This is a genomic window from Acidovorax radicis N35, from assembly GCF_000204195.1.
Lineage (GTDB): Bacteria > Pseudomonadota > Gammaproteobacteria > Burkholderiales > Burkholderiaceae_C > Acidovorax > Acidovorax radicis.
This window is the reverse complement of the sequence record NZ_AFBG01000022.1, coordinates 226,220-334,130: the sequence shown is the minus strand read 5'-3', so window position 1 is coordinate 334,130 and position 107,911 is coordinate 226,220. Positions and strand designations below refer to the sequence as shown.

Annotated in this window: 117 protein-coding genes, 4 tRNA genes and 1 pseudogene (2 of these 122 cut by a window edge); 42 read left to right on the top strand and 80 right to left on the bottom strand. The window is 64.2% G+C overall.

Going from position 1 to position 107,911, the window contains the following annotated elements; genetic code table 11:
- Window positions 1–1,123: the 3' portion of a tyrosine-type recombinase/integrase gene (locus ARADN35_RS0121750; protein WP_010465950.1), read on the top strand. Its footprint begins 95 nt before the window's first position; the window shows 1,123 of its 1,218 coding nt (coding positions 96–1,218); its start codon lies beyond the left edge, outside the window; the stop codon is at window positions 1,121–1,123.
- A gap of 23 nt (window positions 1,124–1,146) precedes the next feature.
- Here ARADN35_RS0121750 and ARADN35_RS0121745 read toward each other — a convergent pair whose 3' ends face one another.
- The 14 genes from ARADN35_RS0121745 to ARADN35_RS0121680 all read right to left on the bottom strand — a co-directional run bounded on the left by ARADN35_RS0121745 (window position 1,147) and on the right by ARADN35_RS0121680 (window position 8,121).
- Window positions 1,147–1,890 (bottom strand): hypothetical protein, encoded by a 744-nt coding sequence (locus ARADN35_RS0121745; RefSeq protein ID WP_010465948.1) that lies wholly within the window; start codon window positions 1,888–1,890, stop codon window positions 1,147–1,149.
- A gap of 84 nt (window positions 1,891–1,974) precedes the next feature.
- Window positions 1,975–2,232: a helix-turn-helix transcriptional regulator gene (locus ARADN35_RS0121740; protein WP_010465945.1), complete on the bottom strand. Its 258-nt coding sequence runs from the start codon at window positions 2,230–2,232 to the stop codon at window positions 1,975–1,977.
- Between the two features lie 12 nt (window positions 2,233–2,244).
- Window positions 2,245–3,303 carry a DNA cytosine methyltransferase gene (locus tag ARADN35_RS26730; protein WP_050812562.1) on the bottom strand — a complete coding sequence of 353 codons (1,059 nt, stop codon included), beginning with the start codon at window positions 3,301–3,303 and terminating at the stop codon, window positions 2,245–2,247.
- Window positions 3,300–3,962: a hypothetical protein gene (locus ARADN35_RS0121730; protein WP_029414281.1), complete on the bottom strand. Its 663-nt coding sequence runs from the start codon at window positions 3,960–3,962 to the stop codon at window positions 3,300–3,302. Before ARADN35_RS0121730 ends, ARADN35_RS26730 begins: the two co-directional genes overlap by 4 nt.
- A 22-nt stretch (window positions 3,963–3,984) precedes the next feature.
- Window positions 3,985–4,245, bottom strand: a complete 261-nt coding sequence (locus ARADN35_RS0121725; RefSeq protein WP_139019228.1) for a hypothetical protein — start codon at window positions 4,243–4,245, stop codon at window positions 3,985–3,987.
- Window positions 4,242–4,457 carry a hypothetical protein gene (locus ARADN35_RS0121720; RefSeq protein WP_010465941.1) on the bottom strand — a complete coding sequence of 72 codons (216 nt, stop codon included), beginning with the start codon at window positions 4,455–4,457 and terminating at the stop codon, window positions 4,242–4,244. Before ARADN35_RS0121720 ends, ARADN35_RS0121725 begins: the two co-directional genes overlap by 4 nt.
- Entirely contained in the window at window positions 4,454–4,684 is a 231-nt protein-coding gene (locus tag ARADN35_RS26725; protein WP_100199505.1) for a hypothetical protein, read from the bottom strand. Before ARADN35_RS26725 ends, ARADN35_RS0121720 begins: the two co-directional genes overlap by 4 nt.
- A gap of 21 nt (window positions 4,685–4,705) precedes the next feature.
- Window positions 4,706–6,580 (bottom strand): replication endonuclease, encoded by a 1,875-nt coding sequence (locus ARADN35_RS26720; protein WP_010465936.1) that lies wholly within the window; start codon window positions 6,578–6,580, stop codon window positions 4,706–4,708.
- A complete protein-coding gene (locus tag ARADN35_RS26715; RefSeq protein WP_139019227.1) occupies window positions 6,580–6,918 on the bottom strand; it encodes a hypothetical protein in 339 nt (112 codons plus the stop codon). The genes ARADN35_RS26720 and ARADN35_RS26715 overlap by 1 nt, the downstream gene beginning before the upstream one ends.
- Window positions 6,919–6,920: 2 nt before the next feature.
- Window positions 6,921–7,061 carry a hypothetical protein gene (locus tag ARADN35_RS28320; RefSeq protein WP_167539800.1) on the bottom strand — a complete coding sequence of 47 codons (141 nt, stop codon included), beginning with the start codon at window positions 7,059–7,061 and terminating at the stop codon, window positions 6,921–6,923.
- Window positions 7,062–7,072: 11 nt separating this feature from the next.
- Window positions 7,073–7,228 (bottom strand): hypothetical protein, encoded by a 156-nt coding sequence (locus ARADN35_RS28240; protein WP_010465931.1) that lies wholly within the window; start codon window positions 7,226–7,228, stop codon window positions 7,073–7,075.
- 89 nt (window positions 7,229–7,317) lie between these two features.
- The gene (locus tag ARADN35_RS26710; protein WP_050812561.1) at window positions 7,318–7,635 is read right to left on the bottom strand and encodes an Ogr/Delta-like zinc finger protein; all 318 of its coding nucleotides are present in this window, start codon (window positions 7,633–7,635) and stop codon (window positions 7,318–7,320) included.
- Window positions 7,626–7,865: a hypothetical protein gene (locus ARADN35_RS0121685; protein ID WP_010465928.1), complete on the bottom strand. Its 240-nt coding sequence runs from the start codon at window positions 7,863–7,865 to the stop codon at window positions 7,626–7,628. The genes ARADN35_RS26710 and ARADN35_RS0121685 overlap by 10 nt, the downstream gene beginning before the upstream one ends.
- 13 nt (window positions 7,866–7,878) lie before the next feature.
- A complete protein-coding gene (locus tag ARADN35_RS0121680; protein WP_208856832.1) occupies window positions 7,879–8,121 on the bottom strand; it encodes a hypothetical protein in 243 nt (80 codons plus the stop codon).
- A gap of 29 nt (window positions 8,122–8,150) precedes the next feature.
- Between ARADN35_RS0121680 and ARADN35_RS0121675 the strand changes: the two genes are divergently transcribed.
- The 6 genes from ARADN35_RS0121675 (at window position 8,151) to ARADN35_RS0121655 (ending at window position 11,047) form a co-directional block, all read left to right on the top strand.
- On the top strand, window positions 8,151–8,438 hold the full coding sequence (locus ARADN35_RS0121675; protein ID WP_010465923.1) for a hypothetical protein: 288 nt from the start codon (window positions 8,151–8,153) through the stop codon (window positions 8,436–8,438).
- Window positions 8,439–8,703: 265 nt separating this feature from the next.
- Window positions 8,704–9,051, top strand: coding sequence for a hypothetical protein (locus ARADN35_RS28095; RefSeq protein ID WP_139019226.1), 348 nt, complete (start codon window positions 8,704–8,706; stop codon window positions 9,049–9,051).
- The gene (locus ARADN35_RS26705; RefSeq protein ID WP_279626873.1) at window positions 8,982–9,470 is read left to right on the top strand and encodes a helix-turn-helix domain-containing protein; all 489 of its coding nucleotides are present in this window, start codon (window positions 8,982–8,984) and stop codon (window positions 9,468–9,470) included. Before ARADN35_RS28095 ends, ARADN35_RS26705 begins: the two co-directional genes overlap by 70 nt.
- 5 nt (window positions 9,471–9,475) lie before the next feature.
- On the top strand, window positions 9,476–9,730 hold the full coding sequence (locus ARADN35_RS0121665) for a hypothetical protein (protein ID WP_010465919.1): 255 nt from the start codon (window positions 9,476–9,478) through the stop codon (window positions 9,728–9,730).
- 74 nt (window positions 9,731–9,804) lie between these two features.
- Window positions 9,805–10,152, top strand: coding sequence for a hypothetical protein (locus tag ARADN35_RS0121660; protein ID WP_139019225.1), 348 nt, complete (start codon window positions 9,805–9,807; stop codon window positions 10,150–10,152).
- Window positions 10,153–10,762: 610 nt separating this feature from the next.
- A complete protein-coding gene (locus ARADN35_RS0121655) occupies window positions 10,763–11,047 on the top strand; it encodes a hypothetical protein (RefSeq protein ID WP_010465915.1) in 285 nt (94 codons plus the stop codon).
- Window positions 11,048–11,530: 483 nt separating this feature from the next.
- Here the strand turns inward: ARADN35_RS0121655 and ARADN35_RS0121645 are convergent, their stop codons facing one another.
- The 32 genes from ARADN35_RS0121645 to ARADN35_RS0121485 all read right to left on the bottom strand — a co-directional run bounded on the left by ARADN35_RS0121645 (window position 11,531) and on the right by ARADN35_RS0121485 (window position 33,800).
- Complete coding sequence (locus ARADN35_RS0121645; RefSeq protein ID WP_010465910.1) at window positions 11,531–11,974, bottom strand: DUF2442 domain-containing protein; 444 nt, start codon at window positions 11,972–11,974, stop codon at window positions 11,531–11,533.
- Entirely contained in the window at window positions 11,971–12,201 is a 231-nt protein-coding gene (locus ARADN35_RS0121640; RefSeq protein ID WP_029414279.1) for a DUF4160 domain-containing protein, read from the bottom strand. Before ARADN35_RS0121640 ends, ARADN35_RS0121645 begins: the two co-directional genes overlap by 4 nt.
- Window positions 12,202–12,254: 53 nt before the next feature.
- Window positions 12,255–12,446 carry a hypothetical protein gene (locus ARADN35_RS0121635; protein ID WP_010465906.1) on the bottom strand — a complete coding sequence of 64 codons (192 nt, stop codon included), beginning with the start codon at window positions 12,444–12,446 and terminating at the stop codon, window positions 12,255–12,257.
- Between the two features lie 38 nt (window positions 12,447–12,484).
- Window positions 12,485–12,727, bottom strand: a complete 243-nt coding sequence (locus ARADN35_RS0121630; protein ID WP_010465903.1) for a hypothetical protein — start codon at window positions 12,725–12,727, stop codon at window positions 12,485–12,487.
- Between the two features lie 100 nt (window positions 12,728–12,827).
- Entirely contained in the window at window positions 12,828–13,853 is a 1,026-nt protein-coding gene (locus ARADN35_RS0121625; protein WP_010465901.1) for a contractile injection system protein, VgrG/Pvc8 family, read from the bottom strand.
- A complete protein-coding gene (locus ARADN35_RS0121620; RefSeq protein WP_010465899.1) occupies window positions 13,853–14,296 on the bottom strand; it encodes a phage tail protein in 444 nt (147 codons plus the stop codon). Before ARADN35_RS0121620 ends, ARADN35_RS0121625 begins: the two co-directional genes overlap by 1 nt.
- Before the next feature lie 9 nt (window positions 14,297–14,305).
- Window positions 14,306–16,789 (bottom strand): phage tail tape measure protein, encoded by a 2,484-nt coding sequence (locus ARADN35_RS0121615; protein ID WP_159103206.1) that lies wholly within the window; start codon window positions 16,787–16,789, stop codon window positions 14,306–14,308.
- A gap of 30 nt (window positions 16,790–16,819) precedes the next feature.
- Window positions 16,820–16,984, bottom strand: a complete 165-nt coding sequence (locus tag ARADN35_RS28235; protein WP_010465894.1) for a hypothetical protein — start codon at window positions 16,982–16,984, stop codon at window positions 16,820–16,822.
- A gap of 33 nt (window positions 16,985–17,017) precedes the next feature.
- A complete protein-coding gene (locus ARADN35_RS27550; RefSeq protein WP_010465892.1) occupies window positions 17,018–17,134 on the bottom strand; it encodes a GpE family phage tail protein in 117 nt (38 codons plus the stop codon).
- Window positions 17,135–17,142: 8 nt separating this feature from the next.
- Window positions 17,143–17,493: a phage tail assembly protein gene (locus ARADN35_RS0121600; protein WP_010465890.1), complete on the bottom strand. Its 351-nt coding sequence runs from the start codon at window positions 17,491–17,493 to the stop codon at window positions 17,143–17,145.
- A gap of 66 nt (window positions 17,494–17,559) precedes the next feature.
- Entirely contained in the window at window positions 17,560–18,069 is a 510-nt protein-coding gene (locus ARADN35_RS0121595) for a phage major tail tube protein (RefSeq protein ID WP_010465888.1), read from the bottom strand.
- Between the two features lie 38 nt (window positions 18,070–18,107).
- A complete protein-coding gene (locus ARADN35_RS0121590) occupies window positions 18,108–19,304 on the bottom strand; it encodes a phage tail sheath protein (protein ID WP_010465886.1) in 1,197 nt (398 codons plus the stop codon).
- 36 nt (window positions 19,305–19,340) lie between these two features.
- Complete coding sequence (locus tag ARADN35_RS0121585) at window positions 19,341–20,066, bottom strand: DUF7338 family protein (RefSeq protein WP_010465884.1); 726 nt, start codon at window positions 20,064–20,066, stop codon at window positions 19,341–19,343.
- Window positions 20,063–20,734 (bottom strand): hypothetical protein, encoded by a 672-nt coding sequence (locus ARADN35_RS0121580; RefSeq protein ID WP_010465883.1) that lies wholly within the window; start codon window positions 20,732–20,734, stop codon window positions 20,063–20,065. The genes ARADN35_RS0121585 and ARADN35_RS0121580 overlap by 4 nt, the downstream gene beginning before the upstream one ends.
- A gap of 7 nt (window positions 20,735–20,741) precedes the next feature.
- Window positions 20,742–21,659, bottom strand: coding sequence for a hypothetical protein (locus tag ARADN35_RS0121575; RefSeq protein ID WP_010465881.1), 918 nt, complete (start codon window positions 21,657–21,659; stop codon window positions 20,742–20,744).
- Window positions 21,656–22,312: a hypothetical protein gene (locus ARADN35_RS0121570; RefSeq protein ID WP_029414277.1), complete on the bottom strand. Its 657-nt coding sequence runs from the start codon at window positions 22,310–22,312 to the stop codon at window positions 21,656–21,658. Before ARADN35_RS0121570 ends, ARADN35_RS0121575 begins: the two co-directional genes overlap by 4 nt.
- A gap of 11 nt (window positions 22,313–22,323) precedes the next feature.
- Entirely contained in the window at window positions 22,324–24,570 is a 2,247-nt protein-coding gene (locus ARADN35_RS0121565) for a hypothetical protein (RefSeq protein WP_010465876.1), read from the bottom strand.
- A 5-nt stretch (window positions 24,571–24,575) separates the two neighbouring features.
- Window positions 24,576–25,787, bottom strand: a complete 1,212-nt coding sequence (locus ARADN35_RS0121560; protein WP_010465875.1) for a phage tail protein — start codon at window positions 25,785–25,787, stop codon at window positions 24,576–24,578.
- Window positions 25,780–26,721, bottom strand: a complete 942-nt coding sequence (locus ARADN35_RS0121555) for a baseplate assembly protein (RefSeq protein WP_010465873.1) — start codon at window positions 26,719–26,721, stop codon at window positions 25,780–25,782. The genes ARADN35_RS0121560 and ARADN35_RS0121555 overlap by 8 nt, the downstream gene beginning before the upstream one ends.
- Window positions 26,718–27,071 carry a GPW/gp25 family protein gene (locus ARADN35_RS0121550; RefSeq protein ID WP_010465872.1) on the bottom strand — a complete coding sequence of 118 codons (354 nt, stop codon included), beginning with the start codon at window positions 27,069–27,071 and terminating at the stop codon, window positions 26,718–26,720. Before ARADN35_RS0121550 ends, ARADN35_RS0121555 begins: the two co-directional genes overlap by 4 nt.
- Window positions 27,068–27,664: a phage baseplate assembly protein V gene (locus ARADN35_RS26700; protein ID WP_100199500.1), complete on the bottom strand. Its 597-nt coding sequence runs from the start codon at window positions 27,662–27,664 to the stop codon at window positions 27,068–27,070. The genes ARADN35_RS0121550 and ARADN35_RS26700 overlap by 4 nt, the downstream gene beginning before the upstream one ends.
- Before the next feature lie 75 nt (window positions 27,665–27,739).
- Window positions 27,740–28,201, bottom strand: a complete 462-nt coding sequence (locus ARADN35_RS0121540; RefSeq protein WP_010465867.1) for a phage virion morphogenesis protein — start codon at window positions 28,199–28,201, stop codon at window positions 27,740–27,742.
- Between the two features lie 104 nt (window positions 28,202–28,305).
- A complete protein-coding gene (locus ARADN35_RS0121530; protein WP_010465863.1) occupies window positions 28,306–28,800 on the bottom strand; it encodes a phage tail protein in 495 nt (164 codons plus the stop codon).
- On the bottom strand, window positions 28,784–29,341 hold the full coding sequence (locus ARADN35_RS0121525) for a DUF2514 family protein (RefSeq protein ID WP_029414276.1): 558 nt from the start codon (window positions 29,339–29,341) through the stop codon (window positions 28,784–28,786). Before ARADN35_RS0121525 ends, ARADN35_RS0121530 begins: the two co-directional genes overlap by 17 nt.
- Window position 29,342: 1 nt before the next feature.
- Window positions 29,343–29,477, bottom strand: coding sequence for a hypothetical protein (locus ARADN35_RS28725; RefSeq protein WP_010465860.1), 135 nt, complete (start codon window positions 29,475–29,477; stop codon window positions 29,343–29,345).
- On the bottom strand, window positions 29,459–30,031 hold the full coding sequence (locus ARADN35_RS0121515; RefSeq protein ID WP_010465858.1) for a glycoside hydrolase family protein: 573 nt from the start codon (window positions 30,029–30,031) through the stop codon (window positions 29,459–29,461). The genes ARADN35_RS28725 and ARADN35_RS0121515 overlap by 19 nt, the downstream gene beginning before the upstream one ends.
- Window positions 30,028–30,255 (bottom strand): hypothetical protein, encoded by a 228-nt coding sequence (locus ARADN35_RS0121510; protein ID WP_010465856.1) that lies wholly within the window; start codon window positions 30,253–30,255, stop codon window positions 30,028–30,030. Before ARADN35_RS0121510 ends, ARADN35_RS0121515 begins: the two co-directional genes overlap by 4 nt.
- Window positions 30,256–30,261: 6 nt before the next feature.
- Window positions 30,262–30,465, bottom strand: a complete 204-nt coding sequence (locus tag ARADN35_RS0121505) for a tail protein X (RefSeq protein ID WP_010465854.1) — start codon at window positions 30,463–30,465, stop codon at window positions 30,262–30,264.
- Complete coding sequence (locus tag ARADN35_RS0121500) at window positions 30,465–30,929, bottom strand: head completion/stabilization protein (protein ID WP_010465852.1); 465 nt, start codon at window positions 30,927–30,929, stop codon at window positions 30,465–30,467. Before ARADN35_RS0121500 ends, ARADN35_RS0121505 begins: the two co-directional genes overlap by 1 nt.
- 104 nt (window positions 30,930–31,033) lie before the next feature.
- Window positions 31,034–31,735, bottom strand: coding sequence for a phage terminase small subunit (gpM, locus tag ARADN35_RS0121495; protein WP_010465850.1), 702 nt, complete (start codon window positions 31,733–31,735; stop codon window positions 31,034–31,036).
- 11 nt (window positions 31,736–31,746) lie between these two features.
- On the bottom strand, window positions 31,747–32,757 hold the full coding sequence (locus ARADN35_RS0121490) for a phage major capsid protein, P2 family (protein WP_010465848.1): 1,011 nt from the start codon (window positions 32,755–32,757) through the stop codon (window positions 31,747–31,749).
- A gap of 59 nt (window positions 32,758–32,816) precedes the next feature.
- Complete coding sequence (locus ARADN35_RS0121485; protein WP_244265936.1) at window positions 32,817–33,800, bottom strand: GPO family capsid scaffolding protein; 984 nt, start codon at window positions 33,798–33,800, stop codon at window positions 32,817–32,819.
- Window positions 33,801–33,857: 57 nt separating this feature from the next.
- Here ARADN35_RS0121485 and ARADN35_RS0121480 point away from each other — a divergent pair, with 57 nt between their 5' ends.
- Window positions 33,858–35,657, top strand: a complete 1,800-nt coding sequence (locus tag ARADN35_RS0121480) for a terminase large subunit domain-containing protein (RefSeq protein WP_100199501.1) — start codon at window positions 33,858–33,860, stop codon at window positions 35,655–35,657.
- Window positions 35,657–36,712 (top strand): phage portal protein, encoded by a 1,056-nt coding sequence (locus tag ARADN35_RS26695; RefSeq protein ID WP_010465842.1) that lies wholly within the window; start codon window positions 35,657–35,659, stop codon window positions 36,710–36,712. The genes ARADN35_RS0121480 and ARADN35_RS26695 overlap by 1 nt, the downstream gene beginning before the upstream one ends.
- A gap of 351 nt (window positions 36,713–37,063) precedes the next feature.
- On the opposite strand, the gene ARADN35_RS27545 is transcribed toward ARADN35_RS26695, so the two are convergent.
- Genes ARADN35_RS27545 through ARADN35_RS0121460 form a run of 3 tightly spaced genes read right to left on the bottom strand, consistent with a single transcriptional unit; the run spans window position 37,064 to window position 40,374 of the window.
- Entirely contained in the window at window positions 37,064–38,554 is a 1,491-nt protein-coding gene (locus tag ARADN35_RS27545) for a KAP family P-loop NTPase fold protein (RefSeq protein WP_159103205.1), read from the bottom strand.
- A 54-nt stretch (window positions 38,555–38,608) separates the two neighbouring features.
- Window positions 38,609–39,907: a Y-family DNA polymerase gene (locus ARADN35_RS0121465; RefSeq protein ID WP_010465839.1), complete on the bottom strand. Its 1,299-nt coding sequence runs from the start codon at window positions 39,905–39,907 to the stop codon at window positions 38,609–38,611.
- A 20-nt stretch (window positions 39,908–39,927) separates the two neighbouring features.
- A complete protein-coding gene (locus ARADN35_RS0121460; RefSeq protein ID WP_010465837.1) occupies window positions 39,928–40,374 on the bottom strand; it encodes a LexA family protein in 447 nt (148 codons plus the stop codon).
- A gap of 36 nt (window positions 40,375–40,410) precedes the next feature.
- Between ARADN35_RS0121460 and ARADN35_RS0121455 the strand changes: the two genes are divergently transcribed.
- Both ARADN35_RS0121455 and ARADN35_RS0121450 read left to right on the top strand, forming a co-directional pair.
- Window positions 40,411–41,106, top strand: a complete 696-nt coding sequence (locus ARADN35_RS0121455) for an SOS response-associated peptidase (RefSeq protein WP_010465835.1) — start codon at window positions 40,411–40,413, stop codon at window positions 41,104–41,106.
- 330 nt (window positions 41,107–41,436) lie between these two features.
- Window positions 41,437–41,742: a single-stranded DNA-binding protein gene (locus ARADN35_RS0121450; protein WP_010465833.1), complete on the top strand. Its 306-nt coding sequence runs from the start codon at window positions 41,437–41,439 to the stop codon at window positions 41,740–41,742.
- A gap of 49 nt (window positions 41,743–41,791) precedes the next feature.
- Here ARADN35_RS0121450 and ARADN35_RS27540 read toward each other — a convergent pair whose 3' ends face one another.
- Window positions 41,792–41,992 carry a hypothetical protein gene (locus ARADN35_RS27540; RefSeq protein WP_010465832.1) on the bottom strand — a complete coding sequence of 67 codons (201 nt, stop codon included), beginning with the start codon at window positions 41,990–41,992 and terminating at the stop codon, window positions 41,792–41,794.
- Between the two features lie 617 nt (window positions 41,993–42,609).
- On the opposite strand from ARADN35_RS27540, the gene nirB reads away from it, so the two are divergent.
- From nirB to ARADN35_RS0121415, 8 genes are all read left to right on the top strand, one after another.
- Window positions 42,610–45,147: a nitrite reductase large subunit NirB gene (nirB, locus tag ARADN35_RS0121445; protein ID WP_010465831.1), complete on the top strand. Its 2,538-nt coding sequence runs from the start codon at window positions 42,610–42,612 to the stop codon at window positions 45,145–45,147.
- An 11-nt stretch (window positions 45,148–45,158) separates the two neighbouring features.
- Window positions 45,159–45,515 (top strand): nitrite reductase small subunit NirD, encoded by a 357-nt coding sequence (nirD, locus tag ARADN35_RS0121440; protein WP_181147573.1) that lies wholly within the window; start codon window positions 45,159–45,161, stop codon window positions 45,513–45,515.
- Window positions 45,516–45,576: 61 nt separating this feature from the next.
- The gene (locus ARADN35_RS0121435; RefSeq protein ID WP_010465828.1) at window positions 45,577–46,890 is read left to right on the top strand and encodes a nitrate regulatory protein; all 1,314 of its coding nucleotides are present in this window, start codon (window positions 45,577–45,579) and stop codon (window positions 46,888–46,890) included.
- Window positions 46,891–47,232: 342 nt separating this feature from the next.
- A complete protein-coding gene (locus ARADN35_RS0121430) occupies window positions 47,233–48,045 on the top strand; it encodes a formate/nitrite transporter family protein (protein ID WP_010465827.1) in 813 nt (270 codons plus the stop codon).
- Between the two features lie 52 nt (window positions 48,046–48,097).
- Window positions 48,098–49,846 (top strand): bifunctional protein-serine/threonine kinase/phosphatase, encoded by a 1,749-nt coding sequence (locus ARADN35_RS0121425; protein WP_029414273.1) that lies wholly within the window; start codon window positions 48,098–48,100, stop codon window positions 49,844–49,846.
- A gap of 638 nt (window positions 49,847–50,484) precedes the next feature.
- On the top strand, window positions 50,485–50,706 hold the full coding sequence (locus tag ARADN35_RS28090) for a hypothetical protein (protein ID WP_139019224.1): 222 nt from the start codon (window positions 50,485–50,487) through the stop codon (window positions 50,704–50,706).
- Between the two features lie 241 nt (window positions 50,707–50,947).
- Window positions 50,948–52,102: a replication initiation factor domain-containing protein gene (locus tag ARADN35_RS27070; RefSeq protein WP_159103204.1), complete on the top strand. Its 1,155-nt coding sequence runs from the start codon at window positions 50,948–50,950 to the stop codon at window positions 52,100–52,102.
- Window positions 52,099–53,109: a tyrosine-type recombinase/integrase gene (locus ARADN35_RS0121415; protein ID WP_010465824.1), complete on the top strand. Its 1,011-nt coding sequence runs from the start codon at window positions 52,099–52,101 to the stop codon at window positions 53,107–53,109. The genes ARADN35_RS27070 and ARADN35_RS0121415 overlap by 4 nt, the downstream gene beginning before the upstream one ends.
- Window positions 53,110–53,154: 45 nt before the next feature.
- Here the strand turns inward: ARADN35_RS0121415 and ARADN35_RS0121410 are convergent.
- The 6 genes from ARADN35_RS0121410 to ARADN35_RS0121385 form a co-directional block, all read right to left on the bottom strand.
- A tRNA-Thr gene (locus ARADN35_RS0121410) sits at window positions 53,155–53,230 on the bottom strand.
- A 12-nt stretch (window positions 53,231–53,242) separates the two neighbouring features.
- Window positions 53,243–54,250, bottom strand: coding sequence for a class 1 fructose-bisphosphatase (locus ARADN35_RS0121405; RefSeq protein WP_010465823.1), 1,008 nt, complete (start codon window positions 54,248–54,250; stop codon window positions 53,243–53,245).
- 27 nt (window positions 54,251–54,277) lie between these two features.
- The gene (gene pepN, locus ARADN35_RS0121400) at window positions 54,278–57,028 is read right to left on the bottom strand and encodes an aminopeptidase N (RefSeq protein WP_010465822.1); all 2,751 of its coding nucleotides are present in this window, start codon (window positions 57,026–57,028) and stop codon (window positions 54,278–54,280) included.
- Window positions 57,012–57,686 (bottom strand): HAD family hydrolase, encoded by a 675-nt coding sequence (locus ARADN35_RS0121395; RefSeq protein WP_010465821.1) that lies wholly within the window; start codon window positions 57,684–57,686, stop codon window positions 57,012–57,014. The genes pepN and ARADN35_RS0121395 overlap by 17 nt, the downstream gene beginning before the upstream one ends.
- Window positions 57,686–58,790, bottom strand: a protein-coding gene (prfB, locus tag ARADN35_RS0121390; RefSeq protein WP_100199503.1) for a peptide chain release factor 2 whose coding sequence is annotated in 2 segments (ribosomal slippage) — window positions 57,686–58,708 and window positions 58,710–58,790 — 1,104 coding nt in all. Because the reading frame shifts where the segments join, the coding sequence is not laid out codon by codon here. The genes ARADN35_RS0121395 and prfB overlap by 1 nt, the downstream gene beginning before the upstream one ends.
- Window positions 58,791–58,991: 201 nt before the next feature.
- Window positions 58,992–59,900, bottom strand: coding sequence for an alpha/beta fold hydrolase (locus ARADN35_RS0121385; RefSeq protein ID WP_010465819.1), 909 nt, complete (start codon window positions 59,898–59,900; stop codon window positions 58,992–58,994).
- Between the two features lie 337 nt (window positions 59,901–60,237).
- Between ARADN35_RS0121385 and ARADN35_RS0121380 the strand changes: the two genes are divergently transcribed.
- Window positions 60,238–61,299 (top strand): aldo/keto reductase, encoded by a 1,062-nt coding sequence (locus ARADN35_RS0121380; RefSeq protein WP_010465818.1) that lies wholly within the window; start codon window positions 60,238–60,240, stop codon window positions 61,297–61,299.
- 97 nt (window positions 61,300–61,396) lie between these two features.
- Here ARADN35_RS0121380 and ARADN35_RS0121375 read toward each other — a convergent pair whose 3' ends face one another.
- Both ARADN35_RS0121375 and ARADN35_RS0121370 read right to left on the bottom strand, forming a co-directional pair.
- Window positions 61,397–62,818, bottom strand: a complete 1,422-nt coding sequence (locus ARADN35_RS0121375; protein WP_010465817.1) for a M20 family metallopeptidase — start codon at window positions 62,816–62,818, stop codon at window positions 61,397–61,399.
- 19 nt (window positions 62,819–62,837) lie between these two features.
- A complete protein-coding gene (locus ARADN35_RS0121370; RefSeq protein ID WP_029414271.1) occupies window positions 62,838–63,836 on the bottom strand; it encodes a Bug family tripartite tricarboxylate transporter substrate binding protein in 999 nt (332 codons plus the stop codon).
- A gap of 175 nt (window positions 63,837–64,011) precedes the next feature.
- Here ARADN35_RS0121370 and ARADN35_RS0121365 point away from each other — a divergent pair, with 175 nt between their 5' ends.
- From ARADN35_RS0121365 to plsY, 3 genes are all read left to right on the top strand, one after another.
- A complete protein-coding gene (locus tag ARADN35_RS0121365) occupies window positions 64,012–64,971 on the top strand; it encodes a LysR family transcriptional regulator (protein ID WP_010465815.1) in 960 nt (319 codons plus the stop codon).
- A gap of 69 nt (window positions 64,972–65,040) precedes the next feature.
- Window positions 65,041–65,532: an aminoacyl-tRNA deacylase gene (locus ARADN35_RS0121360; protein ID WP_010465814.1), complete on the top strand. Its 492-nt coding sequence runs from the start codon at window positions 65,041–65,043 to the stop codon at window positions 65,530–65,532.
- A 47-nt stretch (window positions 65,533–65,579) separates the two neighbouring features.
- Entirely contained in the window at window positions 65,580–66,245 is a 666-nt protein-coding gene (gene plsY, locus ARADN35_RS0121355) for a glycerol-3-phosphate 1-O-acyltransferase PlsY (RefSeq protein ID WP_010465813.1), read from the top strand.
- A 67-nt stretch (window positions 66,246–66,312) separates the two neighbouring features.
- Here the strand turns inward: plsY and ARADN35_RS0121350 are convergent, their stop codons facing one another.
- The 3 genes and pseudogenes from ARADN35_RS0121350 to ARADN35_RS0121340 all read right to left on the bottom strand — a co-directional run bounded on the left by ARADN35_RS0121350 (window position 66,313) and on the right by ARADN35_RS0121340 (window position 68,643).
- Entirely contained in the window at window positions 66,313–67,335 is a 1,023-nt protein-coding gene (locus ARADN35_RS0121350; protein WP_010465811.1) for an HD-GYP domain-containing protein, read from the bottom strand.
- Window positions 67,336–67,364: 29 nt separating this feature from the next.
- Window positions 67,365–68,011, bottom strand: a pseudogene (locus tag ARADN35_RS26685) (retropepsin-like aspartic protease family protein).
- A gap of 146 nt (window positions 68,012–68,157) precedes the next feature.
- Complete coding sequence (locus ARADN35_RS0121340) at window positions 68,158–68,643, bottom strand: YajQ family cyclic di-GMP-binding protein (protein ID WP_008906652.1); 486 nt, start codon at window positions 68,641–68,643, stop codon at window positions 68,158–68,160.
- 73 nt (window positions 68,644–68,716) lie between these two features.
- On the opposite strand from ARADN35_RS0121340, the gene murB reads away from it, so the two are divergent.
- The gene (gene murB, locus ARADN35_RS0121335) at window positions 68,717–69,790 is read left to right on the top strand and encodes a UDP-N-acetylmuramate dehydrogenase (protein WP_010465806.1); all 1,074 of its coding nucleotides are present in this window, start codon (window positions 68,717–68,719) and stop codon (window positions 69,788–69,790) included.
- Window positions 69,791–69,921: 131 nt separating this feature from the next.
- Here the strand turns inward: murB and ARADN35_RS0121330 are convergent, their stop codons facing one another.
- Window positions 69,922–71,238 carry a CSLREA domain-containing protein gene (locus ARADN35_RS0121330; protein WP_010465803.1) on the bottom strand — a complete coding sequence of 439 codons (1,317 nt, stop codon included), beginning with the start codon at window positions 71,236–71,238 and terminating at the stop codon, window positions 69,922–69,924.
- A gap of 340 nt (window positions 71,239–71,578) precedes the next feature.
- Between ARADN35_RS0121330 and ARADN35_RS0121325 the strand changes: the two genes are divergently transcribed.
- The gene (locus ARADN35_RS0121325) at window positions 71,579–72,679 is read left to right on the top strand and encodes a helix-turn-helix transcriptional regulator (protein WP_010465801.1); all 1,101 of its coding nucleotides are present in this window, start codon (window positions 71,579–71,581) and stop codon (window positions 72,677–72,679) included.
- Between the two features lie 125 nt (window positions 72,680–72,804).
- Here ARADN35_RS0121325 and argG read toward each other — a convergent pair whose 3' ends face one another.
- The 4 genes from argG to ARADN35_RS0121305 all read right to left on the bottom strand — a co-directional run bounded on the left by argG (window position 72,805) and on the right by ARADN35_RS0121305 (window position 75,866).
- On the bottom strand, window positions 72,805–74,148 hold the full coding sequence (gene argG, locus ARADN35_RS0121320; RefSeq protein ID WP_010465799.1) for an argininosuccinate synthase: 1,344 nt from the start codon (window positions 74,146–74,148) through the stop codon (window positions 72,805–72,807).
- A 71-nt stretch (window positions 74,149–74,219) separates the two neighbouring features.
- A complete protein-coding gene (gene ppnP / locus ARADN35_RS0121315) occupies window positions 74,220–74,537 on the bottom strand; it encodes a pyrimidine/purine nucleoside phosphorylase (RefSeq protein ID WP_010465797.1) in 318 nt (105 codons plus the stop codon).
- A gap of 151 nt (window positions 74,538–74,688) precedes the next feature.
- Window positions 74,689–75,345 (bottom strand): glycine zipper 2TM domain-containing protein, encoded by a 657-nt coding sequence (locus tag ARADN35_RS0121310; RefSeq protein WP_010465796.1) that lies wholly within the window; start codon window positions 75,343–75,345, stop codon window positions 74,689–74,691.
- A 134-nt stretch (window positions 75,346–75,479) separates the two neighbouring features.
- Window positions 75,480–75,866: an arsenate reductase gene (locus ARADN35_RS0121305; RefSeq protein ID WP_035198395.1), complete on the bottom strand. Its 387-nt coding sequence runs from the start codon at window positions 75,864–75,866 to the stop codon at window positions 75,480–75,482.
- 48 nt (window positions 75,867–75,914) lie between these two features.
- Between ARADN35_RS0121305 and folC the strand changes: the two genes are divergently transcribed.
- From folC to ARADN35_RS0121265, 8 genes are all read left to right on the top strand, one after another.
- The gene (gene folC / locus ARADN35_RS0121300) at window positions 75,915–77,240 is read left to right on the top strand and encodes a bifunctional tetrahydrofolate synthase/dihydrofolate synthase (protein WP_010465792.1); all 1,326 of its coding nucleotides are present in this window, start codon (window positions 75,915–75,917) and stop codon (window positions 77,238–77,240) included.
- Between the two features lie 33 nt (window positions 77,241–77,273).
- Entirely contained in the window at window positions 77,274–78,107 is an 834-nt protein-coding gene (locus ARADN35_RS0121295) for an SPOR domain-containing protein (protein ID WP_010465790.1), read from the top strand.
- A 22-nt stretch (window positions 78,108–78,129) separates the two neighbouring features.
- On the top strand, window positions 78,130–78,618 hold the full coding sequence (locus tag ARADN35_RS0121290) for a CvpA family protein (protein WP_010465788.1): 489 nt from the start codon (window positions 78,130–78,132) through the stop codon (window positions 78,616–78,618).
- 78 nt (window positions 78,619–78,696) lie between these two features.
- A complete protein-coding gene (purF, locus tag ARADN35_RS0121285) occupies window positions 78,697–80,199 on the top strand; it encodes an amidophosphoribosyltransferase (RefSeq protein ID WP_010465786.1) in 1,503 nt (500 codons plus the stop codon).
- A 118-nt stretch (window positions 80,200–80,317) separates the two neighbouring features.
- Complete coding sequence (gltX, locus tag ARADN35_RS0121280) at window positions 80,318–81,739, top strand: glutamate--tRNA ligase (protein WP_010465783.1); 1,422 nt, start codon at window positions 80,318–80,320, stop codon at window positions 81,737–81,739.
- A 65-nt stretch (window positions 81,740–81,804) separates the two neighbouring features.
- Window positions 81,805–81,880, top strand: a tRNA-Ala gene (locus tag ARADN35_RS0121275).
- Window positions 81,881–81,910: 30 nt separating this feature from the next.
- Window positions 81,911–81,986: transfer RNA gene (locus tag ARADN35_RS0121270), tRNA-Glu, on the top strand.
- Between the two features lie 53 nt (window positions 81,987–82,039).
- Window positions 82,040–82,116: transfer RNA gene (locus tag ARADN35_RS0121265), tRNA-Asp, on the top strand.
- A 155-nt stretch (window positions 82,117–82,271) separates the two neighbouring features.
- Here the strand turns inward: ARADN35_RS0121265 and ARADN35_RS0121260 are convergent.
- The 3 genes from ARADN35_RS0121260 to ARADN35_RS0121250 all read right to left on the bottom strand — a co-directional run bounded on the left by ARADN35_RS0121260 (window position 82,272) and on the right by ARADN35_RS0121250 (window position 85,174).
- Window positions 82,272–83,030 carry a 3-hydroxyacyl-CoA dehydrogenase gene (locus ARADN35_RS0121260; RefSeq protein WP_010465781.1) on the bottom strand — a complete coding sequence of 253 codons (759 nt, stop codon included), beginning with the start codon at window positions 83,028–83,030 and terminating at the stop codon, window positions 82,272–82,274.
- A 125-nt stretch (window positions 83,031–83,155) separates the two neighbouring features.
- Window positions 83,156–84,208 (bottom strand): Fe(3+) ABC transporter substrate-binding protein, encoded by a 1,053-nt coding sequence (locus tag ARADN35_RS0121255; protein WP_010465779.1) that lies wholly within the window; start codon window positions 84,206–84,208, stop codon window positions 83,156–83,158.
- Between the two features lie 417 nt (window positions 84,209–84,625).
- The gene (locus tag ARADN35_RS0121250; protein ID WP_010465778.1) at window positions 84,626–85,174 is read right to left on the bottom strand and encodes a phasin family protein; all 549 of its coding nucleotides are present in this window, start codon (window positions 85,172–85,174) and stop codon (window positions 84,626–84,628) included.
- A gap of 201 nt (window positions 85,175–85,375) precedes the next feature.
- Between ARADN35_RS0121250 and ARADN35_RS0121245 the strand changes: the two genes are divergently transcribed.
- The 7 genes from ARADN35_RS0121245 to ARADN35_RS0121215 all read left to right on the top strand — a co-directional run bounded on the left by ARADN35_RS0121245 (window position 85,376) and on the right by ARADN35_RS0121215 (window position 93,987).
- Complete coding sequence (locus ARADN35_RS0121245) at window positions 85,376–86,320, top strand: histone deacetylase family protein (RefSeq protein ID WP_010465776.1); 945 nt, start codon at window positions 85,376–85,378, stop codon at window positions 86,318–86,320.
- On the top strand, window positions 86,317–86,802 hold the full coding sequence (locus ARADN35_RS0121240) for an acyl-CoA thioesterase (protein WP_010465774.1): 486 nt from the start codon (window positions 86,317–86,319) through the stop codon (window positions 86,800–86,802). Before ARADN35_RS0121245 ends, ARADN35_RS0121240 begins: the two co-directional genes overlap by 4 nt.
- 199 nt (window positions 86,803–87,001) lie before the next feature.
- Complete coding sequence (gene pncB, locus ARADN35_RS0121235) at window positions 87,002–88,222, top strand: nicotinate phosphoribosyltransferase (RefSeq protein WP_010465772.1); 1,221 nt, start codon at window positions 87,002–87,004, stop codon at window positions 88,220–88,222.
- Between the two features lie 70 nt (window positions 88,223–88,292).
- The gene (locus ARADN35_RS0121230) at window positions 88,293–89,705 is read left to right on the top strand and encodes a sodium:proton antiporter (protein ID WP_010465770.1); all 1,413 of its coding nucleotides are present in this window, start codon (window positions 88,293–88,295) and stop codon (window positions 89,703–89,705) included.
- 173 nt (window positions 89,706–89,878) lie between these two features.
- On the top strand, window positions 89,879–90,874 hold the full coding sequence (locus ARADN35_RS0121225) for a 2-hydroxyacid dehydrogenase (protein WP_010465769.1): 996 nt from the start codon (window positions 89,879–89,881) through the stop codon (window positions 90,872–90,874).
- A 78-nt stretch (window positions 90,875–90,952) separates the two neighbouring features.
- On the top strand, window positions 90,953–92,794 hold the full coding sequence (locus tag ARADN35_RS0121220; RefSeq protein WP_029414270.1) for a DNA recombination protein RmuC: 1,842 nt from the start codon (window positions 90,953–90,955) through the stop codon (window positions 92,792–92,794).
- Window positions 92,791–93,987 (top strand): MFS transporter, encoded by a 1,197-nt coding sequence (locus tag ARADN35_RS0121215; RefSeq protein ID WP_010465766.1) that lies wholly within the window; start codon window positions 92,791–92,793, stop codon window positions 93,985–93,987. Before ARADN35_RS0121220 ends, ARADN35_RS0121215 begins: the two co-directional genes overlap by 4 nt.
- Window positions 93,988–94,089: 102 nt before the next feature.
- Here ARADN35_RS0121215 and ARADN35_RS0121210 read toward each other — a convergent pair whose 3' ends face one another.
- From ARADN35_RS0121210 to ARADN35_RS0121190, 5 genes are all read right to left on the bottom strand, one after another.
- Window positions 94,090–94,953, bottom strand: a complete 864-nt coding sequence (locus tag ARADN35_RS0121210) for an LOG family protein (protein WP_010465765.1) — start codon at window positions 94,951–94,953, stop codon at window positions 94,090–94,092.
- Between the two features lie 91 nt (window positions 94,954–95,044).
- Window positions 95,045–95,431, bottom strand: a complete 387-nt coding sequence (gene crcB / locus ARADN35_RS0121205) for a fluoride efflux transporter CrcB (RefSeq protein WP_010465764.1) — start codon at window positions 95,429–95,431, stop codon at window positions 95,045–95,047.
- 33 nt (window positions 95,432–95,464) lie between these two features.
- Window positions 95,465–96,775, bottom strand: coding sequence for a TRAP transporter large permease (locus ARADN35_RS0121200; protein ID WP_010465763.1), 1,311 nt, complete (start codon window positions 96,773–96,775; stop codon window positions 95,465–95,467).
- A gap of 204 nt (window positions 96,776–96,979) precedes the next feature.
- A complete protein-coding gene (locus ARADN35_RS0121195) occupies window positions 96,980–97,516 on the bottom strand; it encodes a TRAP transporter small permease (RefSeq protein ID WP_010465762.1) in 537 nt (178 codons plus the stop codon).
- A 2-nt stretch (window positions 97,517–97,518) separates the two neighbouring features.
- Window positions 97,519–98,535: a TRAP transporter substrate-binding protein gene (locus ARADN35_RS0121190; protein ID WP_029414268.1), complete on the bottom strand. Its 1,017-nt coding sequence runs from the start codon at window positions 98,533–98,535 to the stop codon at window positions 97,519–97,521.
- A 180-nt stretch (window positions 98,536–98,715) separates the two neighbouring features.
- Between ARADN35_RS0121190 and ARADN35_RS0121185 the strand changes: the two genes are divergently transcribed.
- Both ARADN35_RS0121185 and ARADN35_RS0121180 read left to right on the top strand, forming a co-directional pair.
- The gene (locus tag ARADN35_RS0121185; RefSeq protein ID WP_010465760.1) at window positions 98,716–99,246 is read left to right on the top strand and encodes a winged helix DNA-binding protein; all 531 of its coding nucleotides are present in this window, start codon (window positions 98,716–98,718) and stop codon (window positions 99,244–99,246) included.
- Between the two features lie 81 nt (window positions 99,247–99,327).
- Window positions 99,328–102,990: a hydantoinase B/oxoprolinase family protein gene (locus ARADN35_RS0121180; RefSeq protein WP_010465759.1), complete on the top strand. Its 3,663-nt coding sequence runs from the start codon at window positions 99,328–99,330 to the stop codon at window positions 102,988–102,990.
- 51 nt (window positions 102,991–103,041) lie between these two features.
- On the opposite strand, the gene mnhG is transcribed toward ARADN35_RS0121180, so the two are convergent.
- The 6 genes from mnhG to ARADN35_RS0121150 all read right to left on the bottom strand — a co-directional run.
- Entirely contained in the window at window positions 103,042–103,434 is a 393-nt protein-coding gene (mnhG, locus tag ARADN35_RS0121175) for a monovalent cation/H(+) antiporter subunit G (protein WP_010465758.1), read from the bottom strand.
- A complete protein-coding gene (locus ARADN35_RS0121170) occupies window positions 103,431–103,709 on the bottom strand; it encodes a K+/H+ antiporter subunit F (RefSeq protein ID WP_010465757.1) in 279 nt (92 codons plus the stop codon). The genes mnhG and ARADN35_RS0121170 overlap by 4 nt, the downstream gene beginning before the upstream one ends.
- Entirely contained in the window at window positions 103,706–104,227 is a 522-nt protein-coding gene (locus ARADN35_RS0121165) for a Na+/H+ antiporter subunit E (RefSeq protein WP_010465756.1), read from the bottom strand. Before ARADN35_RS0121165 ends, ARADN35_RS0121170 begins: the two co-directional genes overlap by 4 nt.
- The gene (locus ARADN35_RS26680; RefSeq protein WP_244265935.1) at window positions 104,224–105,936 is read right to left on the bottom strand and encodes a monovalent cation/H+ antiporter subunit D; all 1,713 of its coding nucleotides are present in this window, start codon (window positions 105,934–105,936) and stop codon (window positions 104,224–104,226) included. The genes ARADN35_RS0121165 and ARADN35_RS26680 overlap by 4 nt, the downstream gene beginning before the upstream one ends.
- A gap of 259 nt (window positions 105,937–106,195) precedes the next feature.
- Window positions 106,196–106,561 (bottom strand): Na+/H+ antiporter subunit C, encoded by a 366-nt coding sequence (locus tag ARADN35_RS0121155; protein ID WP_010465754.1) that lies wholly within the window; start codon window positions 106,559–106,561, stop codon window positions 106,196–106,198.
- Window positions 106,552–107,911: the 3' end of a monovalent cation/H+ antiporter subunit A gene (locus ARADN35_RS0121150; RefSeq protein ID WP_010465753.1), read on the bottom strand. The gene runs 1,598 nt beyond the window's last position; the window shows 1,360 of its 2,958 coding nt (coding positions 1,599–2,958); its start codon lies off the right edge, out of view; it ends in the stop codon at window positions 106,552–106,554. Before ARADN35_RS0121150 ends, ARADN35_RS0121155 begins: the two co-directional genes overlap by 10 nt.

Below are 107,911 nucleotides of genomic sequence, written 5' to 3'. Positions count from 1 at the left end.
ATCGGGCGGCAAATGGTGGCGTTTCAAGTACCGCATCGACGGCAAAGAAAAGCGCCTGAGCCTTGGGGTGTATCCCGAGGTGTCACTGCTGCAGGCGCGCAAGGCCCGCGACGATGCGCGCCGCCAGGTGGTGGACGGCATCGACCCCTCGGCAAACCGCCAGGCGCAGAAACGCGCAAGTGCGGTGGCGGCCGATAACTCCTTTGAAACGGTGGCCCGCGCCTGGCATGCGAGCTGGGCGCGCACGCGCACCAAAAAACACGCCGACCAGGTGCTGCGCCGGATGGAGTTGGATGTTTTCCCGCAGATTGGCGCGCTGCCCATTGCCTCGATCAAGGCGCCGCAGATCGTGGCCCTGGCCAAGAAGGTTGAACAGCGCGGCGCGCACGACCTGGCGCGGCGCGCCATCCAAATTTCGGGCCAGGTGTTCCGCTATGCCCTCGGGCACGGCCTGGCCGAACACAACCCATCGGGCGACATACAGCCTGGCGACGTGCTGGCGCCGGTGCGCGAGCAGAACTATGCGCGGGTGGATGTCGCGAAGTTGCCACAGCTGCTACGCGACGTGGACGACTACCGGGGCCACATTCGCACTCGCCTGGCCATCCACCTGATGGCCCTCACGTTCGTGCGCACCAGCGAGCTGATCAAGGCGGAATGGGTGGAATTCAATCTGGCGGCATCACAGTGGCGGATACCTGCCCCACGAATGAAGATGAAAACGGAGCACATCGTGCCCCTCTCGCGCCAGGCTGTTGAAGTGCTGCAGGCGCTGCAGCTGGTTGGCACCGGCAATGCCCTGCTATTCCCCGGTGGCCATGATCACGAAAAGCCCATGAGCAACAACGCGATCTTGTTTGCGCTGTACCGCATGGGCTACAAAGGGGAAATGACCGGCCACGGGTTCCGTGGCATTGCTTCGACTGTTTTGCATGAGCTTGGCCAGGAACATGCCGTCATTGAACTACAGCTAGCCCACCAAGAGCGGGACCGCGTGAGCGCCGCCTACAACCACGCACAGTATCTACCCCAGCGCACCGCATTGATGCAGCTCTGGGCGGATCACCTTGACGGGATGCGCGGCCGGCCCATCACACTACCAATTCGTGCAGCGTCAGTTTGAGTCGTAGTGCGCCACCGCAATAGTTACTCCTTCCCTATTGCTTTCGCTTTGGGGAGGGACTTAGCCTTTTCATCCTTGCTGATACCTTTGCCAAACCGTTCCATCTTGAAGTTCAAAAGATCGTTGGGGAAGGCTCTAACAAGCAGCGCTTCTATGTCGTCAACCATTTCGGGAATGATTTCGTAGGCACTGAAATATGCAGCCAAATCATGTAAGCGCAGCATCCTGTCGTGCGGCTGTCGTACATACTGATGCGCTGGTTTGAACTCCACGTTGTTGATTGGGTGTTTAACCAGAGTCATGACTTGAGTGCTGCGATCCCGGTTAAACGCGAGATTCATCTCTTTCCAGATGTTTTGCTTCTTCGTCTGCCCCGCGTAGAGCGCTCTTCCCCGGGTGTCATAGAAAATATAGATACCCGCCTTGGTTGCATTGAGCACCTTTTGCAACTCAGTGCTATATCGCCCTTTGTCTGCAGCCGCATCAAATACTCGCAGTTGATTTGCTCCCGCCTTGGTGGGAGTGGGCGTGATTGGGAAGAACTCAACAATTGCTCGAATTGCGGTCCGGTGAATGTGCTGCTTCGTGTGCTCCGTGGCCTTCGAAACGATGTTTGCGACTTGAAGTGCGCTCAGTTCCTTGCCTTCGCTGCGCCAAGCCTGCATCTGAATTTTTCTCATACCGAGCGCTTGGGCCAACTCTTCGTCAGTCTGACTATGGAGCTTTTTTTCAAGATGTCTGAACAAATCGCCTGCATTGATTGACATTCGCATCCCTCCGTTGGTGTTTCATTTACTGTCCATCATCGCTGGTGACCAAAGCCTTGTCGATGAAGTGATAGTGGGCAATTTCTAGGAAATGGGTCTACGGCTTTGCATGAGCGCGGATACCAGCGACTTCACCTCTTCTTGTCTGAATCCCCGAATGGCTGCATCGTTAAAAGCTTGCACCTCGTTAGCCGGCCAGGCGGATGCGCGGACGCCCAGCTTGATGGGCGGCGTGAACAGCCCGTCCTTGATGCGTTCATATAGGGTGGTTCGGCCCACCCCTGTGGCTTGCAGCACGCTCGGCAGGCGCAGCAGTGGCACGACTTTTTCAACGGTTTGCATATAGTTCTCCCATCATGGTGCGCACTCCATCACCGCTTCAATGAAGACGCGTGCCGCTTCTGCGTTGATGGCATTGCCGTAGGCGCGCAGGCGTCCCACTCGGGAGGGAGACGCATCAACCAGCGGCTGTGTGCCGGGTTCAACAGGCCGCCACTTGCCATCCCGGCAGAAGATCCAGTCAGCATCAGCCCAGAAGCCGTTAACCTGGCCGGGCCTCGATCGCAGCTCCAAGCCGTCAACAGGGCCGCATCCGCTGGGTTCAAACCGGGATTCATTCCCCGATTGGCTTTTGCCTGGGGCAGCTCCCCCTTGCCGTTGTTCGTTGTGGTGGGTGTCGGCCAGCCGCACAGGTGGACGGCAATATCCGCTGTGCTGATTTGTGGGTCCGTGGGCCGTCGCCTGACCGTTATTGGTGGGTTCGGCTTGGCATCCACTATGGTGCTGTTCGGGGTAGGCCAGCCCGACATGTGAGCGGCCATGCCCAGGCACATGCCGCCCTCGCGGCCTGGCCCTTTTTGCGGCCCGCGCGCGTTGTTCACCAAAGGTGTCGGCCACCCAGTAGAGACGGTCCCTGATGTGCGGCGCACCGATGCCCGCAGACGGAAACGGGACCGCTCCGAAGGCGTAACCCAGGGCTTCCACGTCAGCGCATACAAGGTCGATCCAAGGGGCAGCATCTTTGCTCGCAACTTGCTCTCCAACGACGACTGCAGGGCGGCGCTCGCGGATGAGGTGGTGGAAGTGCGGCCACAGGTGCCGCTGGTCATCAAACCCAGTGCCTTGGCCTGCTTCGGAGAAAGGTTGGCACGGACAGGAACCGCTCCAAATAGGTCTGTCGTCTGGCCATCCTGCGAGCCGAAGGGCGTAAGACCAGACGCCCACGCCAGCGAAGAAGTGGCACTGTGTGTATCCGTCAAGGTCGCTCGGTCGAACATCTTCAATACTCCTATCGTCAACATCGCCCGGCGCGATGTGCCCCGCGGCGATAAGGTTGCGCAGCCATTGAGCTGCAAATTTGTCAAATTCGTTGTAGTAGGCTGGCTTCACGGCAACCGTTGTTGCGGCCTTCATTCAGCGACCTCTGCCATTGATCGGTCGCAGGGAGCCAGCACCAGCACCTCCAAAAAGTCGATGCACTCCATGACGGCGGCGCCCAGCCCTTCCAGCGAGCCTGTGTTCTCGATGTCCGCGTGCGACTTGATGGTGAGCACTGGCGCGCAGTCGGCGGGCTGCGCTGGCGCGGCGGCCAAGTCAATGCGATGAACGCGCACCACCTTTGCGCCAAGCCGACGCAGCATTTTTTCCTGCGCCGTGGTGACCATGTCAGGCACAACGATGCGCGACCAGCCGCAGCCCACCAAGCGGCCGATCTGGCGCTCAACCTGGCGGCAGTAGTAATCGGGGATGAACCGGCAACGGAACTCCGACCAACGCTGCATGGCCCATGCCGGGGTGCGCGGCGGCGGCAGGATCTCGCCACCATCCGTGAGCCACAGCATGAAAGCAGGGTCGCTGCAGACTCCCGCAGCCAGGGCGTTCAAAGGGGTGTTGTGCAAGCGGGGTTCAGACAGCAAGCGCACGTCAAGGCGCCAGGCTTGTGCAACGTCGCGTTGTACGGCCTCAGCGAACGACACGGCCGCAAATCCCTGGCCAGGAGCCAGCATCGAGGCGATTGTTTTTTTGCCGGCGGCCGGCTTACCGGTGAGGGCAACTATCAGGGGTTGTTTCATGATTTCTCTCTGTGCATGTGAATCAGTCGTCTAGGTCGCCAGCTGCTGCCCTCTTGCGGTCAAAGCAGGGCGGGCGCATGGCCATCGGCGGGGGAGGGGGCGAGCGGGCCGCCGTCTTCTTGGCGGCAACGCGCGTCAGGAACGTGGCCTGCAGCCGAACGAGGCGCATGCGCACCGGGTCAGCCATCACGGCTTCGAAGTCGGAGGGCCATTCGCGGCAGGCCGGCAGACGGACCATGGATTGCAGGGCGGCGCGCAAAGCGGCGGCGGTGGGGGCCGTCATGCCGTGGCGCCCCATGCGTCCATGTGCATGTGGGCAGCGCCAGGGCCGCAGGCTTCCACGCAGCTGCGGGCAGTGGCCACCGGATGTACGCCGAATACCTGGCGCACTGCCGGGGCGTAGCAGTGGCGCACGCCGTCACGGTCCATGCCGTGGGCGCACAGCGCGCAGCCGCGCAGCGGTGGAACCAGCTGGGCCAGGGCCTGCACGTTCACGCGGCACCCCGCACACGCCTGGGCATCGCCACCACCACGGCCGCCGCTGTTTCGGCCACGGGCTCCAGTTCCAGCGCCTGCTGGGCCGTTTCCGCGTCGCGCTTCGCCTTGGCCATGGCGCGGCGGGCACGCTTGAATGTTTCCGATATGTCCGTGCTGCTGGCGTTGCGATACCGGAAGCGCGGATTGGTGAGGCCCAGCGTGGGCATGGTCAGTTTTGCGGGCACGGTCATACCTCCTGCGGTGGTTCAGGGTTGAAAAAACTCGGGGGAAGGGGGCGCAGCGGGCCGGCCTGGCTGCTGCTGGGGTTCGGGCTGCGGGGTCCAGTCCTCGATTTCGTGACGGCCCCGGCCTAAAAACGCTCTGCGTAGTTCGCCGGTCAGGCGCGCTCTACAGTTATTGAAACAAGTCCAAGGCGCCGACTTCGCGGCGCGGGCCTCGGGGTCCTGGCGGCCATCGGCCACCCGGTTCCACGCCTGGCGGCGCGAGATCAGCCACCGGCCCGACTGCAGCGCCAGGCCCACGGTCACTTTCTTTTCCACGTCCTCGCCGTAGCGGTTCGTGGTCTGGGTTTCGCGGTGCGCCACTGTCATGGCCCACTCGCCGCGCTTGCGGCATGGGCCACCCATCAGCTCCATGAACCGGCGCCAATCGGCCTTGATGGACCCCACCCGGTGCACGGCGCCATAGATGCGCCATGCGATGGTGTCGCCCTCGATGCGAGCCTGCTCCACTTGATCGTGCGTTACGCGGCGCATCTCGCGCCAGGCCACCACACTGGGCTGGCCGATGGGCTGGAATTGGCGAATGCCCCAGGTCGCAGCCCAGGCGTCCACCCGCACATAGCCGGGCACATCGCCCGCATCCACATCGAACAGCTGGCCCTGCGCGTGGCCCTCGCCCTGGCCGTCCAGATGGTTGATCTGGTACGACCCGCCCACGTTCTTGGCCACGTATTTGGCGATGTAGGCCGCAGCGCCACCCGCATCCAGCCACTTCACGTTCACCCGGTTCTTGCGGGCGCCTGGCTGGCGCGTCTGCAGGTGCGCGCGGGTCTTCTTGCACTTCACCTCGGGGAACTCGTCGTCCTCGGGCTTGAGCCAGTGCTGGCGGATGATGACCGACGCCAGCCGCGCTTCTTCGCGAGATTGGAACCAGAAAAGCGAATGCCAGTGTGGGCATCCATCGTGGTGCGGTTCGGCCACGCGAAAGCCGTAGAACCGAACGCCCGCCTTGTCCAGCGCTGCGCGGGCATCGGCCCACCGCTTGCACAACCAGGCCTGCCCCTCACGCGGGCTTGATCCGTCATATTTAGGGTTCTTGCGCGATGGCAGGCGCGTGCCCTTTGGGGGCGCCAGCATGGCGTGGAACCGGCTTGGCAACGTCTGCGTAAAGAACAGGCCCACATGGCCCGCCGCGTCGGCGTATTCCTCGCAGCCGCGAATGCGCACCATCAGCTCGCCCCGGCGCACGTCGCGGTCAGACACGCCCAGCTTGGCCAGCTCCCCCAGGCGGTACACCTGCCCAGCCTCATTGCGCACCAAGGTGTTTTCCATCATGGCCGCAGCGCGGGCCAGCTGCTGCTGGCGGTTCTCCACTGCCGCGTTGCTGCAGTAGCCACCCTTCTGGTGGTTCACCACACCCAGCTTGATGGCGCCCAGCTCGCGCACCCGCGCTACCTTCTGGCGCAGGCGCTTGCGCCAGAACGCCACGTCCTGGCCTTTGCCAATCACGCCCTTTGGCGTGTCGGCCTCGGGTGGCTCCACGTCCATCAGCTTGCAAGACGTGCGCACCAGCACCACCTGCTCGGCCTCGGTCAGCGGCTCGGGCCACAGGTCCATCAAGCGCGCCACACCCTCGGCCACGGCCTGCGCGCGCTCGCAAATGTCGGCGTCGCTCATGCTCCAGTGCAGCGCGTCGCCGTGCTGGGCCTTGAAGTTTTGCAGGCGCTCCAGCCAGGCACTGTTGCGTTGCCATACAGGCGTGTCAGGCGGCGAGCGGCGCAGCTCGGCTACACCATCGGCCCATTGCGTGGGCAGGGTGGCCGTGAGCTTGGCGGCCAGCGTGTTGGCCTGCCAGCGCTCAACGGTGCTCCAGTCTTGGTACTGATTGCGCTTGGCCATCACCACCGCCCCGTCAGTGCATGCAGGCGGCTGAATTCGCGCCGCGCAAACCGCGCCTCAGACTTCACACGCTCGCGCTCGGGTTCTGGAAGTTCGCGCCAGCCGCGCTGCGCCAGTGCTTCCAGATCACCATCCAGGCCAGCAAGCAACATCAACACCATGCGGTGGGTTTCCGCCATGCGCGCCCACTCGCGGGACTCCGCGTCTGACCACCGCTTCTGGCTGGCCACCTTCACGAACTCATCTCGCAGGGATCCATTGCCCACCCCGAACAGCCGCGCATAGTGCAGCTGTGCAATGGGTGAATGCAGCGGCTCGGGGCGCATAGCCTCAGACATGCTCAGCGGCCCCCAGCCTCGCGCACCGCCGCGATGTACCAGGCATCGCCGTACAGCTGCTCAACCCAGGCCACAGCCCCGGCGCGATTCAACGCCTGCACACGCATGCGGCGGCGGCGGTGGTGCACGTCTATGTGCGTCACGCGGTAGCAGCTCATGGGGCAACCCCCGCCAGCGCGGCCACGATGGCCGCCAAGCCCACCACCACCAAAGCAATGGCCAGCCAAAGCAAAGGGGCAGCACCCATGGCCACGCCCGGCACAGCCACGGCGCATGCCAGCAGGGTTACGCGAAAAGCAATCAAACGCATGGCAACTCCAAAAAACACAAGGCGAACGAATCCCCGCGAGGCCCCCAAAGGGGCACCGTCAGACGTTTGGAAAAGGGAGGGGGAGGGCGCTACCCGGCGGCGGGCATCGCTGCGAAAAGGTCGCCGGTCACAAAGCCACCATGGCGCGGCTGGTAGTCAGCCGATGGCATCGACTGCAGCTGCTGCTGTAGCAATGCACGCTTGATGTGGGATGACATGGGCAGCACCACCGTGGGGTCTGGCGTTGCGCTGGGGGAAATCGTGCGGTTGATTTCCGTCACGGCGCTGAACACGTGGCCGCATTCGTAGTTGCGGCAGTAGAAGATCGTCTCGCGGCTGGTGTTGGTCAGCTGGCCAGAATGCCGCGTGTAGGCGTTCTGTTTGCAGTGCGGGCACATCATTCGCATGGGTTGCTGTCCTCAATAGCTGCAGTGGGCGTGACGTAGTGCGCACAAACGGCCTTTAGCTCTGCGCTCGCTTGCACGAAGGTCAGCACAATGGCATCAAAGAGATTGGCGCCACGTTGGGCGGGCAGCTGGCTTTGCTGCAGGTTCTTCGCCATTGGGGCGGCGCCCTTGCGGGCAAAGGTCAGGCCCAGTCGGCGCGCTCTCAGGATGATGAAGGGGTGGCGTGGCACAGCGTGGCGGCTTTCAGGCGTTGGCAGCAAGGGCAGCGCGGCGGCGCTTGTGCTCGGCCACGCCCAGGCGGTAGGCATGCAGTGCAAAGCTACTGGCGCTGCGGCTTTCCTCGCCCGCCAGCAGGAAGGCTTCGTCGCGCTCGGCTTGCGTAAGGCGCAGGGCAATGGGCTTGTCGTGCACCAGGCGGTCGGGTGCCAGGGCAGGGCCGGGGGCGGCCTGGCGGGCAGCGGGCGGGGTAGTCAGCGAAGTGAACATGGTCATTCAAACCTCAAGGAGAAATTTCAATGCAACCCGAAATGGTTGGGCCGCCAGAAAACAAGCCTATGGAAGTGGCGCGGCCGATCACAACCCTGAGCCTTGTGCAGGACTCGTCCTTTCGCATGGAACTGACGGTGCAAGACCCTGAAGGGGGCAACCTGCGGGAACTTCCTGAGGTGATCCTTCCGCATGCCATTGCGTGGGAGCTGCACAACCATCTGGGCCAATACCTGGTTCGCCAGCAGGTGTATGACAACGAGTTTCGAGAGCCCCCAGGCTCGCTGGGTCCAGGTGAACCAAGCGGGAATGCGTAACCACCGTGGCTTTTTGGTTGGCATCACCCGGCTCGGGCGTGCGGTAGTAGCCGCACGCAACGCCAAGAGCGGTTATCGGGCCAACACCGTTTGTGCGGTTTGCGGGGACCACCGTCAGAAAGAGACGAGGGGTGTGGCGCGCCGCTGGGGCAAGCTCGCCGGGTTGCGCAAGGGGGGTTGCGCAAGGGGGGGTTGCGGGGCACGGAGACGGGCCACCTTGGCCCTCTATCCGTGCCGCCCCAGTGAGCTTGTTCTGCATCTCGGCATGAAACAGGCCCTCATGCCATCCGTAGTCCACCATGCGCACGCCAATCTGCGCTTGCGGCACCAGCACCTGCAACTGGGCCGACAGGGCACTGACCAACGCCGCACAGATGCTGGGCAGCGCTTCGCCTTCGGCTCCGGGAGCGTGGTCGCCACTGAATCGAACGTGAAAGGCCACATGGCCCCATTGCTCATCACCAAGGGTCATCGCTTGTACGGCGATCCGTGGCGCGAGGCCAGTGTCTGGGGTGTTGCTGTGCATGTACTATCTGGAGTGAATTGGTTACAACGTATTTGCATTGTGGTGAACAAACGTTTACCTGTCAATGTTTTGGAGAAAATATTTTGACTATTGGCGCCCGCCTTTTGGAAGAGCGCACCCGAATGGGCTTGAACCAAACGGAGTTCGCTGCACGTGGCGGCGTGGGCAAGGCCACGCAGATCAACTACGAGAAAGGCGAGCGCAGCCCCGATGCAAGCTATCTGCAGGCCATTGCCGACGAGGGCGCCGATGTGCTCTACATAGTCACGGGCAAGCGCAGCAGCGATTCCGAAGGGCGACTGAGTGACGCTGAATCCACCCTGCTGACGCGCTGGCGCAGCGGTAGCCCCGTCCTGCGTGGCTACCTGCAAGAAGTGGGGCAGGGGCCTGCCTCGGGCGGCAATACCGTCACCATCGGCGGCGACGTGGGCCAGCAGGTTAATGGTGATCAGGTCGTTTCCGGGCCGATGACATTCACCGTTGGCGGTAAGCAAAAGAGGAACTGATCGTCATGGCCACAAATACTGACGACGTGACGCTACGCACGCTGTCCAGCGCCCTTGCCACCCTGTCGCTGGCTCAGGCCTTCATGCTCGATGAGCTTCAGAAACTATCGCCTGAAGGGGCGAAGCGAGTCGCTGACTCGCTGCGAAGCTATGCAATACACGTAGAAGAGCGCAATGGCCCCCAGTCCATTGATGCCGCAACTACGCGCGTGACAGTGGCAATGCTCACCCGCCAAGTAGATGAGGACTTCACCGAATGAGCAACGTTTTCGACGGAGTTGACCTGTTCAGCAAGCAGTTGCGAACCGGTGGTCAGCCCCCAGATAATGGGGATATGGAACGCGTTGCCAAACTCGAAGAAGCTGTAGCGGGGATTCGATCTGCCATTGCGGAACTCCCCACAAGGGCCGATATGGCCGAGTTGCGCGCGGACATTGCAAAGAGCCAGGCGGACATGCACAAGGCCATCGCCGACAACCACCGATGGACCCACGGCGCTTTGGTTGGGATTGCCACCATTGGCGTGGTTGGCGTCATCGGGGTGATGGGCGCTATCTGGAACGCGGGCAAGCCCAGCGCACCCGCCCAAGCTGCCACACCGGCGCCGATCATCATCACCATTCCCCAGGGCTATGAGCGCGGCAATGCTGCGCCCGCGCCAGCTGCACCTGCAAAGCCCTGACCGAACGCCGCCCGGCCTGGGTGAAATTGCGGGACCTCAACAGCGACGGGGCTTCTCACGCCGCACTGCGAGTGCAGCATGTAAAAATTTGTTCCTGTACATCAACAACAAGGAACAACGTGCAGGGACAAGGGAAGGTAGTGATAGGCCACGATGCTGGCCAGGTGGTTGCAGGCAACGCAGTGACCCACATCGACAGATACGTATCAAACGTAAGCCACGGCCCCATCGCCGTGGCTTTTTTTTGGGCTCCGTCAGCGCGGTGTTGGCATCGGTCTGTATGGCGGCAGTGCTCGACGCTGACACCACGCGAAGCTCTGCAGCGCCCGAACTGCCATCTGCGTGCCATTACCAGGGCGGCACGTATTCAGCAGGCGCCGTGCTGCGCATGGGCCGGATAGAAAAAGTGTGCGTGTTGTCTGACGGCCTGCCAACATGGGTGCGGGGATAGTTCAGCTGGTGCACGCCTATTGCCACAACGGAGGCGGTACCTATTCGGCGAGTGCAATGCTTCGCATGGACCGAATAGGAAAAATGTGCAAAATCTTCTACGGGCTACCAACATAGGTGCGTACATAGTGCGCTGGCATTAAGGGGGTAAGAAGGCACGATGGATTCATACAGCGCGCAATTGATTGAAGAAATTAAGCGTTCGTTCTCAATGGTGCGCAACAGCGCTACTTGGGCAGAATTTTCTGCAGCCCACCAGCTCATCCGCCAGGAACAGCCCGAACCCGGTACCGCAGTGACTTATGCGAGCGTGTATCACGGCATAAAGATGACCGCGACCTACACAACGAAACCATCGACAACGGGCCACCTGATCACGCTGCAGCTCTTCGCACCCGGAGCCCAAAGCCCGCGCGAAATGATGGTCATGTACACCGCAGATTGAACTGCAATTGTGGGCTTGCTGCTGCTCTGCTTTCCAGTTCAAACCGGCGACGAGGCGCTCCACTTTTCAATGCATCTTCAATACGTCTTCCACCAAAAGCCGTAAGAGTTTCTCTCGCATTTCGTCCTCTGAGTCGGTGACAACGAGAGCGACGTCCGTAACATCGCCCCACGCCACCACTATAGGGAGGCCCCTAAAGTTGACATCGGTTTGCTGTAATAGATGCGTGAGAGCCACGATGTGCGCATAGGCCTCATCGGGTACCGTCTCAGCAAGGGTGATGTTGATGCACATAGCTGATCTAGGTTGCAAGTCGCTGTGTAGAACAGCGAGTTGACCCCGTTCAAGGGTCATCAAACAATCAGTAGATTGCGCCCGTTTTGATCGCTTTGCTGTAAGCAGTTGTTTCGTTCTGGGGCACAAGCATTCGGCTTGGTGGGGCGTTTTGGAGGGCACAGCGCAGCGTGTAAGGGCCGCCCGAATCTATGCGGCCAAACGCTGCTCAGCCTCCCAGCCAAGGCACGCAAGCGCCACCGTGCGCGGCACGGGCTTTTCCCCGCTGCGGTAGTAGGCGAGCATCCGGCGCGAGAGGCCCAGCGCGTCGGCGGCTGTGTCCAGCGTCATGCCGTGGCGGGCCATCCAGTTCAATATGACCTCATGCGAATAGCCACCCGCCTGCTCAACGGCGCGGGCGCGCAGGTTGTCGGCGGCCAGCTCCAGGGCATCGGTGCCCCACGTCACACTGCCGCCCCATTCGCCCAGCTTAGCGCGTTTGAACACGGCGGGCGCGGCCAGCTCGCGCAGGGTAGGGTGGCGCTTGATGATGGGTTTCACGTCCACCTGCAGCTGCTCGCCATCGGCAAAGGTCAGCGCCAGCACGCCATCGGCCAGGGCCTTTACGGCCGTCAGGGTGAATTGCTTGCTCATGGGTTCAGTTCCTTCCATTTGGCCATCAACAGGCCTTGGTTTACCGCAGCCCATGCCAGGGCGTCGGATAGTTCGCGCTTTGAAATCCGCGTGGTCAGCGGCTCCAGCGTTGCGATTTCCACCAGGGCTTCGCGGCCGTCATTCAGGCGCACATGAAAGTGTGGCGGCAGGTGGTCTGCTGCGTACATCGTGACGGTAGAGGACGCGAGGCGGGCTAGTGTTGGCATGCTCCAATCATAGTGCAACTGTTGCACTAGTGCAATAGTTGCACCGTACTTTCTCATGGATTGCGTTCAACCCACTGTGCACCCTCACGCTCCAGCCGCGACAGCCTGGCCGCCAGGTCATGTGCGGGCACCCCGCGCGCAGCCTCCGTAGCAGCGAACTTGCCATAGGTGGCGGCGATGTGGCGCACCCCGCCCGAAGTGGTGAACTCGGCCCCGCTGCTGTGTTGCAGGTTGCCGGTAGGCAACCGGGACCACTCCCGGTGCCAATGCTTGTTTTTGCCGCTCAAATCACCACCGTGAACACACGGGCCTCCTTGCTGGGGCGGTTCTCCACCCAGGTTCCCCCGGTGCGAGCGCAGGCGGTCTTGATGCCTTTGCGAAAGTGCGAAGCGCTCCATTTGCAAGTGGTTGCAATCATCACCACGCCAGGCTGCACCGTGATTTCACCTTTCAGGCCCAGCGCCTTGAGGCGGCCCATGGCGTCGGCAAACTTCACGGCCATCAGTTCTTTGAAATTGGTCTGCATTTGAATCTCCTCGGAGAGCCCGCTTCCGGCGGGCGTCGGCTGCAACCGTTGCGATTGCGTGGTTTTATTGTAGTGCAACCATTGCACTAAATGCAATGGGCTAATTTTTCTTTGCTTTGCGCGTCTCCATCTCCATGCGGGTGGTCAGCCCACCATCCCCAAGACGGTGCGTGAGCTTCACTGTCAGCCATGGCGTTTCGTTGATTACATCCTTGTACCCTCTCAGCTCTACCGGGGTCTGTGGCATCAGGTCGGGGCGCCCAATGGCCAGATCCAATTCCATGGTGGCTTGGCCGCGCTCGATGCGCCCGCGCTCGGCCCGCGCGGCGGCCATGGCGTCGGCCTCGCTGCCGTAGGTGTCTTTCAGGCGCTTTTCATTCTCCTGCTCGCCCACCAGCACGCTGCGTTTTTCGGCGGTGTTCGGATCGTGCCAGTAGGCGCGAACGCCACTGTAGGCGTTCCGGTCGGCGGAGTGGTAGCGGTGCCGGTCGCCATCGGCGCGAGTGATGGTGATGGTTTCCAAGTCGTCGCCGTTGGTGGCCTTCGTGCTGCCAATGGGCTTGAACACCAGGCGGCCTTTCTTCACTGTGGCCACTGAATCGTGCTTCTTGGCCAGGCGGGTGAGGAAGTGCAGATCGCTCTCGCGCGTCTGGTCGATGTGCTCTACCGTGGTGTTAGCCAGGGTGTCATCCATGCGCAGCTGCAGACCGTTGCGCTGCGCAATGTCGCCCACGATTTCCCCCAGCTTCTTGCCATGGTAGCTGCGCTCGGCCCGCGTGCGCAGCTCTCGGCGCAGATCGGCAGAACGGGCGCGCACGGTAATGGTGTCGGGTGTGCCGCTGTGCTCCACCTCATCCACCTCAAACGTGCCTTTGTCCTGCATGCCGCTGCCTTCCCAGCCCAGCGCCAGGGCCAGCTCTGCACCCTTGGCAGGGATGCCCATGCGGCCGTCGCTGTCGTCTATCTCCAGGTCCAACTGGTCGGCTTCGTCGCCCCGGCTTTCCGTGAGCGTGAGCGACACCAGGCGCGCTTCCACCTTCTTGGAAATGTCGCGGCCGTCCACCACCAGCGTGAACGTGGGTGCGCGGTGCAGCTGGTTGGTTTTGAGGTAGTCGGGCTGCGCCATCAAAGCCACCACTCCCAGTTGTCATCCACCGGCCACGGGTCCACGCCGCCCGATGGCTCGGCGCGTTCATCGTCCTCGGCCGCCAGCTGCAAGTCGAACTCGATGCGCCGCGCGGCGCCGTTGTCGATTAGCACCGTGCGGGTTTCCGTCAGATTCTCAATAGTCCAGGCGCCAAACACTTCGCCAGCGCCCGACACCAACGCCCAGGCCTTGCCACTGTCGGCCATCTTGCGCAGCGCCTCCAGCGAGCGCATGGACCCCGCGAACTCGGGCGCCAGCACCCCTGACAGGTTGATGGTGTCGTCGCCCAGGCCCACGAACTGGCGCGCCGGCCTGGCACCCACCCGCGAATTGCTGGGGTGGCGCCAGGCGGTCTGCCTGCGTAGCTGGTCGGTGGGCAGGGTTTGCAGCCCGAAGGTAAATTGCCCCAAAGAAAACAGCATGGGGGTCTCCTAGTCCAAGTCGCTCAACTGCGAGCGCACGCTTGATTTTTTGGCCCGCTCGCGGCGGTCCATTTCAAAAGAAATCGCTTGCGCCATCGCTTTCTCATCCATGCCCGGGGCTGCGTTCACCGTGATGTTGTTGGTGGTGGTGTTGTTGCCCCCTTCGCCCCGGGGATTGAATTTCAGGGGCTTGGGTTCTTCAAAGAACCGCAGCGCACCCGGGCCGGTGGTGGCCGGCATCACCGGCAACCCCCCAGGCAAGCCCAGACCGGCGGCGGCGCCTGGCGAACCCTGCCCCCCAATGAGCGAGGACACGCGCGCCAGCAGGCCCAGCACGGGCACGTAGTTGGCCACTTGGATGAGCTTGGCTACGATGCCGCCCAGCACCTCGCCCACCAGCTGGCCTGCGCTGGCGAACCCGGCCAGTTCTTCCTGCGTGGATTTGATGGGAGCGATCAGCTCGGTAAACCACGTCCAGGCCTGGCCCAGCCAGCCCACCAGCATGCTGCCGAATTGCACCAGGGGCGCCATCTGCGACAGCACAGGCGTCAGCCCATTGCGCAGGCCCTCCCACACGCCGCCCAAGAAGGCCTTGATAGGCCCCCAGTACCTGTAGATCAGCAGGGCCGCTGCGGCGATGGCAGCGACTACCGCAATGGCAGGCCCACCAGCTGCCAGCATGGCCAGCAGCCCGCCGCGCACGAACACCATTGCGGCCTGCCCAGCCACCCGCAGGCCGGCCGCAAGCGGCCCGCCCGCCGTGAGCGCGAAGCGCGCAAAGACGAAGCGCAACAGCATCACCTTGCCCGCGATCAGCGCAAGGGGCACCAGCAGGAACCCCACGCCCGCCGTCAGGGCAGAGAAGGCCACCACGGCGCCCAGCACCCAGCCCACCAGGGTGGAGTGGTTCTGCACGAAGCGCATAAAGCCTTCGATCAGCGGATTGACCACCTTGAGCAGTTTGAGCAGCGTGGGCGCTAGCGTCTCGCCCACGGTGGCGCTCAGGTTGAACGCCCGGTTCTTCGTCATCTGCCACTGTGCAGACAGCGCGGCATTGCGTGCAGCCGCCTCGCGGGCCATGGAGCCCTTTGCGTTGTCGCCCGTGGCCAGCGCGCGCTGGCGTGCCAGCTCTTTCGGGTTGGCCGCCAGCTTGGCCAGGGTGTCGGAGTGCTCTTTTCCGACCAACTCCACCATGACACCCAGGCGCTTCTCTTCGGGCAGCGCGTTGATAGCTTCCAGCACCATCTTGATGGTGCCCATCGCATCTTTCGTCATGCCCTTTTCCACCTCGCTGGTGGATAGGCCCAGCTCGGCCATGGCGCTGCGGAAACCCTTGGTTCCCTTCGTCGCGGCGGCCAGGGTTTGAACGATGGAGTTGGTGGCGGTGCCGGCTGTCTCCGTGCGCTCGCCCAGTGTCAGTAGGGTGGAGCCCAACGCCGCATAGTCCCGTGGGTCCATCTTGGCCAGTGCGGCCACACCAGACACGCGGGTCATGAAGTCGATGATGTCCGCGCCCTTGCTGATGGCGTTGTCGTCAAGGAAGTTGATGGAATCGGCCAGGCCCCGAATCTCGGTCAACGGAATGTTGAACGTCTTCGCCACCTTGCCCATGCGCTCGGTGATTTCATCGGGCACCGCGTCAAAGGCGGTGGCCATCTCCGAAGCCATCAGGGTGAATTCCTTGAGCTTGTCGGTGGGCACCTCCATGCGGGCCGATGCCGTCATCATGTTGGTGATTTCGGTGGTGGTCAGCGGAATCTGCCCGCTCAACGCGCGCACGTCGCGTTCGGCCTGGCGGTACACCTCGGTCAGCTGGCCCATTTCATTGCGGGCGCCGGGCACCTGGCGCGCAATGCCCAGCATGGCGTCTTCGTGCTTGGAGTAGTTCGCTACCGGCCCCATACCCATCTGCACGCCACGCCGGCCAGCTGCTTGCAGGGCCACGCCCGCACCGGCCGCCACACCGGCATGCAGCATGGCTTTGTTGTGCTTGTCACGCAGGTCTTGCAACTGCCGCTGCTGGGCGGCCAGGCGCTGCAGCTCCGCGCGTTGCTTGCCCATGGCGGCCGTGGCGCCGTCAATGTCGGTTTTCAGGCGCGCCTGGGCCGCGCTCAGGTTGCCGGAAATGCCCATGGCATTGAGCGCAGCGCGGGCCTTGACGGCTGCGGACTTCTGCACTTCCAGCGCATCGGCCAGGGTGCGCACCCCACGTTCCTCGCGCTTGATCTGTGCGACCGTGGCCGTGCCGCTGGCCCGCATGCCGTCGAGCAGGGCCTGTTTCACCTTGAGGGCATTGTTCAGCCGGGCCAGTTCGGCCGCGTGCTTTTGCACGTTGCCCACGGCCCCTTGCTGGTCGTTCAGTTCCTTGAGGCGGTCGCGGGCGGCCTTGAGGGCGCGGGCGGTTTCGCCGCTGGCGCCACTGATGCGCTTCATGGGGGCGAGCACGCGCTCGGCCATCTCCAGCACCACGCGCAGGCGCAGTTGGTCAGCCATGGCGTTCCCCATGGGCAGGCACGCACGCCCTCAGTGGGGTGGCTGCGTGTCGGCCTCGAAAGCGCCCAGTTCCTCCGTGCTTTGTTCCAGGCGCTTGGTGTCTTGCCGAAGAATCCTGAGCAACGCGAGAAACAATGCCGCACCTACGACAAAGACCGACAAGGTCAGGATCAGCAGGGAGGTTGCGAAGTCCATAAGGCATGTTTGTACCCGAAATGCTCAAAAATTTCACTCTTGCGGCTCGTAGCGCTCGCGCGCACGCTCTCGCCAGTCCATCAGCTCGGCCACGCTCATGGGGTCCATGTCGGCGGGCCGCCAATGGAACACCAGGGCCAGGTCGGCCATTGCGTCCTCTACGCGGTTTGGAAGCCCTCCCGCTGCGCCTTCGGCACCAAAAAACTGACCACCTCCGAACCCAGGCTTACAAGGTCGGCGGGGTCCATGGCGTCCACCTCTTGCCGCAACAGTGGCGGCTCGGTCACGCGCGGCAGCAGGGTTTGTAATGCCGTCACGTTCATCTGCAGCACCTCCACCAGCGACAGGCCGCGCAGGGCGCCAGCGTTGGGCTTGCGCACCTGAATGTGCGTGATGGTCTGGCCGTTGCGCTGGATAGGCGTATCCAGCGGGATGCCCACGGGGATGCCAGGGGCGGCGGTGGCAACAGCGGGAGCAGCGGCGGGGGTGGTTTGGGTGGGTGTGTTCATGGCAATGGATCAGGGAAGGAAGGAAAGAAGGCGCGGCCCGCGCGGGGCGTGCGGATGGGGGGGGCGTCACATGCCCAGGGCGGCGCGTGTCTCCGCCAGGCGGTCCACGCCGTTGACCATTTCGATCATGTTTACGGCGTCAATCTCGATGAGGGTTTCGCCGTTGATGGTCAGCTTGTAGTAGCTCAGCGCGGCCTTGTACTTGATGGCCGTGGCTTCGCCGGGCTTGGCGGTGCCGGGGTCGATTTCCGAGAACCGGCCGCGCATGACCACTTCCAGCGAGTCCACGCTCTCGCTGTCGTCGCCCTGCAGCGCGCCGGCAAAGCGCAGCATCACGCCATCGTGGCGCAGCGTGCCCCAGCTGGTGAACAGCTCTTTCATGTAGCCGGCGGCGGTCAGCTCGGCTTCCATGCCCTCCATGCCGAAATCCGCCTTCACGGGGGCACTCATGCCGCCCGAACGGTAATCGTCCATCTTGCGGGCGAGCTTGGGCAGCGTCACTTCGGGCATCTCTCCGACGCAGTTGTGGCCGTCCACGAAGGTGGTGAAATTCTTGATCTTGCGGGGCAGTCCCATGGTGTTCTCCAGTAGTCAATCTGTGGTGTGGTGCGGCCTTACTCGCCCGTGCCCACGCGCAGGGCGAAGTCGGCGTAGTAGCGGTCGGTGATGCGCTGCTGGAAGGTGAGGTCTTCGAGGGGCGGCACGGGCGTGTAGTCGTAGTCCAGCGTCAATTTGCCGTTCTTGAGCGTGGCCGACACGTTCACCTCTTCGTCGTACCAGGCCTGGCCGTTCAGGATGTAGCCCAGGTTTTTCAGCTCGCGGAACTTGGCGTTGATGCCTTCCAGAATGTCTTTCACCAGACTGGGGTGCAGCGGCTTGTCCACCGCCCAGAAGTGGCCCTCGGCCATGGTGTCGGCCAGGATTTGCGCGGTGCGCGTGGCGCTCTCGAACGCGAACAGTTCGTCGGTGCTGCATGTGCGCGATCCCCAGAAGCGGAACCCCTGATTGCGGATCAGCGTCGTGATGCCAGCGCCGTTGAGCAGGCCCGCGTCGGTGTCGGGGTTCTGCAAGTCCCAGAACACATCCTTGCTGATGCCCAGCACGCCGTTCATGGGCACGTTGGAAAGCGTCTTGTGCCAGCCCTGCTCGGCGTCGATCTTGGCGCGCAGGCCCATGGCATAGGCCACGGGCGATGCGTCCACCACCACACCCGTGCCGGGTGTGGCCACCTTCACGCGGGGCCAGATCAGCATCAGCTCGCGGCCCTCGAAGTTCTGGCGGTAGTCCATCACCTCGGACACGTCTTCACCGTAGCCCTCGGCATACACGAACGCGCGCAGCTTTTGCGCCACGGCCACCAGGGCGGTGGTCACTGCCTGGGTGTCCAGGCCCGGCGCGCCCAGGATGCGCGGTTGCACCCCGAGCTTTGCCTTGGCGGCCAGCAGCGCCTGCATGCCGGTGTACTGCGAGCCCACGGCCGTGCCGATGACCTTGCCGTTCTGGTCGGTCAGCTTGGCGGCGGCGTCCACGCCCTCGCCATCGGCCACGCGCACAACCACGGTGATGGGGCGGGCTTGGTCGCGGATGGCCGTCAGGGCGCCCCGCAGGGTGCCCAGCGTGCCGGCCTTGGCAATGGCCGCGTCCACCTTGGTGACCAACACCGGGGTGTTGAGCGGGAAGGCGGTCGCATCGGCATCGCTGGCCGTGACGATAAGGCCCAGTACGGCCGTGGAAATGATGCGAATTGCGCGCTGGCCTTCGTTGATTTCGAGGGTGCGCACGCCGTGGTGGTAGTTTGCTAGTGCAGCCATGGGTTCTCCTGTGAGTGATGCAAAAAGGGGTTGGGTTCAGGTGGTGCTGGCCGGGGCGTCCTGCCCCTTCCATGACAAAGCGCTGATGGCGATGCACACCACCGGCAACACGGGCCGGCCCCAGGTGGTGAAGTCCACCTTGTGGCCGTAGTTCGTGCGCAGGCACACGGGGCCGGCGCGGCGCGTGGCGTGCAGCTGGTACGCGCCGCTGTGGTGGCGCAGCACCCAGCCGGCCCGGCCGCGCCCGGTGGCGGGGTCGCCCCACACCTCCACGGGCTGGCGATAGTCGGCGGGGTGGCCCAGCGTGACGGCCAGGGCGGATGCCCGGTTGCGCAGGCCCAGCCACACCCAGCGCGCCCAGCGGCTGCGCGGGTGGTGGCCTGGTGCCCAGTAGCACAGGGCGCGGGCTTCGGGGGTGTCTGCCAGCGGCACAGGCAGAGGCACCTGCTGGCCGGTGGCGTCCAGTACCCACTGGAACTTGTCGCCGCTGATGCCCACATCGTTGCCCCACCACCTGGCCCAATGGGGCAGGGCGTCATCCTCCCAGCGGGTGTGCAGCAGGGCGAACGGCACCACCACGGGCGCCAGCAGGTCAATGGGCAGCATGGCCAGGCCGCGCACCGATGCGCGCAGGAACGAAAGCGCGGCGGCGCGGCGGTGAGCTGCTGGCACACCTGGCAGCACCAGCACCCACAGCGAGGGCACCAGGCACCACAGGGCGACAGCGGCGGCGACAGACAAAACAAGGGTGGCGGCGTTCATGCGGTTTCCTCGGGTTGAAGGGGGGCGGTCAGGATTTCGTCGGCGCGGCCTGCGGCCAAGATGCCGGCCAGTTCCAGCGCCCGCACACCTGCGGCCGTGGCCGGGTCATCAAGGCTGACGAACGTGGCCAGGGTGAAACGGCGCATCCAGGCATCCATGGCGGCATTGGCGCGGGCGGCGGCCGTCATGGCCTCCCACTCGGCCGGGGTGAAACGCTGAATGAACCGTTCGTGCGTGAGCAGGCGTGGCGCAGGCACGGCCACGGCATCGGGCGCCCAGGTGAATGCCTGCACGGCCGCCACATCGGCCAGGGCCTGTACGGCGGCTTCGGCGGCATCGCTGCTGCGGCGCACGGCCTCGCGCTCGGCCAGCACCGTGGCCACGTCTGCCAGCTGCAGCCAGCCTGCCTTCTCGCGCTCGCTGGCGCGCTGCAGCTTCCAGGCGCTGGCGGCCAGGTGGGTGGCGGCCTCTGCCTTGATGGCGGCGATGCGGCGGGCCTTCACACCCGCGAGCGACAGGCGCGCCGCGCCGGCCTGGGCGTCGTATTCAACGGCCGACAGGTCACCGTCGAAACCCTCGGGCACATCCACCAGCGTGTAGCCGTTGGGGTCGCCCGGGGTGGTGGTGCCGGCCACTGCGCCAGCAATGATGATGAGCATGGTTTTCATGGGGGCCTTACTGCATGACCACGTAGCGCACAGAGCTGGATGCGCCGGTGTAGTCGATCCGGTGGGTCAGGCCCGTGACCCGCACGTATCGGTCGATGTAGGCCAGGCTGACGGTGGTGTAGGTGTCGGCGCTTGCCCCGGCGATGGACGGATAGCCGGCCGAGCTGGTCTTCTGCTGCACCAGCACCGCGCGGATACCTGCAGCCACGCCGGGGGGATAGGTGTAGGCGGCCAAACTGGTGGAGTGCAATACCGCAACGTTCGACAGCGCGGTGCGCGCGGCCGGTGCGGCTGCGATGGCATCCCATGCCACGGTGGTGTCATACACGGCCATGCGAGCATTGGCGGTAGCCAGGATGACGGCCATGGCATTGGCGCTGGCGGCAATCACCCCCATGGCCGTGGCGCTGGCAGCAAGCACGCGGATGCCGTCCACGCTGGCGGCCACGGCCGCCATGGTGTCGGCGTGCTCGGCCACCACGGACATGGCGGCTGGGTTTGCCGCCACCACCGCGAGCGCGAGCCGATGGCCGGACAAGGCGCTGCGCGCCACCAGGGTCTGCGTGATTGCCGTCATGGCCGCGTTGCTGGCCGCCACCGCCGTCATTGCGGTGTTGGAAAACAGCATGGCGTTCAAGGCCGCGCTGCTGCCCAGCACGTACTGCATGGCCGTGGTGCTGCCGGCCACGGCCGCCATGGCCCCGCTGCTGGCGCACACGGCCGCCGCGCCGTTGGGTGCGGTGATCAGCTGCTGGAACGCCACCAGATTGGCGGGCGTGGCCAGCCAGGCCTGCAGCTGCGCGCCCGTGGGCGCGGGGGTGGCCAGCAGGTAGTCGAGCGCCAGCGGGTTGCCGTACAGCAGCTTGAAATGCCGGTGCATCTGTGCGACTTCTGCATAGGTGGGGGCCATCAGTGCATCGCTCATGCCACCACCTCCACTGCTGCATAGCCCGCCACGCGGCCGGAACCGTCATAGGCGTAGGTGGTGGTCCGGGTCTTACCGTCCAGCGTTTCGGCCACGGTGGCCACGCGGTTGGCTGCGCCGTAGGTCAGAACCGTGGCGCGCTCGCCCTGGGGCAGTGTCTCGGTGATGTTCGACACCCGGCCGGACCCGTCATAAGTGACGGTGGACGCGCTGGGTCTGGCGGTGGCCAGGGCAATGGCAGCAGTGCGGGCCGCCGCTTCGGCTACCACGGCCGCAGCGCGCGCCGTGGCCTCGGCTTGCACGGCCAGCGCAATGGCCTCGTTTCGTGCCGTGGCCTCGGCCGCGATGGCCGCGCCCAGCTGCGTGCCCGTGGCCAGGTCGCCCACGTTGCCAATGGCCGCTTCCAGTTCGTCTCGCCGGTCGCGCAGCTGCTGCAGCATGGCGGCCACTTCGGACATGGCCGGCCCCACCAGCGTGTCGATGCGGGCCAAGCCAAACTTGGTCAGCTCATCGACCACGCCCTGCAGGTCGGCCCGGCGCGCTTCCAGTTCTGCAATGCGGTTGTCGATATCTCCGAAGACCCCATTGAAGAAGTCCTCGGACAACGGCGTCACGCCGTCGCGCATGCGGTATGCCTCGAATCGTTTTGGCATGTCGGCCCCGCTTACAGCGCCAGGTCGTAGCGCTCGGCCACGTGCCAGGGGTGGGCGCCCGTCACGCCCGCGCCGTCGATGCGGATGCGGTACGCGCCGGTATTGGCGGCCAGGGTGAATCGGAACTCGCGCCAGCGGCTGCGGCCGTCCACCACTTCATCGCGGTTGGTGGTGGCGGCCACCGTGACGCCGCCCACGATCAGGCGGCAATCGACCGTCTGGGCCACATCGGTTCCGAAATCTTCCAGCAGCAAACGCACGCGGATGTTCTTGGACGGCGTGCCCAGCACGCGGTCGCTGCTGACGTGCACGAACGTGGTGCCACGGCGGCGCACCGTGACCTGGGCATTGCCAGGGCGAACGGCGGGCATCAAGTCCTGGGTGCCGATGAACACCGCGCGCAACGGCACCAGGGCCGCGCCACCGAACGCGGGCGCGGTGTCGGGCGTGACGGGGCGCCACAGGCCGCCCGTCTGGTATTCCCACACCAGGCGGCAACCGGCCGGCACGGCGCTGTCATAGAGCATGTCCAGCTCTTGCACGCCGCCGGCCAGCTGCAGCGGCTGCATCTGCACCACCGCGCGCGGCGATACGAACCGGGCAAAGTTGAGCCGCAACATCAGGTCGCGCTCTGCCGCCTGGGTGAAGTAGGCGCCGTCCTGGGTGTACATCAGGATGCCCTGGGTGTATTCCGTGCCCTCGGTGAAGCCCACGCGGTGGCCAGCGCCGGTCACCAGCGCCACGGCATAGCGCTTACCGGCCTCCACCAGCAGGGGGTCGGGCAAGGCCACCTTGAGCCACCCGGCCGTGACGGCACCCGGCGCCAGGGTGGCGCGGGAAAGCACCTTTTCCATATCGGGCTGGCCCAGGGCGGCCTCGGTCACCAGCACGGTGAGGCCCCCGGCCGCGTCGGCGCTGGTCACAAAGATTTCAACGCTGATGAGCCAGCCGGTTTGCGCCATCAGCACGGTTTGCGCGAGCACGGAACCCTGCACCACGTAGTTGGTGGTCACCATGTCCCAATAGGGTTCTTCCCAGCGGTCCACCCACATGCGCGTGACGCGCAGGAACTGGTGGTCGATGTTGGCGCGCGCTTGGTCAGCCGGGTCCACCGTCCACACTTCATCGCCCCGGCGCAGGATGCCGGTGACCGGGTCGTACACGCCACTTTTCCAGAAGGCGCTGTTGGTGCAGTAGGTGAGCGTTTCACCGGTGCGCACGCGCTCACGGCTCAGGGTCTTTTGCACCGCGTTCAGGGTCTGGTACTGGTATTGGTTGATGGCCAGCTCGCCCGCCCGGGTTTCCATGCGCAGCCGGGTGACTTCCTCATAGGCCGGCAGCATCAGCCCGGCCGCGCTGGTGCGGGCCTCGGGGTCCATGGGGTTGAGCAGCGACAGGGCGCCGGTCTGCTGGGCGGCGATAGCCGGGCGGATGCCCTCGAACGTGTCGGCGCTGTAGCCCGCGTGGGCGGGGTCGCTTTCGTCGGCGTCCAGAAAGTGGTCGGACCCGTAGAACACGTAGTCGTCGGGGATTTCCATGCGCTCCTTGAGCTTGGCCATGTCCACGCCCAGCTGGGACACATGCTCCAGGCTGGCGCGGGTGGCCAGGTCGGAGGCCAGGCCCGCGATGTCGCTCATGATGTGGGCAATGCGTGGCTCGGCCGCCAGAATCCAGCCCTCCGCCGTGCGCACGCGGGCATCCACGCGCTGCAGGTTGGGCAGGCGGCGGCCTTCGGCCAGTACCACCTCTTGCACGCCCGTGGGCGACAGGCGCACATGGGCGATCAGCGTATAGCCCGTTGGTGGCTCGGGCCGCTCGGGGGTCGGAGACTCCAGGCCCTGGGCGATGTGCACGGTAGCCACGCGGCGGCGCTGCATGGCCACGGCCTCGGGTTCCACTTCGCGGGTCTGCAGGTCGATCAACATATCACGCGGCTGAATGTCGGTGTCTTCTTCGACGCCGAACACGCTGACGGCCACCCACTTCTGATCCTGCAGGGGCAGCATGGCGAACACCGAATGCACCTGCGCCGCGTCCAGCGCGTACACCTTGCCCGTGGGGCCGTCATACAGCCGACCCACGGCGATCTCCAGTTCGGTGGCACTGCGCGCGGACACGGTGAGGCCCGTGAACTGGCGCTCGGACGTGAGGGCGTCCGTCACCAGGTGTCGGCGCGCTTCGTCGCCCCAGGCCTGGGTGTTGTTGAGGTCGGCGGCCTGCAGCTCTTGGCGGTCGCGGAAGATGACGCTTTTTTCCATGGGGGTTAGCTCCTGTTGATGGTTTGGCCAGCGAGCACGGCGCCGGCCTTGTGAATGCGGCTGGCGCGCGCCGTGGCGTGCAGGCGCGTGCGGATCAAAACCTTGTCGTGCGCGGCCCGCGCCCAGTCCATGGCGTCGAGCACCGGGGCCATGCGCTCGCGGGCGCCGCCGGCCGACAGCGCGGCGTTCATGGCGCTGCCCGCCATGGCAAAGGGCTGGCGCCGCTCGGGCATGCGCACATGGGCCATCGCGATGAATGGCGGGCTGGAGAGGCGGGTGAAGCCCAGGTACGCGGGGCCGTGCTTGGGCACGTTGGCCACGGCCGGGTCATGAAGCCGGATGCGGGCGTACATGCGCCGGGCGCTGTCGCTGCGCACCGTGAAGCCCGCGAGGGGCAGGCCCGCGCACAGCACATGCGGGCGCGATGCGCGCTCGGCCACGGGCTCGGCATCTGGCGACAGGGGCGCCAGGGATGGCGCCATTTGCTTGAGCGTGAGCAGCTGCAGGCGCTCGCGGTAGTTCACGTTCTGCACGCGCCAGTAGCGGGTGGATGCGTCGGCACGACTCAGCACACCGACCAGCGGCTGGCCCAGGTGCTGGCCACGGGCCAGGGAACGACGGGCCAGGTCCACCGTGGCGGTGCGCTCTTGGTCCATGGCGCTCCAGCCGTGGGTGGTGAGCGGCAACACCTGGCCGCTGGGGTAGCGGATTTCTGCACGCACGGCGCTGCGAGCCATGGCGGTGGTGCGGATGGGTGGCTCGGCCCGCGTGCCCACGTAGCCGTGGCCCAGCATCAAGCCCTCGGAGGGGGCGCGCTCGCGCTGGCTGTAGATCCGCATTTCTGGATGGGCGGCCAGCCACTGGGCGCGGCTGGTGGCATCCCAGAAGCCAAGGAAGGTTTTGGCGGGCGGCATTTCCAGGCGCTCGATGCGTGCACCTGCCAGGCGGGCCAGTTCGCGCAGGCCCTTGGGAGTGCCGATCAGGGCATGCAGGCGCGGGCTGGCCTTGATGACGGCGCGGCGCTCGGCCTCGGCCTGGGGCCACACGGGCACGTCTTCAGCCAGGGCGAGGTGCGGCAGCAGGTGCGCGGGGATGCGCGCGGGGTCCTGCAGGGTGGACAGCACTTCATCGCCCACGGTCCAAGGCCCCATGGAGGACGATGCCGCGCGCTCCAGGGGCGTGGCGTTGGGCGGCAGCAGGTGGTGACGGTCAGTCATGGCGCGCCTGTGGCGTGACAGTGATGGACGTGATAACGGGCACTTGGCCAGGGCCTGCGGGCACGTCGGCAATGGGTGAGGCCAGCAGAACGTCGCGGATGCCATCGCCCATCAATGCGGCGATCAGTGCGGCGCGTGTCACATCCACCCGGAATGCCGCGCGGGCGCCCAGTGCGCGCACACGGGCGGCAGCACTGGCGGCCAACAGGGCGCCGTCCGGGCCAGGCGGGTGCACCAGGGTGGCCACCACGGCCAGGGGCAGCACGCGTGCGGCTGTCACGTCCACATCGACCGTAAGGGGGCGCACGTCCTCGGCCAGCAGCGCCGCCTCGGTCTGGCCCACGATGGCATCACCGGGCACGGCCACGCGCCAGCACATCGACTGTGAAAGCGCTTGCGGGTGGTCACCGAACAGCGCGCGGCCCACGGCGGCCTGGTCGGGCGTCACATCGTTGGCATGTGCGGCCACGCGGGCCAGCAGGCAGACCTTCACGCGGCCGGGCCGGTCGGCCCACACGTCCACTTTGCGCACATCCACAGACACCGACCGCGCACGCAGGCGCCAACTGATGGAGCTGCCGGCGGCCGACAGCGCGTGATAGCCCATCAACACCCGCTCGCGTAGGCTTTCGTCGTCTTCGTCGGGCAGACGCGCCAGGTCATAGCGCGCGGCCAGGTTGTCCAGATCGGTGCCCACGGCCCAGCCCAGCATGACGGCGCGTGCGGCATCGTTGATGCGGGCGCGGATCAGCACCTCGCGGTACGCGGCCACCTGCATCAGCTTGTTGAGGGGTTCGCTTTCAAGGCCGATGACTTCAGCGGCTGGCGGGTACAGGCGCAGCAGATCGGCGCGCAGGCCGGCCAGCACGGTTTCGTAGTCGAGGGTTTCGACCACGGCGGGCAAGGGCAGGGCGGAAAGGTCCAGCGTGCTCATGCTGCGCGCCCTCCCGTCACCGACACATTGAGGGACAGCGGCCCTACGCGCCCGCGCTGGTCGTAGGTGCCGTGCAGCCGAAACAGCACCGCTCCGGGGCGGTCTGCCTCGCGCAGAGATTCAATGCGCGTGAGCCGAAAGCGTGGTTCCCAGCGCATCAAGGCGCTGGCCACGGCCGCATAGACGCGCACCTGGGTGGGCAGGTTGTCGGGGTGGTCGATCAGCTCGGGCACCAGAGAGCCGTATTCGCGGCGCATGACGCGCGAGCCAATGGGCGTCGTGAGGATGTCGCCCAGGGACTGGCGCAGGTGCTCCAGCCCGGTGATGGATTGGCCGGTGTTGCGGTTCATACGGGCGGGTCCGTTTCTTCGCTGCCGCGCTTCACGCCGGGGTGCAGGTGATTCACCAGGCTGATGCCCTGAGCGAGCACATCGGGCGAGCCCGTCACGCCCTGGGCGTCGATGGTCAGGCTAGCGCCGCCCGCCGCGATCACGATGGAGCTTTCGGTGATGGTGATGGACGACGACATGACGGCCAGCACGATGCTGCCCACGGCCTCAAGCTTCATAAGGCCGCCATCTGCGTCGTGAGACAGGAAGCCGGCGCCGCCGAAGTCCATGCGGAACATCTTGGGGTTGTCGCTGGCCTGGGGGTTCTTGTCGCTGTAGGCACCGGGCAGCACCACGGCGTTCATCAGGTCGCCACCCGGTGCGAGCATCAGAACCTGCTCGCCCTTCACGGGCGGCCACCACACGGAGCCCGCTTCGCCAGCGGCACGGCCGGCTATCCAGGGAACCCAGTTCGTGACCACATCGCCGCAGCGAATCCGGCAGCGCGCGGGCTTGCCGGTGCGCACTTCTTCGATGGTTCCAACGCGCGCGATGTTCTCCAGGCGGCGCAGGATTTCAATCGGAGATTCGGGCTGATCGACGGGGCGTTCCATGCATTTGATGGTGCCCGCGCGTGCGCGATAAAGCACGCGGTTTGCCCTGTGTGCGTGCCGCACACATGCAGCATTTCAACCGCCCGCGAGGTGCGAAAGCAAACGGTCCTGCAGCCGCTTGGTGAAGTCGTCGGAAATGCCCAGCAGCGGGCGCGCAGGGTAGTCGTACTGGGGGCCGCCGGGTTTCACGCTGTCACGCAGGCCGAAGTGATGCACCCGCGCTATGCGCTCGGTGCGGCCGGTGAAGGCCACCACCGCATCGCCGCCATCGACGTGGCCGCGCAAGTGCTTGGCGCCGGCCAGCTTTGCAAACAGGCGTTGGGCGTTGCGCTTGCGCAGCTGCCCGCCCTGGTCGCGCAGCGGGTTCTTGCGCGGCGCCCAGGCTTCGCCGTCCGGGCCGTGCTGCGCGCGGATGGTGGCTGCGTTTTCGCGGCGCAGCTCGCGCGCAATGTCGAGCGCCAGTTTGCGGCGCTCTCCATCGGTGAGGCGGTCCAGCAACGGCGCCAGCCAGCCTTCCAGCTCCATGAAATCGGCCATGTGTCAGCTTTCCCCGCGCTGGCGGGCACGCACCCAGCGGCGCCAGCGGCCACGGATGCGCTGGTATCCCTCCCACAGCAGAAAGCAGACGGTGAAGAGGTATTTCATCGGGGTGCGTAGTCCCACTCGGCCAGCTTTTCGTCGCGCAAGTACACCTCCCAGTGTTCGGCCTGCAGGATGGCCAGTGGCGGCGGCGGTTCATTCTTGTGGATCAGGTTCAGCGCGCCGGTCGGGCCGCCCGGGCGGGGACGCGCCAGCACCGCTTCTGTCAGTTCAAGCTCTATCTGCAGGTCGATGGCCTTGGCGTTCAGATACTCGGCCTCGAAACGGATGGCGCGGGCGCGGCGCTCGGGGTTGTCGAACACTTCGGGCTGATTGCGCTTCATCCACCCCACCACCGGGGCCATGACCGCATCGGCATGGCCCGCGTAGTCCAGCAGCAGCAGGCGCAAGGTGTAGGCGTACTCAAACGACAGCGCATCGGTGCCGGTGTGCATGACCCGGCCGCCTGTGATGAAGATGGCCAGCTTCTGCGGGTCTTTCTTGACGGTCGGCAGCGCCTTGGTGAGCGTGTCGCGCAGGCTATTCGGCTTTTCCATTCTGGGCGGCCTCCATCATCGTGCGGGCGCTGTCGTAGGCGCGCTCGCAGGCAAGGCCACGGGTGCGGGCAGTGTCAGCAACGTGCGCGAGTTCTCCCGCTCTGTCGTCTGCGCGTCGGAGCATGTCGGCAAGCAGATCGGCGGGGGCGGTGTCTGGCGCGCACTGGCCGGCAGCGGCGCGAGCCTGGGCGGCGGTACGGTGCTGGGTGAGGTAGTCGGCAAGGTCACGCTGCAGCCGGTTGCCAGCAGCAACAGCGCGAGCGCGGCCAGCATCAGCAGCAGCAAGGGCGGTTTGTGCAGCGGTGTCGTTTTGGGCGATTTCGTCACGGTGGGTGTCTCCTAGCTTGCGATAGCGTTCCGAGGTTATGAGCGCGGCCCGCGCGGCCGTGGTGCGTTCGGTCTGCAGGGTGTTTTCGGTGTGGGCGGTTTCCAGCCGGGCGTCGGCCAGGCGCAGGGTCTGCATCACCAGGGCGAAGCCCAGGCTCAGCCCGAGGGCGATGGCGGTGTATTTCCAGGCGTTGGCGCGCAGGGTGGTCAGCATGTCAGCACATCCCGTGCGGGTGACCACCGCAGAAAGTGAAGTACAGGGCCGCGAGGCCTGCGATTGCCAGCACCACCAGCACCACGGCAGCGATGGCCATGACCTTGACGGCTTTTTTCAGAGCATCGACACACATTTGGCATGCCTCCTTTGTTGACGGGTCCACACGCCCTTGCAGCCCTGCGGCCCCCAGTTCTGCGGCAGGCGGCAGTCTCGGCCGGCCTGAAACCGCCAGGTCAGCAGGGCCTCACACGCCCCCGGGTAGTCGCCCCGCAGCAGCCAGGTGCGAGGGGAACCAGGCTTGCGCCAATTGCCGATGCCGTACTGGCCCACGAAGTCCTCGTAGAGGTCGTATTCGCCCTGATAGAGCGACACCCCCGGCAGGCTGGCTTTGAACCGCTTTTCATCCTGGGTGTGCAGGTTGCGGGCGAGCTGCTGGGCGCGCTGGCGCGGAATGGGCGGATCAGAAAGGCGCACGGGCGTGCCGTCTTCGTAGCGGGTGGAACCGTGGCCGATGGTGGGCACATCGCCCTTCGTGGGGATGTAGGGCAGGTGCACCACGGCGCCACCGGCGTCCACGCGGGTGGGGCCGTCGCCCTCGGACGCGGTCCAGGCGGCAAAGCCCGCCGCCGACATGGTGAGGCAGGCCACGGCCACGCGGGCCAGACCCTGGCGCAGGGTGGTGCTCATGGCTCCACCCCGTAAGCGGCGTTCTTGGCGATGCGCTCGGCGCGTTCATTACGCCACTTCCACAGCAGATAACCCAGCTGCGCGGCCACATACACGATGGTCAGGGCTGTTAGCGTGTGGCTCATGGTCCAGCCGTTGACGGCCTGATGGGCCACCACGGCAACGGGCGGGGATGCTTTGGCGGTTTCCACGCCAATGGCTTTGATGATGCTTTCTCGGTCCATGGTGAATCAGTCCCACAGGTTGATGGTTTGTTTGTTGGTTCGCTTGGGCGGGACAACGATTTGCACCACGGCGCCAGCGGGCAGGCGCGGCCCCAGCTTGGCCAGGCCGGGGTTTGCGGCCAGCGTGGCCTCCACCACCTCGGCCGTGGCGCCTGTGGTGCGGCGGCACAGTTCGTCCAGCATTTCGTGCTGTTGGGCAACCGCGCGCATCAGATCAGCTCCACGGTGGTGCGCGGCCGGCCCAGCATGTCGGCGACAGCCCAACGCAGCCGGCGCTGGTGCTCCGCCACCTTGGCTTCAATGCGCTCGCGGATGCGTTCGGTTTTGCTGTCGTTGTGCGGCGTGGTGTCGGTTTCGCGGTACGCCTCGGCCAGCTCTGCCTGCACGTGCGCGTGGATGGCGCGCAGGTAGCGGCCGGCCTGGCGGCCGTCGCCGGCCACGGCCAGTGAGGCCACGCCCTGGGCGATCTGCTCGGCCTTGTAGCCGCGCAGCTCGCCGTTCACGGTGTCGATCGCGCTTTCGATGGCATCAGCCAGGCGCACGGCCGTGACCGTGCCATCCAGCAGGCACGACTCCCGGACCTTGGACGCGTCGATTTCCGGGAACCACGGGTCGTTGGTGACCTGGGCGTCCTCGGCTTCGATGGGCGGATTGGCGGTGGCAATGAAACTCATGGTGTGCGTTCAGGTGGCGGTGGTCCTGTGTCTGCCTTTCGTGCGTTGCTTGCGCATTGCAGTGAGGCAGACACAGGAGCCGCCAGGGTGCGGGGTACGCTCGGTCAGGAGGCCGGCGCGGCGTTGGTCAAACGTCGCTCCATGCGCTCCATGTCTTTTTTCACGCCGACTTGCGCAAACAGCGTGTTCGCACGGGTGAAGTGCGCCATGGCCGCGCGGGCCTTGGTTTCCTCCACCGTTTTGTAGTCGGGCGTGTGGGTTGGGGTGCGGCCCACCAGGGCATAGCCGATGGCCTTGTGCAGCTTGGCGCGGGCTTGGTCTGGTGCGTCGTGGCTCTCGGTGAGCTGCGCCACTTCTGCCAGCACGCGCACCGCTTCGTCGCCAAACAGGCTCCCGTCCAGCGCCGCGGTGGCAGCCATGTCGATCAGGATCACGGCCGGGGCGCGCGAGTATTCCGGGGGCATGGCCATGCCGTTGGCGATCACATAGCCAGCCAGCTCCAGCGCGCGCCGCCAGGAACCCGTGTCCATATGCCAGACCATCAGCGTGGCCAGCACCATGTCGTGACCGCCCTGGCCACCCGCGAGGGCGCCGGTCAGGTATTCGTCGTACACGGGCAGCAGCTCGCGCTTTGCCTCGATCTTGCGTTCGACCGACTGGATGCCGCGCAGCACGCGCTTGTGCTCGGCGAGCGCGCGCAGCATCAGTTCGTAGGCGCTGCCCCGGACCTCCTGTCCATGGGGCGCGGCCCTGGCCGACAGCTCGGCCAGCACGCGCAGTTTGTGGGCTTTGGCGGGGGAAGTCATGGGGCACCCGCTCAAACCAGCTCGATATTTTCCAGCAGCACGGCCTTGCCCACGTTCTCCACCACGTAGGCTTCGTTCACGCTTTCGTAGTTCTCGTAGCGGTCGCGCTTGGGGTTGTCGGTGAACATGCGGCGGCGGGTTTCCTCTTGCCAGTAGATGGACAGGTTGTCCCAGCTGGTGATGAGGACGGACGCACCAGGGAAGAAGGGCACCGCAGCGGCCTGCACGTTGCCGATGGCCTTCTGGCTCATGATGACCTGGGCGGCCAGTTCTTCGGTGGGCGCTTGCTTCACGTTGACCAGTGGGAAATACTTGTCATGCAACAGGTCGCGGCCCACCATCACCACCAGGCTGGTGTCGTTGTGGAACCACGGGTCCATGAGGTTCAAGGCATCGAACACCAGCGCATCGAGGTTCTTGTAGTGGGCGCCCGCGGCGTCGCCCACCTTGATGGAACCGGCACCGGCGGCGCCTTCGTCCATGACGCGCTCGGGCGCTGTCTCGCGCAACTGCTGCAGCCAACCCTTGTTGACATCCTGCAGCATGGGGTTCGCCACGATGTCGGTTTCGGCTGCGGCAGAGGTGCCGTTGAAACCGACCATGATGCGGTCGAGTGCCTGGCGAATGATCAGTGCATCGCGCAGGCGCGGCTGAAAGTCCTTGAACTTCGCCCACATGTCGAGTTTTGCGTATTCCAGGTGGGTGTCGAAGTTCGTCTGCAGGGCGTGGTACTGCGTGGAGTCCAGGGCGGAAAGATCGCGGGTGGCACGGTCCTTGAGCTTGGTGTTGGTACGGCTGGCTGCAGGGCCACCGACACCCAGGCCCAGTTTCTGGCCCATCTGCTCGCGCACGGGCACGATGTTGATGCGCTTGAGCACATCGGCGGATTCCTGAATCTTGCTTTCCAGGGTTTGCGTGACGGTCGGTGCCACGGTGAATTTTTCGTCCGTGCGCTCCACGCCGTTGAGGGTGGCGATTTGACGGGTGTAGGCGTTAACGGCCTTGCGGGTAATGGGATGCATGTTAGGTTTCCGAGGTGGTGGATTGGGGATCTATTGGGGGAATTGGGAGCGATTGGGGTTCAGCAATCGGTCTTCGCAACACCGTCGCCGCCGCTGGCAGGCGGGCGCGCGGTAAAGCCCGACTCGGGCGTTTCCTCCAGGCGTTTCACCAGGGCGTCATGCTTTCCCGTCAGCTCGGTGAATTTCTTGGCCAGGGTGTCATGCTCGGTTTTCAAGTCGTCGTGCGCCTTTTCCTGCGTTTCGGCATAGGCGCCGAACGCTTCAAAGCCCTTGATGATTTCGGTGAACCGTGCGTCGTCATCCTTCGACTTGCCCTTGAATTTCTGCAACAGGCCGGACAGCACGGCGTTGAACTTGGACACGGCGCCCTCGGTCTCGGCGGATTCGTCATCCTCGAAAACCAGTTCCACTTCGATGGCTTCGGAGAACAGCACGTCCTTTCGGTCGCCGGCCTTGCGTGCAGAGAACATGCTTGCCTCGGGGTGCTGGGCTGCGAATTTCAGAGCCTCGGTGCCCAGGCTGGCGGGGGAATCGGTGACCGCCAGGCCGGTGAGATAGGCCTGATCGCTATCCGCGAACTTGGGGTGAATCTCGATGCTGGTGTAGATCTTCTGGCCGGCCTTGTTCATGGCCACCAGCTCGGGCAGCGGCTTGATCTGCGCGAACAGTGCCAGCTTGCCGTCTTCGACGTCGCGGGCCTCTACTGCAGTGACGTCGCCATAGGCGCGAAACGGGCTGTCCGGGTACAGGCTGCGGATGTGTTCCATCCAAACACGGGCGCCATATTTCGCCGGGCTGAAGGTCTTCGCCATCTGTTCGATTTGCTCGCGACTGATGGCGCGGCCGTCGGTGGTGGCACCTTCGGTGGCCACACGGAAGAAGCGCGATTTTTGGGCCTTAGCTTCGGGCTTGTCGCTGGATTTCTGTGCCATGGTGATGGGGTTCCTCGGTTGCGTTGAGAGCGATGGTTTGCAGTAGTCGCCATCGTCTCGCTGTCGCGCGAACCCATCAATGAATGCCGCATGTGCAGCGTTCAGGCACATGCAGTAGGGCAGGGGAGCGTGTGCTTTTTCACAGCGTGGCGGCCCAAACTTGGCCCCATGCCCGCCGAAGCCATCGCCAAAGCCTTGCCCTTTTCAATCCTGCCCGGTGATGGCCTGGCGGCCGACAAGCGCCGCGCGGCGCGGCACCTTTACTGGCAGGGGTGGAAGGTCACAACCATTGCGGCCTATATCGAGGAACCGCGCTCCACCGTGCAGGGGTGGAAGGATGCCGAAGAGTGGGACAAGGCGCAACCCGTGGACCGGGTGGAGGCAGTGATTGAAACCCGCATGGCGCAGCTTGTCATGAAGGACAACAAGACCGGCGGCGACTACAAGGAAATTGACCTGCTGGGCCGCCAGATTGAACGCCTGGCCCGCGTACACAAGTACGAGAAGACGGGCAAGGAAGCGGACCTGAACCCTGCGATCAACCGCCGCAACGACAAGCCCAAGAAGCAGCCCGACCGCAACCACTTCGATGAGAACGAACACCAGCAGTTGCTGGACTGTTTCGCGGGTTCCCTGTTCGGGTATCAGAAGACTTGGCGCGCGGCACACGATCAGCGCACGCGGTTCATTCTCAAGTCGCGGCAGATTGGCGCGACGTGGTACTTCGCCCGGGAGGCCCTGGCCGATGCGCTGGAGACTGGGCGCAATCAAATTTTCTTGTCGGCATCGAAGGCCCAGGCGCACATTTTTAAGCAGTACATCATCGCGTTCGCCAAAGAGGCTTGCGGGGTGGAACTGTCGGGCGATCCCATTGTGTTGAGCAATGGCGCAACGCTGTATTTCCTGGGGACCAATGCGCTGACGGCCCAGGGCTATCACGGCAATTTCTATTTCGATGAGTGCTTTTGGACGCGCAAGTTTGACGAACTCAACAAGGTGGCGTCGGGCATGGCCATGCACAAGCACTGGCGAAAGACCTATTTCTCTACGCCCAGCAGCATCCAGCACCCAGCCTACGCGCTGTGGAGTGGGGACCGCTACAACAGGAAGCGCGCGAAGGCTGACCGCGTCAAGCTGGATCTGTCGCACGCGCACCTGGGCGGCGGCTTCACGGGCGAGGACAAGATTTGGCGCCAAATCGTCACGATCTTGGACGCGATGCACGGCGGGTGCAACTTGTTCGATATCGAGGAACTGCGCCACGAGTACAGCCCCGAGGAATTCGCCAACCTGCTCATGTGCGGGTTCATGGACGACACGTTCAGCATTTTCCCGCTGACTGAGCTGCAGGCCTGCATGGTCGATAGCTGGGTGGAGTGGAGCGACGTGCACCAGCTGGCGATGCGGCCGTTTGGCTATCGCCCTGTGTGGGTCGGGTATGACCCTTCACGCTCTGGCGATTCGGCCGGGCTGGTGGTGCTGGCGCCGCCCGCAACGCCTGGCGGCAAATTCCGTGTGCTCGAAACGCTGCAGTTTCGCGGGCTCGATTTCGAGGCCCAGGCCGACGCCATCAAGAAGATTACGGAGCGCTACAACGTGGCGCATATCGGCATCGACACCACCGGCATGGGCCGTGGCGTGTACGAGCTGGTGAGCAAGTTCTACCCTGCAGCGAAGGCCATCAACTACTCGGTCGAAGTGAAAACCATGCTGGTGCTGAAAGCCAAAAACATCATCAGCAAAGGGCGCCTTGAGTTTGATAACGGCGCTGTGGGCATAGACCTGGCGCAGGCGTTCATGTCCATCAAACGCACCCTGACGGCGAGCGGTAGCCAGGCCACCTACACCGCCGGCCGCACGGAACAGACAGGGCACGCTGATCTGGCATGGGCCTGCATGCACGCCCTCGACAACGAGCCGCTGGAAGGAACCTCCAGCGCCAACCAATCAATCATGGAGATTTTCTGATGACAGCTGGCGACAGCCTGGCCAACACGGCCGCCACCACTACGCCAGCGCCCGGCGAGCGCTCGCAGGTCGAGGCCTTCACCTTCGGCGAGCCTGCGCCAGTGATGCAAGGGGAGATGCTGGACTACGTGGAGAGCTGGATCAATGGGAAGTGGTACGAACCGCCATTGAGCTGGGACGGCCTGGCCAAGTCGTTCCGCGCGAGCCCGCACCATGCGAGTGCGCTCTACGTGAAACGCAACGTGCTGGCCAGCACGTTCATCCCGCACAAGCTGCTGGACCGGGCGACGTTCAGCAAATTCGCGCTGGACTTTCTCACCTTCGGCAATTCGTACCTTGAGCGCCCACGCAATCGCCTGGGCGGGTCGCTGCAGCTGCGGCACTCCCTGGCCAAGTACATGCGGCGCGGTGGCGAGCTGGATAAGTATTTCTTCGTTCAGGGCTACAAGGATGAACACGAATTCAAGCGGGGGGCGGTGTTCCACCTAATGGAGCCTGATGTAAATCAGGAGGTGTACGGCCTGCCCGAGTACCTTGCAGCGCTGCAGTCGGCTTGGCTCAACGAGTCGGCCACCCTGTTCCGGCGCAAGTATTACAACAACGGTTCCCACGCGGGCTTCATCCTGTACCTGTCGGATGCAGCCCAGCAGCAAGGCGACGTGGATGCGCTGCGCGAGGCCCTGAAGAAGAGCAAGGGGCCGGGCAACTTCAAGAACCTGTTCATGCACGCGCCCAACGGCAAGAAGGACGGCATCCAAGTGATTCCACTGTCCGAGGTCGCAGCAAAGGACGAGTTTTTCAACATCAAGAACGTGAGCCGCGACGATCTGCTGGCGGCCCACCGCATCCCGCCTCAGCTCATGGGGGTGGTGCCCAGCAATACCGGCGGGTTCGGTGCCGTGGCCCCAGCTGCCGAGGTGTTCGCACGCAATGAAATCGAGCCGCTGCAGGCCCGGTGTTCCGAGTTGAATAACTGGATAGGCGAGGAGGTGATGCGCTTCACCGAGTACCGCATCAAGTCCACCGACACTAGCGCAGACGGCGGCAGCAAGTAGCCGCGCCCACCCCGATACAGGCCACCCCATGCGGTGGCCTTTTTTGCGCCCATGCGCAGGCGCTCGCCCCATCCACTTCAACCCCCTGTCGGCCCGCCCGAGGCCCCTTGACGGCCCCTTGACGGCCCTGCGGACGCCTCCCCAGGGCTGGCCGGCCCCCGGCCGCCGCACCCCACCCAGCCATCCCGGCGCGCAGTCGAGACCCCGCCGCGCCTGCCCGCTTGATAGACCGTTTCTGCTGACCCTGCCGACACTATGTGGCGCAAGGTGCGGCGCGGCTTCGCGGCCGGTTTTCACAGTCACTTCTGTGACGGGATTTGACGGCTTTTGTTTGAAAACTCTGTCGTTGTTTTAACGGTGCTCCTGGGTTGATAAGTTTCCGGCAAGTCTTATTAAACTGGCATATTTTTTTGTAATTGTATATTCCATTGGCCTGCTTTCATTTATAAGACTTCTCAATATCTCGCCTAGAAATTGCCCATCCTTTAATTCGGCGCTGTTGGAAATTTCAGGAATTGGTTTATTGGATTTTTCGTGGTAAAAGGAAATTATTGAATCCAGTGTAACCGTCTTTTTTACTAAATCGCCACTGCTGTTGTAGAACGGGATTCTGTATTCTTTGTTTTTGAAATTTTGTACTACTATTTTTGAGTCGGAGTGATCTATGAGTTTGTCGATTCCTGTTGGGCTGATGTGTGCATATGCTGCCAAGGCAAATATATAGGCACAGTGAACTGTCTCTGTTTCGGGGATTGATGAAATAGCTCCAACTGCTTGTGCAAAAACTTGTTTTTGACTCCGTAGATCTAAATTGAAGGCTGTTGCGATGTCTGAAAACACCGTGGCAACAGGTAATTCTTGCATGCGTCGCTGCGAGTGGTATTCGTGTATGCCAGGCTCTAATTTTTTTCTGTTTCGAAGCGGACTCTCCTGGAATAAGTATTCACTGTGGGCTAGGTTGTTGGGTGCTGGCAATTTGTATTCAAAATCAAAGAATCTTTTGAGATATCTGTATCCGTCAAAACCTTGTCCGTATACTGATTTTACCGACTCTGATAATTGAATCAAATTTGTACTTACAACGAAACATACTCCTTGAGCGTTAAAAAGGTGCTTTAGTCCTTCTAGAAGCCTGATTGCATAGCTGGGTCTGCATCTATCTAATTCATCTATAAAAATGTATATTGGTAAATTGACTGTATTGCTTTCTTTGAGGTACGTCGTTAGTTGTTCGAGGTCTGTAATGAGTTGGGTTATCGCATTTTTTTGATTTGTGTGGTTTTTGAGTGCTTCTTCAAAGTATTTTTCCAGAGTTTTTTCTGATATTTGTTTTGTGTCTAAGTCGGTGGTTTTTTCTTGATTTTCATCGTTGACTATGTCTGATAAAGCCTCAACACCTTCTTTTGAGATGTAATGCGTTGCGATTGCTTTCCCGGCAGTGAGTGTCGCTGGTCCTATTGCTTTGGCTGCTTGTTTTAGAAATTTTATAGTTTGGTCTGTGATTTTTTTCTTTGATTGAGGGCTGAGCTTCGGTATTTGTTTGGCTAGTGGGCTCAGCGAGTTTTTAATCTCAGCCATAAATCCTAGTAAGGGGTCGTCGCTCAGGTCATTTGTCCATGCGTCAAAATGGATTACAACGTGTTCTCCATTTTTTATGTCTTCGCTCCATCGCTCGATAAAGAACGATTTGCCAGTCCCCCAGTCGCCATCTAAAGCGAACGTCAAAGAAGCTTTCTTGTTTGAGGCTATGTAAGACTCATATTTGCTTTGAATGAGTTTGTACAGAAAATCTCCGGAATCTCTTCTCTGCATCAAATCGTCCGGCCACTGAACAGAATTCATCACTTTTCCTTTCATAGGTGTATAGCTTTACGTAGCCTTCTTCGTTTGCAAATGTTACGCCCGCGCGGTGGGAACGTCCGCCCACCGCGTGGTGTACTGCGGCGTGCGCCTCTCCTGCCTCATCCCCCAGTCCTTGCCCTTGTTGGTGCCGCCCGTGGCGCCTGAATGCACGGTGCCCTTGCCATAGCGCTGATTGAGCGTGTCCAGCGCCACCATCAGCTTGGTCCGGTCCCGCTGGTCTTCTTCCTCCAGGTCTAGTTCACCCTGCAGCACGCAGCCCGGCACCAGGTCCAGCAGCATCACCCCGGCCTTGGCCATCTTGAAGCCGGGCTCATAGATGCGCCGCATGCCAGCAGTGGCGGCCCACACCAGCTTGCCGGTGTCGGCCGTCGGGCGGCGCAGCGGCACCACGATGCTGCGGTTGAATCGGGGTCCGGGTCGGAAAGGGGAGGTGTGGCAGAACACCAGCAGCTGGCTGGCCAGGCTGCCTTGCTTGCGCAGCTTCTCGGCCGCGCGGCTGGCGAACTCGCTCACGGCTTCCACCAGAGGGGGGAGGTCTGTCACCGCCTGGCCGAATGACCGGGTGCAGGCAATCTCTTTTTTGGGCGCCGGTGCGTCATCTAGGTCAATGCACTGCATGCCCTGCAACTCACGCACGGTGCGCTCCAGCACCACGCTCCAGCGCCTACGCACGGTGGCCGGGTCCAGCCGGGCCAGGTCCAGCACGGTATGCACTCCACCTTCATGCAGCTGTGCCGCGATTTTGCGGCCCACGCCCCAGACTTCTTCGACCATCGTGGCGGCCAGCACGTCGTCCAGGTCCTGGGCGGGGAGGGTGGTCAGGTTGCACACTTGGGCCAGCTCGGCGGCGTAGCTGCCCGGTTTACGCTCGGCCGTCTTGGCGATGTGATTGGCCAGCTTCGCCAGTGTCTTGGTCTGTCCGATGCCCACCCCGCAGGGGATGCCCACCCACTGATTGATGCGGTCGCGGATGGCCTGGCTGCGTTTGGTCAGATCGCCCCGCACGCCTTGCAGGCCGATGAATGACTCGTCGATGCTGTAAATCTCCTGCGTGGGACCCAGGCCCGCCGCCAGACTCATCATGCGGTCGCTCATGTCGCCGTACAGCGTGAAGTTCGCACTCAGCGCCACCAGGCCGTGGGTTTCCTCCATGTGTTGGATCTGGAACCACGGCGCCCCCATCTTGATGCCCAGGGCCTTGGCCTCATTGCTGCGGGCGATGGCGCAGCCGTCGTTGTTGCTCAGCACCACCACCGGGCGGCCGTTCAGACTGGGGCGGAACACCCGCTCGCAGCTCACGTAAAAATTATTCCCGTCCACCAGCGCGTACATGCTGGCCTCCATCCATCAGATCAGGTGGGAAACAGCTTCACGCACCCACTCACCACACCCCACACCTCAATGGTCTGGCTGTCGCGGGGGATGATGTCGGGATAGGTGGGGTTGGCTGCGCGCAGCTTGATGCGGCCGGCGCGCTGGTGCAAAAACTTCACCGTGCATTCGCCGTCCACGATGGCCACCACGATGTTGTTGTGCTTGGGCTTGATCGCCCGGTCCACGGCAATGATGCAGCCGTCATCAATGCCCGCGTCGCGCATGGAGTCGCCCCGCACCCGCCAGAAGTAGGTGGCCTGAGGGTGCTTCACCAGCAACTGCATGATGTCCAGCCGCTCCACCACGAAGTCGTCAGCAGGCGATGGAAACCCCGCGCGCACACTCACGCCGCACACAGGCAGAGCGAGCACCTGCACGGCCGCGTCATACGGTACGGGCAGGGGGGAATCCAAAAAGCTGTACATATTCACAGTATAGCCATCTGCTGCCAGAATGTTGCCATGTGTACCTACTACGAGGTCCCCGACCGCGAGCAGCTGGTGCTGCACTTCGGTGACGTGCCCGAGGAAGAGTGGCGCGACAAGATGAGCCCGCTGTACCGGGGGCCGTTTCTGCGGGCCAAGGGCGGGGCAGGGCGCGAGCTGGTAGTAGGGCAATGGGGAATGATCCCGCCGCACTCCAAGACACACATCCCCACCGGCAAGGATGGCAAGCGCCTGAGCACCTTCAACGCCCGGCGGGAAGGCATGGACAAGTCATGGACATATGGCGGCCCATGGCGCAAGGGGCAGCGCTGCATCATCCCCGCCCAGCTGTACGTCGAACCCTACTGGGGGACCAAGAAGCACATCCCCTGGCAGTTCGAGCGCGCCGATGGCGAGCCCTGGGGCCTTGCGGGCCTGTGGAGCGAGTGGACCGACCCAGCCACGGGCGAGGTGCTGCCCAGCTACACCATGATCACGCAGAACTGCGACGACGTGCCGGTGCTCAACCTGATGCACCGGCCGGACCCCAAGCGCGCGCCTGACAAGCAGGACAAGCGCACGGTGGTGCCGCTGGAAAAAGGCGACTGGGATACCTGGCTCCATGGCAACGTGGAGCAAGCTGAAGCCTTAGTTCATTTGCCACAGCTCCAGTGTTTCGTGCATGGCCCACAAGACCCAACGCTAACTGTCGAATTGCCAATACAGAACTGAACAGCGGTTGCGCTGCCCGCGACTGTGTGAGAATCGGAGCAGTTGGGCGCATGGGGCAACTTTGGGGGCAACTCTGATCGCTCGATGCAATTTTGCAAGTATTTATACGGCGTTAGCTGAGGATTTCGAATCCCGCCACGCCGACCATTGATCGCAAAAGCCCAGAACCGAAAGGTTCTGGGCTTTTTTGCTGGTGCCGTGAAATCGGTGCCGTGAATTGCCGTGGTGGCAGGGGGGTGCTCGCCTTCCCTGCGGCTCACCTCAGGTGCCCACAAACAACCGCCCTCGTTGCTACGCGCGCCCAGTGCGTCTTCGGGGTCAAGGACTCGCATGATCGATGGATTGGTGTCAGGGCGCCTGTATGGCGATGCCGAGCAGCGTACCGACAAGACGGGCAAGCTCTTCACCGTGGCCAAGGTGCGCGCCAGCACGGCCGATGGCGAGACGTTGTTCGTGAATGTGATCGCATTTGACGGCGATGTTCGCGCGTCCCTGCACCACTTGCGCGATGGCGATGCGCTGGCCCTCGCCGGTAGCTTGGTGCCCAAGGTCTGGACCGACAAGCAGGGCGTCACCCGGCCTGCGCTGGACATGGTGGCGCATCGGGTGCTCACCGTGGCTGACAACGAGCATTGAGATTCAGCCTCGGCGAGTTGCGCTGACGCCATGGCTGGGGCGGCCCGGATCAGCGAGGTTTTTTGCGGGCAGGCTCGCCTTGCTTGAACCCCAGTGCATGAAGTTCTTCTTCGCTCAGGTGCAGCTCGGTCAATTCGGGTTGCCGCGCTTCGATCGTACGCCGCCGTTCGTAATTGGTGGGAGAGCCTTTTTCCTCTTGCCGGCGGTCCGTGCCGCTGCGCCTTTCGCTTGTGGATCTGCGTTCTGTCATGGTGATGTCTCCGTGGTTGCGGTGGAGCTGGTCTCCTCACGGCTATCTCATCTCGCTGGAGTCTGCCTCCGGATCGCGGGTTTGAAAACAAAAAAATCACCGCAGACGCTCGATCGGGCCCGAAGCGAAGGCCGGGTCCGCCACGGTGAGCCAGCATGAGCTTCCACGCAGTGTGTCTTTCAGGCGTTTCATACCTCCGGTCAACCGCCAAGCATGCGTGCCGCTGCTACTGAACCTGTCTGAAACGGCCCGCTTCAGGTGCTCGCCCTATGTTGGTGAGGCCGTGCACCGCATTGATGCGAGATCGCAGGGCCCACGCAGACAGCCGTGGAGCACGACCTCTCGAAAGCCCACACTGCCCCGGTTCTCAGGCCAATCGCACCCCGGCATGGATATTGCAGTTGGATGGACACCCGCCGGTGAAGCTGCCTGCGGACTGACAACAACCCCTCCGCTAATGATGGCGGAACACCCGAGCGAGCCGCGGCTTATGCAGCCGGCCGCTTGGTAGTTCCAACCCACGCCCGTGGTTCCGCGGAGGGTGCGTTGTGCCGCAAGGCACGGCACATCCTGCACCCCTTGATGCGGTTCCCCGGGTTCTTGCAGGATGAGCAAGCATGAAAATCGTTCTCATTGGCCACGGCATGGTCGGCCACAAGTTCCTCGAAAGCCTGGCCGAGACCGGCATGACCGGCGTCGAAGTCACCGTGCTGTGCGAGGAGCCGCGCCCCGCCTACGACCGGGTGCACCTGTCGGCCTTCTTCAGCGGTACTTCGGCCGACGAGCTTTCCCTGGTCGAGCCCGGCTTCTTCGAGCGCACCGGCTACACGCTGCGCCTGGCGGCGCGGGCCGCATCGGTGGACCGCCGCATCCGCACCGTGACCACGGTGGACGGCGAGGTGCTCCACTACGACAAGCTGGTGCTGGCCACCGGCTCCAACCCCTTCGTGCCCCAGGTGCCGGGGCGCGACCGCGACCACTGCTTCGTCTACCGCACTATCGAAGACCTGGAAGCCATGCAGGCCTCGGGCGCCAAATCCAAGACCGGCGTGGTCGTGGGTGGCGGCCTGCTGGGCCTGGAATGCGCCAAGGCCTTGAGCGACATGGGTCTTGAAACCCACGTGGTCGAGTTCGCCCCCCGGCTCATGGCCGTGCAGGTGGACGAGGGCGGCGGCCGCGTGCTGCGCGCCAAGATCGAGGAACTGGGCGTGCAGGTGCACACCGGCCGCAACACGCAGGAGATCACCGATGGTGCCCGCGCGCGCCACCGCATGGTGTTTGCCGACGGCACCTACCTGGAGACCGACATGATCGTGTTCTCCGCCGGCATTCGCCCGCGGGACGAACTGGCGCGCCAGAGCCTGCTGGCCATCGGCCCGCGCGGTGGCGTGGCCATCGACAGCGCCTGCCGCACCAGCGACCACGATGTCTACGCCATCGGCGAATGCGCCTCGTGGAACGAGCAGACCTTCGGCCTGGTGGCCCCGGGCTACGACATGGCCCGCGTGGCGGCCCGCCACATCGCGGGCGAGACCGACGCCGCCTTTGTCGGCGCCGACATGAGCACCAAGCTCAAGCTCATGGGCGTGGACGTGGCCAGCATCGGCGACGCCCATGGCAAGACCCCGCACAGCCGCACCTGCCAGTACGTGGACGAGCGCCGCCAGATCTACAAGAAGATCGTCATCAGCGAAGACGGCAAGCAGCTGCTGGGTGCCGTGCTGATCGGCGATGCCACCGAGTACGGCACGCTGCTGCAGATGGCGCTCAACGGCATCACCCTGCCCGAGGACCCCGAATTCCTGATCTTCCCGTCCAGCGACGGCAAGGCCAAACCCGGCCTGGGCGTGGACGCGCTGCCCGACACGGCGCAGATCTGCTCGTGCAACAACGTCACCAAAGCCGGCATCTGCGAAGCCGTGGGCAACGGTGCCTGCACCATCGCCGAGATGAAGGCCTGCACCAAGGCCGGCGCGACCTGCGGCGGCTGCGTGCCCCTGGTCACCCAGGTCATGAAGGCCGAGATGGCGCGCCGCGGCATGGCGGTGAACAACCACCTCTGCGAACACTTCGCGTACTCGCGCCAGGAGATCTACCACCTGGTGCGCGTGGGCCAGATCAAGAGCTTCGAGGACCTGCTGGCCCAACACGGCAAGGGCATGGGTTGCGATATCTGCAAGCCCGTGGCGGCCAGCGTGTTCGCCTCGTGCTGGAACGAGTTCGTGCTCAAGAAGGAGCTGGCCGGCCTGCAGGACAGCAACGACTACTACCTGGGCAACATCCAGAAGGACGGCACCTACTCGGTGGTGCCGCGCATGCCCGGCGGCGAGGTCACGCCCGACGGCCTGATCGCCGTGGGCCAGGTGGCCAAGAAGTACGGGCTGTACACCAAGGTCACGGGCGGTGCGCGCGTGGACATGTTCGGTGCGCGGCTGGAGCAGCTGCCGCTGATCTGGGAAGAGCTGATCACGGCCGGTTTCGAATCGGGCCATGCGTACGGCAAGTCGCTGCGCACGGTCAAGAGCTGCGTGGGATCGACCTGGTGCCGCTATGGCGTGGGCGACAGCGTGGGCCTGGCGGTGGAGCTGGAGAACCGCTACAAGGGCCTGCGCGCACCGCACAAGATCAAGTTCGGCGTCTCGGGCTGCACGCGCGAATGCGCCGAGGCGCAGGGCAAGGACATCGGCATCATCGCCACCGAAAAGGGCTGGAACCTCTACATCTGCGGCAACGGCGGCATGAAGCCGCGCCATGCCGAGCTGTTCGCCTCCGACCTGTCCAAGGAAGACCTGGTGCGCATGATCGACCGGGTGCTGATGTTCTACGTGCGCACGGCCGACCGGCTGCAGCGCACCAGCACCTGGCGCGAGAACCTGGAGGGCGGCCTCGACTACCTCAAGGATGTTTTGCAAAAGGACAGCCTGGGCCTGTGCGCCGAGCTCGAATCGCAGATGCAGCACGTGGTGGCCACCTACCAGTGCGAGTGGAAGACGGCCGTGACCGACCCCGAGACGCGCAAGCGCTTCCGCTCGTTCGTGAACAGCGACAAGGCCGACGAGAACGTGCTCTTCGTCGAGGAGCGAGGTCAGATCCGGCCAGCGCGTGCCGAAGAACGTAGTCCCAACAAGGTCATCCCCATCCGCCAAGCCGCTTGAGAGGAAATGACATGAGCGCACTCCCCATGAATAGCACCGACTCCCTTGCCTGGACCGACATCTGCGCGGTCGACGACATCCTGCCCAGCACCGGCGTCTGCGCCCTGGTGGCCGACCGCCATGTGGCGGTGTTCCGCACCGGCAGCGACCAGTTCTTCGCCATCGACAACGTGGACCCCAAGTCGGGTGCCAGCGTGCTCTCGCGCGGGCTGATCGGCAACCTGGGCGAGCGCGTCGTGGTCGCCTCGCCGCTGTACAAGAACCATTTCGACCTGCGCACCGGCGAATGCCTGGAGGCGCCCGAGCATTCGGTGCAGGCGCACGGTGTGCGCGCCGAGGGCGGGCGCATCAGCGTGGCCGTCGCCTGAATGCTGCTGCAGGGGTCGGGCGGGGTTAGCATCTGCGTATCCTGAATCCCGGAGTCACTGCATGCCCGATCTGGCCGCCGCGCCCTTGTCCGTTTCCAGCCTCGTGCTGCGCTCGCGCCAGCTCGAGATCGATGCGGTGCGCCACCTTGCCAGCCGGGCCGCGCTGGTCGACGTGGTCGGGCAGCTGATCGAGGGGCTGCAGCGCGAGCGCGGCGCTTCGGGCGTCTACCTGGCCTCCAAGGCCCAGCGCTTTGCCGACCTGCGGGGGCGCATCGTGCAGGAGGTCGTGGCGCTGGAGGCCCAGCTGCGCGGGGAATTCGCCCAGCATGTCGAGCCTGCGCAGGGCGCCACAGCCAAGGCCCTGTCGCTGATGGCCTGGGCGCTGCTGGGCCTCGATGCACTGCCCGCCTTGCGCAGCCAGATCGACAAGCAGGCGATGACCGCCCACGATTCGATTGCCGCGTTCAGCCACCTGATCGCCGGGCTGGTCGAGCTGGTCTTCCACGTGGCCGATGCGGCCGGGCTGCCCAGCGTCTCGCGCCAGCTCGTGGCCCTGGTGCATCTGGTACAGGCGCAGGAAGAGGCGGGGCAGGAACGGGCCATGGGCGCGCTGCTGTTCGCCTCGGGCCAGGGCAGCGACGCCCACCAGCAGCGCGTGCTGCACCTGATCGATGCCCAGGAGCGCAGCCTGCGCGCCTTTGCCGAGTTTGCCGATGCGGCCCTGCGCACCCGCTGGGAGCAGCAGCAACTGGCCCCCGGCATGGCCCAGCTGGAGCGGCTGCGGCGCACGCTGTGCGTGGTGCGGCCGGGTGCCGCGCTCGACAGCAACCTCAGCGACGCCTGGTTCGACGTGTGCACCGAGCGCATCACGGCCCTGTGGCAGTTGCAGGTGGACTTGGTGCAGCGCCTGCGCGAGGACTGTGCGGCGCACATCGTGCAGGCCCAGCAGGACCTGCAGGACTCCAAGGGCCTGCTGCGCGGCCTGCGCGACAACCCGCCGCAGCGCACGCACGCGGTGGACCGCTTCTTCGACATCGCCATCGCGCCGACCGCGGTGGAACAGTCGGCAGCGGGAGCGCAGGGGGCCGAATCGGCCTCGCTGCTGGAGCTGCTGCAGGCTCAGTCGGCGCGCATGGCCAGCATGGAAGCCGAGCTCGAAGCAGCGCGCCGCACGCTCAACGAGCGCAAGGTGATCGAGCGTGCCAAGGGCGTGCTGATGGCCCGGCTGGGCATGAACGAGGAAGTCGCCTTTCGCGTGCTGCAAAAGACCTCGATGGACCAGAACCGGCGCCTGCTCGATGTGGCCGAGGCCACGCTATCCCTGCCGGACCTGGCATTCGCCCACCCAGACCGCAAGGGCGACAAGCCCGCCTGACCCAGGCTGGTGCCCGGCCTGCACTGATGTGAGGCCGACGCCGCACCATGCCCCCGGAACGTGCGCGGTTTGCGGGAATGTCCCCGGCCTGGGCTGCCCCAACAAGGGTACGGAACTTGCAAGGAAGGTGGTGGAGGGCGGGCTGATGGTGGCCTGCCAGCCATCTGTCTGCGGCTCGCCGCAGACAAAGGAATCGCGCTTCCAAGGATAACGGCGTCCCTTGCGTCCCCCAGGTGTCTGGGGGTGCAGCGGACGCCGTTTTTCTTTGTCTTCTTCCTGGGGCGCTTCCTGGGGTGCATCACCCCGAGGCGCCTGTCCGTTCCCCATTCCAAAGGAATTTCAATGGCCTACCTCGCCCCCGCCGAGTTCGTGACCAAGATGGTCGATTCCGGTGAATCCAAGCTCCTGATGTCCACCCGCGACACGCTGATCCGCTCCTTCATGGCCGGTGCCATGCTGGCACTGGGCGCCGCCTTCGCCGTCACCGTCACGGTGAACACCGGCAACGCGCTCCTGGGCGCAATGCTGTTCCCGGGCTGCTTCATCCTGCTGTACCTGCTGGGTTATGACCTGCTGACAGGGGTGTTCACGCTGGCCCCGCTGGCCGTGCTCGACAAGCGTCCTGGCGCCACCTGGGGTGGCGTCTTCCGCAACTGGACGCTGGTGTTCTGCGGCAACTTCGCAGGTGCCTTCATGGTGGCGGTGTTCATGGCCATCATCTTCACCTTTGGATTCAGCGAGGCACCCAACGCCGTCGGCGTGAAGATCGGCCACATCGGCGAGGGCCGCACTGTGGGTTACTCCGCGCACGGCGCTGCCGGCATGCTGACCCTGTTCGTCCGCGGCGTGATGTGCAACTGGATGGTGTCCACCGGCGTGGTGGCGGCCATGATGTCCACCTCGGTGTCGGGCAAGGCCATCGGCATGTGGATCCCCATCGCCCTGTTCTTCTACATGGGCTTCGAGCACAGCATCGTCAACATGTTCCTGTTCCCTTCGGGCCTGCTGCTGGGTGGCAACTTCACGGTCATGGACTACCTGGTCTGGAATGAAATTCCCACCGTCATCGGCAACCTGGTGGGCGGCCTGACGTTCGTGGGGGCCATGCTGTACTCCACCCACTACAAGACCGCGCCCAAGCGCAACGTGGCCTGAAGACGCTGCAGGGCCGGAACGGTCCGGCCCTGCGTGCGTGTACACCTGTGCCATGAGCGGCAAGAGCAACACCCTCGGCGTCACGCTGGGCCAGCACTCGCGGGCGGGGCAGGGCGGCGTCAACCAGGACTTTCACGGCGCCATGCTGCCGGCCGAGCCGCTGCGCACCTCCAAAGGCATCGCCGTTGCGCTCGCCGACGGCATTGGCTCCAGCGCCGTCAGCCAGGAGGCCAGCGCCGCCGCGGTGCGCAGCTTTCTGGACGACTACTACGCCACGTCCGACGCCTGGTCGGTGCGCAGGTCGGCGCAGCGCGTGCTCGGTGCCACCAATGCGTGGCTGCATGCGCAAACCATGCGCAGCCACGCGCGGTTCGACAAGGATCGCGGCTACGTCTGCACCTTCAGTGCGTTGATTCTGAAAGGCCGCGAAGTCCACGTATTGCATGTCGGTGACGCACGCATATATCGCCTGCATGCGCACTCATTGGAGCAACTAACGAAGGACCACCGTGTCCATCTTTCCTCCTTGGAGTCGTTCCTGGGCCGCGCGCTCGGCGCCAGCGACAACGTGGAGATCGACTATGCCTGCATGGTGGCTGAGGTCGGTGCCCTTTATGTCCTGGCGACAGATGGGGCCTACGCGTATTTCGATGCTTCGGACGTGCACCACGCGTTGTCCCGTTTTGCCGACGACTTCGACAGCGCTGCCGAAGCACTGATCACCCTCGCTCAGGCGCGGGGCGCTGACGACGACATGACGGTGCAGTTGCTGCGCATTGATGCGTTGCCAGAGCCCAGCCCCCATAACCTGCAGGTACTGCGCGAGGGGCTGGCGCTGCCACCAACGCTGTCACCGCGCATGCTGTTCGAGGGCTACCGCGTGGTGCGTGAACTGCATGCCAGTTCACGCAGCCACGTGCATCTAGCCGTGGACGAGCGGACAGGGCAGCAGGTGGTGCTCAAAACACCGTCTACGGCGCTGAGTGATGACCCGGGCTATCTTGATCAATTTCTGCTGGAAGAGTGGGTGGCCCGGCGTATCCACAGCACCCATGTGCTCAGGCCCCATGTCAGTGATCGATCTCGCCAGCATGTGTATGTGGCAATGGAGTTTGTGGAGGGCCAGACGTTGGCTCAGTGGATGGTGGACCATCCCCACCCAGACCTCGACGCCGTGCGCAGCATCATTGGCCAGGTCGCCAAAGGGCTGCACGCATTTCACAACAAGGAAATGTTGCACCAGGACTTGCGGCCTGAAAACGTGATGATCGACCGCACCGGTACCGTGCGCATCATCGATTTCGGGTCCACCCTGGTGGCAGGGCTGGCACCCGCAACGCCCGGCGCCCACGAAGCACCTCCTATCGCGGGCACCTTGCAGTACACCGCCCCCGAGTGCTTTGTTGGCCAGGTGGGCACAGCCCGTTCCGATCTGTTTTCCCTCGCGGTTTTGGCCTACCAGATGCTGACGGCACAGCTCCCCTATGGCCTGCAGGTCGTACGCATACGCTCTCCGGCAGATCTGAAAGGGCTAAGGTATGTACCCGTGCGCCACCATCGGCCCGAGCTACCGGACTGGCTGGATGGCGTGCTGCAGAAAGCACTGCACCCAGACCCGCTCAAGCGCCAAGAGGCCGTGTCAGAGTTCCTGCACGACCTGCACTCACCCGGCCTGCAGTTTCAGCACAAGCGGGCTGTACCGCTCGTGGAGCGCAATCCGGTCGTTTTCTGGCAGTTCACCACGCTCGCGTTGGGCTTGGCGGTGGTGGTGCTGGTGGGCCTGCGTGTTTATGGGCACTGAGCTGTCCGACGTGGGCAGCCCTCGCGGCAACCGACGGTTGAGTGCAGGTTCTTCGACCCGTCAGGTGCCACAGCCCCTTGCGCGTAAGGGCCGTGATGTTGTTTGCCTGTGGGCGCTTCAGGAGTGCATGTTGGGTTATTCCCAAGCAAAAGGCCCCTGACTCTTGCGAATCAGGGGCCTTTATTTGGTGCCGGAGAGATGAATCGAACACCCGACCTTCTCATTACGAAGGCCTCTCGGGAATCGTCTCTCTCTGGTGAAGGTCAGTTTGTACCCGGTGTTTTGAGAGTTTCAACTACATCGGAGCTACATATGCAAGCCAATGAAAGTCGTTCGGAAAAAGTGCTCCAAGCACTGGTTCTACTTGAGGAAAAAATCCACAACCTTGAGTGTTTTTGTAGCGTAGTGGACGAGGCAGCAGGGGACAAATCACCAAACTGGCTTTGCTCTGTTTCGAGCTTTGCCAGGAGTATTGATGAAGCCATGGAACAGATTTCGGTGGAGGTGAGGAGCTTGCTGAATAGCAAGGGGGAGGGGCCGCGAGGCGGAGGGGGCGAGGCCACCTCGGGGGCTGGAGCGAAGCGTAAGGAGGGGGTGCAACCCCCTGGAGACTTGGCCTCATCTGTGGAGGTGCGGCAATGAAAAAGAAACCCACCGTTGTGCAGCCCTCGCAGTCTTCTCAATCGTCAGTTGTTGACGTGCTGGAGCGCATGCTTTCCAACGCCGCAACCAAGTCTCTGTTACAGCGACCTGGTGTCAAAGTCGTTGAGCAACGCGATGCGCAAACGGGTCGTGTGAAGTATTCGTTCCGCTCGCCTGATGACCCCGGCTATGACGAGGATGCAACACCCAACGGGTGACCTATTGCGTGTGATGAGACATTCGCATTAGCATTGCATCTGCAAATAACGGGTATGGTGTCCCGGTCATAAAAACACTCGTCGAGTTTCCCAACAGGGTGGGCAGCCAGTAGGCCGATCAGCCCCTAAGCCCTGGAGCCGACATTAGCCAGCAATGCTTTTGCGAATCCCTTTCACTAAGGGTTCGCTGCTGCATGGCCCAATCCCATGTCTATGGCGAACCCCAACCGTTGGAGTTCGCATGTCTTTTTCTGAGTTTAGTAACGTTGATTTCGCAGGCGCTGGCGGCGCGGCGGAAGGGGCCCTGCCGTGCGGGGACGGAGCCGCCGCGCCGCCAGCGCCCCGTGTAGTAACCACGGGGAGAAAGAACAACACGAATGTGCCGCATTGCGTGGGGAGCGATGCAGACACGGGTGAACCTGTGCAGCTACTCGCTACAGCTCGGGGCTATTCCGTTACACGCCACTTGGTGCCTGTTGAGCCGGTCCGCGAAGGGGTTGCCCTGGTTGATGCCTTGGCGTTTTCCATCGTGCCTCCAGATGAAAAATCCTATGACTGGGTGCTGCGTGAAATGGCGCAATTCCTCGAAATCAGCGAGCTTCAGCACCGCAAGGGCTTGTTTGGTTTTCGCTTCTCAGCACGCTTTGGCGATGGCGCAGGAATAGTTGCTTGGGGTGGAGAGAGTCAGCGGGGCAGGGTGTATTTCAGCCTTATGGGCAAGGGCTGTTCAATGGTCATGCGCTGGGCTGATTTGTCTTCGTGGCTGGAGCAACATCGGGCCACCATCAAACGCGCTGATTTGGCGTATGACGACATTGCGGGGCGGCTTGTATCGATTGCATGGGCCGTCGAGCAATATGGAGCTGGCGGGTTCAACGCAGGCGGGCGAAAGCCCATCCATACGTGCTATGGGGACTGGCTTGAAGGTGAGGCCTCAACCAAGGGGCGAACCCTTGGCATCGGCAACCGTGCCAGCGGCAAATACGCACGCATTTACGAGAAAGGCAAGCAGCTTGGCGACCCCTCCAACCCCTGGACGCGCATGGAAGTCGAGTGGCGTGCAGAAGACCGTTTTATCCCCTATGACATCCTCACTCGTCCTAGCCACTATCTTGCTGGCGCTTACCCTTGCTTGGCGTTCCTGAGCGAAGAGCAGTCAATAATTAAGACGGTGACGAACGCTGCGCAGATCGCTTTCGATGCTGCCGTTGACAACGCAAAGCAGCATTGCGGCAAGCTGGTCAATCTCATGATGCAGGTGATGCAAGGCGACTATGTGGCGGTCGTTGACAAGCTCCTGCGCCCTGGCATTCCTGCACGCATTGACCCCTACAGCTACCACGTCAAGAACGACCCGGCCATGCTTGACTGGGAGCTGAGAGGGGGTGCCGCATGAGCCTCTACAAGCGCGCAAATTCGCCCAATTGGTGGATACGCCTTCCCCCTACCAAAAACGAGCTTAAACCTCTGCAGATCTCCAGCGGCACCGCCAACAAGCGGCAGGCCCAGCAGTACCACGACAAGCTGAAGGCCGAGCGCTGGGAGCAAGAAAAACTTGATGTGAAGCCACGTCGAACTTGGGATGAGGCCGCCGACCGTTTCCTGATCGAAACAACGCACAAGCGCACGCAGGCCTGGGACAAATCCATGCTGCGCTGGTTCCACCCACATCTAGGGGGGAAAGCCTTGGACGAGATCAGCAAGGCCTTGCTTGACGAAGTGAAGGCCAAACGGTCAAAGGGGGTCGCTGCTGGCACCGTTAATCGGTACATGGCCCTTGTCCGGGCCATCTTGCGTAAGGCCTGCTACGACTGGGAATGGCTCGATCGTGTCCCCAAGGTGGGGATGCTGCGCGACAAGGGAGGACGCATCCGCTCGTTGACTCAGGAAGAGTTCGCGCGCCTGCTTGACCAGTTGCCCGAGCACTTGCGGGACATGGCTGTTTTCTCGGTGGCAACCGGTCTCCGGCAAAGCAACGTGACGAAGTTGCAATGGCGTCAGATCAGCTTGGAGCGGCGGCACCTTTGGGTAGCGGGCGAGGACCACAAGAACGGCAAGGCCCATTCGGTGCCGCTGAATGAGGCAGCTATGCAAGTGCTGCAAAAGCGCCAAGGCGATCACCTGACCCATGTGTTCACCTACGAAGGCAAGCCCATCGTCCAGGTCAACACCAAGGCATGGCGGGCAGCGCTAAAGCGAGCGGACATCGAGGATTTTCGATGGCACGACCTGCGCCACACCTTCGCCACTTGGCACCGGCAGGCGGGCACTCCCACCCACGAATTGCAGCGGTTGGGCGGTTGGAAGACGCTGGAAATGGTGGAGCGCTATGCCCACGTGGCGCCGGAAGGCTTGCAGATTGCGGCCTCGCGCCTTGATAATGTCCTTGCGGGCACATTCTGACTACATGAAAAAAGCCCTGACTCTTGCGAATCAGGGCTTTTCATTTGGTGCCGGAGAGATGAATCGAACACCCGACCTTCTCATTACGAATGAGCTGCTCTACCGACTGAGCTACACCGGCGTAAGCCTCAAATTATAGCGTGGAATGGTAACTCGTCACCCGCTCCACCTCATTTTTTGACCCCAGGATCACGCTCACACGTTCGTGCAGCTGGGTCGGCTGGATGTCCAGAATGCGTTGTTTCCCATTGGTGGCGGCGCCGCCGGCTTGCTCTACCAGCCAACCCATGGGGTTGGCTTCGTACATCAGGCGCAGCTTGCCGGGCTTGTTGGGTTCGCGCTTGTCCCAGGGGTACATGAAGACGCCCCCGCGGGTGAGGATGCGGTGCACGTCGGCCACCATGCTGGCAATCCAGCGCATGTTGAAGTCCTTGCCGCGCGGGCCGTCCTTGCCCTGCAGGCATTCGTCGATGTAGCGCTTCACCGGTTCGTCCCAATGGCGCATGTTGCTCATGTTGATGGCGAATTCCTTCGTGTCCTCGGGAATGCGGATGTTCTCTTCAGTCAGCACGAACGAGCCTTGCTCGCGGTCGAGTGTGAACATGGCCACGCCGTCGCCCACGGTCAGCACCAGGGTGGTTTGCGGGCCGTAGATGCAATAGCCTGCTGCCACCTGCTGGGTGCCGGGTTGCAGGAAGTCGCCTTCCTCCACGCCACGGTCGCCATCGGGCTTTTTCAGCACGCTGAAGATGGTGCCGATGCTCACGTTCACGTCGATGTTGCTGGAGCCGTCCAGGGGATCAAACAGCAGCAGGTATTCGCCTTGCGGATAGCGGTTGGGCACCAGGTAGATGCCGTCCATTTCTTCCGAGGCCATGGCGGCCAGGTGACCGCCCCATTCGTTGGCTTCGATCAGCACTTCGTTGGCGATGATGTCGAGCTTCTTCTGGATCTCGCCCTGCACGTTCTCGCTGCTGGCCGTGCCCAGCACACCGCCCAGCGCGCCTTTGTTGACGGCGTGGCTGATGCTCTTGCAGGCGCGGGCCACCACTTCGAGCAGCAGGCGCAGTTGCGACGGGATGAGGCCATCCACCCGTTGTTGTTCAACGAGGTAGCGGGTCAGGCTGATGCTTTTTGCCATGTCAGTCAGTCTTTTCTTGGTCGTGGTTTATTCGGCGAGTGCACGGGTCACGACCTCGCGCACGTCGTTGGAGAGCGCCGGCCTTGCGGCAACACGGGCGATGGCTTCGCGCGCGGAGGTGCGCCAGGGGTCTGCGAGTTTCTTCCAGCGGTCCAGGGCCCGGGCCAGGCGTGCGGCCACCTGGGGATTGATGGCGTCCAGCTCGATCACGCGGTCGCTCCAGAACACATAGCCCGCAGCGTCTGCTCGGTGGAAGGCGCCAGGGTTGGCACTGCAATAGCTGAAGATCACACTGCGCGCGCGGTTCGGGTTCTTCAGGCTGAAGTCCGGGTGCTGCATGAGCTGGCGCACGGCGGGCAGAACGTTGCCACCACGGTCGGGCGCGCCGGCTTGCAGCGCGAACCACTTGTCAATGACCAGGGGTTCGTCCTTGAACAGCGCATGGAAGCGTGCCAGGGCAGGGGCGGCCAGCTCACTGCCGCTGGCCACCAAGGCGGTCAGTGCGTTGAAGCGGTCGGTCATGTTGCTGGCCACCTTGAAGCGCTGGTAGGCCTTGCCGGGCCAGACCACATCGCCCGTCTTCTGGGCGGCGATGCACAGCATGTGCAGCGCCAGCCCGCTGAGTGCGCGGCGGCCGGACGAGATGGGGTCGGGGCTGTAGCCTCCGGTGTCCTGGTTCTGCTCCCAGGCAGCTTCCCAGTCGGCCTGCAGCGACAGGGCCAACTGCTCGCGCATGGCTTCGCGCACTGCGTGAATGCGCTGTGGGTTCACCACCTCAAGCTGCTCGGCGATGTAGGTTTCGGACGGCAGCGTAAGCACCAGTTCCTTGAAGGCTGCATCGAGCGCCGGGTTGCGCAGCACGCTGCGCATGGCGTCCACAAACTCTGCAGAGAGAATTTGATGGTCAAATTGGCCGCTGGCGCTTGTCCCCATTGCGCTGTCAGCTATTGCATTAATAGCGGTTCGGAGCGCCAGGCGCTGGCCGGCTTCCCAGCGGTTGAAGGCGTCTGCGTCGTGCGCCAGCAGCGTGAGCAGCTGGGCATCGGTGTAGTCGATGTCGAGTACCACGGGGGCACTGAAGCCGCGCAGCAGGGACGGCACGGGCTCGGCATCCAGGTTCGTGAAGGTCAGTGTCTGCGATGCCTCGGTCAGCACCACCACGCGCGAAGTCGTGTGTGCAGTGCCCTCCGCAGCGCCTTCGCCCGCAAGGTGCAAGGGCAGAGCGGCGCCGGTGGTGGCATCGATGAGGCCCAGTTCTACCGGGATCACGAAGGGCTGCTTCTCGCTCTGGCCGGGCGTCGGGGCACAGCTTTGCGACAGCGTGAGCGCATAGCAGCGCGTGGCCGCATCGTAGCGGCCGGTGGCGCGCACGCGGGGTGTGCCTGCCTGGCTGTACCAGCGCTTGAACTGCGCGAGGTGCTGTGTGAGCGGGCTGCCCGGGTTGGCATCGGCGATGGCCTGCACAAAATCGTCGCAGGTCACGGCCTGGCCGTCATGGCGCTCGAAGTACAGCTTCATGCCCTTGGCGAAGCCTTCGCGGCCCACCAGGTTGTGCTGCATGCGCACGACCTCGGCACCTTTTTCGTAGATGGTGACGGTGTAGAAGTTGTTGATCTCGACGTAGCTGTCGGGGCGCACGGGATGGGCCATGGGGCCCGCGTCTTCGGGAAACTGCGCGGTGCGCAGCACGCGGACGTCTTCGATGCGCTTGACGGCACGGGCCGAGGGGCTGCCGGCCAGGTCCATGCTGAATTCCTGGTCGCGGAAGACCGTGAGGCCTTCCTTCAGGGACAGCTGGAACCAGTCGCGGCAGGTCACGCGGTTGCCGGTCCAGTTGTGGAAGTACTCGTGGCCGACCACGCTTTCGATGTTGGCGAAGTCGGTGTCGGTGGCGGTGGCTTCGCTGGCCAGAACGTACTTCGTGTTGAAGATGTTCAGGCCCTTGTTCTCCATGGCGCCCATGTTGAAGTCGCTGGTGGCGACGATCATGAAGCGCTCCAGGTCCAGCGGCAGGCCGAAGCGGGCCTCGTCCCAGGCCACGCTGTACATCAGCGAGTTCATGGCGTGTTCGGTCTTGCCCAGATCACCTGGGCGCACGTAGACCTGCAGCAGGTGGTCGGTGCCCGAGCGGCTCTTGATCTTCTGCTCGCGGGCAACCAGCTTGCCTGCCACCAGGGCGAACAGGTAGCAGGGTTTCTTGTGCGGGTCCACCCACTTGGCAAAGTGGCGGCCGTCTTCCAGCGTGCCGCTGTCCACCAGGTTGCCATTGGACAGCAGCACCGGGTACTGGGCCTTGTCGGCACGCAGCGTGACGGTGTAGCTGGCCATCACATCGGGGCGGTCCAGGAAGTAGGTGATGCGGCGAAAGCCCTCGGCCTCGCACTGCGTGAAAAACGTGCCCTGGCTCACGTACAGGCCCATCAGGTGCGTGTTCTTGGCAGGGCAGCAGGTGGTGAAGATCTCCAGCGCGAAAGGGTCAGAACCCTCGGGAAGGTTTTCCAGCACCAGGCGCGAGCCTTCCATCTTGAACGAGGTGCCCTGGCCGTTGACCAGCACGCGCGCCAGGTTCAGGTCTTCGCCGTCGAGCTTGAGCGGCTGCGAGGCCACATCGGGGTTGCGGCGGAGCAGCATGCGGTTGAGCACGCGGGTCTTGTTGGGGTCCAGGTCGAAGGTGAGTTCGACGCTGTCGATCCAGTAGGCGGGGGCGGTGTAGTCCTCGCGGCGGATGGCGGTGGCGGGGCCTGCGCCGTCTCCGTCTGCGCTATGCAGTTGCAACATGGATGCTCTCCAGAAAGTCGGTGTTCATGAGTTCGGTGTAGTCGCGCACGGCGGTCAGCACGTGCGGGCCCGCCAGCTCATCTGCACTGTGCGTGCTGCAGATGGCCACGGCGCGCATGCCGGCCCGGCGGGCGGCCTCGATGCCAAAGGGGGCGTCTTCAAAAACGATGCAATGCTCTGGCGCTACCGCGATACGGCGCGCGGCCTCCAGAAAGATCGCGGGCTGGGGCTTTCCGGGCAGGCCTTCGTCGCCGCGCACGATGGCCAGCGGTGCGGGCTCCATGCCCAGGCGCGACATCGCGAACTCGACATTGTGGATGTCGCCGGCTGTACCCACAGCCACCTTCAGCCCGCGTTCAGTCACGCGCGCCGCAAAATGGCGAAAGCCCGCCACCTCGGTGAAGCGGGAGCCGAACAGTTCGCGGTAGATGTCTTCCTTCTCGCGCGTGAGCGCGTCGGCCTCATCCTGCGATACCTCGCGGCCCAGCAGTTCGCGGATGCATTCGGTGCCATTGCGGCCCGTGGTGCGGGCCATGAGGTCAGGCACGTCGATGTCCATGCCGCGACGGCGCGTGAACTCGACCCATGCCTGGGCGTGCCAGGGCATGGAGTCGATCATGGTGCCGTCCATGTCGAAGATGATGGCCTCGACGTGCATCACACGCCCTGCTTCAGGCTGGCTTCGATGAACGCGTCCAGGTCGCCATCCAGCACCTTCTGCGTGGCTGAGATTTCGACGTTGGTGCGCAGGTCCTTGATGCGGCTGTTGTCCAGCACGTAGCTGCGGATCTGGTGGCCCCAGCCCACATCGGTCTTGGTGTCTTCGAGCTTTTGCTGCTCTTCCTGGCGCTTGCGCATCTCGTGGTCGTACAGGCGCGAGCGCAGGCGCTGCCAGGCGATGTCGCGGTTGCCGTGCTGGCTGCGGCCGTCCTGGCACTGCACCACGATGCCGGTGGGCATGTGCGTCAGGCGCACGGCCGAGTCGGTCTTGTTGATGTGCTGGCCACCAGCGCCGGATGCGCGGTAGGTGTCGGTGCGCACATCGGCCGGGTTGATGTCGATCTGGATCGAGTCATCAATCTCGGGGTACACGAACAGGCTGGCAAAGCTGGTGTGGCGACCGCCCGACGAGTCGAATGGTGATTTGCGCACCAGGCGGTGCACGCCGGTTTCAGTGCGCAGCAGGCCGTAGGCGTATTCGCCCTCCACCTTGATCGTGGCGCTCTTGATACCGGCCACGTCGCCCGGGGTTTCTTCCTCGACCGTGGTCTTGAAGCCCTTGCGTTCGGCGTACTTGAGGTACTGGCGCAGCAGCATGCTCGCCCAGTCGCAGGCCTCGGTGCCACCCGCGCCAGCCTGGATGTCCACAAAGCAGTTGAGCGGGTCGGCCTCCATGCGGAACATGCGGCGGAACTCCAGCTGCTCGATCTCGGGCTTGAGCTTGGCGGTTTCGGCCTCGATGGTCATCAGGCCACTTTCGTCGCCTTCTTCCTTGCTCATGTCATAGAGCTCGGTGTTGTCGGCCAGCTCGCGTGTGAGCTTGTCCAGCGTGAGCACCACGCCGTCCAGCGCCTTCTTTTCCTTACCCAGCTCCTGGGCCTTCTTCGGATCGTTCCAGACCGAAGGGTCTTCCAGCGATGCGTTTACCGTACGCAGGCGTTCAAATTTGGCATCGAAGTCAAAGATACCTCCGTAACTCTTGCGTTCGCACGGTCAGGTCGGAAAGGGTGTTGCCAATGAGGTTGATACGTTCTGCGTCCATGATTCTTGTCCTGGGTGTTCTGTGGAATAACCCGCGATTTTCTCATGGGATGGGCCAGAGCCCTATCAATGTCCCCTGGCAGGGCCGACGGTGCGCACGAGGCTCTGCTCATTGGGGACGCTGCGGATGTGATTATTCAAATTTGATAGCTGCCAACGCTTGATGGATAAGCGCTGGCGGCCATTTTTATTCAAATCTGGTTCACGCTTCGTTCAGGAACTGTTCCATGAGCTGCGCCACCTGCTCGGGCTGGTCGTGGTGCAGCATGTGGCCCGCGTCTGCCACGACAGCGGTGCGGCAGGTGCGCACGTGGGTCAGGCGCTGGTGGTATTCGTCCAGGGTGTACCGGCCGCTCCACCATTGGCCCAGGCTGTCGCCGCTGGCTTCTACGGCCAGCACGGGGGCTGAAATGCGTTCGTAAAGGGCCAGGGCTTCGTCCACCCGAAACAGCTGTGCGCTCGTGATCTTGTGGGCTGGGTCGCCCAGGATCTCCCACAGGCCTTGCGCGTTGGGCCGCGCCCAGTGCTGGGCCAGCCATTGGGCCTTGTCCTCGGACAAGCGGGGATTGGTCTTCATGAGGCGGCGTGCCACGCCGTCGGCGCTGTCGTAGGTCTTCAGATCCTTGCTGCCCTGGTGCAGCTGCTTGATCTCGTCAATCCACTGCGCATAACGCGTGGGCGCCTGCGCGGCCCGCGTGGCGGGCAGGCCAAAGCCTTCCAGGTTGACCAGCTTGCGCACGCGCTCGGGTCGCACCCCGGCATACATCATGGCCACGTTGCCGCCCATGCTGTGTCCCACCAGGTCGATGGCCTGACCGGGGGCGTAGTGGTCCAGCAGCAGGTCCAGGTCGGCCAGGTAGTCGGCAAAGAAGTAATGGTCGGCCTGCGCGCTGGACGTGAGCCCGAAGCCGCGCCAGTCCGGCGCGATGATGCGCCGCTGCTGCCGCAGTGCGTCCACCGTGAATTGGTAGGAGGCGCTGACGTCCATCCAGCCATGCAGCAGCACCAGCGTGGGCAGGTCGCTCTGCTCGGGGCCCCAGTGGCGCATGTGGTAATTCAGGTGGCGCAGCGCCAGCGTGCTGCTGCGGGAGGGTTGGAGGGGTTCGTACATGCGGCGGTGGTGCGGAGGGACGGGTGGGTACAAGGCAGGGGACCGCCAGTTCGCCGCAGGGCGGCATTTTTGCAAAGCCCGGTGGGTGCCCGGCGCGGTGGCGCCAATGTTACGTCGGTGGTGCGGGCCGCGCAGCGAGTGCTGTCGCCTAGGCGGCTGCGCTGTCGGGGCCACTTGGCGGGCCTCGGGCAAGCTTTGGCGTTCGCTTGTACCATCGCCGTCCGGGCTTGTTGCCGCACTGGCTGCAGCTGCCTGCGCTGCGTGTCTTCTCTTCATGCGGCTGCAGGGTGTGTGGTCCATTTTTTCCGCTTTTTTCGTCTTCTGGAGCTTCTACCGCATGAACAAAGTCCCCTTGGGTCAGAGTGACCTGCTTGTCACCCCCATCTGCCTGGGCACCATGACGTTTGGTGAACAGGTCAATGAAGCCGATTCGCATGCCATCCTGAGCCGTTCGCTGGAGCGGGGCGTGAACTTCATCGACACCGCCGAGATGTATTCGGTGCCCGCCAAGGCAGAAACCTTTGGCGCCACGGAAACCATCATCGGCAATTGGTTTGCCAAGAACCCCGGCGCCCGCCAGAAGCTTGTGGTGGCCACGAAGGTGGCAGGCCCCTCGCGCGGCATGCCCTGGGTGCGTGAGAACAAGGGCATGTCGGCCAAGGACATCGTCGCCTCTTGCGAAGGCAGCCTGCGCCGCCTGCAGACCGACGTGATCGATCTCTATCAGATCCACTGGCCTGAGCGCCATGTGCCCGCTTTCGGCAATCTGTATTACGACCCTTCCAAGGAAACCTCCACCACCCCGATCCACGAGCAGCTGGAAGCGCTGGCCGGGCTGGTGAAGGCGGGCAAGGTGCGGTACATCGGCCTGTCGAACGAGACGCCCTACGGCGTGCACGAATTTGTGCGCCTGGCCGAGCAGCATGGCTTGCCCCGCGTGGCCACCGTGCAGAACCCGTATTGCCTGATCAACCGCACGTGGGAAAACGGCCTGGATGAAACCTGCCACCGGCTGGACGTGTCGCTGCTGGCCTACTCGCCGCTGGGCTTTGGCCTGCTGACGGGCAAGTACGACGAAAGTGGCATCACCGGCCCTTCCGCTCCCCAGGGCGCACGCATTTCCACGTATGAATCCGTGCGCAAGCAGCGCTGGGGTCGGCCCGAGGCGCTCACGGCCTCGCGCCGCTACAACGCCCTGGCCCGCGCCAACGGCATGACGCCCACGCAGATGGCACTGGCGTTCTGCTACACCAAGTGGCAGGTTGCCAGCACCATCATCGGTGTGACGTCGGTGGCGCAGCTCGATGAAGACCTGGCCGCATGGGGCACCACGCTGTCGCCAGAGGTGCTGCAGGCGATCGATGCCATCCGCTGGGAGCTGCGCGACCCGGCATTGTGAAGCCCCCCTGAGTCGCTTCGCGCCATCCCCCCGGGGGGACGCCCCCAGCGCGGCGGGGCGGCCCTTGCGCGGGGGCACTGGCCGGGCCGCGTCATTTTCAGGCGCTGGTGGTCGTGCTCAGCGCGCCTTCCTTCCACGGCACGCCGTTGGTTTCACCCAGGTCCCAGAACAGCCCGGCCATCACGGCCAGGCCTTCGCGCGCCACGGAGGCCAGCAAATGTTCGTTGGGCGCATGCTGCGCGCAGGCCGGGTACGAGTGCGGCACCCACAGTGTGGGCAGGCCGAGCTGGTCTGCAAAGATGTCGTTCGGCAGGGAGCCCGCCAGGTTGGGCAACAGTGTGGCTGGCTGGCCCGCGCTGGCTTGCAGGGACGCCAGGGTCCAGTCCACCCACGGGTTGTGCAGGTCCAGCCGAGTGGCACCGCACTCCATGCCGATGGAGATCTCCACCTGACTGAAACCGTGCGTGTCCAGGTGCTCGCGCAGCGTGGTTTTCACGTTCTTCCAATTGGTGCCCACCACGAAGCGCAATTGGCAATGTGCCGCCGCCTGGGAGGGAATGGCATTGACCGGCCGCTGCGCATTGCCCGAGCCCAGTGCCAGCACTTCCAGCGTGTTCCAGCCCACCAGCTGCTCCGCAGGCGTGAGGCCGGGTTCGCCCCAGCCGGGGGTGAGCGCAGGGTCATCGGCACCGGTGCCAATGGCCACGTCTTCCAGGGCTGTGCGCAGCTTGTTGGGCACGGAAGGTGGCAGCAATCCCTTGACCAGAATGCGGCCCTTGGCATCGACCAGGGTGGCCAGGGCGTGTGTGAGCACGGTGGCAGGGTTGGCGAGCACGCCGCCCCAGTTGCCCGAGTGGTAGGCCTTGTCGCGGCTGCGTACCGTGAGCGAGAAATTGATGGCGCCGCGCGAGCCCAGGAAGAGGGTGGGGCGCGCCGCGCTCACACGGGGGCCGTCGCTGGCCACAAACAGATCGGCCTTCAGGGCCTCGCGGTGCTGTTCGCAGAAGGCGCCCAGGCCGGGAGAGCCGGCCTCTTCGCCCATCTCCATGAGCAGCGTGACGTTGTAGCCCAGGCGGCCCTGGCGGGCCTCCAGCGTGTGTGCCAGCGCCGCAAGGCTGACGGTGTGCTGGCCCTTGTTGTCGGCGGTGCCACGGCCATACCAGCGTTCGCCTTCGATGGTCAGCTCCCAGGGCGACAGGTCTTCGCGCCAGGCGCTGTCCTGGCCGTTGACCACATCGCCATGGCCATAGGTCATCACGGTGGGCAAGGCGGGGTCTTCCACCCGGCGTGCCAGCAGCAGCGGGCCTCCTTTGGGGTCGGTGTTTTGGAGCACCTGGCAGTCGAAACCCAGTGGCTCCAGCCAAGGCACGATTTCATCGGTCAGGTAGGCGCGCAGCGTGGGGGGGACCTGTCCTGTATCGCTTTCGGTGCGCCAGGCCACGCGGCGACGCAGGTCGCTGGCAAAGCGGCCATCGTCGAAGTAGCGGTGGACGTTCTGGATCAGTTGTTCTCGGTTCATCATGGGCTCCTTGCGGGGTTCACTCCGCCACGATCTGTGCGCGGTGGGCCAGCGCGCGGTAGCGGCCGATCTCGTTGTCCATGGCGGCGTGCATGGCCTTGGGGCCCACAAACACGGGCTCCATGCCCTGGGCTCGAATCTGGTCCTGCAGCTGGACATCGCGCATGGCGGCCTCTACTTCCTTCATCAGTTTGTCCACGATGGGCGCGGGCGTGCGCGCAGGGGCTGCCACGGCGTACCAGCCGTCAAAGGCTGCGTCCGGCAGCTTCAGCTCCCGCACAGTGGGAATCGACGGCAGGGCGCGGGCGCGCTCGTTGCCCGCGATGGCCAGTGCGCGCAGCTTGCCCGAACGCACATGGGGTGCGGCGCTGGCCACGGTGTCGATGGCCATCTGGATCTCCCCGCCGATCAGCCCCATCATCGCCTGTGCGCTGCCCCGGTAGGGCACGTCCTGCAGGCGCACGCCCGCGGCCTGCTCCAGCAGCGCGCCCACCAGGTGCGGGGCCGAGCCCGAGCCGAACGTGGCGTAGTTGACGGTTTTGGGTGCAGCCTTGGCCGCAGCCAGCAGCGAGGCCAGGTCCTTGTGGGGCGAGGCGGCACTGACCACCACCACCAGCGGCGCACGCGCGATGATGGCCACGGGGGCCAGGTCTTTCAGCGGGTCGTAGGGCAGTTTGGGGCGCAGCGCGGCGTTGACGGTGTAACTGGTCGAGCCGGACACCAGCAGGGTGTAGCCGTCGGGTTCGGCCTTCACCACGATGTCCGTGCCGATGATGGTGGAGGCGCCGGGCTTGTTGTCGATGACCACGGGCTTGCCCAGTCGGGTGGACAGCTTCTGGCCCAGCGCACGGGCGACGGCGTCGGTGCCGCCGCCGGGTGGGAAGGGCACCACCAGGCGCACCGCGCGCTCGGGCCACGCCTCGGCGGGCGCAGCCGTCTGGGCAAGGATGGGAGTGCTGGCGCCGGCGAAGGTGGCCAGGACGGCAGACAGCAAAGAGACTCGGACAAGGCTTTTCATGCAGGCTCCAGAGGTTGAGGCGTGGGGTGGTGGCGGCTCCGGCGCAAAGGCGACCGCTGGCACGCGCTGCCATGGGTGAATTGGAGCCTTAAACCCTGCAAGATGGGAGCCGGTTTACCATTGCTTTGGATAGAGATTTGGCAACTGACCGTTGCCTTTTTGTTCAAGGTGCACCATGCCCGTTTCCCTGCTCAGCCTGCCCTTGCGCTACTTCCTGGAGGTGGCGCGCACCGGCTCCGTCAACCAGGCGGCGCAGCGCCTGCACGTGGCCGCATCGGCTGTGAGCCGCCAGCTTGGGAAGCTGGAAGACAGCCTGGGCGTGGTGCTGTTCGAGCGGCAAGCCCGTGGTATGGCGCTGACCGAAGCGGGCACCCGGCTGCTCGCCCATGCCACGGCACACGACGCGCAGGCCACGGAGCTGGTGGAGCAATTGCAAGGGCTGTTGGCCCAGGAGGCCTTGCGCGTGCGGGTGGCCTGCACCGAAGGGTTTGCAGCGAGCTTCATGCCGCTGGTGATGAGCACGTTTCGGCAGATGCACCCCCAGGTGCAGCTGCAGTTGCTGGTGGACGTGCCGCAGGAAGTGTCGGCCCTGGTGCAGCGCGGAGACGTCGATCTGGCGCTGAAGTACAGCGTGGCGCCCGAAAAGGGCTTGCAGGTGCTGCACTCGGCCATTGCTCCCATCTACGCCATCATGCCCGCGCAGCACCCGCTGGCCCGCCAACGCAGTGTGAGTGTGGCCGATGTGGTGCGCTACCCGCTGCTCCTGGGCGCTACTGGCATCACGGGCAGGCAATTGTTTGACCTGAGCTGTGCGGTGCAGGGGCTGCGTTACGTACCGGCGGTGGAAAGCAATTTTTCCTCCGCACTGCTGCCGCTTCTGGATGGGCAGGATGTGGCGCTGGCCAGCTACCTCACGGCGGCGCGCTGGGTGGAGGCGGGCCTGCTGGCGGCCCGGCCGTTTGACGAGGCGCAGTTGCAGCAGCGGCGCCTGCAGGTGCTGGCCGTGGAGGGGCGGGCGCCGTCGGCGCTGGTGCAGCAGTTCACACAGGCGCTGGTGACTGCTATCGAACAGTATGGCAAGCGCAAGGTAGGGCGGCGCAAGACCACCGTGGGGCGGGTCACCAAACATCCGTGATTCTGGTCGGCCTCCTAGGCGATCGGGTCTCGCGAGTGGATACCATTCACCCCCTATCCGGATCGCACCATGGCCAAGAAAGAACACGTCTCCGAGACCCAAGCCACCCAGTTGCTCAAGGCGAACAAGGTGGCGTTCACCGAGCACCCCTACGAATACCTGGAGCATGGTGGTGCTCTGCACAGCGCCGAGGTGCTGGGCCTCGACCCCTTCACCGTCGTCAAGACCCTGGTCATGCAGGACCAAGATGCCAAGCCCTTGCTGGTGCTGATGCATGGCAACCGCAAAGTCTCTACCAAGAATCTCGCTCGACAGATTGGCGCCAAGTCGGTAGAGCCTTGCGCCCCCGAGGTGGCCAACCGCCACAGCGGCTATCTGGTGGGTGGCACATCGCCGTTTGGCACACGGCGCGCGATGCCGGTATACATCGAAGAGTCCATCCTCGCGCTGCCGCAGATTGCCATCAACGGCGGCCGGCGGGGATTTTTGGTGCAAATCGATCCGCAGGTATGTGTGCAGTTGCTGGGTGCCAAACCTGTGCACTGCGCGCTGGCAGAATAGGCCGTCACGGCAGACCGTCCGCCGTCCCCTGATATTGAGGAGTTGCTTTGACCGCCGTGTACCCCATCCTTGCCGCCGTGGCAGCCTATTTACTGGGCTCGCTGTCATTCGCCGTCATCGTGACGCGTGTGATGGGCCTGAGCGATCCGCGCACCTACGGCAGCAAGAACCCCGGCGCCACCAATGTGTTGCGCTCGGGATCCAAGGCTGCGGCCATCGTGACGTTGCTGCTGGATGCCGTGAAGGGCTGGCTGCCCGTTGCGCTGGTGATGTGGTTTGGCCACCCTTATGGGCTGGAAGACGGCACCGTGGCGATGGTGGGGCTGGCGGCATTTCTGGGTCACCTGTGGCCCGTATTCTTCCGTTTCGAGGGGGGTAAGGGCGTGGCTACCGCGCTGGGCGTGCTGCTGGGCATCAGCGTCTGGCTGGGACTTGCCACGGCTGCCACCTGGCTCATCATCGCGTTTTTCTTCCGGTATTCGTCCCTCGCTTCGCTGGTGGCTGCCGCCTTCGCGCCGGTGTATTACCTGTTGGTGGATGGGGTGGTGTGGTATGCCGAGGGCACGATTGCGGCCTCCATAATCGTGATGGGCATGCTGCTGGCCTGGCGCCACAAGCAGAACATCCAGCGCCTCATCGAAGGCAAGGAGTCGCGCCTGGGCAGCAAGAAGGCCAAGCCGGACGCTGGGGGCAAAGGCAAGCCGGCAAAGTAGCGGCCTGGACCGGGGGCGGGCAGCGCCGCGGCGCGTTGCCTGCGGGGCACGTTCCGTCTGCGGGCTTCTACAGTGAACCCGGTCCGGAAATCAGCCCGCGGAGCCCGGCGCTGTGCTGGGCGGCATACAGCCCCAGTCGCACCATGGTGCGGTGGTTGAGTTCCAGGCTCACGGCCGAGCGGGCCAAAGCGGACTGGATGCGCGGTTTTCCCGTGGCCGTCTGGTACAGGCTGGGTTGCGCATGGTGGGTACCGGTACGGTCCAGCAGGCTGGCGACCAGGGGGTGGTTGGCCTTTTCGCTGCGGCGCAGCACGATGGCGGTTTCGCCGTTGTCCAGCTTCACAAAGGTGCCAGGCGGGCACAGGCCAATGGAACGCACCAGGGTGTAGCTCACCTCGTCGTGCTGATCGATCTCCTGCCCGACGATGGCGCGCACCGAGTCGGTGGCGCTGCGGCCCGCGCGGGATTTGCGCGGGCTGATCATGGCTGCGTAACGGTCGATGGTGCCCAGGATGCGTGTGAGACGGTCTTCAGGCTCCTGGTTGGCCAGTGGCACACGGTCGGCCACGGTGGCATGGTGCTGCCCCACCACGTCCAGCCAGAGTGTGTCGTTGATGAACAGGCGCTCCAGCAGCATCATGCTTTCTTCCGGATGGCTCTTGATGGCCTCCTGCTGGGCGGGCGTGGGGCGTTCGCGTTGTTCGGCCAGCTCGTCCTGCAGGGCGGTCATGCCGATGTTCATGGTCAAGGCCGCACGCACCAGGCTGTCGCGTTCCCGGGGTGGCACATGCAGCTCGTGCGCCATGATGTGGCACAGGGTGCCGCACACCAGCGCGTGGGAGGCGCTGTAGCCCACGGTGGACGTGGACGCCAGCTGGAACATGAGGTACAGCGCCGCGTCGATATCGTGCGCCACCAGGTCCTGCAGCCAGCCATCGAACTGGCGCACCTTGGCAGCGAAGTCCTGCACCTGCAGCGGCCGGGACAGCAGCACCGACAGCGCCGATTCCAGGTCCGACCACAGGCCCAGCAAGTCCTCGTATTCGCCTTCGGCGTGGTGTGGGGTGCCGGTGGAGTGGTGGGCAGACATGGCAGGCAGTGCGTGTGGGCCAGGCGCAGTTAATTGCGCTTTTCCAGCACCATCTGGTCGTTGATGCGGGTCATCTGGAACTCGGTCAGAAAGCTGTTGCCCAGCAGCACATAAGGCATGGGCTGCGGGGTGATGATGGCCTCGACCCCGAACACCTCAACATCACCGATGCGCACCGAGTCGAGCTTCATGCGCCACCCTTGCGCCACACCATTGGCCGTGTTCATGCGCACGGGCTGGCCGTTCTGGTAGTTGAGCCCCATGCGCTCGGCGTCCTGGCGCCCGATGGCCACGGTGGATGCACCGGTGTCCACCATGTACTGCATGACACGCCCGTTGATGGTGCCGCTGTTGATGAAATGTCCCCGGTTGTCGGCCATCAGCACGACACGCTTGCCGCTTCCCCCCGGGCGCCAACGCTCACTGGGGCCTCGCCCAGCCGCAGCACGCGCCGCGCACCTTTGACTTCGACGGTGGCTTCATCCGCCGTGATGGCGAGGACCTTCACGCCTTTGTATTCGTCGCCCGCACCCAAGGCACGCGGTGGGTTGGCGTCCACCACCAGCAGGGCCTTGCTGCCCAGCATGCCTGCCAGCGCGACCGCCTGGGCGCTGGCCCAGGACGGAGCCAGACACAGAGCGGCCAGCACCCATGCGAGAACAGAGTTGGCACCCATTGCGCTACGCACCGCCCGTATCCCCTGAAACCGGCGTGGCCCAAGCCAGTGCCACCGTGGAACTGACTTTGCCAGGCCACGGGTGGCGTCCCCCTCCCGAAGGAGAGGGGGAAGGCGCCAAAGGCGACTCAGGGGTTGCTTCATCGTCAATCGCGGAAATTGTCGAACGACAGGGGTACATCGGTCACATCCTTGCGGATGAGCGCCATGGCGGCCTGCAGGTCGTCGCGCTTGGCGCCGGTGATACGTACCTTGTCTTCCTGAATGGCTGCCTGCACCTTGAGCTTGCTCTCCTTCATGAGCTTCTGGATCTTCTTGGCCAGCTCGCTCTCGATGCCGTTGCGCACCTTGATGACCTGCTTGACCTTGTCGCCGCCCATTTTCTGCACATCGCCCATGTCCAGAAAACGCACGTCCACGTTGCGCTTGGTGAGTTTGTTGCGCAGCACGTCCTCGATTTGGGTGAGCTGGAAGTCGGCGTCGCCAATCAACGTGATGTCTTTGTCCTTGATCTCGATGCTGGCCGAAGTGCCCTTGAAGTCGAAACGGGTGCCGATTTCTTTGGCGGTGTTTTCGACGGCGTTTTTCACTTCAACCAGGTTGGCTTCGCAGACGGTGTCAAAAGATGGCATGGTGGCTCTCAATCTCAGGGAAAACAGGTGCAAATCGCAGGGGCCCGAAAGGCTGAGTGCGACAATCGGGCCAATGGTAGTCGAGAAAAACGCCCCTTTGCAGCCCTGGAACACCTTTGGCATTGCCGCGCGCGCCCAAACCCTGGTGCGTGTGCGCTCCGTGTCGGATCTGCAGGCCGTTCTGGCCGATGGCGAGCTGGCTCCGGCACCCAAGTTCGTGCTGGGCGGCGGCAGCAACATCATCCTGACCGGCGACGTGAAGCCCCTGGTGCTCAAGATGGAAATCAAGGGCCTGCGGCTGGTCGAGGAAACCCCCAAGGCCTGGATCGTGGAGGCGGGTGCGGGCGAGGTCTGGCACGACGCGGTGGCCTGGACGCTGGCGCACGGGTTCCCGGGGCTGGAGAACCTGGCGCTGATCCCCGGCACCGTGGGGGCCTCGCCCGTGCAGAACATTGGTGCCTATGGCGTGGAGCTGCAGGACCGTTTTGAGTCGCTCGATGCCGTCGATCTGGCCACCGGCCAGCCGTTCAGCCTGGATGCCGCGCAATGTGGCTTTGGTTACCGCGATTCCGTCTTCAAGCATGCGCCCTCCGAATCGCTGGACGGCAGCGGATTGCCGCGCGGCATGGGGCTGGCAGGGCGGGCGGTGATCACCCATGTGCGCTTTCGGCTGCCCAAACCCTGGAAGCCCGTGCTGGGCTACCTCGACCTGGAGCGCCGCCGCGCCGAGGCGGGCGTGGAGCACCCCAGCGCCCAGCAGATCTTTGACTGGATTTGCGACATCCGCCGTGCCAAGCTGCCCGACCCCGCCGTGGTGGGCAACGCGGGCAGCTTCTTCAAGAATCCCACGGTGTCGCCCGACCAGTGTGCCGACATCATCGCGCGCGAGCCCAAGATCGTGCACTACCCCATGCCGGACGGCAGCATCAAGCTGGCGGCGGGCTGGCTGATCGATGCCTGCGGCTGGAAGGGCAAATCCATCGGCAAGGCCGGGGTGTACGAAAAACAGGCCCTGGTGCTGGTCAACCGGGGGCGGGGCGGCGACAGCGTGACTGGGGGCGAGGTCATGACGCTGGCCAAGGCCATCCAGACCAGCGTGTACGAACGCTTTGGCATCCGGCTGGAGCCGGAGCCGGTGGTGGTGTAGGCCCTGATTCTAATTAAATTTGCTATATTTTTGATAGCTTGTTGCGCTTATTTAGCAAGCGCTAGGGCCCAAAATGATCTGAAACACCTGGAGGAAATTCACTCCACGCGCGCTTCGGTGCTCCGAAACGGTCACGTCTTCGGGTTGAGCTTTCTGTGCCGTGCCCAGCCCAGCAGGCCCAGGGCGGTCAAGACCAGGGCAATGGGGTTGTCCACCGGCACGGCCTGCACGTTTCCGGGCCCGGGCGGTGCGCCCAGGGCGGATTCATACGCGCCGATGTCGGCCCGACCCATCTGCACCCGCGCCGCGCCGCGCTCGTCGGTGGCAGGTAGCGAACCGCCGATAGGGCCTGCGTTGACCGCCGGACTGCCCGCCTGCAGTGCATGGGTCTGGGTGGGTAGGGGGCTTGCGTAAGTCAGTGGCCCCAGCAAAGGGTCGGCGCTGGCGATGTCGCCGGCGGCGCCAAAGCCGCAGGCCGTGCCGCTGTCGAGGTTGTAGCCATCGGATGTGAGGGCCCCGGCCTGGAGGCGGCAATTGAGACCTGCCGAGGGATTGGCGACGATGCTGCCACCGATGTGGGCGGTGGCGCCGAAGACCTGCAGTTGCCCACCGTTGACACCTGAAGTGTTGTTGGCAATGGTGGTGAAGCTGATGTTTGCTGTGCCGCCGCCCCCTACCGAAAGGCCGCCGCCTCCGCCTGCTGCCGCATTGCCTGAGATTGTCGAGTTGACGAGGTCCAGCGTGCCCCTGGCGTCCACCCCGCCACCGGTGGCCCCCGGATTCGTCAGGGAATTTCCCCGGACGGTGCTGCGAGTGATGTTTGCGGTGGACAGAACGCGCACCGAGATACCTCCTCCTCCGTTGACGGCGGTGTTGCCCGAGACTTCACTGTCGATCAGGTTCAGAGTGGCGAACTCGTAGACATAGATGCCGCCGCCTTGCTGGGTAACAGATCCCGCTGCATTGTTGCCCCCAACAACGACTTGAGAGAGTGTCGTCGTTCCACCCCCGATGTAGATGCCGCCACCGAACACGGAGCCATGGCCCGTGCCGCCCACGATGGCAAGGTTGTGAAGGTGGACGGTGGGACTTCCGGTGATCTGGAGAACGATGCGGTCGCCATTGCCGTCGATGACGGTGGCGCCCGCACTGACCCCCATTCCGTTGATGGTGATGTCGCTGGCAATGCCGAGGACGTTGCCGGCGAGGGGCAAGCGCGTCAGCGTGTAGTGGCCTGAAGGCAGCGAGATGGTGTCGGCGCCCGGCAGGACATTTGCCTCCTGGATGGCGGCACGCAGCGAGCAGGTGCCCGCAGCGCCGGTGCCACAAATGCCGTCGCCTGCGGTGGCGTCATTCAGGTCCGCGGTGGTATCCACCGTGAATGTGGCGGCCTGCGCCCCGGTGCACGCGGCGATGGCGAGCAGGGCGGTGATGAGCTGTTTTTTCATTGAATTGACCGGTAGCGCTTGTTTTAAGCGTTAGTTGCTATGGTTTTTGATATGTCCACCGCTGCTGGTGTGTGGGCACTGGCGTGAATCAGAATGAGAGGAGGTGCCGGGCGATGCTGTTAAGGGGCGATTCATGGGTGTGGCCGGGGAATTGACTGCGTCACGCGGGAGGTGAGTGCAAGGGCTGTCCAGCGGTTGAGATCGCCTTGCGAAGCCTGGCAGCCAGTGTAGAAATCGCTGCGGGTCGCCGCCCCACCCCTCGGGGTGGGGCTAACCGCCAGACGGTGTGGTAGGTTGCTGATGCCGCGTTCCCGCCCACACAGCCCCACCACCACCCTTCATGCCCCTTCCCCGCACCCACCAGCAAGCCATTGCGCGACTGCAGCAAATGGCCTGCCTGGATCTCAACGGGCCCCTGCTCATCGAGCCCGTGTTGCACGAACTGCACCGCATCATTGACTTTGATACCGGCGGGTATTTCTATCCTGGCACGGATGGGGGGCTGGATGCGTACATCGAGCCTTCCATCGCACGCGGGTGCATGCACACCTATTTCGACCCGCAGCTCATGGCCACCGAACAACAGGTGATACGCCGCAGCGCGCACGATTTCGCTGCCGCCGTGCGCGGCGACCATGGGACTCAGGTGATGGAGGAGCTTTTGAAGGTGCCCATGGCGCAATTCATGCGCAGCGATTTCTACAACCTGGTGCTGCGGCCCGCTGAATTGCTGGACTGCCTGAGCCTGGTGCTGCGCACGCCGCAGGGTCAGGGTGTGGGTGCGCTCAAGTTGTACCGGCGGCCCGGGGCAGCGCGTTTTGCCCCCGAGGACGTGGCCATGCTCGGACGGCTGGAGCCCTGGTTGGCGCGGACCTTGCAGCTTGGCGAAATGGATACCGAAGACAGCGTGCTGCACGACAGCGCCGTGCTCATCACCACCCCAGGGGGGCAGTTGCTGTGGACCTCGCCGCAGGCCGATCAGCTGATGGCGCTGGCCTTTGGACCGCGCTGGTACCGCCGCACTGAACTCCCCCCTGCGCTGCACACGCTGCTGCAGCGTCTGCAATCCGCGCAGCGGCTGGTCCACGGCGGTCCGGCACCGGCGGTGCCGCAGTTGGAATTGCACAATGCAAGTGGCTGGTTTTTGCTGCGCGCCACGCAGATGACCGCTGCAACGGGCCAAGGGCACGCGATCAGCCTCCATATCACCCAGCGGGCTCCGCGTGTGGCCCGGCTTCTGCCCGCGCTGCGCACGCTTGGCCTCCCGCAACGCCAGCATGAATTGGCCTACTGGCTGGTTCGCGGCCTCCCGGAGGATCAGATCGCGGCCCGCATGGGCATCAGCGCGAATACCGCGACCTACCACCGCCGGCAGATCTACACGCGGCTGGGCGTACAGAATCGGCAGGAGCTGCAGGATTTCTTTTTTGTTCCCCAGTGAGGGGGTGGTGCAGTGGAGCCGGTTTTTCTGGGCGACAAAAAAACCGCCCGGCCGGAGGGCGGGGCGGTTGCTCTGTTTTTAATAGCTTGTAGCGCTTGTCAATAAAGCGCTAGAGGCATTTTTCCCTATTTTTTGCTGCCGTCGTCGCCCAGCTGCGCCAGTGCCGCGTTGCCACCCAGTGACAGCAGTCCGGCGCGCGAGTACACGCCCAGCTTGTCGCGCGTGTCCGAGATGTCCAGGTTGCGCATGGTCAGCTGGCCAATGCGGTCCAGCGGGCTGAACGGCGCGTCTTCCACCTTTTCCATCGACAGGCGCTCGGGCGCATAGGTCAGGTTGGGCGATTCGGTGTTGAGCAGCGAATAGTCATTGCCGCGGCGCAGTTCCAGCGTCACGGTGCCGGTCACGGCGCGGGCCACCCAGCGCTGGGCGGTTTCGCGCAGCATGATGGCCTGTGGGTCGAACCAGCGGCCCTGGTACAGCAGGCGGCCCAGCTTCAGGCCATTCATGCGGTATTGCTCGATGGTGTCTTCGTTGTGGATGCCGGTCACCAGGCGCTCGTACGCAATGTGCAGCAGCGCCAGGCCGGGGGCTTCGTAGATGCCGCGGCTCTTGGCTTCGATGATGCGGTTCTCGATCTGGTCGCTCATGCCCAGGCCATGACGGCCGCCGATGCGGTTGGCTTCGAGGATCAGCTCCACAGGGTCGTTGAACTCCACCCCGTTCAGTGCCACGGGCTGGCCTTCTTCAAAGCGCACCGAGACTTCCTCGGCCTTGACGGCGACTTCGTCCTTCCAGAACGCCACGCCCATGATGGGGTTCACGATGCGGATGCCGCTGGACAGGAACTCCAGGTCCTTGGCTTCGTGCGTGGCGCCCAGCATGTTGCTGTCAGTGCTGTAGGCCTTCTCCGCGCTCATCTTGTAGCCAAAGCCGGCCTGGGTCATGAACGCAGACATCTCGGCACGGCCGCCCAGCTCGTCGATGAACAGCTGGTCCAGCCAGGGCTTGTAGATCTTGAGCGACGGGTTGGTGAGCAGACCGTAGCGGTAGAAGCGCTCGATGTCGTTGCCTTTGAAGGTCGAGCCGTCGCCCCAGATGTTGACGTCGTCTTCCTTCATCGCGGCCACCAGCATGGTGCCGGTCACGGCGCGGCCCAGGGGCGTGGTATTGAAGTAAGTCAGGCCGCCGGTGGAGATGTGGAACGCGCCGGCCTGCAGGGCGGCAATGCCTTCGTGGGCCAGTTGCGTGCGGCAGTCCACCAGGCGGGCTTTTTCGGCACCGTATTCCATCGCCTTGCGGGGGATGGCGTCGTAGTCGGGCTCGTCGGGTTGGCCCAGGTTGGCGGTGTAGGCGTAGGGCACGGCGCCCTTGAGCTTCATCCAGTGCAGGGCTGCGCTGGTGTCCAGGCCGCCGGAAAATGCGATGCCGACCTTTTGGCCGAGGGGGAGGTTCTGGAGGATGGTTGCCATGGAATGCTTGTCAAAAATGATAGCTTCTTGCGCTTTATGGATAAGCGCTAGAGGCCAAAAATAATCAAATTTCAGCCGAAATGGCAGATGTAGTGGTAGGCCTCGGTCACACGGATGTCGAACTTCGAGTTGCCGGGCACGCTGAATTTTTCGCCCGCCGAGGACTTCACCCAGGCGTCGGTGCCAGCCAGCTTGTATTCGCACGATCCGGCCACGCATTCCATGATCTCAGGCGCGCCGGTGTTGAAGGTGAGCGTAGCGGGCAGCACCACGCCCACCGACTTCTTTGTGCCATCGGCAAAAGTGATGCCGTGGCTCACGCACTTGCCGTCAAAGTACACATTGGCCTGGGTGGTGACGGACACGCCGTCGATTTTTTCGGTGGTCATGGGTGCGCTGGATAAGGTAGGAGGAAACCCGCGATTTTAGGGCAGGGGGGCGGCAACCTTGTCGGCAGGGTCCCACTAAAAATCCCCCATCTGCGGATCGCCCAAGCAAAAGAGCCCCGAAGGGCTCTTTGCAATGGCAATTACCAGCGGCTTAGCGCCAGTAGGGGTTGCGGTGGTGCGGGTAATACGGGCGGCTGTCGTAGCCGTACTCGATCACCGTGACGGGGGGCGTCACATAGGTGGGTTGCTGCTGGTAGACGGGCTGCGGAGGGTAGGTCGAGGTCACCACACCAGGCTGGCTGTAGACGCCCTGCGAGGCGTAGGGGTCGGGTTGCGTGGAATAGGTCTGACCTGCAGGCTGCACGCTCAAGGGAATCCAGCGGCCTGGGTCGGTCTGGGTGCGGGTGGTGTACTGGCGCCCCGCGTATTCATAGACCACGTCGTAGCCCACCGTGCGGTTGTCGTAGTAGGTCTCGGTCGTGCAGCGTTGCACGTTCTGGTACTGCGGCTGGCCGCCTTCGATCTGGTTGCCGATCACGGCGCCACCGATGAGGCCAATGGCTGTGGCGGCGGCACGGCCGCTCCCCTTGCCGATGGCATTGCCGGCAGCACCGCCTGCGATGGCCCCTACCACGGCGCCAGCGCCGCTGGTGCGGTTGCCGCTGTACACCGTTTCATTGCCACACACCTGCTGGGGCGTGGCAACCTGCTGAACGATGGGGGTGGCTGAGAGCACACGGCCCTGCTCTTGGGCACTGGCCACGGTGGCGATGGCAGCCATGGCGGAAAAAATGACGATCTTTTTCATGGAGAAACTCCTTACGGGTCGGTACATAACGCACCAGACTGCAGAAAAGTTTAGGCCCGCACGGTCAATTCAGGGCCTGGTCGCCGTAAATCTGCGTAAAGATTTGTGCAATTTCTCCGGTCTGGGCGCTTGATTCAGGCGCCTGCAGCCTCGTTCATCCAGATTTGCCACTGATCGGGCGCAAAACCGACGGAGATGTGTGTCTGGCCACCATGCTGCCACTCCACCACCGGGCGTTTGATCACGCTGGGTTGGGCTTGCATCAGGGTGCTGGCACTTTCCTCGTCCTGGACGGCCGCCTGTGTGTCAGATTCGAGCTTGCGCCAGGTGGTTCCCTGGCGATTGACCAGCTTTTCCCAGCCGGCGGCGGACATCCAGTCGGGCAGTCGGGCAGCAGGAACGCCCTGTTTCTTGAAATCATGGAACGCGTGATCCAGCCCCTGCGCGGTGAACCAGGCGCGGGATTTCTTGACGGTGTCGCAGTTCGGAATGCCGTAGATCGTGATGTGTGAGGTTGTCATGCCGCGCATCATCCTCGAACTTGTGGCTGGGCGACAATCCCGCCCTGTATGCATACCAAAATCCACACCCTGGAAGGCTGGCTCCGCCATTGCGAGCAGCTTCATCCCCGCAACATCGACATGGGGCTCGACCGTGTCCGCGAAGTGGCACGCCGCATGGCGCTGCGGTTTGATTGCCCTGTGATCACGGTGGCGGGCACCAATGGAAAAGGGTCCACCTGCGCCATGCTGGAAGCCGTGGCGCAGCAGGCGGGCTACCGCACGGGCGTGTACACGTCGCCCCACCTGGTGCATTTTGAGGAGCGGTGCCGCGTACACGGCGAAATTGTGTCTGCTTCTGATTTGATAGCGCACTTTGAGGTGGTGGAGAGCGCCAGAACCCAAAATGGTGATGAAGTCTCCCTCACGTATTTTGAGTTCACCACGCTGGCCATCCTGCGTCTCATGAGCCATTCGCGGCTGGACGTGGCCATCCTGGAAGTTGGGCTCGGCGGGCGCCTGGATGCCACCAACATCATTGATGCCGACTGCGCCATCATCACCAGCATCGACATCGACCACACCGAATTCCTCGGGCCGGACCGCGAGAGCATTGGCCGGGAAAAGGCCGGCATCATGCGTACAGGCCGCCCGGTGATCGTGGGCGACCCCATGGCGCCCCAGAGCGTCATCGACCACGCGCTGGAAATCGGGGCCGATCTGTGGCGCTTTGGGAAGGACTTCAACTTCTCGGGCGACAAGCAGCAATGGAGCTGGGCAGGGCGGGGCCGCCGCTATGCGGGGCTGGCCTACCCGTCGCTGCGTGGTGCCAACCAGCTGATCAATGCCTCGGGCGTGCTGGCTGCGCTGGAGGCCCTGCGCGAGCGCATTCCGGTCACGGCCCAGGCCGTGCGCAATGGCTTGGCCCTGGTGGAACTGCCGGGCCGGTTCCAGATCGTGCCCGGGCAACCGACGCTGGTGCTGGATGTTGCGCACAACCCGCATTCGGTGGCCGCGCTCACGGCCAATCTGGATGCCATGGGGTTCTTCCCCACGACACACGCTGTTTTTGGCGCCATGGCCGACAAGGACCTGGGCCCCATGTTGGCCAAGGTGGGTCCGCTGGTGGACCGCTGGTACTTCACCAGCCTGCCGACCCCGCGCGCCGAGACCGCCGCAGTCCTGCAGCAGAAATGGAACGCAGTGCAGATGGTGGCGGGCGGGCGCCGCGACGTCACCTCCACCCTGCATGCAGACCCCATGGAGGCCTTGCAGGCCGCGGTCGCTGCCGCAGACCCGGCTGATAGAATCGTGGTCTTTGGCTCGTTTTACACGGTGGGTGGTGTGCTGATCAACGGAATACCTCGCCTGCACGCCAAACATCTGGGCCAATAGACAGGTTCTGAGGTCCGAACGAGTCGTTATTCCATGGCATTTTTCAAGTTTCGGTGGCCCGGTCAGGGTGAACAAGCGCAGGCCGAAAAGCCGTCCAAGCGACCGCGGGCCCCGCAGGCCGAGAGCATCGAGGTGATGCGTCGCCGGGCCCGCCATCGGCTGATCGGCGCAGCGGTGCTGGTGCTGGTCGGGGTGATCGGCTTTCCCATGCTGTTTGACACGCAACCTCGGCCCATTCCGGTGGATATTCCCATCGAGATACCGGACCGGAACAAGGTGGCCCCTCTGGTGGTTCCCGCGCCGGTGGCAGACGCGCCTGCGGCCGCCAAGCCTTCGACCCCACCTTCCCAGGAAGTGGCAGCCGCCCCGCGCCCCGCGCCCCAGCGCAACCACAGCGCGGTGGGCAATGGCCTCGCGGATGGCGAAGAGTTGGTGCAGGGATCGCGCCCCGCTGCATCCAGGCCCGCTCCTTCCGCACCTGCCAAGCCTGACGCAAAACCGGAACCGAAACCAGAGCCCAAGCCGACTGCGCCTGCTGATCCCAAGCCCGTGCAGCGCCCGGACGAGGCTGCCCGTGCGCGTGCGCTGCTGGAGGGCCGGTCGGCAGAGCCTGCCGCCGCTTCCGCCAACGCGGAAGACGGCCGGTTCATCGTGCAGGTGGGAGCTTTTGCGGATGCGGACAAGGCCCGTGAGGCTCGCACCAAGGTGGAGCGTTCCGGGATGAAAACCTATACCCAGGTGGTGGACACCAAAGATGGCAAGCGCACGCGGGTTCGTGTGGGGCCATTCACCAGCCGGGCAGAAGCGGACAAGGCTGCGGCGCGCATCAAGGCGCTGGACCTGTCAGCCTCCGTCCTGACCCTGTAAACCACCAGGGGCTGCCTGCACCATGTCTGCACTCGACTGGATTTTTGTCGCGGTGCTGCTCGCCTCGATGCTGATAGGCGCCTGGCGCGGGCTGGTGTTTGAGGTGTTGTCTTTGTTGGGGTGGGTGGTGTCTTTTTTTGTGGCGCAATGGTTTGCCCAGGACGTGGCGGCGCTGCTGCCCATGGGCGAATCGGCAGATTCTTTGCGGTATGCCGCAGGTTTTGTCGTGGTGTTTGTTGCGTCGGTGTTTGCTTGCGGATTTGTGACCTGGCTGGCCAAGAAGCTGGTGGATGCCATTGGCCTGCGGCCCGCAGATCGCACGCTGGGCGCCGCCTTCGGGGTATTGCGTGGGGTGGTTGTGTTGTTGGCCGTGGCTGTGGTGGTAGGTCTTACGCCCATGCGTGAAGCCCTGTGGTGGCAGGAGTCCCAAGGGGCTCCGGTGCTGGCCGAAGTGCTCAAGGGCTTGAAACCGGCGTTGCCGGACGAATTTGGAAGGCATCTGCCTTCTTGATAGCGATGCGGTGGCGGCCAGAAGCCGTTGCCGCTTGATTGCCGCGGGGCTGTTCCCGCAAACGGATGGAATACAACTATGTGTGGAATCGTCGGCGTCGTCAGCCCAGCGCCCGTCAATCAGCTGATCTATGACGCCTTGCTGCTTTTGCAGCACCGCGGCCAGGACGCAGCCGGCATCGTGACCCAGCAGGGCCGCAAGTTTTTCATGCACAAGGCCAAGGGCATGGTGCGCGACGTGTTCCGCACCCGCAACATGCGTGCGTTGCCAGGCAACGTTGGTTTGGGCCAGGTACGCTATCCCACGGCGGGCAATGCCTACAGCGAAGAAGAGGCGCAGCCGTTTTACGTCAATGCCCCCTTTGGCATCGTGCTTGTGCACAACGGCAACCTGACCAATGCCCGCGAGTTGCGCGCAGAGCTGTTCCTGACGGACCACCGCCACACCAACACGGACAGCGATTCTGAAGTTCTCCTGAACGTGTTCGCGCATGAACTGGAGCGCGCCACCCGCGGTGTACCGCTGCAGCCTGAAGATGTCTTCACCGCGGTGCGTGCGGTGCACAAGCGCATCAAGGGCTCGTATGCAGTGATAGCGCTGATTGCGGGCCATGGCCTGCTGGCCTTCCGCGACCCGCACGGTATCCGCCCGCTGGCCATGGGGCGCAGCCAGGATGGCACCGTGATGGTGGGCAGCGAATCGGTGGCGCTCGAGGGTACCTCGCAGGTATTCGAGCGAAACATTGATCCGGGTGAAGCCATCTTCATCGCGCTCGATGGCAAGGTGCATTCCCGCCAATGTGCAGAAAACCCGCAGCTCAATCCCTGCATCTTCGAATTTGTGTACCTGGCGCGTCCCGACTCGGTGCTCGACGGTATCTCGGTGTACCAGGCCCGCTTGAACTTGGGCGAGGCCCTGGCCAAGCGCGTGGTGTCCACTGTGCCACCCAATGAAATCGACGTGATCATTCCGATCCCGGAGTCCAGCCGCCCCAGTGCCACGCAACTGGCGCATCTGCTGGGCATCCCGTACCGTGAGGGCTTCGTCAAGAACCGCTATGTGGGCCGGACCTTCATCATGCCGGGGCAGGGCGTTCGCAAGAAGTCTGTGCGCCAGAAGCTCAATGTGATTGGCAGCGAATTCAAGGGCCGCAATGTGCTGCTGGTGGATGACTCCATCGTGCGTGGCACCACCAGCCGCGAGATCGTGCAGATGGCGCGCGACGCTGGCGCCCGCAAGGTGTACCTGGCCAGCGCCGCGCCGCCGGTGCGTTATCCCAACGTGTACGGTATTGACATGCCCACCAGCAGCGAACTGGTGGCCCATGGCCGCACGGTGGAGGAGATTCGCCAGGCGATTGGCTGCGACGCACTCATCTATCAGGATGTCGACGGCATGAAGAAGGCCGTGGGCGCCCTCAACAGCGCCATCGTGGGGTTTGATGCATCCTGCTTTGATGGTGTTTATGTGACCGGCGACATCACCGCCGAAGGCATCGCCAGCCTGAACGAAGGGCGTGTGGGAGCGGAAGAGGGCGAGGAAGACACCTCCCGTCTGGCGCTGCCGAACGCCCAGGTGTAGGGGGTTGATTGCCGCAGATCGCTTTTTCCCTAAAGGCGATCTGGTGGCAGGCTTTGCTACCGCTTTCTGGATTGATTGAACTTTGAAGCTGGCCCCGAGAGGGCCAGAACTTATTGACATGACTGAAACCACTGCTTCCAGCGCGGGCCGCGTGCGCACCCGTTTCGCCCCGTCTCCCACGGGCTTCATTCACCTGGGCAACATCCGCTCGGCGCTGTATCCCTGGGCGTTCGCGCGGGCCACGGGGGGCGATTTCATCCTGCGTATCGAGGACACCGACCTGGAGCGCTCCAGCCAGGCTGCGGTGGATGTGATCATCGAAGGCATGGCATGGCTGGGTCTGGATCATGACGAGGGCCCGTTCTATCAGATGCAGCGCATGGACCGCTACAAGGCCGTTCTGGCAGATCTGCAGGCCGCTGGCCATGTGTATCCGTGTTACATGAGTGTGGCGGAACTCGACGCCTTGCGCGAAAAGCAGATGGCCGCCAAGGAGAAGCCCCGTTATGACGGCACCTGGCGGCCTGAAGATGGCAAGACCCTGCCGCCCGTGCCCGCCGATGTGTTGCCCGTGCTCCGCTTCAAGAACCCGCAGGGTGGAGTGGTGGCCTGGGAGGACAAGGTCAAGGGCCGTATCGAGATCAGCAACGACGAACTCGACGACCTCGTGATTGCCCGCCCGGACGGCACGCCCACCTACAACTTCTGCGTGGTGGTGGACGATATCGACATGGACATCACCCATGTGATCCGCGGCGATGACCACGTGAACAACACGCCGCGCCAGATCAACATCTTCCGCGCGCTGGGCAAGGAGCCGCCGGTGTACGCCCACTTGCCGACCGTGCTGAACGAGCAGGGCGAGAAGATGAGCAAGCGCAACGGCGCCAAGCCTGTCACGCAGTACCGCGACGAGGGCTACCTGCCTGACGCCATGGTCAACTACCTGGCTCGCCTGGGCTGGAGCCATGGCGACGACGAGATCTTCAGCCGCGAGCAGTTCCTGCAATGGTTCAACCTCGACCACCTGGGCCGCAGCGCCGCCCAATTCGATGAGGCGAAGCTGCGCTGGGTCAACGCCCAGCACCTCAAGGCCATGGCCGAAGATGCCCTGGCCGCGCTGGTAGCCCCGCAGCTGCAGCAGAGGGGGGTATCGGCCGAAGCGCTGGCAGATGGACGGCTTGCGCGGATTTGCGCCTTGTTCAAGGACCGGTGCGACACCACAGTGGCGCTCGCCGACTGGGCCCATGTCTTCTATGGCGAAGTGACGCCCGTGGATGCAGAACGCAGCCAGCATGTCACCGAAACCATTGCTCCCGCACTGGATGCGTTGGCCGACGCGTTGTCTGCCTGCGCATGGGACAAGGCCTCCATCAGCGCTGCGTTCAAGCAGGTGCTCGCCAGCCAAGGCCTGAAGATGCCCCAGCTTGCGATGCCCGCGCGGGTTCTGACCGTGGGCACGGCCCACACGCCGTCGGTGGATGCGGTGCTGGAATTGGTCGGACGTGAAAAAGTTGTAGCGCGTTTGCGAAACCGCTGAAAATCTGTCTATAATTCAAGGCTCAGATGATGACAACAAACACAGTGTGGTTGGTGTCATTAAGTGGGGGTATAGCTCAGCTGGGAGAGCGCTTGCATGGCATGCAAGAGGTCATCGGTTCGATCCCGTTTACCTCCACCAAAGTTTGTTATCGGTTAGTTCCAAGGTTTTGACCCCATCGTCTAGAGGCCTAGGACATCACCCTTTCACGGTGAGTACCGGGGTTCGAATCCCCGTGGGGTCGCCAAGTTGTAGCGCTTGGCTTGTGTTGAAGAGATGCAAGCGAAAAGCTGCCTGCCAGGAGTGGTAGTTCAGTTGGTTAGAATACCGGCCTGTCACGCCGGGGGTCGCGGGTTCGAGTCCCGTCCACTCCGCCAGTCATCCACCGCTGCAGTCGAAAGGCTGCAGCGGTTTTTTTTTCGCTTGTCTTCTATGCCGGCTTGCGTTCCGAAAATCCCGACAGAATATGCATAAAAATAGCTATCAGCGCTTTTCTATCAAGCACTGGTAGCTATCAATAGAGTAGCAATTGTTAACGGGGAGCCAGGCGGATTGCGCCATCGAGGCGGATTACCTCGCCGTTGAGCATGTCGTTCTCGAAGATGTGCTGCACCAGCTTGGCGTAGTCCTGCGGCGTGCCCAGGCGGCTCGGGAAGGGCACGCCCGCCGCCAGCGCGTCCTGCACTTCCTGGGGCATGCCAAACAGCATGGGCGTGCCGAAGATGCCCGGGGCAATCGTCATGTTGCGGATGCCGTTGCGGGCCAGGTCGCGGGCGATGGGCAAGGTCATGCCGACCACGCCGCCCTTGGATGCAGAGTACGCCGCTTGGCCAATCTGGCCGTCATAGGCGGCCACACTGGCGGTGGAGATCAGCGCGCCGCGCTCGCCCGTGGCCTCGGGCTCGTTTTTGCTCATGGCTTCGGCGGCCAGGCGAATCATGTTGAAGCTGCCGATCAGGTTGACCGTGACGGTCTTGCTGAACAGGGCTAAGGCGTGGGCCCCATTCTTGCCCACGGTTTTCTCGGCGGGCGCGATGCCTGCGCAGTTGACCAGACCCATGAGCTTGCCCAGCGAAACCGCCTTCGCTACCACGGCCTGACCGTCGGTCTCGTTGCTCACGTCGCACTTCACGAAAGCGCCACCGATGTCCTTGGCCACGGCTTCGCCTTTGTCGGCCTGCATGTCGGCGATGACCACCGTACCACCCTGGGCTGCCAGCATGCGTGCCGTGCCTTCGCCCAGGCCCGATGCGCCGCCGGTGACGATGAATACCTTGCCCTTGATTTCCATGTTTTGTCTCCAGTAAGTGACGTTAACGTAAACGTCAATTATGAACCATGCACAGTGAAGGGCAAAAAAAAGCCCGGCGAAAGCCGGGCTGCTGGGGCGCCAAAACGCCCGGGAGCCTGCACTGCTTACTGGAAACCCACCCGGTCCAGCATCTGCTGAACCTTGGTCGTATTGGCGCCCACCGCGCTGATCGGGATGGTTTCGCTCTTGAATGGCTTGCCGCCGGTCATGGCCTTGAGGGCCGGGTTGTCCAGCGCGACGCCCTTGGCAGCGGGCCACTCATTGTTGCCGTTGGCAAAGTAGTTCTGGGCTTCCGGGCTGGCCAGGTATTCCAGGAACTTGACCGCATTGGCCTGGTTCTTGGAGTGCTTGGCCACAGCGCCGCCCGCGATGTTCAGGTGCGTGCCCCAGGACTCCTGGTTGGGGAACATCACGCCCACCTTGTTGACCACGGCCACATCTTCGGGCTTGGTGGAACGCATCATGCGCGCCAAGTAGTAGCTGTTGGTCACGGCGATATCGCATTCGCCAGCGGCCACGGCCTTGATCTGGTCGGTGTCGCCACCCTTGGGGGGGCGTGCCAGGTTGGCGACCATGCCCTTGAGCCAGGCTTCGGCCTTCTGTTCGCCCATGTGCTCAGTCACAGCACCGAACAGGCTCAGGTTGTAGGGGTGCGAGCCAGAGCGGATGCACAGCTTGCCCTTGTTCTTCGGGTCGCCGAGTTCCTCGTAGGTATCGACATCCGCCTTGTCCATCTTGATCTTGTTGTAGACCACCACGCGGGCTCGTGTGGACAGGCCAAACCACGAGATGCTGCCATCTGCCGCCGGATTGCTGCGCAGGTTGGCGGGGATGGCGTCGTTGAGCACCTTGGACTGGATGGGCTGGAACAGGCCATCGACTTCGCCCTTGTACAGGCGGGCGGCGTCCACCAGCAGGATCACGTCCGCAGGCGAGGCAGCGCCTTCGGCTTTCAGGCGCGCGAGGATGCCCGCGTCGTCGGCATCCACGCGATTGATCTTGATGCCAGTGGCCTTAGTGAAGCCTGTGTACAGCGCTTCGTCGGTGGAGTAGTGGCGGGCCGAGTAGAGGTTGACCACTTGTTCCTGGGCATGGACAGCGCCTGCGGCGGCGGCCAGGGCACAAGCGCTCAGCAAGGCTTTCACAGTCTTCGACATGGATGCATCTTTCGGGGTTGTAACTCCGGCGATGATAAAGCAAACACGAATTATTCTTAATAAAGGCTGGGGTGAGTGCGGGGATTGGTGCGAAAGCCTGATGCAGCGCAAACGCGAGGCGCGTTGCTGGGTGCGCGGAGTGGGGGGCGGACGGGACCATCACCCCGGGTGTGTTGTGTGGCCCGCTCATGTGTTTGACACCCGTGGCAGCCAGTTCCAGCGACATGCATCCAACACGGACGCAAAAAAAAGCCCGGTCATGAACCGGGCTTTAAAAGGATCCCTGAAACGGGGGTTTCGAGAGGATCCAAGGAGACAACTGATGCACTGTGGAAGAGATCCGCAGCGCGTGGTTGAATTATCAGGGTATTCCCTGAACGCGGCCTAGAGTTTGCACTCCAGACCGCAGGTGCTGATTTAGCGCTTGCGGGGAGCCGCAGTCTTGGCGGCGTTGGCAGCGGTGCTGGCCACGGCGTTGAAGTTGGCTTCGGCCACGTCAGACGCTTGCTTGACGGCCTTTTGCACCGACTCAAATGCGTTGTTGGCGGCAGAGACGGCGCTCTTCATCACAGCCACGGCCGTTTCGGAACCGGCAGGGGCGTTCTTTGCGGCGCTGTCCACCAGGTTGGTGAAGGCTTTTTGCGCGTCGGTGGTTTGGCTTTCGAAGGCCTTGCCGAATTCGGCGCCCGTGCCCGAAGCGATGTCATACAGGTGACGGCTGTAGGCAGCGGTCTTTTCAGCCAGAGGCTGGAACAGGCCAGCTTGCAGGGCCAGCAGTTCTTGTGCGTCCTTCACGCCCAGGACGGCCTGGGTATGGTTGGCGGCTTCCGACAGGGCTGCGCGCGAAGCGGTCACGTTCAGTTCCACCAGCTTTTCCACGCCTTCGAAGGCCTTGGTGGTCAGACCAAACAGGGTTTCGATGTTGGCTTTGTGCGAGGCCAGGATTTGTTCAGCGGTCAGCGTCATGTCATATCTCCTAAAAATGAGGGCCCTAGAGGCCAGGGTGGTTCACAGACATCTGCGCTGGCCCTGACTCGGTAAAGTCATGTTGCAGTGCAGCATGGGTTGAATTTTAGGGGCTTCGTTCACTATTGCAAGGGTTTTTTGTTGCGGTGCAGCAAATTAGGGACGGCCACCCAGAAATCCGCCGTTCGCCACAATCTCGTCATGCACGCCTACTACGCAGACCATTTTGTGCTGCCCCTGCCCGAGGGCCATCGGTTTCCCATGGCCAAGTACCGACTGCTGCGCGACCGGATCGCGCAGCACCTGCCCGGTGTGTCGCTCCAGGTGGCCTTGCCCGCATCCGACCGCGAATTGGCGCTGGCCCATGCGCCCGACTATATCGACGCCATTGCCGACGGCACGCTGCCGCCCCTGGCCCAGCGCGAGATCGGTTTCCCCTGGAGCGAGGCCATGGCCGAGCGCGCGCGGCGCTCCGTAGGGGCCACGGTGGCCGCGAGCCGCGTGGCCTTGCGCGAAGGGGTTGCAGGCAACCTCGCTGGGGGCACCCACCATGCCTATGCCGACAAGGGCAGCGGTTTTTGTGTGTTCAACGATGTGGCAGTGGCCGCCCGGTTGATGCAGGTGGAGTGGGCGCGCGGCGGGGGCGATGGACGCGCAGCCCGGCCGCTCCAGGTGGCGGTGATCGACCTGGACGTGCACCAGGGCAACGGCACGGCGCACATTTTCAGGGGAGACCACAGCGTGTTCACGCTGTCACTGCATGGGGCACGCAATTTCCCGTTCCGCAAGGAGCCCAGCGACCTGGATGTCGAGCTGCCCGACGGCTGCTCCGACCCTGACTACCTGCAGGCCCTGGAGCACGCGCTTGATGCCCTGGAGCAGCGGTTTGCGCCCCAGCTCGTCTTCTATCTGGCCGGCGCCGATCCGCACGAAGGCGATCGCCTGGGGCGGCTGGCCGTGACGCACGATGGCCTGGAGGCGCGCGACCGGCGTGTGTTCGACTGGGCCTGGCAGCGGCGCATTCCCCTGGTTTTTGCCATGGCCGGGGGTTATGGCCGGAACCTGGACGACACGGTGTTGGCCCAGCTCAACACCTGGCGCGTGGCCTGGCAATACCACCAGCGCTGGCAGAATGTGCGGCCATGACTTCTGCCGCCAGCACCACCCCTGCCACTGCGTCCGCACCGGCCGCCCGCCCGTCCCCGCAGCCGCGCAGCGCTTACCAGGCTTTTCGCCCCATCACCACACGCTGGGCCGACAACGACGTGTACGGCCATGTGAACAACGTCGTGTACTACAGCTGGTTTGACACGGCGGTGAATGCCCACCTGATCGATCAAGGCGTGCTCGATATCCACGCGGGCGAGACCATTGGCCTGGTCATTGAAACCCAGTGCAACTACTTCGCGCCGCTGGCCTTCCCGCAGACGATCGAGGCCGGCATCCGCGTGGCACGGCTGGGCGGCTCCAGCGTCAGGTATGAGGTGGGCCTGTTTGCCCAGGGCGAGCCGCTGACCGCTGCGGCCGGCCATTTCATCCATGTGTATGTGGACCGTGAAACCCGCAGGCCCGTGCCGGTACCGGAGCCACTGCGCAAGGTGCTGCAGGACCTGGTGGTGGCGGGCTGAACGCCTGCGCGGTGCCTGCAATCATTTTGATAGCTGAAAGCGCATGCTGGAAAAGCGCTAGAGGCTATTTTTTATTGGATCTTTGCAGTATCTGGCGCGTGCGCGCGTGGCCAGCGTGCTGGTCCACGATGGCCTACACTTTGCGGCTTTGCTGCCCGGCCTGCGGCTCCACTGGTTCCTTCTTGCGCCCGCCCTGTCCATGATCATCACCAGCCTGCTCGACACCGACCTGTACAAGTTCACCATGATGCAGGTCGTGCTGCACCAGTTTCCGGGTGCGCAGGTCGAATACAAGTTCAAGTGCCGCAACCCTGGTGTGCAGCTGGCACCATTTGCCAACGAGATCCGCGACGAGATCCGGTCGCTGTGTTGCCTGCAGTTCCAGGATGCCGAACTGGCCTACCTGCGCTCGCTGCGCTTCATCAAGAGTGACTTCGTGGATTTTCTTGGGCTGTTCAAGCTCAACGAGAAATACATCACCGTCACGCCCCAGCACAACGGCGAGATCGAGATTTCCATCCGGGGCCCCTGGCTGCACACCATCCTGTTCGAGATCCCGGTGCTGGCCATCATCAACGAGGTCTACTTTCGCAATACGCAGAAAGTGCCCGATTTCCTGGAAGGCCGCAGGCGCCTGGATGCCAAGATCGCGCTGCTGCAGGGCGAAGGCCTGTCCGACCTAAAAATCGCCGACTACGGCACGCGCCGGCGCTTTTCCCGCGCCTGGCACGAGGAAGTGCTGCGCGTGCTGGTGGCCCGCCTGGGCACGGGCGACCGCCGCCCCGGTGCACCCGCAGGCCCCGGCCAATTCGCGGGCACCAGCAACGTGCTGTATGCGATGAAGCTGGGTGTGACGCCGCTGGGGACCATGGCGCATGAGTATTTGCAGGCCTGCCAGGCGCTCGGGCCGCGCCTGCGCGACAGCCAGGTGTTCGGCTTCGAGATGTGGGCCAAGGAATACCGCGGTGACCTGGGCATTGCGCTGTCGGACGTCTACGGCATGAGCGCCTTCCTGCGCGACTTCGACCTGTATTTTTGCAAGCTGTTCGACGGCGCGCGCCACGACAGCGGCGACCCGTTTGCCTGGGGCGAGCGCCTGCTCGACCACTACCGCAAGAACCGTGTGGACCCGCTGACCAAGACGCTGATCTTCAGCGACGCGCTCACCATTCCGCGCACGATCGAGCTGTACCAGCAGTTCCGTGGGCGCTGCCAGCTGGCGTTCGGCATTGGCACCAATCTCACCAACGATCTCGGCAGCCCGCCTGCCCACGAGCCGCTGCAGGTGGTCATCAAGATGACGCGCTGCAACGACCAGCCCGTGGCCAAGCTTTCCGACACGCCGGGCAAGGGCATGTGTGATGACGAGAAATACCTGGCCTATCTGCGCCAGGTGTTCGACATTCCCTCTCCCGCGTGATTGGGGGCGTGCCCGGGGCCACCTTGCCGTGCCCCCTTCATTTTTCAACCATGAACCGGAAACACAAGCTTTGAAATTTTCGCGCGGACTGGCTTTCGCAGGTCTTGCCGCCGCACTGCCCGGCATGGCTGTAGCGGCCGATATCGATGGCAGCACGCTGTCGGTGCTCTGGGGTGTGCCGTTTGCGGGCATCCTGCTGTCGATTGCGCTCATGCCACTCATGGCACCGATCTTCTGGCACCACCATTTCGGCAAGGTCGCAGCGGCCTGGGGCCTGATATTTCTGGTGCCGTTTGCCATCACCTTCGGGGCCGGTGTGGCGGGCGCGAGCCTGGTGCATGCGCTGGTGGCCGAGTACATCCCGTTCGTCATTTTGCTCACCGCGCTGTTCACGGTGGCGGGCGGCATCTTCATCCGGGGCAATCTGCATGGCAGCCCCGGGCTGAACACCGCAATCCTGGCCATTGGCGCGGTGCTGGCCAGCTTGATGGGCACCACGGGGGCATCGATGCTGCTGATCCGCCCGCTGATCCGCGCCAACGACAACCGCCGGCACACGGCGCATGTGGTCGTGTTCTTCATCTTCATCGTGTCCAATGCCGGGGGCTCGCTCACGCCGCTGGGTGATCCGCCCCTGTTCCTGGGGTTCTTGAAGGGCGTGGACTTTTTCTGGACGGTGGGCCACATCTTCCCCGAGACCCTGTTCCTCGTGGGCACGCTGCTGGCCATCTTCTTCGCGCTGGACTCCTGGTACTACCACCGCCGCGAAGAGGTGCTCAAGGCCGACCCGACACCCGACACGCCGGCCATCGGCTTTGACGGCAAGGTCAACTTTGCCCTGCTGGGCGCCGTGGTGGCGCTGGTGCTGGTCAGCGGCTTCTGGAAGTCGCCCGTGGTGTTCAACCTGGCGGGCACCGAGGTGGGCCTGCCCGGCATCGTGCGCGATGCGGGGCTGGTCATCGTGACCTTTCTGTCGCTGTGGCTCACGCCTGGCAAGGTGCATGAAGACAACCAGTTCGGCTGGGGGCCAATGCAGGAGGTGGCCAAGCTGTTTGCGGGCATCTTCCTCACCATCATTCCGGTCATCGCCATGCTCAAGGCGGGCGCCAACGGCCCGTTCGGCGCCATCATCGCGGCGGTGACGCGGCCCGACGGCTCGCCCGACCCGGCCATGTATTTCTGGGCCACGGGCATCCTCAGCTCGTTCCTCGACAACGCTCCGACCTACCTCGTGTTCTTCAACACCGCCGGAGGCGATGCGGCCACGCTCATGACCACGCTGGCCCCTACGCTCGCCGCCATTTCGGCGGGTGCGGTGTTCATGGGCGCCAACACCTACATCGGCAATGCCCCCAACATGATGGTCAAGGCCATCGCCGAAGACCGGGGCGTGAAGATGCCGAGCTTCTTCGGCTACATGCTGTGGTCGGGCGGCATCCTGGTGCCGTTGTTCGTGGTGATGACCTTCCTTTGGTTTAGGTAATGCACGTCCCCCTGAGCGGTTGTGCCGCTTCCCCCTTCTCTCGCAGCGCTGCGCGTTGCGGGAAGGGGGGCGCCGCCCTCGCTGCAGAGCGGCCTTTGCTCGGTGGCCACTGGCTTTTGGCCACGCCAGTTTCACAGGGCGACGTACCTCGCGAATGCATTGGAGATTGAAATATGAGCAAACCCCGCATCCTGATCGCGCGTGCGATCTTCCCCGACATCGTGGACCGCCTGCGCCAGCACTTTGACGTGCAAGACAACCCTGAGGACGTGATCTGGAGCCCTGCCGAGCTGGCCGAGCGCCTGGCCGACAAGGACGGCGCCTTCACCACCGGCAGCCAGCGCATCGACGCCACGCTGCTGGCCGCCGCGCCACGCCTGAAGATCGTGGCCAACATGGCCGTGGGCTACAACAACTTCGACGTGGATGCCATGACGGCTGCCGGCGTGCAGGGCACCAACACACCCGACGTGCTGACCGAGACCACGGCCGACTTCGGCTTTGCGCTGCTCATGGCCACGGCGCGCCGCATGACGGAGTCCGAGCACTACCTTCGCGCCGGGAATTGGACCAAGTGGAGCTACGACATGTTCGCGGGCTCGGACATCCACGGCAGCACACTGGGCATCATCGGCATGGGGCGCATCGGGCAGGGCATTGCCCGGCGCGGAGCATTCGGTTTTGGCATGAAGGTGGTCTATCACAACCGATCGCGCCTGTCGCCCGCGCTGGAAGCCGAATGCAAGGCTACGTACGTGGGCAAGGAAGAGCTGCTGCGCACGGCAGACCATGTGGTGCTGGTGGTGCCCTACACCGCAGCCTCGCACCACACCATCGGCGCGGCCGAACTGGCGCAGATGAAGCCCACGGCCACGCTCATCAACATTGCGCGGGGCGGGATTGTGGATGACGCTGCATTGGCGGTGGCGCTGCGCGAAGGGCGCATCGCGGCGGCGGGCCTGGATGTGTTCGAAGGCGAGCCCCGCGTGCACCCCGACCTGCTCACCGTGCCCAACGTGGTGCTTACGCCCCACATCGCCAGCGCGACGGTGCCCACGCGCCGTGCCATGGCCAACCTGGCGGCCGACAACCTGATTGCCTTCTTCGATGGGCGCGGGCCGCTTACACCGGTGAACCAACCCGTTTCGACGACCACAGCGCCGCGCTGAGCTTGATATTTGCATAAAAATGGCCGCTGGCGCTTATCTGTATTGCGCTGGTAGCTATCAAAATAATAGTAATAGCCCTTGACTACCGACACCCTCGTTTTGCTGGCCGTGTTGGCCCTGGTTCTGATTCTTTTGGTGCTGCTGCTGGTGCGCCGCCCCCGGGTGGACCTGCCCCCCGAATGGCTGGCGCGCCTGCAGACGCTGGAGCGGACGGCGCAGGCCACCCAGCTGGCCGTGGCCAAGAACGACGGTGCCCTGGATGCGCTGGCCCAGCAGCTCAGCGGCTTCACCCAGACTACACAGCACACGCTGGAGACCCTGCGCCATGCCGTGGATGAGCGCCTCGCCCAGGCCGTGACCGAGTCCCGCAATGGCCGCGCCGAGCTGCTGGCCGCGTTCGGGGTGTTTGAAGGCAGGCTGGAGCAGCGCCAGACCGCGCTCGATGCCTCGCTGGCCCAGCGCTTCGATGCCCTGCAGCAGGCGGTGGCCGGGCGGCTCGAGGAAAGCAGCAAGGCTTTGCTGGCCCACCTGGCCCAGGGGCAAAACGATGCGGCCACGGCGCGCAAGGAACTGTCGGACACCCTCGCGGGTTTTCGCACCGAACTCACCACCACCACGGCCGCGCTCGCGGCCGAAAGCGTCAAGTCGCGCGAGGCCATGGCCGAGAGCACGGCGCTGTTTGAAAAGCGCATCCAGGAGCGGTTCGAGGCGCTCACGCAGGCCACGCGCACCACGCTCGACTCGCTCAAGGGCGACCTCCAGAGCCAGCTGGGCACCATGTCCGGCGCGCTCAAGGACCAGCTCGAAGCCAACGGCAACCAGATCCGCCACCAGTTCTCGGTGTTGCAGGATGCCGTCTCGCAGCAGCTCACGGGCATGCTGCAAGGCAGCCAGACCAATGCCGAGCAACTGCGCAACGCGCTCAACGAACGCCTGGCCGCCATCCAGGCCGACAACTCCACCAAGCTCGAAGAAATGCGCCGCACGGTGGACGAGAAACTCCACGCCACGCTGGAGCAGCGCCTGGGAGAATCCTTCAAGCTGGTGAGCGACCGGCTTGAGCAGGTGCACAAAGGCCTGGGCGAAATGCAGACGCTGGCCGGCAGCGTGGGCGACTTGAAGCGCGTGATGACCAACGTGAAGTCGCGAGGCACCTGGGGCGAAATGCAGCTGGGCGCCATCATCGACAACGTGCTCACGCCCGACCAGTTCGCGCGCAACGTCAAGACCGTGCCGGGCAGCGATGAGCTGGTGGAATTTGCGATCCGCCTGCCGGGCAAGAGCGACGAGCACCCGGTCTGGCTGCCCATCGACTCCAAGTACCCCGTGGAGCAGTACCAGCGGCTCATGGACGCGCAGGACGCGGCGGATAAAACGTTGATTGCGTCGGCGGGCAATGCGTTCGAGACCTCGATCAAGCTCGAAGCGAAGAAGATTTTTGCCAAATACGTCTCGCCCCCGCACACCACGGATTTCGCTGTGCTCTATCTGCCCACCGAAGGCCTGTTCGCCGAGGTGATTCGCCGTCCCGGCCTGGTCGAGGCCATCCAGAACGACTGCCGCGTGATGATCACCGGCCCGGCCAACCTGGCGGCCATGCTCAACAGCCTGCAGATGGGTTTCAAGACGCTGGCCATCGAAAAGCGCTCGTCCGAGGTCTGGAGCCTGCTGGGCATGGTCAAGACCGAGTTCGCCAAGTTTGGCGATGTGGTGGAGGCCACCAAAAAATCCATCGACGCTGCCGCCAAACGTTTTGACGAGGTGGGTGTGCGCACCCGTGCCATCCAAAAGCGCCTGCGCGATGTGCAGGACCTGCCTGCGCCACCCGGTGCCGCCGGCCTGCCCAGTGCCGGCCTGCCGCTTCCCGGCGGCGGCGCGGCAGTGCTGCCCGGACTGGACCCTGAGGAAGATCTGCTGTGAACGGGGCCCTGGCCCGCCTGATCGCAGGGCAGATCTGCGTGCACGGCAGCATGGCAGGCATGCGGCTGGCCGCGCCCCTGCTGGCCCTGCGCGAAGGCTACAGCGCCGCCGCTGTGGGCTTGCTGGTGGCGCTGTTCGCGCTCACCCAGGTGTTCCTGGCCCTGCCCGCGGGGCGGTATGCCGACCGCCATGGCCTCAAGCGCCCGGTGGGCTATTCGGTGGCCGTGGCATGTGTGGGCGCGGGGCTGGCGGTGGTGTTCCCGACCTTTCCCGTGCTGTGTATTTCAGCCCTGCTGACCGGTGGCGCCGCGGGGGCTGCCACCATCGCGGTGCAACGCCACGCGGGCCGTGCCGTGCATGACGCCACCGAACTCAAGCAGGTGTTCAGCTGGCTGTCCATCGGCCCGGCGGTGTCCAACTTCATCGGCCCTTTTGCGGCGGGGCTGGCCATCGACCACGCTGGCAGCGCCCCGGGCAGCCTTGAAGGCTACCGCGCGGCCTTTGCGCTGCTGGCGCTGCTGCCCTTGCTCAGCTGGTTCTGCGTGCGGGGTACGCAGGAGCTGCCTGCGGTGGTCGCCGCTTCGGCCAATGGTGGCCCGCCGCAGCGCGCCTGGGATCTGCTGAACGACCCGCCGTTTCGCCGTCTGCTGATCGTGAACTGGCTGATCTCGTCGTGCTGGGATGTGCACGCTTTTGCCGTGCCACTGCTGGGGCACGAGCGTGGGTTGTCGGCGGCGGTCATTGGCACCATCTTCGGGGCGTTTGCGATTGCGGCCACCGTGATCCGCGTGTTGATGCCCTTTGTGGCCAAGCGCTTGCGCGAGCGGGGCGTGATGGCCGGCGCGATGCTGGTGACGGCCGTGTTGTTTGCGGTGTACCCGCTGCTGCAAAGCGCCTTTGCCATGGGGCTGTGCTCCGTGCTGCTGGGCCTGGTGCTGGGTACGGGGCAGCCCATGGTGATGAGCCTGCTGCACCAGATCACGCCTTCGCACCGGCAGGGCGAGGCCCTGGGCCTGCGCCTCATGGCCATCAACGCATCCAGCGTGCTGATGCCCCTGATGTTCGGGTCGGCCGGGGCGGTGATTGGCGTGAGCGGCCTGTTCTGGGTGGTGGGCGCGGCGGGACTGGGCGGCGCCCGTCTGGCGTGGCGCATTGGCGGCGAGAAAAAGCCGCACGGGGAGGGGCCTGTATAGGGCCCACCGGTCTGCTCAAGGGCCGACAAGACTCCCGTCCATGAGCCCCATGAGCAGCGCGCCTGTATGCCGTCCGGTCGCGCTTAGATCGTGAACACGTTCTTACAGTTGATAGAACGACTTGATCAGCTCCCACGCCTCTTGCGGGTCGTCGGTGTAGTGAAAGAGCTTGAGGTCCTGTGCCGAGATCGTACCTTCTTCGACCAGCACCTCGAAGTTGATCAGCCGCTTCCAGTAGTCCGTGCCGAACAGCACGATGGGCACGGGCTTGGCCTTCTTGGTCTGCACCAGCGTGAGCACCTCGAACAGTTCGTCCAGCGTGCCAAAGCCCCCGGGGAACGCCACCAGGGCCTTGGCGCGCATCATGAAGTGCATCTTGCGCAGCGCAAAGTAGTGGAACTTGAAGCTCAGGGTGGGCGAGATGAAACGGTTGCCGCTTTGCTCGTGGGGCAGGGCGATGTTCAGGCCCACGTTGAGCGCGCCCACGTCATGCGCGCCGCGGTTGGCGGCCTCCATGATGCCGGGGCCACCGCCGGTGCAGATGTAGATGCGGTCTGCGGGCTGCTGGCGCTCGCTGTGCTCGGCCACCACGCGGGCGAACTGGCGGGCCAGGTCGTAATAGCGCGCGTTGCGCACGGCCTGGCGGGCGCGCTGCAGGCGCACCTCGTCGCCACTGGCTTCGGCTTCGGTCAGCTGGGCTGCGGCCTCGTCGGGGGCTACAAACCGGGCGCTGCCATAGACCACCACGGTGTTCTCGATGCCTTGCTCGGCCTGGCCCAGGTCGGGCTTGAGCATTTCCAGCTGAAAGCGGATGCCGCGTGTCTCGCGGCGGAACAGGAATTCGGGGTCGGCAAACGCAAGGCGGTAGGCGTCGGCGTGCAAGGGGTTGCCGTTGGCGGCGTGGCTCTGCAGCTCCGCCCAGGCATCGGCAAGGCGGCGTTCGTTGAGTTGGGTATTGGCGTCCATGGCAGGTCGGGAAAACGCGGCGCAACCGTGCGGGTGCAATGGTCGGGCGTGGGTTGAACGTGTGGCAGTGGCTGCCGGTATCGTCCGATTATCAGGCACGCCCCGCGAGCAAAAAAGTGGCGCTGTGGATGCCGAGCACCGTCAGCGCCAGCGAGCCCGCCAGGTGCATGCCGGTGGTGCCCAGTGCCAGCAGGTAGCGCTGCTGCAGCAGCATGCCCACCACTTCGGCCGAGAAGCTGGAGAAGGTGGTGAGGCCACCGAGAAAACCCGTCACCAGGGCCAGGCGCCATGCCGGGTCAAGCTCTGGAAGTGCCTGGAAGATGGCGACGCAGATCCCCACCAGGTAGCCACCGATCAAGTTGGCCGCGAGGGTGCCCCAGGGAAGCACGGCCCCCTCGGTGTTCAGCCACAGGCCCAGGCGCCACCGTGCCAACGCACCAATGCTGGCTCCGATGGCGATGGCGATGGCTGCGAACATGAGGGTGCTGATCGTACCCTGGGCTGGACCGAGCTACTTCTCCGCGCCCATGACCAGATCGGGAAGGATGGTCACGATCTGCGGAAAGATCGTGATGAGTGCAATGCAGACCACCAGGCACAGGAAGAACGGAATCGCGGCGCGCGCGATGGTGTTGCTGTCCTTGCCCGTCATGTTCTGCAGCACGAAGAGGTTGAAGCCCACCGGCGGCGTGACCTCGGCAATTTCGACCAGCAGCACGATGAAGATGCCGAACCAGATCAAATCGAACCCGGCCTGCTGGATCATGGGCAGCACCACGGCGCTGGTCAGCACGATCATGCTGATGCCGTCGAGCGCCGTGCCCAGGACCAGGTAGACCACCACCAGCACGCTGATGAGCGCGAACGGCGACAGGTGCATGGCGTTGACCCACTCGGCCAGTTCGCGCGGGATGCCGGTGAAGGCCATGGTCTTGGTCAGAAAGGCCGCGCCTGCCAGGATGAACATGATCATGCAGCTGGTGCGCGTGGTGCCCATCAGCCCGTCCTTGAAGTTCTGCCAGGTGAGCGACCGGCTCCACAGCGCCAGACCCAGCGAGCCCACCACGCCGTAGGCCGCGCATTCGGTGGCGGTGGCGTAGCCGGTGATGAGCACGGTGACGATGAAGACGATGAGCACGCCCACGGGGATCAGGTTGCCGGACTTGCGGATCTTCTCGCGCAGCGTCGAAGGCGGGTCGGCCGCGGGCACCTTGTCGGTGTTGCGCAGGCTCCACCAGCCGATGTAGCCCGAGAACAGCAGCATCAGCAAAATGCCCGGCAGGAAGCCTGCCAGAAAGATGCGGATGATGGACGCGTCGGCTGCCACCGCATACACCACCATGGTGATGGAGGGCGGGATGAGGATGCCCAGCGTGCCGGCCGTGGCCAGCGACCCCAGTGCCAGCTTCTCGTCGTAGCCGCGCTTCATCAGCTCGGGCAGGGCCACCTTGCTGATGGTGGCGCACGTTGCGGCCGACGAACCCGACACCGAGCCGAAGATGCCGCAGCCCAGGATGGTGGTGTGCATCAGCCGCCCGGGCACGCGGTTGAGCCAGGGCCGCAGGCCCTCGAACATCTCTTCGCTGAGCTTGGTGCGAAACAGGATTTCGCCCATCCAGATGAACAACGGCAGCGCCGCCAGCTCCCAGCTCGCATTGCTCTCCCAGAACGCCGAGAACAAATTCTTGGCCGGCTGCGTGGAGGTGAAGAACGCCTGCCCCACCCAGCCGCAGATCGCCAGGGTCATCGCGATCCAGACACCGCCGGACAGCAGCACCAGCATCAGTACCAGCAGGACGCCGCCCACCATCAAGATATCCATGTCGAACTTTCTGGGCCGCCCGGTGCTATGTCCCACACGGCCTGTTGTTATCGGTAGTCACTCGTTGCGCACTCATTGCGTTGCGCTTTCCACCCAACGCAAAAACCGGCGCTACCCAAAACCAGTGCCACCGTGGAACCGGCTTCGCCGGGCCACCGGTGGCGTCCCCCTCAGGGGGAAGGCGCGCAGCGCCTCAGGGGGGCTTCATATGTCAGAGGAAAAATCGCCCTTGGCATGGCGCTCTTCGACGGCGCGCACGAAGGTGGGCACGCCGCCGCGCAGCACGATGATGAATTCATCGACCACGGCCACCCACAGCAAAATGGATCCGAGCGCAAAGCTCAGCTGCGGAATCCACAGCGGCATGGGCAGCAGGCCCTGCGAGATGTCGTTGAACTCCCAGCTCTCATACGTGTAGCTGCAGGCCGCCCACATGAGGTAGCCCACGGCCACCGACCCGATCGCCAGCGACACCACCTCGAGCTGGCGGCAGCGGCGCGGGGACAGCTTTTCCAGCAGCAGCGTCACGCGCACGAAGTCACCGTGCTTGAAGGCATGGGCCATGGCCAGGAAGGCGGCCGCTGCGCAGAACCACGCCACGATGTCGTTGATGGCGCCCGTGCGCAGCCCCAGTTCGCGCATGATGCTCTGCGCGACCATGAGCACGCAGATCAGCGCGATGAACGCGGCGCCCACGGCGCCGGCGGCGAGGTAGATGCGGTCGAGCCAGCGGCGCAGCATGGTCACTTCTTGGCCGGTGCCGCAGCGGCGGGGGCACTCTTGCGGTAGGCGGCGATGATGGCTTCACCCTCGGGTCCGGCCTTCTTGACCCAGTCGCCCAGCATGATCTCGCCCACCTGGCGCATGTCGGCCATCAGCTTGGGGGCAGGGGTGACAATCTTCATGCCCTTCTCGACCAGGGCTTTCTTGTACCACTCGGTCTTTTCTTCGCTGAGCTTCCAGCCGCGCGACTCGGCCTCGGCCGATGCCTTGAGCAGGGCGTCCTGGCTGGGCTTGTCCAGTGCGTCAAAAGCCTTCTTGTTCACGATGACCGCGTTCTTGGGCAGCCAGGCCTGGGTGTCATGAAAGAGCTTGATGCTTTCGTAGATCTTGCTGTCATAGCCGGTGGAGCCGGACGTCATGGTGGCCTCGACCACGCCCGTAGCCAGCGCCTGTGAGAGTTCGGCCGCCTGGATGGTCACCGGCTGCGCACCGATCAGCTCGGCGATCTTGGCCGTGGCGGGGCTGTAGGCGCGCCACTTGATGCCACGCAGGTCGGCCACCGAGGCCAGTTCCTTCTTCGAGTAGATGCCCTGCGGTGGCCACGCCACGGCATACAGCAGCTTCATGCCCTGCGTGCCCAGCAACCGGTCCAGCGAGGCCTTCTGGGCGTCGTACAGGCGCTTGGAATCTGCATACGAGGTGGCCAGGAAGGGGATGCCGTCCACGCCGTACAGAGGGTTTTCGTTTTCAAAATTGCCCAGCAGCACTTCGCCCATGGGGGCCTGCCCACCTTGCACTGCGCGCTTGATCTCGTTGGCCTTGAACAGCGAGGCGTTGGCATGCACGGTGATCTTGAGCTTGCCCGCGCTGGCCGCGTCCACGTCCTTGGCGAACTGCATCAGGTTCTCGGTGTGGAAATTGCTGACCGGATAGGCGGCGGCCAGATCCCATTTGGTCTGGGCCATGACCGAGGTGGCAGTGAAACCAAAGGCCATTGCCAGGCAGAGGGCTGTGGCGGGGAAAATTCGACGCTTCATGAAGTGCTCCGCAAGTTGGATCGTGGGGGTAAGCCACTGTATATAAAGCAAGGGGCCACGGCATAGGTGTTTTGCCTAAACGCTGACAAATTGCCAACAAATCATTGTCATGCTGCCTACAATGGCCATTGCATATCCCGTGCCAGTTTTTCTTTTTTCTCCGAGGCGCTGCTGTCCATCATGAAATCCGGGTCCAAGGCCAAGGGCGATTCCGGCCCCATCGTGTCGTCAGCGCACCTCGTGTCGGCGCAGAGTGCCGAGATGAGTGAATTCGAGTTCGGGCTCATCGTGGCGGGCAACGCCTTCCACCGCTGGGTGGCGCACTGCATGTCGGCCGCGGGCCTCAAGGACCTCACGCCGCTCGATGTGCTGGTTCTGCACCATGTGACGCACCGCGCGCGCGACAAGCGCCTGGCCGACATCTGCTTCATCATGAACGTGGAGGACACGCACCTGGTGAACTACGCGCTCAAGAAGCTGCAGAACCTGGGCGTCGTCGCGTCGCAGAAAAACGGCAAGGAAGTGACTTACGCTGCCACCGATGTGGGCCGCGCCTACGTGCAGCGCTACCGTGAGATTCGCGAAAGCTGCCTCATCGATGCGCTGCAGGCCGACGACGCGCTGAACCGCGACATCGGCGAGCTGGCCCGTTTGCTGCGTGTGCTCTCGGGCATGTACGACCAGGCGGCGCGATCGGCCGCGTCCCTGTGATCTGTGCCCAGATATTTGAAAAAAACCATGCTCTAGCGCTTATTCAATAAGCGCTAATAGCTATCAAAAAGATAGTGATTCATGTCCCACCAAGTTTCGCCCATGTCCCGCTGGCAGTTCTGGATCGACCGGGGCGGCACCTTCACCGATGTGGTGGGCCGGCGGCCCAACCCGGATGGTTCGTTCAGCCTGGTCACGCACAAGCTGCTGTCCGAAAACCCCGAGCAGTACAAGGACGCGGCTGTCGCGGGCATCCGCCACCTGCTGGGTTTGAAGCCCGGCGAGGCGGTGACGCCCGAGCTGGTCGAGTGCGTGAAGATGGGCACCACCGTGGCCACCAACGCGCTGCTGGAACGCAAGGGCGAGCCCACGCTGCTCATCACCACCAAGGGCTTCAAGGATGCGCTGCGCATCGCCTACCAGAACCGCCCGCGTTTGTTTGACCGGCGCATCGTGCTGCCCGAGCTGTTGTACGAGCGCGTGATCGAGGCGCAGGAGCGTGTGGGCGCGCAGGGTGAGGTGATCGAGCCGCTGGATGAAGACCACCTCAAGGAACGCCTGTGGGCCGCCTACGACGCGGGCCTGCGCAGCGCGGCCATCGTGTTCATGCACGGTTATCGCTACACCGCACACGAAGAAGCCGCCGCCCGCATTGCGCGCGCAGCGGGCTTTACACAGGTGAGCGCATCCCACGCCACCAGCCCCATGATGAAGCTGGTGAGCCGGGGCGACACCACGGTGGTGGATGCGTACCTGTCGCCCATCCTGCGCCGCTATGTGGACCAGGTGGCGAGCGAGATGCCAGGCGTGCAACTGTTCTTCATGCAGTCGTCGGGCGGGCTGACTGATGCCCAGGTGTTCCAGGGCAAGGACGCGATCTTGAGCGGCCCCGCAGGCGGCATTGTGGGCATGGCCCGCACCGCCGGTTTGGCAGGCCACGACAAGGTCATCGGCTTCGACATGGGCGGCACCAGCACCGACGTGAGCCACTACGCGGGCGAGTTCGAGCGCGAGTTCGAGACCCAGGTGGCCGGTGTGCGCATGCGCGCCCCCATGATGAGCATCTACACCGTGGCGGCCGGCGGCGGTTCTATCTTGGGTTTTGACGGTGCGCGCTTTCGTGTGGGCCCCGAAAGCGCGGGCGCCAACCCCGGCCCCGCCAGCTACCGCCGGGGCGGCCCGCTGGCCGTGACGGATGCGAACGTGATGGTGGGCAAGATCCAGCCCGCACATTTCCCCAAGGTGTTTGGCCATGCAGCCAACGAGGCGCTCGACCGCGACGTGGTGGGGCAGAAGTTCGCGCAGCTAGCGGTGCAAAGCGGCCGCTCGCAAGAAGACGTGGCCCATGGCTTCATCCAGATCGCCGTGCAGCAGATGGCCAACGCGATCAAGAAGATCAGCGTAGCGCGCGGGTATGACGTGACGCGCTACACGCTGCAATGCTTTGGGGGCGCGGGCGGCCAGCATGCGTGTTTGGTGGCCGATGCTTTAGGCATGACGCGCGTGTTTGTGCACCCGCTGGCGGGCGTGCTCAGTGCTTACGGTATGGGCCTGGCCGACCAGAACGTGATCCGCGAACAGGCTGTAGAAACGAAGCTGGTGCCCGAGGCGCTGGCAGGCATTGAGGCCACGCTGGAGCAACTGGCCACCACCGCGCGCACCGAGCTGGAGCGCCAGCAGTCGGGCAGTGGCACAGCCGTGGTGCACCGCCGTGTGCACGTCCGTTACGAGGGCAGCGACTCGGCGCTCATCGTGCCGTTGGGTTCGATGGCCGAAATCACCGCCGCATTCGAGAACGCCTACCGCCAGCGTTTTGCCTTCCTGATGCAGGGCAAGGGCCTGGTGGTGGAGGCTGTGTCGGTCGAGGCCGTGGTGCCCGGCGACGCACCGGTGGAGCCGCGCCACGCAATGCAGCCCGCGCGCGAGGTGCCGCGCCGCAGCACCGTGCGCATGTACACAGGTGGTGTGGATGGAGTGGCCGCCTGGCACGACGCGGTCCTGGTGGTGCGCGAGGATTTGCGCCCCGGCGACGTGATCCCCGGCCCGGCCATCATTGCCGAGAAGAATGCCACCACCATCGTGGAGCCCGGCTGGGAGGCCGCGCTGACCGACCTGGACCACCTGCTGCTCAACCGCCGCGTGGCGCGCGCCGTGCAGCATGCCGTGGGCACCACGGTGGACCCGGTACTGCTGGAAGTGTTCAACAACCTGTTCATGAACATCGCCGAGCAGATGGGCCTGCAGCTGCAGAACACGGCCTACTCGGTGAACATCAAAGAGCGGCTCGATTTCAGCTGCGCACTGTTCGACACCGAAGGCAACCTCATCGCCAACGCACCGCACATGCCGGTGCACCTGGGCTCGATGGGCGAGAGCATCAAGACGGTGATACGTGACAACGCCGGGCGCATGCAGCCGGGTGATGTGTTCGTGCTCAACGACCCCTACCACGGCGGCACGCACCTGCCCGACATCACAGTGATCACGCCGGTCTACCTGGGGGACAACGCCGAGCCCACGTTCTACGTCGGCAGCCGGGGCCACCACGCCGATGTGGGCGGCACCACGCCGGGCTCCATGCCACCGTTCTCCACGCGCATCGAGGAAGAGGGCGTGCAGATCAACAACGTGAAGCTGGTCGAGCGCGGCGTGCTGCGCGAGGCGGAGATGATTGCGCTGCTGGAAAGCGGCGAGTACCCCAGCCGCAACCCGCAGCAGAACATGGCCGACCTGCGCGCGCAGATCGCCGCCAACGAGAAGGGCCAGCAGGAGCTGCGCCGCATGGTGGGCGAGTTCGGGCTCGACGTCGTGCTGGCGTACATGAACCACGTGCAGGACAACGCCGAGGAATCGGTGCGCCGCGTGATCACGCGCCTGAAGGACGGTGCGTTCACGCTGCCACTGGACAACGGCGCGCAGATCAGCGTGGCTGTGAAGGTGGATGCCAAGAGCCGCAGCGCCACCATCGACTTCACCGGCACCAGCGCGCAGCAGACGAACAACTTCAACGCGCCCACGGCGGTGTGCATGGCGGCGGTGCTGTATGTGTTCCGCACGCTGGTGGACGACGACATTCCGCTCAACGCCGGGTGCCTCAAGCCGCTCAACGTCATCATCCCGCCGGGCAGCATGCTCAACCCCAACCCCCCAGCCTCGGTGGTGGCGGGCAATGTGGAGACTTCCACCTGCATCACCAATGCGCTGTACGGCGCACTGGGCCTGATGGCGGCGGGGCAGTGCACCATGAACAACTTCACCTTTGGCAGCACGCGCTACCAGTACTACGAGACGATCTCGGGGGGCAGCGGCGCGGGCGGCGTGTGGGATGCCAACGGGCAGCTCACCGGTGGCTTTGCAGGCACCAGCGTCGTGCAATGCCACATGACCAACTCGCGCCTCACGGACCCCGAGGTGCTGGAGTTCCGCTTCCCCGTGCGGCTGGAGGGCTACGAGATCCGCAAGGGCTCGGGCGGCGCCGGGCAGTGGAAGGGCGGTGACGGTGGCATCCGCCGTGTGCGCTTTCTGGAGCCGATGACGGCCAGCATCCTGTCGAACGGCCGCCACCATGGCGCGTTTGGCATGGCGGGCGGCCAGCCGGGGGCCGTGGGCATCAACAAGGTGGTGCGCAGCGATGGCCGTGTGGAGCTGCTGGACCACATCGGCCAAGCCGAAATGCTGCCGGGCGATGTGTTTGAAATCCACACGCCGGGCGGCGGTGGATTCGGGTCTTCAGGTCAAAAATAGGGGTGAAAATAGCCGCTAGCGCTTATCCATAAAGCGCTGGCAGCTATTAAATCAGGAGTCTTCGGTTTCGGATGGCGCCTTGGGCTGGCTCAGGCTCGGCGGCACATTCAGCCCCATCTGCCGCGCGCGGAACAGCGCCGCGCGCATCAAGAAGATCGACATGATCGGCACCGTGATCGCCACGAACACGGCGATCAACAGCGCATGCAGCGCCAGGCTGCGGTCGGCCACCGAGAAGTACAGCACCGTGCCGTGCATGATCAGCCAGCAGCCCAGCGTGGCGATGATGGCGGGCGCGTGCACACGCTCGAAGAACGTGGGCAGGCGCAGCAGGCCGGTAGAGCCCAGCAGCGCCAGCCCCGCGCCCGACAGCACCAGCACGGCCACGATGATTTCGAGCCAGAGCGGCAGCACGGCGGTAACGGTGGTAGTGGCTTCGGTCATTCGATCACCTCGCCACGCAGCAAAAACTTGGCCATGGCCATCGAGCCGACAAAACTGAACAGCGCCAACAGCAGAGCGGCCTCGAAGTAGTTCTTGCTGCCGTACAGCAGGCCCAGCACCAGCATCACCAGCATGCCGCTCAGGTACATGCAATCGAGCGCCAGCACCCGGTCTTGTGCGGAAGGGCCTTTGAGCAGGCGGATCAGCGCGCAGCCCATGGCCAGGGCCAGCATGAACAGGGCGATGGGCAAGGCCCAGTCGAGGACAGGGGTCATTCAAAGATCTCCATCAAAGGGGCTTCGTAGCGCTGCTTCACATCTGCAATGACCGTGGCGGGGTCGTCCAGCTCCAGCACATGCAGCAGCAGCACGCTGCGGTCCAGCGACAGCTCGGCCCAGGCCGTGCCGGGGGTGATGCAGACGATCATCGCCAGCACGGCCAGCGCGTTGGGGTCGCGCACTTCCAGCGGAATGTGCACAAAGCCCGAGGGGTGCCGCCGGCGGCCCGGCGCCAGCAGCAGTCGTGCCACGGCCAGGTTGGAACGTGTGGTGTCGGCCATCACCGTGAGCGCCAGGCGCAGCACGGCGCCGGGTTTGCGGATGCGCACGGGCAGCGGGCGCAGCCCGGCCGTGAGCAGCGGGATGGCCAGCGCCAGTGCTGTGCCCAGCACGATGTGGCCCGCGCTCAGGCTGCGGTTGAGCAGCAGCCACAGTACCAGCAGCGCCAGCGAGAGTACGGGGGCGGGCACCAGGCGTTTGAACGGCCGCTGCACGGGGGTGTTGCGGGGCTTCATGGGGGCGTGGTTCCTTGGGGGGCAGGCGCGTCCGCGTGGGGCGGGTTGGGCACCGGGGTGGTGGTCATCACGGCGCGCACGTAGGTGGACGGCGCATGCAGCGCGTCGGCCGTGGCCTGGGTGTAGCGCATCACGGCGCCCGCCTGCCACACCAGGGCCGCGCTGGCCACCAGCAGCAGTGCGATGGGCAGGCCTTCCAGCACGAGCAGCTTGGGGGATGTGCGGTCGTGCGCCGCCCAGAAGTGGCGGATGCCCGCACGCGTGAGCGCCAGCAGCGCGAGCAGGCCCGACCCCACGAGCAGGGCCACCAGCATCCAGCCCGCAGCGCCCAGGTGGAACCCGGCAGAGGCCCCGAGCCCGAGGGGATTGAGCAATGCGTGGACCATGGCGACCTTGCCCACAAAGCCGGGCAGGGGTGGCAGGCCCGCGATGACCAGCGTGCAGGCCATGAAGGCCAGCCCCAGGAACGCGGCAGCCGCCGGGATCACCTCGCCGATGAGCGCCTCCTCCTGGTCATCGAGGTTCATGCCTTCGGTGGGCACCAGATCGGCCGACAGGAACGGCGCATCGTCCGTCTGCTCGTAGGGGGCGAGGTTCGAGCCATCGTTGCGCCAGCGGTCGATCAGGTCGGCCAGCAGAAAGAGCGCGCTCACGGCCAGCGTGGAGCTGAGCAGGTAGTACAGCAGCCCGGCCGTGAGCAGGGTCTGCCCAAAGCCGGTGGCCGCCAGCAGCGTGCCCGACGATAGGATGGCCGCGAAGCCCGCCAGATGCCCCAGGCGCTGCGAGCCCAGCATGCCGATGGCACCGAAGGCCATCGTGAGCATGCCGCCGCCAATCAGCCACTGGCTGCCAAACTGGGCCGAGTCTCCGGCCTCGGGGCCAAACAACAGCGTCCACAGCCGCAGCACGCTGTACACCCCCACCTTCGTCATCAGCGCAAACAGTGCGCCCACCGGCGCGGTGGCCGCGCTGTAGGCAGGCACCAGCCAGAAGTTGAGAGGCCACACGGCGGCCTTGATGAGGAAGGCCACGGCCAGCACGGCCGCTGCCGCGTGCAGCAGGCCTCGGTCTGCGGGCGCAACACCGGCGACGCTCTGGGCCAGGTCGGCCATGTTGAGGGTGCCGGTGATGCCATAGAGCATCGACACACCGATCAGGAACAGCGACGAGGCCGCGAGGTTGATGGCGATGTAGTGCAGCCCCGCCGATACACGCGGGCGGCCCGAGCCGTGCAGCAGCAGGCCGTAGGACGCGGCCAGCATGATCTCGAAGAACACGAACAGGTTGAACAGGTCAGCCGTGAGGAACGCGCCCGCCAGCCCCATGAGCTGGAACTGAAACAGTGGGTGGAAGTGCACGCCCGCCCGGTGCCAGCGTGCGGCCGAGAACAGCACGCTGGCCAGTGCCACGGTGCTGGCCAGCACCAGCATCATCGCGGAGAGCCGGTCGATGGCCAGCACAATGCCAAACGGCGCGGGCCAGTTGCCGGGCAGGTACACGCCCAGGCTGCCTGGAAGGCCCGGGTCCTTGGCCTGCACCAGCAGCATTACTGCGATCACCAGGCCCAGAAAGGTGGAGACGATATTGAGCGTGACCTTGGTGCGCTGGCGCTCTTCGCGCAGCATCAGCATCAGCCCGGCCGTGAGCATGGGCAGCGCGATGGGCGCCAGGATCAGGTGCGGCATCAACCGCTCCAGAAGAAGTTGCATGGATGTCATGTGGTTCGTCCAAGGCGCTGCGCACAAAATTGGCGCGCCCCGAGCGAGGGCAGCCAAGCAAGGGCCGCCCCGCAGCGAGAGTGGGAAGCGCCCCAGAAGTCCATGGCGCAGCGCATGAAACTGGCGCGCCCCAGGCCAGGGCAGCCAAGCAAGGGCCGCCCCGCAGCGAGGGCTGCGTCCCCCTGCCCGCAGTGCGCAGCACTGCGAGAGCGGGGGGAAGGCGCGCAGCGCCTTAGGGGGGGGTTCTTCATCACGGCATTTCCTGCGCATCCTTGGCGCGGGTGCCGTCCACATGGTCGGTGCCCGCCATGCCGCGCGATGCCAGCAGCACCACGAGGAAGAGGGCGGTCATCGCAAAGCCGATCACGATGGCCGTGAGCGTGAGGGCCTGGGGCATGGGGTCGGCGTAGTGGGCCAGGTCCTGCGGCAGGCCCGGCTGCAGCACAGGTTCCTTGTCGATGGCCAGGCCCAGGCGGCCCATGCTGAAGATGAACAGGTTGACGGCATACGACAGCAGCGACAGGCCCATGATGACCTGGAAGGTGCGTGGCCGCAGCAGCAGCCACACGCCCGAGCCGGTGAGCACGCCGATGGCCAGGGCCAGAATCAGTTCCATGGGCTTTCTCCCTGTGTGGTGGCAGCGTCTGCGGTGGCCTGCGCTTCATCCGAGGCGCGCGCATGGTTGTAGCGATGGCTGCGCACCGACTGGTGGGCGATGCCGGTGAGGATGAGCATGGTCGAGCCCACCACCAGCGTGAACACGCCGATGTCGAAGAACAGTGCGCTGGCCACATGGACCTCGCCCACCACCGGCAGGTGCCAATGGGCCGTGTGGCTGGTCAGGAACGGGTAGCCCCAGGCCAGTGCGCCCAGCCCGGTGGCCAGCGCGGCCAGCAGGCCCACGCCGATCCAGCGGCGCGGGTACAGGGGCAGATGCGCCTCGACCCATGACGTGCCCGAGACGATGTACTGCAGCAGCAGCGCCACCGAGAACACCAGCCCGGCCACAAAGCCGCCGCCGGGCTCGTTGTGGCCGCGCATGAACAGGTACATGGACACCAGCGTGGCAAACGGCAGCATCAGCCGCACCAGCACGGCAGGCACCATGAGGTAGCCCACGGCGGTGTCGGCGGTCTGGCGCGGATTGGACAGATCGGTGTCCACGTCGGCGGGCAGGGCGCGTTGCTGGGGCGGCAGGTCCATCACCTCGCGCGCGGGCCGAAAGCGCCGCAGCAGCGCATACACCGTGAGCGCCACGATGCCCAGCACCACGATCTCGCCAAAGGTGTCGAAGCCCCGGAAGTCCACCAGCATCACGTTGACCACGTTGGTGCCGCCGCCTTCGCTGAGCGCGCGCTCGAGGAAGAAGGTCGAGGTGCTGTCGGGGAAAGGCCGGCTCATCATGGCAAACGACAGCAGGGCCATGCCCGCGCCCGTGGTCAGTGCCAGCGCCATGTCGCGGTAGCGGCGCAATTGGGTGCGGCGCTCTTCGGCCAGCGTGGGCTTGCGCAGGGCTTCGTCGCGGCGCGGCAGCCAGCGCAGGCCCAGCAGGATGAGGATGGTGGTGACCACCTCCACCACGATCTGCGTGAGCGCCAGGTCGGGGGCCGAGAACCAGAGGAAGGTCAGGCACACGCACAGCCCCGCACCGCCCAACAGGGTGAGCGCCGCCAGCCGGTGGTACTTGGCCTGCCAGGCCGCCGCCATGGCGCACAGCCCGCCCAGCAGCCACAGCAGCGCGAAGGCCGGAGACAGCGGCAGCTGCGCCCGGTCGCCAATAGGCAGGCCCCGTGCCCACAGGGGCAGCACGCAGGCCACAAGCGCAGCACTGACCAGCCACAGCATCTGCCATTGCAGGCGCCCGGTGCCCAGCATCCGGCGGCCATGGCGGCCCCACTGGGTGACGGCTGCCAGGGTGCCTTCGAACAGCCGCTGGCCGCTGATGTGGTGCATGACCGGTGGCGCA

What these genes read in the sequence shown, in the direction of transcription:
- ARADN35_RS0121745 (WP_010465948.1), bottom strand. Translation starts at nt 1,890, where the DNA reads ATGTCAATCAATGCAGGCGATTTGTTCAGACATCTTGAAAAAAAGCTC.
- ARADN35_RS0121740 (WP_010465945.1), bottom strand. Translation starts at nt 2,232, where the DNA reads ATGCAAACCGTTGAAAAAGTCGTGCCACTGCTGCGCCTGCCGAGCGTG.
- ARADN35_RS26730 (WP_050812562.1), bottom strand. Translation starts at nt 3,303, where the DNA reads ATGAAGGCCGCAACAACGGTTGCCGTGAAGCCAGCCTACTACAACGAA.
- ARADN35_RS0121730 (WP_029414281.1), bottom strand. Translation starts at nt 3,962, where the DNA reads ATGAAACAACCCCTGATAGTTGCCCTCACCGGTAAGCCGGCCGCCGGC.
- ARADN35_RS0121725 (WP_139019228.1), bottom strand. Translation starts at nt 4,245, where the DNA reads ATGACGGCCCCCACCGCCGCCGCTTTGCGCGCCGCCCTGCAATCCATG.
- ARADN35_RS26720 (WP_010465936.1), bottom strand. Translation starts at nt 6,580, where the DNA reads ATGGCCAAGCGCAATCAGTACCAAGACTGGAGCACCGTTGAGCGCTGG.
- ARADN35_RS26715 (WP_139019227.1), bottom strand. Translation starts at nt 6,918, where the DNA reads ATGTCTGAGGCTATGCGCCCCGAGCCGCTGCATTCACCCATTGCACAG.
- ARADN35_RS28240 (WP_010465931.1), bottom strand. Translation starts at nt 7,228, where the DNA reads ATGCGTTTGATTGCTTTTCGCGTAACCCTGCTGGCATGCGCCGTGGCT.
- ARADN35_RS26710 (WP_050812561.1), bottom strand. Translation starts at nt 7,635, where the DNA reads ATGCGAATGATGTGCCCGCACTGCAAACAGAACGCCTACACGCGGCAT.
- ARADN35_RS0121680 (WP_208856832.1), bottom strand. Translation starts at nt 8,121, where the DNA reads ATGTTCACTTCGCTGACTACCCCGCCCGCTGCCCGCCAGGCCGCCCCC.
- ARADN35_RS0121675 (WP_010465923.1), top strand. Translation starts at nt 8,151, where the DNA reads ATGCAACCCGAAATGGTTGGGCCGCCAGAAAACAAGCCTATGGAAGTG.
- ARADN35_RS28095 (WP_139019226.1), top strand. Translation starts at nt 8,704, where the DNA reads ATGAAACAGGCCCTCATGCCATCCGTAGTCCACCATGCGCACGCCAAT.
- ARADN35_RS0121665 (WP_010465919.1), top strand. Translation starts at nt 9,476, where the DNA reads ATGGCCACAAATACTGACGACGTGACGCTACGCACGCTGTCCAGCGCC.
- ARADN35_RS0121660 (WP_139019225.1), top strand. Translation starts at nt 9,805, where the DNA reads ATGGAACGCGTTGCCAAACTCGAAGAAGCTGTAGCGGGGATTCGATCT.
- ARADN35_RS0121655 (WP_010465915.1), top strand. Translation starts at nt 10,763, where the DNA reads ATGGATTCATACAGCGCGCAATTGATTGAAGAAATTAAGCGTTCGTTC.
- ARADN35_RS0121645 (WP_010465910.1), bottom strand. Translation starts at nt 11,974, where the DNA reads ATGAGCAAGCAATTCACCCTGACGGCCGTAAAGGCCCTGGCCGATGGC.
- ARADN35_RS0121640 (WP_029414279.1), bottom strand. Translation starts at nt 12,201, where the DNA reads ATGCCAACACTAGCCCGCCTCGCGTCCTCTACCGTCACGATGTACGCA.
- ARADN35_RS0121630 (WP_010465903.1), bottom strand. Translation starts at nt 12,727, where the DNA reads ATGCAGACCAATTTCAAAGAACTGATGGCCGTGAAGTTTGCCGACGCC.
- ARADN35_RS0121625 (WP_010465901.1), bottom strand. Translation starts at nt 13,853, where the DNA reads ATGGCGCAGCCCGACTACCTCAAAACCAACCAGCTGCACCGCGCACCC.
- ARADN35_RS0121620 (WP_010465899.1), bottom strand. Translation starts at nt 14,296, where the DNA reads ATGCTGTTTTCTTTGGGGCAATTTACCTTCGGGCTGCAAACCCTGCCC.
- ARADN35_RS0121615 (WP_159103206.1), bottom strand. Translation starts at nt 16,789, where the DNA reads ATGGCTGACCAACTGCGCCTGCGCGTGGTGCTGGAGATGGCCGAGCGC.
- ARADN35_RS28235 (WP_010465894.1), bottom strand. Translation starts at nt 16,984, where the DNA reads ATGGACTTCGCAACCTCCCTGCTGATCCTGACCTTGTCGGTCTTTGTC.
- ARADN35_RS27550 (WP_010465892.1), bottom strand. Translation starts at nt 17,134, where the DNA reads ATGGCCGACCTGGCCCTGGTGTTCCATTGGCGGCCCGCCGACATGGAC.
- ARADN35_RS0121600 (WP_010465890.1), bottom strand. Translation starts at nt 17,493, where the DNA reads ATGAACACACCCACCCAAACCACCCCCGCCGCTGCTCCCGCTGTTGCC.
- ARADN35_RS0121595 (WP_010465888.1), bottom strand. Translation starts at nt 18,069, where the DNA reads ATGGGACTGCCCCGCAAGATCAAGAATTTCACCACCTTCGTGGACGGC.
- ARADN35_RS0121590 (WP_010465886.1), bottom strand. Translation starts at nt 19,304, where the DNA reads ATGGCTGCACTAGCAAACTACCACCACGGCGTGCGCACCCTCGAAATC.
- ARADN35_RS0121585 (WP_010465884.1), bottom strand. Translation starts at nt 20,066, where the DNA reads ATGAACGCCGCCACCCTTGTTTTGTCTGTCGCCGCCGCTGTCGCCCTG.
- ARADN35_RS0121580 (WP_010465883.1), bottom strand. Translation starts at nt 20,734, where the DNA reads ATGAAAACCATGCTCATCATCATTGCTGGCGCAGTGGCCGGCACCACC.
- ARADN35_RS0121575 (WP_010465881.1), bottom strand. Translation starts at nt 21,659, where the DNA reads ATGAGCGATGCACTGATGGCCCCCACCTATGCAGAAGTCGCACAGATG.
- ARADN35_RS0121570 (WP_029414277.1), bottom strand. Translation starts at nt 22,312, where the DNA reads ATGCCAAAACGATTCGAGGCATACCGCATGCGCGACGGCGTGACGCCG.
- ARADN35_RS0121565 (WP_010465876.1), bottom strand. Translation starts at nt 24,570, where the DNA reads ATGGAAAAAAGCGTCATCTTCCGCGACCGCCAAGAGCTGCAGGCCGCC.
- ARADN35_RS0121560 (WP_010465875.1), bottom strand. Translation starts at nt 25,787, where the DNA reads ATGACTGACCGTCACCACCTGCTGCCGCCCAACGCCACGCCCCTGGAG.
- ARADN35_RS0121555 (WP_010465873.1), bottom strand. Translation starts at nt 26,721, where the DNA reads ATGAGCACGCTGGACCTTTCCGCCCTGCCCTTGCCCGCCGTGGTCGAA.
- ARADN35_RS0121550 (WP_010465872.1), bottom strand. Translation starts at nt 27,071, where the DNA reads ATGAACCGCAACACCGGCCAATCCATCACCGGGCTGGAGCACCTGCGC.
- ARADN35_RS26700 (WP_100199500.1), bottom strand. Translation starts at nt 27,664, where the DNA reads ATGGAACGCCCCGTCGATCAGCCCGAATCTCCGATTGAAATCCTGCGC.
- ARADN35_RS0121540 (WP_010465867.1), bottom strand. Translation starts at nt 28,201, where the DNA reads ATGGCCGATTTCATGGAGCTGGAAGGCTGGCTGGCGCCGTTGCTGGAC.
- ARADN35_RS0121530 (WP_010465863.1), bottom strand. Translation starts at nt 28,800, where the DNA reads ATGGAAAAGCCGAATAGCCTGCGCGACACGCTCACCAAGGCGCTGCCG.
- ARADN35_RS0121525 (WP_029414276.1), bottom strand. Translation starts at nt 29,341, where the DNA reads ATGCTGACCACCCTGCGCGCCAACGCCTGGAAATACACCGCCATCGCC.
- ARADN35_RS28725 (WP_010465860.1), bottom strand. Translation starts at nt 29,477, where the DNA reads ATGTGTGTCGATGCTCTGAAAAAAGCCGTCAAGGTCATGGCCATCGCT.
- ARADN35_RS0121515 (WP_010465858.1), bottom strand. Translation starts at nt 30,031, where the DNA reads ATGAGCACCACCCTGCGCCAGGGTCTGGCCCGCGTGGCCGTGGCCTGC.
- ARADN35_RS0121510 (WP_010465856.1), bottom strand. Translation starts at nt 30,255, where the DNA reads ATGGACCGAGAAAGCATCATCAAAGCCATTGGCGTGGAAACCGCCAAA.
- ARADN35_RS0121505 (WP_010465854.1), bottom strand. Translation starts at nt 30,465, where the DNA reads ATGCGCGCGGTTGCCCAACAGCACGAAATGCTGGACGAACTGTGCCGC.
- ARADN35_RS0121500 (WP_010465852.1), bottom strand. Translation starts at nt 30,929, where the DNA reads ATGAGTTTCATTGCCACCGCCAATCCGCCCATCGAAGCCGAGGACGCC.
- gpM (WP_010465850.1), bottom strand. Translation starts at nt 31,735, where the DNA reads ATGACTTCCCCCGCCAAAGCCCACAAACTGCGCGTGCTGGCCGAGCTG.
- ARADN35_RS0121490 (WP_010465848.1), bottom strand. Translation starts at nt 32,757, where the DNA reads ATGCATCCCATTACCCGCAAGGCCGTTAACGCCTACACCCGTCAAATC.
- ARADN35_RS0121485 (WP_244265936.1), bottom strand. Translation starts at nt 33,800, where the DNA reads ATGTGCCTGAACGCTGCACATGCGGCATTCATTGATGGGTTCGCGCGA.
- ARADN35_RS0121480 (WP_100199501.1), top strand. Translation starts at nt 33,858, where the DNA reads ATGCCCGCCGAAGCCATCGCCAAAGCCTTGCCCTTTTCAATCCTGCCC.
- ARADN35_RS26695 (WP_010465842.1), top strand. Translation starts at nt 35,657, where the DNA reads ATGACAGCTGGCGACAGCCTGGCCAACACGGCCGCCACCACTACGCCA.
- ARADN35_RS27545 (WP_159103205.1), bottom strand. Translation starts at nt 38,554, where the DNA reads ATGAATTCTGTTCAGTGGCCGGACGATTTGATGCAGAGAAGAGATTCC.
- ARADN35_RS0121465 (WP_010465839.1), bottom strand. Translation starts at nt 39,907, where the DNA reads ATGTACGCGCTGGTGGACGGGAATAATTTTTACGTGAGCTGCGAGCGG.
- ARADN35_RS0121460 (WP_010465837.1), bottom strand. Translation starts at nt 40,374, where the DNA reads ATGTACAGCTTTTTGGATTCCCCCCTGCCCGTACCGTATGACGCGGCC.
- ARADN35_RS0121455 (WP_010465835.1), top strand. Translation starts at nt 40,411, where the DNA reads ATGTGTACCTACTACGAGGTCCCCGACCGCGAGCAGCTGGTGCTGCAC.
- ARADN35_RS0121450 (WP_010465833.1), top strand. Translation starts at nt 41,437, where the DNA reads ATGATCGATGGATTGGTGTCAGGGCGCCTGTATGGCGATGCCGAGCAG.
- ARADN35_RS27540 (WP_010465832.1), bottom strand. Translation starts at nt 41,992, where the DNA reads ATGACAGAACGCAGATCCACAAGCGAAAGGCGCAGCGGCACGGACCGC.
- nirB (WP_010465831.1), top strand. Translation starts at nt 42,610, where the DNA reads ATGAAAATCGTTCTCATTGGCCACGGCATGGTCGGCCACAAGTTCCTC.
- nirD (WP_181147573.1), top strand. Translation starts at nt 45,159, where the DNA reads ATGAGCGCACTCCCCATGAATAGCACCGACTCCCTTGCCTGGACCGAC.
- ARADN35_RS0121435 (WP_010465828.1), top strand. Translation starts at nt 45,577, where the DNA reads ATGCCCGATCTGGCCGCCGCGCCCTTGTCCGTTTCCAGCCTCGTGCTG.
- ARADN35_RS0121430 (WP_010465827.1), top strand. Translation starts at nt 47,233, where the DNA reads ATGGCCTACCTCGCCCCCGCCGAGTTCGTGACCAAGATGGTCGATTCC.
- ARADN35_RS0121425 (WP_029414273.1), top strand. Translation starts at nt 48,098, where the DNA reads ATGAGCGGCAAGAGCAACACCCTCGGCGTCACGCTGGGCCAGCACTCG.
- ARADN35_RS28090 (WP_139019224.1), top strand. Translation starts at nt 50,485, where the DNA reads ATGAAAAAGAAACCCACCGTTGTGCAGCCCTCGCAGTCTTCTCAATCG.
- ARADN35_RS27070 (WP_159103204.1), top strand. Translation starts at nt 50,948, where the DNA reads ATGTCTTTTTCTGAGTTTAGTAACGTTGATTTCGCAGGCGCTGGCGGC.
- ARADN35_RS0121415 (WP_010465824.1), top strand. Translation starts at nt 52,099, where the DNA reads ATGAGCCTCTACAAGCGCGCAAATTCGCCCAATTGGTGGATACGCCTT.
- ARADN35_RS0121405 (WP_010465823.1), bottom strand. Translation starts at nt 54,250, where the DNA reads ATGGCAAAAAGCATCAGCCTGACCCGCTACCTCGTTGAACAACAACGG.
- pepN (WP_010465822.1), bottom strand. Translation starts at nt 57,028, where the DNA reads ATGTTGCAACTGCATAGCGCAGACGGAGACGGCGCAGGCCCCGCCACC.
- ARADN35_RS0121395 (WP_010465821.1), bottom strand. Translation starts at nt 57,686, where the DNA reads ATGCACGTCGAGGCCATCATCTTCGACATGGACGGCACCATGATCGAC.
- ARADN35_RS0121385 (WP_010465819.1), bottom strand. Translation starts at nt 59,900, where the DNA reads ATGTACGAACCCCTCCAACCCTCCCGCAGCAGCACGCTGGCGCTGCGC.
- ARADN35_RS0121380 (WP_010465818.1), top strand. Translation starts at nt 60,238, where the DNA reads ATGAACAAAGTCCCCTTGGGTCAGAGTGACCTGCTTGTCACCCCCATC.
- ARADN35_RS0121375 (WP_010465817.1), bottom strand. Translation starts at nt 62,818, where the DNA reads ATGAACCGAGAACAACTGATCCAGAACGTCCACCGCTACTTCGACGAT.
- ARADN35_RS0121370 (WP_029414271.1), bottom strand. Translation starts at nt 63,836, where the DNA reads ATGAAAAGCCTTGTCCGAGTCTCTTTGCTGTCTGCCGTCCTGGCCACC.
- ARADN35_RS0121365 (WP_010465815.1), top strand. Translation starts at nt 64,012, where the DNA reads ATGCCCGTTTCCCTGCTCAGCCTGCCCTTGCGCTACTTCCTGGAGGTG.
- ARADN35_RS0121360 (WP_010465814.1), top strand. Translation starts at nt 65,041, where the DNA reads ATGGCCAAGAAAGAACACGTCTCCGAGACCCAAGCCACCCAGTTGCTC.
- ARADN35_RS0121350 (WP_010465811.1), bottom strand. Translation starts at nt 67,335, where the DNA reads ATGTCTGCCCACCACTCCACCGGCACCCCACACCACGCCGAAGGCGAA.
- ARADN35_RS0121340 (WP_008906652.1), bottom strand. Translation starts at nt 68,643, where the DNA reads ATGCCATCTTTTGACACCGTCTGCGAAGCCAACCTGGTTGAAGTGAAA.
- murB (WP_010465806.1), top strand. Translation starts at nt 68,717, where the DNA reads ATGGTAGTCGAGAAAAACGCCCCTTTGCAGCCCTGGAACACCTTTGGC.
- ARADN35_RS0121330 (WP_010465803.1), bottom strand. Translation starts at nt 71,238, where the DNA reads ATGAAAAAACAGCTCATCACCGCCCTGCTCGCCATCGCCGCGTGCACC.
- ARADN35_RS0121325 (WP_010465801.1), top strand. Translation starts at nt 71,579, where the DNA reads ATGCCCCTTCCCCGCACCCACCAGCAAGCCATTGCGCGACTGCAGCAA.
- argG (WP_010465799.1), bottom strand. Translation starts at nt 74,148, where the DNA reads ATGGCAACCATCCTCCAGAACCTCCCCCTCGGCCAAAAGGTCGGCATC.
- ppnP (WP_010465797.1), bottom strand. Translation starts at nt 74,537, where the DNA reads ATGACCACCGAAAAAATCGACGGCGTGTCCGTCACCACCCAGGCCAAT.
- ARADN35_RS0121310 (WP_010465796.1), bottom strand. Translation starts at nt 75,345, where the DNA reads ATGAAAAAGATCGTCATTTTTTCCGCCATGGCTGCCATCGCCACCGTG.
- ARADN35_RS0121305 (WP_035198395.1), bottom strand. Translation starts at nt 75,866, where the DNA reads ATGACAACCTCACACATCACGATCTACGGCATTCCGAACTGCGACACC.
- folC (WP_010465792.1), top strand. Translation starts at nt 75,915, where the DNA reads ATGCATACCAAAATCCACACCCTGGAAGGCTGGCTCCGCCATTGCGAG.
- ARADN35_RS0121295 (WP_010465790.1), top strand. Translation starts at nt 77,274, where the DNA reads ATGGCATTTTTCAAGTTTCGGTGGCCCGGTCAGGGTGAACAAGCGCAG.
- ARADN35_RS0121290 (WP_010465788.1), top strand. Translation starts at nt 78,130, where the DNA reads ATGTCTGCACTCGACTGGATTTTTGTCGCGGTGCTGCTCGCCTCGATG.
- purF (WP_010465786.1), top strand. Translation starts at nt 78,697, where the DNA reads ATGTGTGGAATCGTCGGCGTCGTCAGCCCAGCGCCCGTCAATCAGCTG.
- gltX (WP_010465783.1), top strand. Translation starts at nt 80,318, where the DNA reads ATGACTGAAACCACTGCTTCCAGCGCGGGCCGCGTGCGCACCCGTTTC.
- ARADN35_RS0121260 (WP_010465781.1), bottom strand. Translation starts at nt 83,030, where the DNA reads ATGGAAATCAAGGGCAAGGTATTCATCGTCACCGGCGGCGCATCGGGC.
- ARADN35_RS0121255 (WP_010465779.1), bottom strand. Translation starts at nt 84,208, where the DNA reads ATGTCGAAGACTGTGAAAGCCTTGCTGAGCGCTTGTGCCCTGGCCGCC.
- ARADN35_RS0121250 (WP_010465778.1), bottom strand. Translation starts at nt 85,174, where the DNA reads ATGACGCTGACCGCTGAACAAATCCTGGCCTCGCACAAAGCCAACATC.
- ARADN35_RS0121245 (WP_010465776.1), top strand. Translation starts at nt 85,376, where the DNA reads ATGCACGCCTACTACGCAGACCATTTTGTGCTGCCCCTGCCCGAGGGC.
- ARADN35_RS0121240 (WP_010465774.1), top strand. Translation starts at nt 86,317, where the DNA reads ATGACTTCTGCCGCCAGCACCACCCCTGCCACTGCGTCCGCACCGGCC.
- pncB (WP_010465772.1), top strand. Translation starts at nt 87,002, where the DNA reads ATGATCATCACCAGCCTGCTCGACACCGACCTGTACAAGTTCACCATG.
- ARADN35_RS0121225 (WP_010465769.1), top strand. Translation starts at nt 89,879, where the DNA reads ATGAGCAAACCCCGCATCCTGATCGCGCGTGCGATCTTCCCCGACATC.
- ARADN35_RS0121210 (WP_010465765.1), bottom strand. Translation starts at nt 94,953, where the DNA reads ATGGACGCCAATACCCAACTCAACGAACGCCGCCTTGCCGATGCCTGG.
- crcB (WP_010465764.1), bottom strand. Translation starts at nt 95,431, where the DNA reads ATGTTCGCAGCCATCGCCATCGCCATCGGAGCCAGCATTGGTGCGTTG.
- ARADN35_RS0121200 (WP_010465763.1), bottom strand. Translation starts at nt 96,775, where the DNA reads ATGGATATCTTGATGGTGGGCGGCGTCCTGCTGGTACTGATGCTGGTG.
- ARADN35_RS0121195 (WP_010465762.1), bottom strand. Translation starts at nt 97,516, where the DNA reads ATGCTGCGCCGCTGGCTCGACCGCATCTACCTCGCCGCCGGCGCCGTG.
- ARADN35_RS0121190 (WP_029414268.1), bottom strand. Translation starts at nt 98,535, where the DNA reads ATGAAGCGTCGAATTTTCCCCGCCACAGCCCTCTGCCTGGCAATGGCC.
- ARADN35_RS0121185 (WP_010465760.1), top strand. Translation starts at nt 98,716, where the DNA reads ATGAAATCCGGGTCCAAGGCCAAGGGCGATTCCGGCCCCATCGTGTCG.
- ARADN35_RS0121180 (WP_010465759.1), top strand. Translation starts at nt 99,328, where the DNA reads ATGTCCCACCAAGTTTCGCCCATGTCCCGCTGGCAGTTCTGGATCGAC.
- mnhG (WP_010465758.1), bottom strand. Translation starts at nt 103,434, where the DNA reads ATGACCGAAGCCACTACCACCGTTACCGCCGTGCTGCCGCTCTGGCTC.
- ARADN35_RS0121170 (WP_010465757.1), bottom strand. Translation starts at nt 103,709, where the DNA reads ATGACCCCTGTCCTCGACTGGGCCTTGCCCATCGCCCTGTTCATGCTG.
- ARADN35_RS0121165 (WP_010465756.1), bottom strand. Translation starts at nt 104,227, where the DNA reads ATGAAGCCCCGCAACACCCCCGTGCAGCGGCCGTTCAAACGCCTGGTG.
- ARADN35_RS26680 (WP_244265935.1), bottom strand. Translation starts at nt 105,936, where the DNA reads ATGCAACTTCTTCTGGAGCGGTTGATGCCGCACCTGATCCTGGCGCCC.
- ARADN35_RS0121155 (WP_010465754.1), bottom strand. Translation starts at nt 106,561, where the DNA reads ATGGAACTGATTCTGGCCCTGGCCATCGGCGTGCTCACCGGCTCGGGC.